This window comes from Solwaraspora sp. WMMB335, from assembly GCF_049179075.1.
Lineage (GTDB): Bacteria > Actinomycetota > Actinomycetes > Mycobacteriales > Micromonosporaceae > Micromonospora_E.
The window spans coordinates 340,836-456,178 of sequence record NZ_JBMHMF010000001.1; the positions used below are offsets into that span (position 1 = coordinate 340,836).

The following is a 115,343-nucleotide window of genomic DNA, read 5'->3' on the forward strand; positions in this document are numbered from 1 at the left end:
GTGATGCCGACGAAGTTGAGCATCAGCACGACGAGCGGGAACTCGAAGGCGACCCCGAACAGCAGGATCAGGTTGGTGACGAAGGAGATGTACCGGGTGACCTCGAGCGTGGTGTTGATGTCGTCGCCGGCGAAGTTCATCAGGAACTCGAGGCCCTTTTGCACCACGAAGTACGCCAGCACCGCACCGGCGGCGAACAGTGGTGCGGCGATCGCCGTGAAGATGTAGGCGTAGCGGCGTTCGTGCCGGTGCAGTCCCGGCGCGATGAACGCCCAGAGCTGGTACAGCCAGACCGGCGCGGCGGCGATCAGCCCGACCCACAGCGCGATCTTCAGGTTGAGCAGGAAGACGTCGGCCGGACCGAGCTGCACGAAGGTGCACTGACCGTCCGGGCCGATCGACGTCGGCAGGTTGCAGTACGGCTGCTGCAGCAGGGCACGCACCGGATCGGCCAGCCAGAAACCCAGTGTGATCCCGGCCACGACCGCCAGGGACGCCCGGAACAACCGGGTCCGCAGTTCGCGGAAATGCTCGATCAGGGTCATCGAGCCGTCGGCGGCACGGTCGAACTTGCTCGGACCGCGCCGGCGCAGGGCGAAGCCCACGTCAGGCGACCTTCCGGGTCAGTTGGTGTCGCGGACGCGCTGCGGCTGGTCGGCCGGCGCGGCCGGCGGCTGGTAGCCGGGCTGGTGCACGCTCGACGGCTCGATGACCGGCTCCGCCTGGTACGGCTGACGGCCGTGCTGGGCGTCGGCCTTCTCGGCGAGGTCCTTGTCGTCGTCGGCGAGGCTCTTGGTCTCGGCCTTGATGATCCGCAGGGAGCGGCCCAACGACCGCGCCGCGTCCGGCAGCCGCTTGGCGCCGAAGAGCAGGATCAGCACGACCACGAGGACGGCGATGTGCCACGGTCGCAGGGCATGCATGGCATAGCTCCAGTCGGTGCGTCGGGTGGTGACCTGCCCATCGTACGTGCGTTCGCTGGCTGCGCCACCTGCCGGACCTCGTCATTCTGGCCTGGCCGGTGAAGTCTCAACCACGATCAACTGGCCCGTCAACCACTGGGCCCCAGCAGCGGATGCCCGCCACGGCGCCTTGGCCGAACAGACCAGGCCGATGCTGGCCGGCAAGTCAGCCGGACCGGTCCGCTCGGGCCACGGTCAGGCTCCGTTCCAACCGCTCCACGCCGGCTTGCAGCCGCTGCGCCTGGACGACCAGCCGGTCCGCCTCGACCTGCCGGCGGTGCAGGGCCAGCACCGCCCGACGCAGCGCCGGCAGCCGCACCAGCACCGTACGGACCGCCAGGGCGAGCGCCGCCAGCGCGGACAACAGGACAGCGATGATGATCCAGGTCAGCACCAGAGCAGACTAGCCGGCCCCGGACCGGTCCGCCGGTGACGCGGCACCCGGCGGCACGGCGTACGCCTGCAGGGCGGCGGCCGCCGCCGCGTGGACCTGGCCGACCAGTTCGGCCGGGGCGACCACGGCGGCGTCCGCGCCGAGGCCGAGCACGAACCGGCGGGCCCAGGCCAGGTCGGTGACCCGCATGGTCACCAGCCAGTCGCCGGTCGGTTCCGTGCTGACCTGCTCACACGGGTAGTACTCGGTGATCCACCGGCCCCCGCGTCCCACCCGCAAGGTGACCAGCGGCAGGTCCGGGGTGGCTTGGAAGGCGGCGTCGCGGGGTTCCGGCCGCGCCGCCTGCGCCGGTACCGCGGCCGGCTCGTCGAGAACGACGAAGTCGTCGATCCGGTCGGCCCGGAACAGTCGGACCGCCTCGGCCCGCCGGCACCAGGCCTCCAGATAGCCACGGCCGCCGATCATCAACACCTGGATCGGATCGACCACCCGCTCGGTGGTCTCGTCGCGGGTCGCGGTGTAGTAGGTGATCCGCGCCGCCCGCCCGCCACGCACCGCCGTCTGCAGCTGATCCAGTCGTCCCGCGTCGCCGACGAGCCGCACCGCCACCGGTGCGCCCGCGAGCTCACCGGCGGCGTTTTCGATCTTCGCCAGGGCACGCTCGACCACGTCCCGGCGGGCCAGCCCGGGTGTCTCGGCGAGCATCCGCAACGCCACCACCAACGCCAGTGCCTCGTCCGGGGTGAGGCGCAGCGGTCGGTTGATACCCGCGTCGTAGGTGATCGTGACCCGGTCGCCGTCGAACGCCATGTCGATCAGATCGCCCGGCCCATAGCCAGGCAGCCCGCACATCCACAGCAGCTCAAGATCCTCGCGCAACTGGCGGGGGGCGGTGCCGAGGTCCGCGGCCACCTGCGCGATCTCCACCCCGGGCCGGGCGAGCAGGTACGGCACCAGGTTGAGCAACCGGGACAGCCGGTCGGCGGAGGTGCGTCCGGTGGATGCTCGGGGGACGGTCACGCTTGCACCCCCGGCGACACCGCCTCATGGGCGGCGGCGATCTCCTTGAGCCGCTGGATCACCAGTTCGCGCAGTTCCGGCGGGTCCAGCACGCGCACGTCGGAACCGTAGCCGGCCAGGTACGCGGCGAACGCGTCGGGTTCGGCGTAGCGCAACGTGAGCCGGTCGCCGTCGACGGTGGCGTGGCAGGACTCGGCGGTCCGGCGCAACCCGGCGGCTCGGCCCGCCCGGGCCAGGACCGTGGCCTGGCCGGTCGGCTCGCTCACGCCGGAGCCCGTGGCGACGTGACTGAACAGGTCGACGTCCGCCGGTGGCGCGTAGCTGCCGGGCCGCCCGGCGCGCCGGACCGGGCCGACCACCCGCGAGAGCCGGAAGCAGCGGGTCGCCTGCCGGTCCTGGTCGTGCCCGACGACGTACCACCGGCCACGCCAGCAGACCACACCCCAGGGCTGCAGCCGGCGCTGGACCGGCGTGTCGCTGGCCGGCGCGCGGTAGTCGAAGGTCACCGGCCGTCGCTCGCGGGCCGCCGAGGTCAGCGCCGCGAACGCCGGGTCGACGGTGACCAGCGGTTGTACCCCGAGGGTCGCGTGCGGATCGACGTCGACGCCGGCCGCGCGCAGCTTGGCCAGGCCGGACGAGGCGGCGGCGGCGAGCCCGGCGTGCTGCCAGAGCCGGGCGGCGATACCGACCGCGGCGGCTTCGGCCGGCTCCAGCGGGATGTCGGGCAGCGCGTACTCGCGCCGCGCGATCCGGTAACCGGGCTCGCTGTCGAACGCGCTGGCGGTACCGGTTTCCAGCGGTACGCCGAGTTCGCGCAGTTCAGCCTTGTCACGCTCGAACTTGCGCTGAAAGGCTTCGTGGTCGCGGGGATCACTGGGATCGTGTTCGTATCCGGGTACGGTCGCGGCGATCTGCGCGGCGGTGAGGAACCGCCGCGTCGACAGCAGGCAGATCACGAGATTGACCAGGCGTTCGGTCCGGTTGCGGGACACGCCACGACGCTAGCAGTGTCGCGCCGCGCCGGTGTGACACGGCACCCGCCCTGGCGTCGCCGCGCCGACGCCGACCCGCCCGTTGCCGACCCGCCGACGCCGGATAGCGTGCCGGCATGGTGCGATGGCGCAGCGGTACGGTCACCGCACTGCGGCGGCGCTGGAACGGCGCCGTCGAGTTGGACACCGTCGTCGACGGCCAGCCGATGCGGGCGCTGGCCTATCCGCACCTGGTCGGTGAGCCCGAACCCGGTGACCGGGTGCTGCTGAACGTGACGGCGCTGCTGATGGGTCTGGGGACCGGTGGATTCGCCCTGGTGGTGGCGATACCCGACCGGCTGCCGGCGGACCCGCCCGGTGGGCACGGCCGCGACGGCGGCCACCTGGTGAAAGCCCGGTACACCCCGTTGCAGGCGGTCGTGCTCGGCGTCGACGAGGAGGCCTCGCCGCACCGACCGGTGCTGGCCGACGCCGACGACCTGGCCGGGATGCCGGTGGTCACCGCCGACCTGCACTCCGCCCTGCCGGCGATCGTGGCCGGCGCGCTCGCCGACCGGCCACGGCTGCGGATCGCGTACGTCATGACCGATGGCGGCGCCCTGCCGGCGGGCTTCTCCCGGACACTGGCCGGCCTGTCCGGCGTCCTGGCCGGCACGGTCACCGTCGGGCAGTGCTTCGGCGGCGATCTGGAGGCGACCACCACGCACACCGGTCTGCTGGCCGCCCGGCACGTGCTCGGGGCCGATCTGGTCGTCGTCACGCAGGGTCCGGGCAACTCGGGGGCCGGCACCCGGTGGGGTTTCTCCGGTGTCGGAGTCGGCGAGGCGGTCAACGCGACCGCGGTGCTCGGCGGCCGCGCCGTCGGGGCGTTGCGCGTCTCCGCGGCCGATCCCCGAGCACGCCACCAGGGTCTGTCCCACCACAGCGTGACCGCGTACGGTCGGGTCGCACTCGCCGCCGCGGACCTGGTCGTACCGCACGGCCTGCCGGCCGGCCTGGCCGCGGACGTCGACGCGGCGCTGGCCCCGCTGACCATGCCGGACGGACACCACCGCCGGGTGACGGTGCCGGTCGACGGTCTCGACGCGGCGCTGCGGGCGAGCCCGGTGCCGCTGTCCAGCATGGGCCGCGACCTGGACGCCGACCACACGTACTTTCTCACCAACGCCGCCGCCGGACGACACGGCGCCGCGCTGGCCGGGTAGCCACGCGAGCGGTCGGACGGACGCCCCGACGGCGTCGGTCGCCACGACGCCGTCGGGGCGCCGTCGCGACCGGCGCCGTCAGCTGATGACGATCAAGAACGCCCAGGCCGCGATGATGAGGCCGAGGGCGAGCGCCAGCACCCAGGTGGGGACGGTGTACTCGCCCCGGCGGTTGCGGGCGATCTCGGCCGCGATCTTGTCCCGGCGCCGCTGCAGCCAGGTCTGCTGGCGCGGGAACGGGCTCCACGGCGGCCCGTCGGCGGCCTGCGCCGGTGCGCCGGGCCGGGCCACCGGCGGGTGCCGCGGGCCGGTGGGTGGGTCGACGTCCGCCCCGGCGGGCAGCGGCCCGGTAGGGTGCGGCTCGCGACCGGTCGAGTCAGCCATGATGCCGTCGAGCCTACCGTCACATGCTCGCGATCAGCCGTTCCACCCGCTCGTCGTAGGCCCGGAACGGGTCCTTGCACAGCACGGTGCGCTGGGCCTGGTCGTTGAGCTTGAGGTGCACCCAGTCGACGGTGAAGTCGCGTCGCTTCTCCTGCGCGTGCCGGATGAACTCGCCACGCAACCGGGCCCGGGTGGTCTGCGGCGGAGTCTCCTTGGCTTCGAAGATCTCCAGGTCGGTGGCGATCCGGTCCACCTGGCCACGGCGCTCCATCAACGCGTACAGGCCCCGGCCCCGGCGCAGGTCGTGATAGGCGAGATCCATCTGCGCGATCCGGGGATGCGACAGCGGCAGGTCGTGCTTGCGTTGATAGCGCTCGATCAGCCGGAGCTTGGTCACCCAGTCGATCTCCCTGGCCACCGGCTCCAGGTCGCCGGTCTCCACGGCACGCAACACCCGGCCCCACAGCTCGACCACCCGCTTCGCGGTCTGGTCACCGCCGCGGCGCTCGACGAACTCGGTGGCCCGGGCGAGGTACTCCTGCTGGATCTCCAGCGCGCTGATCTCCTTGTTCGAGGCGAGCCGGATCTTGCGTCGGCCGGTGATGTCGTGCGACACCTCGCGGATCGCCCGGATCGGGTTCTCCAGCGACAGGTCCCGCATCACCACCCCGGCCTCGATCATCCGCAGCACGATGTCGGCGGAGCCGACCTTCAGCAGGGTGGTCACCTCGTTCATGTTCGAATCGCCGACGATGACGTGCAGCCGCCGGTAGCGTTCGGCGTCGGCGTGCGGCTCGTCGCGGGTGTTGATGATCGGCCGGGACCGGGTGGTCGCCGACGAGACCCCTTCCCAGATGTGCTCCGCCCGCTGCGACAGGCAGTAGACCGCGCCCCGCGGGGTCTGCAGCACCTTGCCCGCCCCGCAGATCAGCTGGCGGGTGACCAGGAACGGGATCAGCACGTCGGCCAGCCGGCCGAACTCGCCGTGCCGGGAGACGAGGTAGTTCTCGTGGCAGCCGTACGAGTTGCCGGCCGAGTCGGTGTTGTTCTTGAACAGGTAGATCTCCCCCGCGATGCCCTCGTCGTGCAGTCGCTTCTCGGCGTCGACGAGCAGGCCCTCCAGGATGCGTTCGCCGGCCCGGTCGTGCGCCACCAGGTCGGTCACCGAGTCGCACTCGGGGGTGGCGTACTCGGGGTGCGAGCCGACGTCGAGGTAGAGCCGCGCGCCGTTACGCAGAAAGACGTTGCTGGACCGCCCCCAGGAGACAACCCGGCGGAACAGGTAGCGCGCCACCTCGTCCGGCGACAGCCGTCGCTGGCCGCGGTAGGTGCAGGTGACACCGTACTCGGTTTCGAGCCCGAAGATTCGCCGTTCCATGACCAGACATTAGCCGCCCGGAGGCCTCCGTGGTCAGTCTCGGGCGACCTGTCGTGCCCGGGATCCGTTCATCCGACCGGCTCGCCCGACGGTTCGGCTGGGCGGATCCCGGCGGGCGTCAGTCCAGCGGGGGGTAGGGCGATTCGCCGGCGTCGAGCCGGTCGACGAACTCCCGGCATTGCCGGTAGTCCGGCAACAGCCCGTCGGCCCGGGCCTGGGCCAGGGTGGGCGCGGCGTCGTCGCGGGCCGACAGCTGCGGCGTCGGCACCGGCCACTCGACGCCGATCTCGGGATCGAGCGGATGCACGCCGTGTTCGGCGGTCGGATTGTACGTCGTCGAGCAGAGGTAGGCCAGCGTCGCATCGTCGGTCATCGCGCAGAAGCCGTGACCGAGCCCTTCGCTGAGGTAGACCGCCCGTCGGTCGACGTCATCGAGGCGGACCGACGCCCATCGGCCGAAGGTCGGCGAGTGCAGCCGCAGGTCCACGACCACGTCGACGACCGCCCCGCGCACACACGTCACGTACTTGGCCTGACCGGGCGGTACGTCCGCGAAGTGGATGCCGCGGACCACACCACGGGCCGACACCGACAGATTGCTCTGTGCCAGGCGCAACGGATGGCCGACCGCTGCGGCGAGCTGGTCGAAGCGGTACCACTCCATGAACATCCCACGCGGATCACCGTGCTGCTGTGGAGTGATCTCCCACGCGCCCGCGATCTCCAATTCCCGGATCTTCATCGGGCCCCCTCCCCGAGGACGACACTGGTCAGCCGGCTGTCCTGCTGCTCGGCGAGCAGACCCAGCAGGTAGTCTCCGTAGCCGCTCTTGGTCAACGGCTCAGCGAGCCTGCGCAACTGCTCATCGTCGATCAGACCGGCCCGCCAGGCGACCTCCTCGACACAGCCGATCTTCATCCCCTGCCGTTCCTCGATCACCCGGACGAAGTCCGCCGCCTGCATCATCGAGGCGAAGGTGCCGGTATCCAGCCAGGCGGTCCCTCGGTCCAGCACCGTCACCGACAGCTCTCCCGCCTGACGGTACGCCTCGTTGACCGCGGTGATCTCCAATTCGCCGCGAGCGCTCGGCGTGAGTCCGGCGGCGATCTCGACCACCCGGTTGTCGTAGAAGTAGAGTCCGGGCACCGCGTACCGCGAGCGGGGACGCGACGGCTTCTCCTCGATGGACAGCACCCGACCGTCGGCGTCGAAATCGACGACACCATAGGCCTGTGGGTTCGCCACGGGATAGGCGAAGATGAGTCCACCGACGAGCCCGCCGTGGTTGGACAACTGCCGGCCCAGCCCGACGCCGTGGAAAATGTTGTCCCCGAGGATCAACGCCACCGGCTGATCGCCGATGAAGTCGGCGCCCAGCACGAATGCCTGTGCGATGCCTTCGGGCCGTGGCTGTGCGCGGTAGGCCAACCGTAACCCCAACTGTGATCCGTCACCGAGCAGCCGTTCGAACTGCGGCTGATCCTCCGGCGTGGTGATGACCAGGATTTCCCGGATGCCCGACATAATCAGGGTGGACAGCGGGTAATACACCATTGGTTTGTCGAAAATCGGCATCAGCTGCTTCGACACCGCCCGGGTGATCGGCCAGAGCCGGGATCCGGTGCCCCCGGCGAGAAGAATTCCACGCACGCCGGGAGCCTACCGGTCGCGGCCGCGCGGCGGTCACCGACGGGCGTCCCTGGAGGAGACGTTCGTGGGGTTCGGCACCATCGTCCGACACCGGCTGGGCCGGTTGGAAATTCCAGCTGCCGAGTTGTACCGGGCGTTGTTCATCAGCCTCGATCGACTCGGCCGCCAGATCGCCGGTCTGAGCGATCCCAAGCGAATTCTGGAGATCGGCTGCGGCGACGGGGCATTGGCCCAACGGCTGACCACGGTCTACCCGGCAGCCGAGTACCTCGGCATCGATCCGGCACCCACCGCCGGCCGGCTCTACCGGGGCGACCCGGCCCGGGCGCAGTTTCGCTGTCAGGACACCGCAGCGCTGGTCGCGCAGCAGCCGGACCCGTTCGACCTGGTGGTCGTCGTCGACGTGCTGCACCATGTTCGTGCCACCGAGCGTCCGGCGCTGCTGCGGCACGCGGCGGGCCTGACGGCGGTCGACGGCCTGTTGCTGGTCAAGGAGTGGGCCCGGGACCGGCCGGTGGCCGGCCGGCTGGCGTACTGGGCCGACCGCTACGTCACCGGGGACCGCGAGGTGGATTTCCTGACCGAGGCCCAGCTACTCGCCCTGCTGCACGAACAACTGCCGCAATTCGGCGTCACCAGGCACCGGCCTGTGCCGCCGTGGCGGGAGAACATCCTGTTCACCTTGGGGCGGACAACCGACAGTCCGGCATCGGCCGGTCCGCCGGTCGCGTAGACTCTGCCACCCGTGAGGATCCTCGTCACCGGCGGTGCCGGCTTCATCGGTTCCGAATACGTCCGCATGCTACTCACCCAGCCGGTCGGCACGGACGCGCCCAGCGCGGTGACCGTGTTGGACAAGCTGACCTACTCCGGCAATCTGGCCAACCTCGACCCGGTCCGTGACGACCCACGGTTGACCTTCGTCCCCGGCGACATCTGCGATCCGGTTCTCGTCGACCAGGCGCTGGCCGGCCAGGACATGGTGGTGCACTTCGCCGCCGAATCACACGTCGACCGTTCCATCACCGGAGCGGCCGAGTTCGTCACGACGAACGTGGCGGGCACCCAGACCCTGCTCGACGCCGCGCTGCGGCACCGCACCGCCCGCTTCGTACACGTGTCCACCGACGAGGTGTACGGGTCGATCGAGGAGGGTTCCTGGACCGAGGACTGGCCGCTGGCGCCAAACTCGCCGTACTCGGCGTCGAAGGCCGGCTCGGATCTGCTCGCGTTGGCCTACCACCGCACGCACGGGATGGACGTGGTGGTCACCCGCTGCTCCAACAACTACGGTCCGTACCAGTTCCCGGAAAAGGTCATCCCGCTGTTCGTCACCAACCTGCTCGACGGACAGACCGTGCCGCTGTACGGCGACGGCGGCAACATCCGTGACTGGTTGCACGTACATGACCACTGTGTGGGAATTTCGCTGGTAGCGGCCGGTGGCCGCAGCGGCGAGGTGTACCACATCGGCGGTGGCACCGAGTTGACCAACAAGGAACTCACCGGCCGGCTGCTGACGGCGTGCGGAGCCGGTTGGGACCGGGTCGTTCCGGTCACCGACCGTAAGGGGCACGATCGGCGGTACTCGCTGGACATCGACAAGATCTCCCGGGAGCTCGGGTACGCGCCAAGCGTCACGCTCGACGACGGGCTCGCCGCCACGGTCCGCTGGTACCGAGACAACCGTTCCTGGTGGGAGCCGCTGAAGAAGGCCGCCGCACGATGAGCGGAACGAGTGCCGACACCACGGTCACCGGCGAGCCGACGGGCGGCGCCACGACCCAGCGGTGGCTGGTGACCGGCGCCGGCGGCATGCTCGGTCGGGATCTGCTCACCGTGCTCGGCGAGCGGTCCGACGGGGTGAGCGTCACCGGGCTCGCCCGTGCTGACCTCGACATCACCGACCCGGCCGCGGTCGAGGCGGCGGTCGACGGCCACCGAGTGGTGTTGAATGCGGCCGCGTGGACCGACGTCGACGGCGCGGAGTCCGCCGAAGCCCAGGCCACGGCGGTCAACGGCACCGGGGTGACGTACCTCGCCCAAGCCTGCGCCGACCGAGGAGCGGTGCTGGTGCACGTCTCCACCGACTACGTCTTCGCCGGAGACGGCGAACTGCCCTACCCGGAGGACGCACCGACCGCGCCGTGCAACGCGTACGGGCGCAGCAAGCTCGTCGGTGAGCAGGCCGTCCTGCACCTGCTGCCGCGCCACGGGTACGTGGTCCGCACCGCCTGGCTGTACGGCGCGCACGGGCCCAACTTCGTGGCGACCATGCTGCGGTTGGCAGGCGAGCGCGAGCACCTCGACGTGGTCGACGACCAGCGCGGTCAGCCGACGTGGTCGTACGCGTTGGCACAGCAGATCGTCCGGCTCGCGCACGCGGCGCTCGCCGGTGGCGCGCCGGCCGGGATCTACCACGGCACCGCCAGCGGTCAGACCACCTGGTGCGGCCTGGCCCGCGAGGTGTTCGCGGTACGCGGCCTCGATCCGCGGCGGGTACGCCCGACCACCAGCGACCGGTTCCCCCGGCCCGCGCCGCGGCCGGCACACTCGGTGCTCGGACACGAGCGTTGGGCGCTCGCCGGGCTACCGGCCATGGCAGACTGGCGCAGCATGCTCTCCGCCGCGCTACGTGACCCTGCGTTCACCGACTGAGCACCAACCGGCCGCAGAAGAGGCGGCTCCGACGCAGGAGACAGTCACATGTCCGACACCCATCAGCAGAACCCGACCGACGGTCTGCCACGGGTCAGCGCCGTGGTGCTCGCCTGGCGCGAGGAGCCGCTGCTTCGCCGGGCGGTCGAAGCGTTGCTCAGCTCGGTCAAGGTTGACGTGGACGTGGTGCTGGTGGACAACGGGTGCACCACCGACGATGTCCTCGCGCTGCGTACCGTACCCGGAGTGACCGTGGTCGGCGACGGCGAGAACCTCGGTTTCTCCGCCGGCTGCAATCTGGGCGTCGCCGCCGCGCGCGGCGAGTACGTGGCGCTGGTCAACGGTGACGCGGTGGTGGAGCCCACCACGCTGGCCCGGCTGGTGGCGGAACTCGCCGACCCCGCCGTCGGAATCGCCGCCGGGGCGGTGCGGCTGGCGGACGAGCCCGACCTGCTCAACTCGCGAGGCAACGAAGTGCACGTGCTGGGCTTGAGCTGGATCGGTGGGTTCCGGGAACGGGAGACCCGCAGCGCGCCGACGGACACCGCCGGCGCGATGGGGGCCTGCCTGGTCACCAGCCGGGCCCACTGGGACCGGCTCGGCGGGTTCGACCCCCACTATTTCGCTTACCACGAGGATGCGGACCTGTCCATCCGTACCTGGCGGATCGGGCTACGGGTGATCAACGTGCCCGACGCGGTGGCCCTGCACCGCTACGAGTTCAGCCGCAACGGTTTCAAGTTCTACCTGGTGGAACGAAACCGGCTGATGTTCGTCGCCACCGTGTGGGGGACCCGGTCACTGCTGCTTCTCGGTCCGCCGCTGGTCGCGTTGGAGTTGGCGATGCTGGCCCTGGCCGCCCGGCAGGGCTGGCTACCGGACAAGCTGCGCGGCTATCGGTGGCTGTGGCGACACCGCCGGCACGTCCGGCACCGACGGGCGGTGCTGCAGGCCGAACGGACCGTTGCCGATCGGGTGTGGATGCGGGTACTCACCGACCGGCTGGACACCCCTCTGGTAGAACCGCCCGGGACGGCGCTGTTCAACACGGCGATGGCCGGATACTGGCGGGTGGTCCGGCGGTGGGTGTGATCCACCGCCGGTGGCACCGGGCCTAGGGCCTAGTCCTTTTCGTCCTCGCTGCCCCCGCCGGCGTCTTCGAGATCGGCCGAGCCGGCCGAGGAAGTCGGCTTCTCCGGCGCCGTTTCGGGCAGCCGAGGGCCGCTGGCGCGGCCGCTGGCCGCAGGTGGCTCCTCGGGTGCGGAATCGGCGCCACCGTCGAGCAGCGCGGTGAGCGCCGCGCCGGTGATCCTCCGGAAGGTACGGCCCTTGCGGCGACGGTCCAGCACCGCCACCTCCAACTGGTCGGCGGCGATGCTGCGGGTCGACCCGTTCTCGCTGCCGACGCCGGCCAACGCGCGCACCGCGAGCTGGATCGCCGCGGCCAGCGGCATGTCGGGGCGGTGGTCGGCCCGCAGCGCCCCGGCGATCGTCTCGGCGTGCCCGCCCATCGCCATCCAGCCCGGCTCGTCGGTCACCGAGCCGTCGTAGGTGAGCCGGTAGATCTCGTCGGCCGACGGCTCCAGACCGACTTCGGCCACGCAGATCTCCACCTCGAACGGCTTCGACTGTTCGGTGAAGATGGCACCCAGGGTCTGGGCGTACGCGTTCGCCAGTGCCCGCCCGGTCACGTCCCGACGGTCGTAGCTCAGGCCGTTGAGATCAGCCATCCGGACCCCGGCCCGGCGCAGGTTCTCGAACTCGTTGTAGCGCCCCACCGCGGCGAACCCGATCCGGTCGTAGATCTCACTGACCTTGTGCAGGGCGCTGGACAGGTTCTCGGCGACGAACAGCACCCCGCCCTCGTAGCTCAGCACCAGCGCGCTGCGGCCCCGGGCGATGCCCTTGCGGGCCAGCTCGGAACGGTCCCGCATGATCTGCTCGGGCGAGGCGTAGAACTGCATTGCCACGGCGGCGGCTCTCCTTCGGCCAGGTGGGTCGACAACAGCGGATCAGGGCGGTCGGCGGGGGATCCCCGCTCAGCCGCCGGGGTTCTCGGTACGCCCGGCGACGACCGCCTCGGCGAGCTCGGCCGACTCCTCGTCGGTGAGCCGGTGGGTACCGGCCGCGGTCGCGGTCATCACGATCGGGAAGATCCGCCGGGTCAGGTCGGGTCCGCCGGTGGCGGTGTCGTCGTCGGCCGCGTCGTAGAGGGCCTCGACCGCGAGGCGCACCGCCTCGGCGCTGCTCAGTCCGGCGCGGTAGCGCTTCTTGAGCGCTGCCTTGGCGAACAGTGAACCGGAGCCGATGGCGTCGAATCCGGTGGTCTCGTACGGCCCACCGGTCACGTCGAAGCTGAAGAGTCGACCGGCTTTGGCCGCGTCGGTGGCGGCGAGGTCGAACCCGGCGAAGATCGGGACCACGGCCAAGCCCTGCAGCGCGGCGCCGAGGTTGTTGCGGATCATCGAAGCGAGACGGTTGGCCTTGCCGTCGAGGGACAGCACCGCGCCTTCCATCTTTTCGTAGTGCTCCAGCTCGACCTGGAACAGACGCATCAGCTCGATGCCGATTCCGGCGGTGCCGGCGATACCGATCAGTGAGTAGGCGTCGGCCGGGTGGACCTTCTCGACGTCCCGGTTGGCGATCAGGTTGCCCATGGTCGCCCGTCGGTCCCCCGCCATCACCACCCCATCGGCGGTCACCAGCGTGACGATCGTGGTCGCGTGCGGCGCGACGTCGGCGGAGACACCCGGCGGCAGCGGACGGCGCCCCGGCAGCAGTTCCGGCGCCGCCGTCGCCAGGAACTGGCTGAACGAGGACGTCCCCGCGCTGGTGAACACGTCAGGTAGCCGCCCGGATGGATCGAATCCCGCTGCCACGTGGTCCCTTTCTGCAGAACGTGATCGTCCTGGCCAGTCGGCCGTGGCGTTGCACGGGACTGGCCAGGACCGCCGGTGTCGTTGAAGCAGACTAGCGTGCGCACCCGCCGGGTGCGATCATCACCGCCCGCGGCCGTTATTCGCCGCCCTTCTGGACGTAACCACGGACGAACTCCTCGGCGTTTTCCTCCAGGACGGAGTCGATCTCGTCAAGCAGGTCGTCGACGTCCTCGGTGATCTCCGCGTGCCGTTGCGCGACCTCAGGGTCCGTCTCGGTCGCGACCTCGTCGACGTCCTCGGACCGGCGGGCCTTGCCGGACTGGGACTGACCGCCGCTGTCACGGGTAGCCATCAGGTGCCTCCTCAGCGAATCGCCTGGGTGAAACTTACCTCGCGGTGGCGACAGAACCCGCCGCCGCCGCCCACGTTCGCGGCAAGCGAACCGCCGTGGCGCGGCGGTGCGTGCCACGGCGGTCCCGGCGGCCTCACCCGCCGGTGATCGCCTCCAGCAGATCCTTGGCGCTGACACAGCGATCGAACAACGCGCCGACGTGCTTGCGGGTGCCCCGTTCGGGTTCCATCATCGGCACCCGGACCAGCGACTCGCGGCCCACGTCGAAAATCACCGAGTCCCAGCTGGCCGCCACGACCTCGGAGGCGTACTGGGCCAGGCAGCGACCACGGAAGTAGGCCCGGGTGTCCGCTGGCGGCTCGACCATCGCGGCGCGGGTCGCCGGCTCGTCGAGCAGGGTACGCATCGCCCCGCGCCCGACCAGCCGGTGGTAGAGTCCCTTTTCCGGCCGTACGTCGGCGTACTGCAGGTCGACGAGTTGCAGTTTGGGCGATCCCCAGGTCAGGCCCTCCCGCTCCCGGTAGCCCTCCAGCAGCCGCAGCTTGGCGACCCAGTCGAGTTCCTGGGCACAGGACATCACATCGCCGGACAACCGCTCCAGAACGTTCTCCCAACGGTCGAGCACATCGGCGGTGATCTCGTCGACGTCGTCGCCGGACCGGTCGTCGACGAAGGCCCGGGCCCGCTCGAAGAACGCCCACTGCAGGTCCAGCGCGGTGAGCCGGCGACCGTCGCGCATCCGCATCAGATGCGACAGCGACGGATCGTGGCTGACCGACTTCAACTCGGCGACCGGATCGGCGATGCCGAGATCCGGGCCGAGCGCCTTCTCCTCGATCATCGTCAGGATCAGCGCGGTGGTACCGACCTTGAGATAGGTGGAGATCTCCGACAGATTGGCGTCGCCGATGATGACGTGCAGCCGACGGTACTTGTCGGCGTCGGCATGCGGTTCGTCACGGGTGTTGATGATCGGGCGCTTCAAGGTCGTTTCCAACCCCACCTCGACCTCGAAGAAGTCCGCCCGTTGCGAAATCTGGAAGCCTGGCTGGGAACCGTCCTGGCCGATCCCGACCCGCCCGGCACCGCAGACGATCTGACGGGTGACGAAGAACGGCGTCAGGTACGCGACGATGTCGGCGAACGGGGTCTGCCGCCGCATCAGATAGTTCTCGTGCGCGCCGTAGCTGGCGCCCTTGTTGTCGGTGTTGTTCTTGTAGAGCTGGATCGGATGGGTGCCGGGGATGGTCGCGGCGCGGCGGGCCGCCTCCGCCATGACCCGCTCGCCGGCCTTGTCCCACTGCACCAGGTCCCGCGGGTTGGTCACCTCGGGGGTCGAGTACTCCGGATGGGCGTGGTCGACGTAGAGCCGGGCACCGTTGGTCAGGATGACGTTGGCCAGGCCGAGATCCTCGTCAGCGAGGGCCTCCGCCGGGTCGTACGCCGCACCGGAGTAGGTGAATCCGCGGGCGTCGCGCAGCGGCGACTCCTCCTCGTAGTCCCATCTGGCCCGCCCACCCCGGTTGAGTTCCGGTCGGGCCCCGTACGCGTTGACCACCTGGGAGGACGTCACCATCGGGTTGGCTCCGGGCTGTCCGGGCACGGAGATGCCGTACTCCACCTCGGTACCCATGATCCGCCGCACACTCATGCCGTTACCTCATCGCTTCACTCGCGATCGCTTCACTCACGCCCGTCATGTCGAGCGTAGTCGCCGCACCGACGGATCCTGTGGTCGGCGTGCCCGCGCGACTACCGCTGGTGCCCGCGAGACCGTAGCGGGGCGCGAGCGGGCAGCACGACGGACGCGGCGGCGGACACGACAGCTCGGTCGCGTCCGCCGCCGCGTACGGTCGGCTCAGAGGTACTGGCCGGTGTTGCTGGCGGTCTCGATCGACCGGCCCGCCTCGGCGCCCTTGCCGCCGGAGACGAGGGTGCGGATGTAGACGATCCGCTCCCCCTTCTTGCCGGAGATCCGGGCCCAGTCGTCGGGATTGGTGGTGTTCGGCAGGTCCTCGTTCTCCCGGAACTCGTCGACACAGGCGTCGAGCAGGTGCTGCAGCCGCAGGCCCTTGCGGCCCGAGGTCAGGAACTCCTTGATGGCCATCTTCTTGCCCCGGTCGACGATGTTCTGGATCATCGCCCCGGAGTTGAAGTCCTTGAAGTACAGCACCTCCTTGTCACCGTTGGCGTAGGTGACCTCGAGGAACCGGTTCTCGTCGGTCTCGGAGTACATCCGCAGTACCACGGCGTCGATCATGGCTGCCACGGTGGCCTGCGCGTCGTCGCCGTGCTCGATCAGGTCGTCCGCGTGCAGCGGCAGCCCGGACAGGATGTACTTGGAGAAGATGTCCTTGGCCGCCTCGGCGTCCGGACGCTCGATCTTGATCTTGACGTCGAGTCGGCCCGGCCGCAGGATCGCCGGATCGATCATGTCCTCCCGGTTGGAGGCACCGATCACGATCACGTTCTCCAGCCCCTCGACCCCGTCGATCTCGCTGAGCAGCTGCGGAACGATGGTGTTCTCCACGTCCGAGGAGACCCCCGAACCACGGGTCCGGAAGACCGAGTCCATCTCGTCGAAGAACACGATCACCGGCGTACCCTCGCCGGCCTTCTCCCGAGCCCGCTGGAAGATCAACCGGATGTGCCGCTCGGTCTCACCGACGTACTTGTTGAGCAGCTCCGGTCCCTTGATGTTGAGGAAGAAACTGGTGTGCTTCTCCTCACCACGCCGCTCGGCGATCTTCTTGGCCAACGAGTTGGCCACCGCCTTGGCGATGAGCGTCTTGCCGCACCCGGGCGGCCCGTAGAGCAGGATGCCCTTCGGCGGGCGCAGGTGGTGCTCCCGGAACAGATCCGCATGCAGGAACGGCAACTCGACCGCGTCGCGGATCTGCTCGATCTGGGCGTGCAGGCCGCCGATGTCGGTGTAGTCGACGTCCGGCACCTCCTCCAGCACCAGCTCCTCGACCTCGCTCTTGGGAATCCGCTCGTAGGCGTACGCCGACCGGGGCTCGATCATCAACGAGTCTCCGGCCCGCAGCGCCGAACCGATCAGGGTCTGGGCGAGATGGACCACCCGTTCCTCGTCGGCGTGCGAGATGACCAGGGCACGGTCGCTCGGCCCGCCGTCCGGATCCTCGAGGAGTTCCTTGAGCATCACCACCTCGCCGACCCGCTCGTAGCCGAACGCGTCGACCACGTTGAGCGCGTCGTTGAGCAGCACCTCCTGCCCACGGCGTAGCTCCTCGGCGTCCAGCGACGGCGAGAGCGCCACCCGCAGCTTGCGGCCACCGGTGAACACGTCCACCGTGCCGTCGGCGTGCTTGGACAGGAAGACCCCGTACCCGCTGGGCGGTTGCGCCAGCCGGTCGATCTCCTCCTTGAGCGTGACGATCTGGGCCCGGGCCTCCTTCAGGGTGGCCACGAGCCGCTCGTTGTTCTCGGTCAGTCGGGCCAGCTGCGCCTGCGCTGCCGCTAGCCGTTCCTCGAGCTGCCGGACGTGTCGGGGGCTTTCGGTCAACTTGCGCCGCACCAGAGCGAGTTCCTCTTGAAGAAACGCGACCTGGGTGGAGAGATCGTGGGCCTCCTTCTCCCACCGTGCGGCGCGCGAATCCGCGTCGTCGCTGCGTGCCACGTCCCACCTCCCCGGGGGCTAAAACGTTCTGCCATAACACTAGCCGTTTGCCGGACGTTTCGAACCCACGCAACACAGTCGTCCCACAACGTTGATCACATCGTTCGCATGCGGGCCGGCCACCGGCCCGCTCGGGACGCGCCCCGGCCGGTTCGGGTACCGTCGGCGGCGTGTCGGCGGCGTGTCGGTGGACGACGCCGACGGCCCGGACCGACCGGTATTCGCAAGCCCCGAGCCCAGGAGGTGTGCCGTGACCACCCCGACCGACAGCCGCAGCGCCGTAGTGCCCGGTGGCGACACGCCGGACGCCCCTGCCGGCGGCGAACTGCAGGTCTGGGTGGACCAGGATCTCTGTACCGGTGACGGTCTCTGCGTGCAGTACGCCCGGGACGTCTTCGAGTTCGACATCGACGGCCTGGCCTACGTGAAGGACGGATCCGGCGAGCTTCAGATCGCCGCCGGCAGCCGGGTGGACGTGCCGGACCACCTGCGGTTGGACGTCATCGACGCGGCCAAGGACTGTCCGGGCGAGTGTATCCATGTCCTGCGTTCGGCGGATCAGACCGAGGTCGCCGGACCAGACGCTGGGTGACCACACTCCGACAACGAGTTATCTATCTCACAGCAGCGGGCGGCCGACCACCGACGCGATAACCCGCGCGAACTCCTCAAGTCGGGCAATTTGCCCCGGACCTCCGTCGTCCAACGTCTTGCCGAACCGCAACGCGTCGTGTCGTGGGCTGGCGTGCTCATCCGACTGGACCGTCTCGTCCTGCGAGCTCAGCAGCAGATAGACGTCCACGCTGTCGACCCGGGCCTGGCCGGAGGGGGTACGCGTCAACCGACGCCGACAACCGACCTCGGTCACCGTCGACAGCGGCACGACCCGCAGCGACGAGGTCATCGAGCCCACCGGCCCGTCGCCCGGCGGAACGTCCTCCCCGTGCCAGAGAATCATCCGGCCGCCGTCACAGATCGCCACCTCCTGCCAGACCCCGTTGACCTCGTTGACGAACCGCTCCAGGGTGAACGCCAGCACCTCGGCACCGGCCAGCACCGCGCTCAGCGCGTCCAGCGCGACATCGGGATCCCGCAGATAGGCACGGGCCGCCGCGTCCAGATCCGGGTACGGCGACCAGTCCGGGAAGACCGCCGGCAGCTCACCGCCGCCGAACGCCGGCCGGCTCACGCCAGACCCTCGTCGTCGACCGGCGCAGGACCCCCGACCCCGTCGGCCACGGACGGGCGATGGGTCCGCTCCGGTGCGTCGCCGGCACCGCGACGTTCGGCGTACGCCTGCGCACCCCGGCTGGGCTTACGACGCCGGGGCGGCGCGGTGACCCCCGGTGCGAGCCGCCGGGTGGACACGAGGAAGGCGGTGTGCCCGACCATCCGGTGGTCCGGTCGAACCGCGAGACCGTCGACGTGCCAGCCACGCACCAGCGATTCCCAGGCCTGCGGCTCGGTGAAACCGCCGTGTCCACGTAACGCCTCGACCAGTTCGCTCAGCTGCGGGGTGGTCGCCACGTAGCCGATCAGCACACCGCCCGGCAGCAGCGCCCCCGCCACCAGATCGAGCAGATCCCACGGGGTGAGCATGTCCAGCACGATCCGGTCGAATCCGGTGAGCGGACAACTGGCCACGTCACCGACGGACAACCGCCAGGCCGGGTGCGGGCCGCCGAAGAACTCCTCCACGTTGCGACGCGCGATGTCGGCGAAGTCCGGACGGACCTCGTAGGAGTGCACCTCGCCGTCGGCACCGACGGCACGCAACAGCGAACAGGTCAGCGCGCCTGACCCCGCCCCGGCCTCCAGCACCCGGGCACCGGGGAAGACGTCGCCCATGGCGACGATCTGCGCCGCGTCCTTCGGGTAGATCACCTGGGCGCCGCGCGGCATGCCCAAAACGTAGTCGGCCAGCAGCGGACGCAACGCCAGGTAGGCCGTCCCACCGGCCGAGGTGATCACGCTGCCGTCGGGCAACCCGATCAGGGCGTCGTGCTCGAGGGCGCCGCGGTGGGTGTGGAACGACCGGCCGGGGACGAGGGTGACGGTGTGCATCCGGCCCTTCGGGTCGGTCAGCTGCACCCGGTCACCCGGCTGGAACGGTCCACGCCTGGCCGAGATGGGGGTGGTCGGGGGGTCGCCGGCTACGACGGCGGTGGTCGGCGGGGTCACGGATTCATCTTTCGGTTCGGCTCCAACAACTGCGCGAGATCGGCCACGTTCAACACGCCGATCACATCTTCCCCCCGGGTCACGAGGTACTGTGCGCCCGGATGTTCCTGCACGGTGCGGACCACCTGCTCACCACCGAGTCCGACCGGTATCCGGTGCACCCCGTCGATGCCCCGGGCGACGGCGTCGACCGCCACCCACGGCCGTCGCTCCAGTGGCACCGCGGCGGCTGCGGTCCGGTCCACCAGCGCGACCAGCCGGCCGACGGAATCGGCCACGCCGAGCACTGCCGTGTCCGGGCCGCGCCGCTGCGCCTCGGCCAGCGGGGTGCCACTGGGCACGGCGAAGACCGGCCGGGCCAGCGCCGCCAGATCGATCAGCGGAAACCGTCGGCCGATCCGCGCCACCCTGATCGACTGGCTGGCACCCTGCCACAGGGTGAACGACACCAGCAGCATGAAGATCAGCCCGAACGGCGAGAGCGCGCCGGCCACGGTGAGCAGCACCACCAGCGCGGCCGTGCCAGCTGCCACCGCCCGGCCGACCCAGCCGGCCGCCTCGGTGCCGGCGTGGCGGTCGCGGGTGACGGCCCAGACCCCCGCCCGCAGTGCCCGGCCGCCGTCCAGCGGCAGGCCCGGCAACGAGTTGAAGAGCGCGACCAGCAGATTCGCCACCGCCAACTGGAACGCCAACTGGTCGACCAGGGTGCGGTCCGGCAGCAGCAGGGCGGCCACCGCGGCGACCACGCCCAGGCCGAGCGAGACGGCCGGACCGGCCAGCGATACCAGCAGGTCGACCTTTGGGGTCGGCGCGTCGCGGTCCATCTCGGTGTACCCGCCCAGCATCTCCAGAGTGATCGCGCGCACACCGATCCCGTGCCGCCGCGCGGTCAACGCGTGCCCCAGCTCGTGCAGCAGCACCGACCCCAGCAGGCAGACGACGAACCCGAGCCCGACCGCGTACCGCGCCGGTGCCGCGACGTCCAGCTGACCCCGGACGAACTCGCCGTAGACGACGGTGACCAGGACCGCCAGCAACAGCACCGACGCGTTGAGATAGACCGGGAAGCCGAGCACCCGGCCGAGGCTGATCCCTGGCCGCCGGTCGGGTCGGTCCCGGGGACGCTGTGCGGTGTCCTCCATCGGGTTGATGCTACGGAACGCGGCTGTACGGCCGGCGCACGGTTTGCCCCACGCTGGCCGGCGGGCCAGCGCGCAGCCGCGTCGTACCCGTGACCTACCCTGCGTGGCATGACGGCGGAAACGGTGCAGCAGGTGACGTTCGACGCGGATGGCGACACCACCGCCGGGGTGCCCCGGCAGGCCACTTTGTCGCCGTCGCGGGCGGCGGACTTCAAGACCTGTCCGCTGCTGTACCGGTTGCGCAGCATCGATCGGCTGCCCGAGCGTCCCACCGTCGAGCAGGTCCGCGGCACGCTGGTACACGCGGTGCTGGAGCGGCTGTTCGACCTACCTGCGGCGCAACGCACCCCGGAGGCGGCCGGTGCCCTGGTCGCGCCGCAGTGGCAGCGTCTGTTGGCGCAGGACCCCGCGATCGGGGAGGTTCTCGCCGCGGCACCGGACGATCAGTCGGCGGATCAGTCGACCGGCCGCCCGGACCTGGACGGGTTCCTCGCCGTCGCCCGTGAACTACTGGCCGGCTACTTCACCGTCGAGGACCCACGCCGGCTGGAGCCGGCGGAGCGGGAAAGCCTGGTACACGCGACGGTCGACGGCCAACTGTTGATCCGTGGCTACATCGATCGGCTGGACGTGTCACCCGACGGCGACCTACGGGTGGTGGACTACAAGACCGGCGGGGCCCCCCGGGAGGCGTTCGAGTCCCGGGCGTTGTTCCAGTTGAAGTTCTACGCGCTGGTGCTGTGGCGTACCCGCAAGGTGGTCCCCCGGGTGCTGCGGCTGCTCTATCTCAAAGACGCCGAGGTCTGCGACTACACTCCCGACGCCGACGAGTTGCTGCGCTTCGAGCGCACCGTACTGGCGTTGTGGCGGGCGATCTGCCAGGCCACCGACAGCCGTGACTTCCGGCCGAAGCCGAGCCGGCTCTGTGACTGGTGCAGCTACCAGGCCTACTGCCCCGCGTACGGCGGAACTCCCCCGTCCTTCCCGACACCGTCGAACGATCCGGTCTCCTGCTGAGGGAGGAGACCGGATCCGGCCGTGGTGGGCCGAACCCACCGCTGCTGGCGGCTACCGTCGCAGACATGGACGCCACCGCGCCGGACCGCGCCGCCGGCGAGTCGCTCCGGCGCTGGTGGCGCTCGGTCCGCGCCGGCGGCCCCGCCGGGCCGGCCCCGGCGCTGCTGTGGCGTGACGCTCTGCTCGCCGCCGCGATCGTCGCGGTCGACCTGATGCTCACCCCCGTCACGCCGCAACGGCTCGACAGCGGCCTGTCCTGGCCGGCGATCGTGGGCTGGAGCCTGCTGGGGGCGGTGCCGCTCGCCCTGCGTCGGGTGCTGCTCTGGCCGGCGGTGCTGGGCAGCGCCGCCGCGGTGGTGATCCCGATGAGCACCGAACACGAGCCGCTGAGCATGTCACTGGGCGTGGTGGTGTTGACCTACACCGCCGCCGCCTGGTTACGACTGGGTCCGGCGATCCTCGCCACGGTGCTGCTGTGGCTGCCGGTGCTCACCGCCAACGCGGTGCTTCCGGCCCCGCAGGCGCTGGACGTGTCCCGGCTGTACCTGCTGTTCGTCAATGGACTCAGCGCCCTCGCCTGCTTCTTCATCGGGCGTAGCGTGCACGCCCGGCGCTCGTCCACGCACGCGCTGGCCGAACGCGCCCGGGTCGCCGAGGACAACCAACGGGCCACGGCGGAGCAGGCCGTCGCGGACGAACGACGGCGCATCGCGCGGGAGCTGCACGACGTGGTGGCCCACCACGTCAGCGTCATGGGCGTGCTCGCCACCGGCGCCCGTCGGATACTGCACCGCGACCCCGCCGCCGCCGACGAGGCGCTGGGCACCATCGCCGAGACCAGCCGCAGCACGCTGCGCGAGATGCGCCGGCTGCTCGACGTACTGCGTACCGACGCCGAGCCGGCCGACGCCGAACTCGCCCCCCAGCCAGGGCTCGCCGGCATCGAGTCGCTGGTCGAGCAGATCCGCGAGGCCGGCCTGCCAGTCACCCTTCGGGTCGACGGGGTGCCCGGCGACCTCGACCCCGGGGTGACGCTGACGATCTACCGGATCGTGCAGGAGGCCCTGACCAACGCGCTCAAACACGCCGGTGCCGCCACCGCCGAGGTCCGGCTCAGCTTCGGCGTCTACTGGCTGATCCTCGAGGTGTTCGACACCGGCCGCGGCCCGGCCCCGGACCGCGCACCCGTCGGCCACGGCCTGGTCGGCATGCGCGAGCGGGTCGCCCTGTACGGCGGGACCCTACGCACCGGACCCCGGCCCGGCGGCGGGTTTCGCATATACGCCAAACTGCCGATGGAACAGTTGGGCGCGGCAACACGAAAGGGGACACCGTGACCGCACCGGCAGCCACCGGACGACCGGCCGGCGGTCGTCCGGTACGCATCCTGCTCGCCGACGACCAGCCGCTGCTACGCACCGGGTTCCGGATGGTCCTGGGCGCCGAGACCGACCTCGACATCGTCGGTGAGGCCGGCGACGGGGCCGAAGCCGTCGACCTGGCCCGCCGGTTGCTGCCCGATGTGGTGTTGATGGACATCCGGATGCCGCGGATGGACGGGGTCGCGGCGACCCGTGCGATCGTCGACGCGCGGCTGCCGGTCCGGGTGCTGATACTGACCACCTTCGACCTCGACGAGTACGTGGTGGGTGCGTTGCGGGCCGGCGCCAGCGGGTTTCTCGCCAAGGACGTACCCGCCGAGGACCTGGTCGCCGCGATCCGCACCGTCGCGGTCGGCGAGGCGGTCGTCGCACCGCGAATCCTGCGCCGGCTGCTGGACAAGTTCGCGCTGTCGCTGCCCGACCCCGACGCCACCCCGCCGAAAAGTCTCGACGTGCTGACCGAGCGGGAACGCGAGGTGCTCGTGCAGATGGCGCGCGGCCTGTCCAACGCCGAGATCGCCGCCACGCTGTCGGTGAGCGAGACCACGATCAAGACGCATGTCGGGCACGTCCTGACCAAGCTCGGCCTGCGGGACCGGGTGCAGGCGGTGGTGCTGGCGTACGAATCCGGGCTGGTGCGTCCCGGCGGCTGAGCCGGCCGATCCTTCTCAGGTCGGAGCCTGCGGCGCGGATCCTTCTCAGGTCGGAGCCTGCGACGCGGATCCTTCTCAGGTCGGAGCCTGCGGCGCGGCGCGGTGGAGCGCACGACCGTACCCCGGCACGACGTCGCCGACGTCGCCGACGCCTAGCGTTGGTGGCATCCGACAACGGCAGGAGTGGTGAGGGTGACAGTGACGACGGCGGCCGGCCCGGCCGCCCGTGCGGTGGATGTCTGGAAGGTGTACGGGTCGGGCGAGGCGCAGGTGATCGCGCTACGCGGGGTCAGCGTGGACCTGGCACGTGGCCGGTTCACGGCGATCATGGGCCCGTCCGGCTCCGGCAAATCCACCCTCATGCACTGCCTCGCCGGCCTCGACAACGTCACCCGCGGCACCATCACCATCGGCGACACCACCGTCACCGGACTCGGCGACGCCGGACTCACCCGCCTACGCCGCGACAAGGTCGGCTTCGTCTTCCAACAGTTCAACCTGCTCCCCACCCTCACCGCCGAAGAGAACATCCTGCTCCCCCTGGCCATCGCCGGCCGCAAACCCGACCCCACCTGGTTCGACACCGTCATCGACACCGTCGGCCTACGCGACCGCCTGCACCACCGACCCGCCCAACTGTCCGGCGGACAACAACAACGCGTCGCCTGCGCCCGCGCCCTCGTCGCCCGCCCCGAAGTCATCTTCGCCGACGAACCCACCGGCAACCTCGACTCCCACGCCGGCGCCGACGTGCTGGGGTTCCTGCGCAACTCGGTGCGCGACCACGGACAGACCATCGTCATGGTCACCCACGACCCCGTCGCCGCCTCCTACGCCGACCGGGTCGTCTTCCTCGCCGACGGCCAGATCGTCGACGAGTTACACGACCCCGACGCCGAAGCGGTGCTCGACCGGCTGAAGAACCTGGACGTGACGGCGGTCACCGAAGGCGCCGAGGGGGTCTGATGTTCCGGGCAACGCTACGCAGCCTGCTGTCACGCAAACTCCGGCTGGTCCTGTCCGGCTTCGCGATCATCCTCGGGGTGCTGTTCGTCGCGAGTTCCATGGTGCTCACCGACAGCCTCGGCAACCGTTTCGAACGGCTCTTCCAGACGGTCAACGCCGACGTGGCCGTACAGATCCAGGCAGCCGACGACCAGTCCGGCACCGACGGCGAACCGCCGCTGCTGACCGATGCCGATCTGGACCGGCTGGCCGACATCGACGGGGTGGCCGCCGTCACCGGGGAGGCCAGCGCCACCGGCGTGATCCCGTTCCGGGCCAGCGACGGCAAGGCGGTGCCCACCCAGGGCGCGCCGCAGATCGGTGTCGGCTACTCCGGCGAAGAGGTAACCGACGACGACGACGCGCTGCTGCGCCTGGCGCAGGGCCGCGCGCCACAGCGCGACGACGAGGTCGTCGTCACCCGGCTCACCGCCGAACAGGCCGGCGTCGAGGTCGGCGACCGGCTACGGGTCTACGTCTCGGCCGCCTACGAGGCCGTCGAGTACGAGGTCGTCGGCCTGCTCGAATACAGCGGCGGGCGGGACTCGCTGGCCGGCGAGACCATGGTGGCCTTCACCGAGTCGCAGGCGCAGCGGCTGTTCTACGGTCGTACCGGGGTGTACGGCACGGCGCAGTTGCGCGCCGAGCCCGGGGTCACCGACACGCAACTACGGGACCTGGTTGCCGGCGAGCTGCCCACCGGGTTCGAGGCGCTCACCGGCGAGCAGCTCGCCGAGGACCAGGCCGCCCAGTTCCAGCAGCTGCTGACCTTCGTCAACTGGTTCTTCCTCGGTTTCGCACTGGTCGCCCTGCTGGTCGGGATGTTTCTGATCTTCAATACGTTCAACATTCTCGTCGCCCAGCGGTCCCGGGAACTCGCCTTGTTCCGGGCGCTGGGCGCCAGCTGGGGACAGGTCACCGGCGCCGTGCTGTTCGAGGCGCTGGTGGTCGGGGTCCTCGCGGCCACCCTCGGTCTGGCCGCCGGCGTCGGCGCCGCGGCGGCGCTGCAGGCGGTCGCGGCGTCGGCGCTGTCGCTGCCCGAGGGCGGGCTGATCGTCACACCGCTGGTAGTGATCGTGTCGTACCTGGTCGGCGTGCTGATGACGATCGTCGCCGCGCTGATTCCGGCGATCCGCGCATCATCGGTGCCGCCGATCGCGGCGATGCACGACACCAGTCGACCGGACAAGTCGTTGACCGGGCTGACCGTGGTCGGTGCCGTGGTGACCGGCCTCGGCGGGCTGCTGCTCGCCGCCGGTCTGGTCGGGGCGGGCGCGCTGACCGCACTCGCGCTCGGCGGCGGCGTGCTGCTGACCGTCGTCGGCGTCGCGCTGCTGTCCCCGGCGCTGACCCGGCCACTCGCCGGCACGATCGGGCGGCTGGTGAGCTGGGGAGCGGCCAGCGGGCTGGGTCGACGCAATGCGCTGCGCAACCCTCGGCGCACGGCGATCACCGCCGCCGCGCTGATGATCGGCGTCACGCTGGTCAGCACCATCACGGTCATCGGCGCCTCGCTGAAGGCGACCACCACGGACCTGGTGGAAAACAACCTGGGCGCCGACGTGATGATCCTCACCAACAGCCAGCAACTTCCCACCGGGCGGGAAGGATTCGACCCGCAGCGGCTCGACGAGGTGGCGGCCCTCGACGGGGTGAGTGCCACGGTCGCGTACCACTTCGCGGTGATGACCGTGGACGGGCAGCCCAACCAACTCGTCTCCGCGACCGACCTCGATCAGGCCGAGCCGATGTTCGCCCTGGAGACCGAGGCCGGGCGGCTCGACCCGGGTGCCGGTGAGGCGGTCGTGGACGTCAACACTGCCGAGTCCAACGACTGGACCGTCGGCGACGAGGTGACCATCGCCATGCCGCGCGGCGGCGACCGACCGTACGAGATCGTCGGCATCTACCGCACCGCGCTGACCGCCGGACTGATCCTGCCCGAGTCGCAGGTGCGCTACTTCGCCGGGCCGCTGGCGTACCAGGGCTTCGTCGACGTGGCCGACGACGCCGACGTGTCCCGCGTCGTCGCCGAGGTCGAGGCGTTGATGGCGGACTACCCGCTGGTGGCGGTCGGCGACCGCACCAGCTTCGTGGAACAACAGAACGCACTGGTCGACACCCTGCTGGGGATCTTCTACGTGCTGCTTGCGCTGGCCGTCGTGGTGGCCTTCCTCGGCATCGTCAACACCCTGGTGCTGAGTATCTACGAACGTACCCGTGAGCTGGGACTGCTCCGGGCGGTCGGGATGAGCCGGCGACAGATCCGCCGGATGGTCCGGGTGGAGTCGCTGCTGATGGCGGTCTTCGGGTGCCTGCTGGGGGTGGGGCTCGGGGTCGCGCTCGGCCTGGCCGCGTCGTTCGCGCTGCGCGCACAGGACGTGCTGACCGTGGTCAGCGTGCCGTACGGCCAACTGGCCGGATTCGTGGTCGCGGCCGCGGTCGCGGGCGTGCTCGCCGCCTGGTGGCCGGCCTGGCGGGCGTCCCGGTTGAACGTACTGCAGGCGATCGCCTACGAGTGATCCGAAGCGGTCACCGGCGTGCCGGCATCCAGCCACGTCGTGGTCGCTATCGATCGGTCCGATCCGGACTCAGGGACAACCCTGACCCGCCATCCGGAGCCACCCGCAGCGGGAAATCCGCGCCCGCGTCGTGCTGCGGACCGATGGAACCGCCCTCGGTGACACCGACGATGAAGACACCAGCCGCGCACGGGGGCGGCTGACCACACGTCATCTCCGAGGAGGACCAGTGACCACGACGGCAACGGGACACTCCCGGGCCGCGGCCCGGGCAGCAGATGTCTGGAAGGTGTACGGGTCGGGCGAGGCGCAGGTGATCGCGCTACGCGGCATCGACGCCGAGTTTCGCCGTGGCCGGTTCACGGCGATCATGGGCCCGTCCGGCTCCGGCAAATCCACCCTCATGCACTGCCTCGCCGGCCTCGACAACGTCACCCGCGGCACCATCACCATCGGCGACACCACCGTCACCGGACTCGGCGACGCCGGACTCACCCGCCTACGCCGCGACAAGGTCGGCTTCGTCTTCCAACAGTTCAACCTGCTCCCCACCCTCACCGCCGAAGAGAACATCCTGCTCCCCCTGGCCATCGCCGGCCGCAAACCCGACCCCACCTGGTTCGACACCGTCATCGACACCGTCGGCCTACGCGACCGCCTGCACCACCGACCCGCCCAACTGTCCGGCGGACAACAACAACGCGTCGCCTGCGCCCGCGCCCTCGTCGCCCGCCCCGAAGTCATCTTCGCCGACGAACCCACCGGCAACCTCGACTCCCACGCCGGCGCCGACGTGCTGGGGTTCCTGCGCAACTCGGTGCGCGACCACGGACAGACCATCGTCATGGTCACCCACGACCCCGTCGCCGCCTCCTACGCCGACCGGGTCGTCTTCCTCGCCGACGGCCAGATCGTGCACGAACTGACCGCGCCGACACCCGACACCGTGCTGGACACCATGAAGAAGCTCGACAACGCGGCCACCGAGGCGGTGGCCTGATGCTGCGGGCCACCGTGAAAAGCCTGCTCGCCCGCAAACTCCGGCTGGTCCTGTCCGGACTCGCGGTGGTGCTCGGCGTCATGTTCGTGTCCGGGGCGCTGGTGCTCACCGACACCCTCGGCCGCAGCTTCGACTCGGTGTTCGCCGACGCGTACGCCACCACCGACGTCGCGGTCAGCGCCACGCCGAACATCGAGGTTTCGGAGTTCGACGGCGAGCAGGTGACCGCGCCGCTGCCGGCCCGGATCGTCGACCGGGTGGCAGCCGTCGACGGAGTGGCGCGGGCGACCGGCGTGATCACCGCCGACGGTGCCCGGGTGATCGGCAGCAACGGAAAGGCGCTCACCTCGTTCGGCCCTCCCCAACTGGGCGGCAACTGGGTGGGCGAGGACGAACTGCTGCAACTACGCGAGGGCCGCGGCCCGGTGGCGGACGACGAAGTCGCCGTCAACGCGGCCGTCGCCGAAACCGCCGGCCTGACCGTCGGCGACCGGGTCGGTGTGCTGACCCGCCTGCCCCGGCAGGACTTCACCCTGGTCGGCGTCTTCGGCTACAGCGGCGGACGGGACAGCATCGGCGGGGTGCAGGAGGTCGCCTTCACCGACGACGCCGCCGCCGCGCTCATGCTCGGCGAGTCCGACGTGTACACCAACGTGGTCGTACGGGCCGCCGACGGCGTCGAACCGCAGGCGCTACGCGACGACATCGCCGCCGTCCTGGGCACCGGCTACCAGGTGAGGACCGGCAGCGAACTCGCCGAAGAGGCATCCACCGGGCTGAAGGAAGGGCTGGGGTTCTTCAACAACATCCTGCTCGGGTTCGCCGGTGTCGCCCTGTTCGTCGGCATCTTCCTCATCCTGAACACGTTTTCGATCATCGTCGCCCAGCGCACCCGGGAACTGGCCCTGATCCGGGCCGTCGGCGGCAGCCGCGGACAGATGATCGGATCCGTACTCGTCGAAGCCGTCGCGGTCGGCCTGCTCGCCTCGATCCTCGGGCTCGCCGCCGGGATCGGCGCCGGTGCCGGACTGGCCTACCTGTTCGGGCAGTTCAGCGGTGGCCTGATGCTGGCCGGAATCGGCGTGCCGGCCAGCGCGGTGATCGCCGCGTTCGCCGTGGGTCTGCTGGTCACCGTGATCGCCGCGGTACTGCCCGCGATACGCGCGTCCCGGATTCCGCCGGTCGCCGCGATGCAGGAGGTGGCCACGCCGGACCGGCCGCTGACCCGGATCACCATCGCCGGCACCGTCGTCGGCGCCGGCGGAGCGACCCTGCTCGGGCTCGGGCTCAGCGGCAACGCCCCGGCCAGCACGCTGTGGACGATCCTGGCCGGCGTCCTGGTCACCTTCATCGGCGTCGCGCTGCTCACGCCGATGATCAGCAGGCCCGTGGTGGCCGGTATCGGCCGGATCTTCTCCTGGTCCGTGCCGGGCAAGCTGGGCCGGCTCAACTCCGGACGCAACCCGCGCCGTACCGCGATCACCGCCGCCGCGCTGATGGTCGGCATCGCGTTGGTGACCGGAGTGACCGTCATCCTCGACTCGGCCCGACACAGCATCACCCGACTGGCCGAGGACACCATCCAGGCCGAGCTGGTCATCTCCGGGGTGCAGACCGGACCCCGCCCGCCGTCGTTCGACCCGGCGGTCCTCGACGCCGCCGCCCGCATCGACGGAGTGGACATCGCCGCCGGGGTGTACAGCGACATCGCGCTGCTCGACGGCGAGCGGCACTGGGTCATCGCCACCAGCGACATCGCTGCGCTCAAGGAGATCTACCGGGCCCGACCGGTCTCCGGCAGCATCGACACGCTGCCCGGTGACGGGCTGCTGGTCGACTCGGCGACCGCCGCCGAGCAGGGACTGGCGCTCGGTGACCAGGTCGAGGTCCGGTACAACCGGGGTGAACCCGCGCGGCACACCCTGACCGGGATATACGCCGAGTCCGAGTTGTTCGGCGGGTTCGTCGTCCCGGCCGCCGCGACCGACAACTTCGCGATGCCGCAACCCACCCAGGCGTACCTGAAACTGCTTGCGGGCACCCCGGTCGATCCGGTACTGGCGCAGGTCGAGGCGCTGCTCGCGGACTCCCCCGAGGTCGCCGTCGCCGACCGGGCGGCCTTCATCGAACAACAGACGAGCCAGTTCGACACCCTGCTGACGATGATCCAGATCCTGCTGGCGCTCGCGATCCTGATCGCGGTTCTGGGTATCGTGAACACCCTCGCGCTGTCGGTGCTCGAACGCACCCGCGAGCTGGGTCTGCTGCGCGCCATCGGGCTGAGCCGGTCGCAGACCATGCGGATGGTGACCGTCGAGGCCGTGGTGATCTCGGTCTTCGGCGCGCTGCTCGGGGTCGCGGTCGGCAGCGGGATGGGTGCCGCGGTGGTACACGCCCTGCGCGATCAGGGCATCAGCGACCTGGTGCTGCCGTGGAGCCAGATGGCGGTGTTGCTCACCCTCGCCGCGGGGATCGGCGTCGTCGCGGCGGTACTGCCGTCGGTCCGGGCCGCCCGGCTCAACGTGTTGGCCGCGATCGCACACGACTGACAGACCCGCTGGCCGGGTCGACCGCTACCCCCGGTCGTCAGCCGGTCGGCCGGCCCGACCCGGCATGCTGGCCGCCGCCGCTGGCGGCGGCCAGCATGCCCAGCATCGACAGGGACACCCCGGTGAGGCTCGACCGGACCGTGACCCCGGCCGGCACGGCCAGCCGCGCCCCGTCCGGCACCGCCAGCACCGTCACTCCGGCCGTGTGGGCGCTGGCCACCCCGGCCGGCGAATCCTCGATCGCGACGCAGGCGGCGACGGGTACCCCGAGAGCCGCCACAGCGGCCAGGTACGGCGCCGGATCCGGTTTGGTGGCGGCGACCTCGTCGCCACAGACCACCACGTCGAAGTTGTGCCGGCCAAGCGTGGCCAGCGCCACGTCCACCAGGCCGCGTTCGGTCGACGTGACCAGCGCCGTGGGCACCCCGGCGCGGCGGACCTCACGCAGCAACTCGGCCGCGCCGGGCCGCCACTGGATGTCGGTCCAGAACAGCTCGGTGACCCGGGCCGTCAGCCATGCCGCCCCCGACACCGGATCCCGCCACGGCTGGTCGAGATCACCGTGCAGCAGCCGCATCGTCGTGGCCAGGTCCGAGCCGACCATGGCCAGCCGAGCCGTCGGCGACAGCTGTCCACCGTAGCGAGCCGCCAGTTCCTGCAGCGCGACGTCCCACAACTTCTCGCTGTCGATCAACGTGCCGTCCATGTCGAACAGCACGGCTGCAGGCGGCGGTACGCTCAGCGGGACCTCCGGGGGGCGGCCGGGTCAGCTGTACCGATCCTGCCCTATCCCACCGGGGTGGGCCCACCCGACGACGGGCCGACGTGGCATACGTCGCACCCGTGGACCGGGCGGCCGGGCCGGCGCGGCCGGGCCCCGTTCAGTTGTACGGCATGGTGGGGAACCAGCCGACACCGAAGATCGCCGGTACCCGGACCACCCAGTAGACGATGGTGAACACACCGAGGGCCAGCAGCAACGAACCGGTGATCGTCATCGTGCGGACCGGGTCGCCAGCGAGCCAACGCAGGAATCCGCCCCGGGTCAGCAGCACCAGCGCCGCGAAGATCGCGGTGACCACCACGATGTTGCCCAACGACTGCAGGACGAACGCGGCCGCGCCGTACAGCGGCGCACCGGTGTCCACCGCCCAGTGGAACAGCTTGTTGAACAACGGATACGGACGCCCGATGAGAAACCCGCCGATCAGTGCCCCGAGCACCACCACCCGGGCGACCGGCCGGTGCGCGAAGGGATCGGGCAGCAGCCGCAACGTCGCCAGCCCCAGACCGGCCAGTGCCAGGCCGATGATGCCGAACACGACCGACGATTGGATGATCCGCACCGGCATGCCGCCAACCGTCTCGGTGGACAGTTGCGGCAACGAGTCACCGACGAGCACCCCGACGAATCCGTAGGTCGCCGAGACCACGACCATGCCCAGGGTCAGCCAGCCGACCGGACGCAGCAGCATCAGCAGTGGCTGCCGCTGCGACCCACCGGCCTGGCTCAGCGGGCCCACCGAAGCCGCCATGGCGATGTTGCAGGCGGTGAACGTGCCGGCCAGACCGGAAACGAAGGCGAACAGCAGTCCGGCCGCGGTCCCCGCGATCGCGGTGTCCCGCGCGTCGCGCCCAAGCAGAGCGTTGGCCACGTTGTCCCCGATCACCGCATCCACGAAGTGGTACGACCAGAGCACCGACAGGACCACTCCGGCGGCCACGCTCCACCCGACGATCCGGCCGGTACGCACCGGTCGGACCGGCTGCCCGGCATCGTGCGGATCAGCAGTTCGAGCCTCGACCATCTCCAGCACCTCCAGATTCGTCATGGCGCCTGCTCGCAGCGTCACACGACCTGGCCGGTGATTGTTCTCCACCGATGCGCAGGTTGACCGGGTCAGCTCAGGTCACAGCCGGCGAGTGAGCCGTCGTAGCCTTTGAAGAAGGCGGCGATCCGCTGCTCGGCCGTGCCGTGCGAGCCTTCCTCGAACCACGGCTGGTCGGGATCGTCGGCCACCGCTTCCAGACCACGCTGGAACTCGTCCAGGTCACCGTCGTCGAGCCGCAACGTACCGTCGCGTACCGAGTCGCCCAGGTACGCCCCGGCCAGACAGTCCGCGGCGAGTTCCCGCTCGATGCTGAACGAGTAGTCCAGCTCGAGCCGCGCCTGAATGCCATGTGCGTACTCGTGCCCGATGAGGTAGAACAGGAAGGAGTCGCCGACGGCCTGAAAGACGGCGAAGGCCCAGTTCGCGTCGTACGCGATGAACTCCTCGCCGCTGGCCAGACAGTAGACCGCGTTGTTGCGCGGGATCAACTGCTCGCCACAGCTCAGTTCGCCATCGCGGTAGTAGGGAACCACCTGCCCGATCGGTTGGAACGGCGCGCCGAATCCGGCGAACCGCTGCGACCAGTACTCATCAGCCAACTGCTCCGCACCAACGATGTCCTGCTCGAACTCCTCGACCGTGTCCGTGCCTTCGAGCGACTCCCCCTGGGGCTGGCTGGACGCGCCGCCGGGTGCCGCCGGTTCGTTGCGCCCATCGGGCCGCTCGCCGGTCAGCGGGGCGACCGCGCAGGCGGTGGTGGCCACCACCGCGACGCAGAGCGCGGCAAGCCGCAGCGGGCTCCACGCACGGGCACCGGGCTGGTCCATCCGTCCTCCTCAGCAGGCTGTTCTCGTCGGCAGGCTGTTCTCGTCGGTCGACCGCCTCCGTCGAGCAGCACCGGGCGGCACCCGCGGACGGCACACCGCAGCATCCATGGTCCCCCAGCGACGCAAGTTGCCCCGCGTGGCCCCGGACCGGTCGGGGCCCGAAACCGGCGGCGCGGCCACCGGGCCGCCGCACAGGGCGGCACGTAGGCTGGCAAGGTGACGCACGACAGCTATCGCACCACCGGACATCGCCCGCTCATCTGGACAACCGGGAGTACTCCGCCGAGCACCCCGGGTGAGGAGGTGCTGTGACCGAGTTCGACGGCCTACCGGTGCTGCGGTCACCGGTGGCGATAGCGGCCTTCGAAGGGTGGAACGACGCGGCGGACGCCTCCACCGCCGCGGTCGAACACCTGGAAGAGGTCTGGCAGGCCCGGGAGGTCGCCGCGCTCGATCCCGAAGAGTTCTACGACTTCCAGGTCAGCCGGCCGACGATCACCATGGCTGGCGGCGAGACGCGGCGAATCCAATGGCCCACCACCCGGTTCATGGTGGCCAGTCCGGACGGTACCGACCGGGACGTGGTGCTGATCCGTGGCATCGAGCCGAGCATGCGCTGGCGTACCTTCTGCGACCAGGTGCTGGAACTGTGTCACAGTCTGGAGGTCAACCGGGTGGTCCTGCTCGGCGCGTTGCTCGCCGATGTGCCGTACACCCGGCCGCTGCCGATCAGCGGGACCGCGTCGGACAAGGACGCCGCGCAGCGACTGCAGCTGATTCCCACCCGCTACGACGGACCCACCGGCATCGTCGGGGTGCTCCAGGACGCCTGCACCCGTGCGGAGGTCGACGCCGTCTCGTTCTGGGTGCACGTGCCGCACTACGCCAACAACCCGCCGTGTCCGAAGGCGACCTTGGCGCTGCTGCACCGGGTCGAGGATCTGCTCGACCTGCCGGTGCCGATGGCTGATCTGGCGGAGGAGGCCGCACAGTGGGAAGCCCGGGTCTCGGCCGCCGCCGAGCAGGACGCCGAGCTCGGTGAGTACGTCCGCGAACTTGAGGAGCGGGTCGGCGACGCCGGGATCCAGCCGTTGACCGGAGACGAGATCGCCCAGGAGTTCGAGAAGTATCTCCGACGTCGAGGAGGGCCCGCCGGACCGACAGCCGGACCGTGGTGATCATCCGGACGGCCCATGCCCGTGGTCGTTCTATCGGCTACCTGACAGCTCAGTCAAACTGTCGGATGCCTGGCCGAAAATGTCCGGATGCTAACCCCCACCCCTCTTATGCGTCTGGTGACCGGTTTCTGGAGCTTCAAGACGCTCGCCGCCGCGGTCGAGCTCGACTTGTTCACCAGGCTGTCCGGCGGTCGCAGCATCACCGTCGCGGAACTGTGCGACGAGTACGGCCTCGCTGAGCGGCCAGCCGACACCCTGCTGGCCGCGTGCGCCTCGATCGGGCTGCTCACCAAGCAGCCCGGCGAGCCGGGCTACCGCAACTCGCCGATCGCCGAGGAGTTCCTCGTCACCGGCCGGCCGTACTACTTCGGCGGACAGATCCGCTACTGCGACGAGCGGACCTATCTGCCCTGGCACCGGATCGGTGATGCGCTGCGGACGAACCGGCCACTGACCTGGGATCCACACACCCAGGAGTCGGTTTTCGCCGACGTCGACCCGCAGATGCTCACGCTGTTCTTCGAGGCGATGTACGCCACCTCGATGTTCACCGCGCGGGCGTTGGCGCAGGAGTACGACTTCGGGGCACACCGACGGCTCCTCGACCTCGGCGGCGGATCGGGGGCGTACCCGATCGAAATGTGTCGACGTCATCCACGTCTGCGGGCGAGCGTCTACGATCTGCCACACGTCGTACCGATCGCGGCGGAGAAAGCGGAGGCCGCCGGGCTCGGGGACCGGATCGACACGATCGCCGGCGACTTCTTCGTGGATCCGGAGCTGCCGCAAGGGCACGACGTCATGCTGCTCAGCATGGTCCTGCACGACTGGGACGAGCCGACCAACCGGGTGCTGCTGGAACGGTGTCACGACGCGTTGCCCGCCGGCGGCACGATCGTGGTCGCTGAACTGCTGCTCAACCCGGAGCGTACCGGCCCCGCCGAGGCCGCCCTGATGGGCATGAACATGCTGGTGGAGACCATCGGCGGACGCAACTACTCGGAGACCGAGTACGCAGACTGGCTCGCCGACGCCGGATTCGGATCGATTCGGACGGTCACTTTCGACGCACCGGGTGCCAACGGTGCGCTGATCGCCCGCCGTCGCTGACCGCTGTCTGGCGGTTCAGCGGGAGTGGGACCGGCCGTGTCGTGATTCCCGCTCCCGCTGACGGTCCGGGTGGACACAGTGTCTTTCGCGTCCTAGGATGCTAGGTATCATCGGGTCCGACACGGAGGTGACGTGCCATGGAGGTCAATCCAGGCGCCGCCGAGTTTCCCCATCGGCAGATCGCCGACCAGCTACGGGCCCGCATCCGCCGCGGTGACTGGGGACCGGGCGAGCGACTGCCGTCCATCCCGGCCATCGCCGAGATGTTCGGCGTGGCCAAACAGACTGTGCAGCGCACGGTCGACCAGCTCCGGGTGGAAGGACTGCTGATCACCAAACCGGGTTCGGGGACCTTCGTACGGGGCACCCGACGCCGGCTCAACCGGCTCGCCCGGGGCCGCTACGGCCGTCATCGCGGCTACCACGCCGATCTGGCCGCCCGTTACCGCCAGCAGCTGACCGGGGTCGGTCGGGCCCCGGCTCCACCGGAGGTCGCCGATGCCTTCGGCGTCGCCGACGGCACCGAACTCGTCGTACGCCGGCACCTGGTCCGCACCGACGACTCCCCCGTCGAGGTCGGAGCCTCCTGGTTCCGGGTCACCGACGCGGCCGGCACCAGCCTGGAACGGGCTGAACCATTTGGTCGGCCGCTGTACCAGGAAGCCGAGGAGGTCACCGGTCGGCGGTACGTCTGGGCGCGCGACGTACTCAGCGCGCGCCAGCCCAGCCGGGAGGAAGCCCAGCTCCTGCGGATCCGTCCCGACACCCCGGTGCTGCATCTGTTGCATGTCGCGTTCGACGCGAACCGGCGCCCCGTCGAGGTCGCCCAGGCCACCTGGCCCGGCCCGGTGACCACCCTCACCGAGGAGTACCCGGTTCCGGCACCGACGCCCGATGCTGACCCGGATCCCGGTCTGGTACTAGGCTGACCCGGCATTTCTTTCGCCTTACTTTGTTTTGTAAGCAAACTATTGACACAAAAAATCGAGGCATGTGAATCTCGGATCGGGACCGCCGCGAGAGCCGCGCGGCGAGCGGGAGCCCGGGCAACCCCCGCCGCCCGTACCGGTGGGAACCCTACGTCCCGGCGTTCCCACCACGTCCGTCCATCTGTCTGGGAGCAGACATGTCTTCGCTCACCTGCACCGGCCGCCGGCCGCTGCGCGGCGTGCTCACCGTGGTGGCAGCCGCCGCGCTGCTGCTGACCACGGCGCTCGCCGACGTGGCCGCCGCGCACGGATCGACCATCAACCCACCATCGCGCAACTACGGCTGCTACGAACGCTGGGCCAGCGACTTCCAGAATCCCGTCATGGCCACCGAGGATCCCATGTGCTGGCAGGCCTGGCAGGCCGACTCCACCGCCATGTGGAACTGGAACAGCCTCTACATCGACGGGGTCAACGGCCAGCACCAGGCGCACATCCCCGACGGGCAGCTGTGCAGCGCCGGCAACACCGGCGGCCCCCGGTACGCCTCGCTGGACGTTCCCGGCAACTGGCGAGCCGTCAACGTCGGCACGAACTTCACCGTCACCTACCACGACCAGGCGTTGCACGGCGCCGACTACCACCTGGTGTACGTCACCCGGCAAGGCTTCGACCCGCTCACCCAACGGCTGCGCTGGAGCGATCTGGAGCTGGTCCGCACCACAACCGGCGTCGCTCCGGGTGCCGGTACCCGGACCAACAACCCCAACCTCAACGGCGTCTCGGTCGACATCCCGATCAGTGCCCCGGGCCGCACCGGACGGCACATCGTCTACCTGATCTGGAAGGCCAGCCACGCCGACCAGACCTACTATTTCTGCAGCGACGTCAATTTCGGCGGCTCCGGGAGCACCCCGGCACCGAACCCCACCACGCCGGTACCGAACCCCACCACGCCGGTACCGACGACGCCGGCGCCGACCACCCCGGCGCCGAGTACGCCGGCATCCGGACCCGGTGGGTGCAGCGCAGCCTTCTCCGTCGTCGCCACCTGGCAGGGCGGGTTCCAGGCCGAGGTGCGGGTCACCGCCGGCTCCGCGCCCGTCAGTGGCTGGTCAGTGAGTTGGACCAACCCGGGCGGGCAACAGGTCACCCAGGCATGGAACGCGACTGTCACCAGCAGCGGCGCGAACGTCACCGCTCGTAACGCCAGCTACAACGGCGGCCTCGGCGCCGGTGCCAGCACCATCTTCGGCCTGCTGGGGTCGGCCAGTGGCACCCCCGCCGCGACCTCACTGACCTGCTCGGCAAGCTGACTGCTCGGCAAGCTCAGCTGACGGGCGCGGCTCGTCGGCCGCGCCCGTCAGCGGCCATCCTGGTCACGGCCGGGCACGGCCGCAGCGGCCGGGTCCGACGTCAGCCACCGAGCCGTACACCGAGCAACGCATCACAACACCGGGCCATCAGCGCCGGCGCGTCCCGGTCCGTCCCCACACCGGCCAGCGCCTGATCGGACCACTCGTCGAGCAGCGCGAGCGCACCCGGGGTGTCCAGATCGTCAGCGAGCCGGCTGCGCACCCCGGCGAGCAGCTGCGCCCCGAACGGACCGGCGTCGGCGCGGGCCGCTTCCCGCCAGCGGTGCCAGCGTTGCTGACCCGCTTTGCGGACGTCATCGGTCCACTGGCGGTCGGCGCGGTAGTGGCCGGCGATCAGCGCCAGCCGCAGCGCCATCGGGTGCACCCCGTCGGCACGCAACCGGGACACGAACGCGAGATTGCCCCGGGACTTGGACATCTTCTCCCCGTTGAGGCCGATCATGCCGGCATGCACGTAGTGGCTGGCGAACGGAGCCTGACCGGTGAGCCACTCGGCATGCGCAGCCGAACACTCGTGGTGCGGAAACAGCAGATCGTTACCGCCGCCCTGGACGTCGACGCGGTCGCCGAGCAGACCCAGCGCGATCACCGCACACTCGATGTGCCAGCCGGGACGTCCCGGGCCCAGCAGCCCACCGTCCCAGGCCGGCTCACCGTCACGGGCGCCACGCCACAGCAACGGGTCGAGCGGGTCACGCTTACCCGGGCGTGTCGGGTCGCCGCCGCGCTCGGCCGACAGCGTCAGCATCTGGTCGCGGGAGAGATTCGATTCGTACCCGAACCGGGGGGCGGCGGCGATGTCGAAGTACACGTCCCCCGTACCGTCCGCCAGGCGGTAGGCAGCACCGCCGTCGAGCAGCTTGCGCACCTGCTCGGCGATGGCCGGGATCGACTCGACCGCGCCGACGTAGTGGGTCGGCGGGATGATCCGCAACGCCTCCATGTCCTCGCGGAACAGGGCGGTCTCCCGCATCGCGAGCACCACCCAGTCCTCGCCGTCACGGGCGGCCCGCTGCAGCAACGGGTCGTCGATGTCGGTGACGTTCTGGACGTAATCGACGTAGTGTCCCGCGTCACGCCACGCCCGCTGCGCCAGATCGAACGTGATCATCGTCGCGGCGTGCCCGAGGTGGGTCGCGTCGTACGGCGTGATGCCGCAGACGTACATGGTCGCCCGCCCGGCCGGCCGGGTCGGTGCCACCGCCCGACGCGCCGAGTCGAACAACGCCAGCGGTGCCCCGGCGCCCGGCAACCGCGGTACCTCGTGACCGCTCCAGGAATCCATGCCGCCAGCCTATCCAGCGTGATCGGGCCTGGAGCCGACGCCGGACCGGTACGAGGTCACATCGGCGGCCAGGGCAGGACGTTGCGTTGCGGTGGCGGCTGCGGAAAGCTCCCCGCAGCGAGCAGGTCCTCGACGCGGGCGGTCAGCTGGGCGAGTTCGGCCGTGGTCAGCCAGGCCGCCAGCTCGTCGCGCGTCGACGCGGCCAACGCGTCAGCCAGTTGGCGCAGCGCCGGCTCGGTGCCGACCGGCAACGGCCGGCCCGACCACCCCCACAGCACCGTCCGTAGCTTGTCGTCGACGTGGAAGCACAGTCCGTGATCCACTCCGTAGACCGCACCGTCCGGTCCGGTCAGTACGTGCGAACCCTTGCGGTCGGCGTTGTTGACCAGCACGTCGAAAACCGCCATCCGGGCCAGCCGCGGGTCGTCGGCGTGCGCCAGCGCGTACGGTTCCCCGGTCTCGTCGCGGGCCGCGGCGACCGGCAGCCAGCCGACCGGCACCCGGGCCGCCGGCACGAAGTCCACCAGCGGTACGGCGTCCGGCGGCTCGTCGATCCACAGCTGGCAGGCCCCGGGGCCGAACGGACCGTCGCGCAGCACGGTCGGCGGCACCAGCGGCCAGCCCAGCGCCTCGGCCACCAGATACGCCGACACCTCACGGCCGGCCAGCGTGCCGTCCGGGAAGTCCCATAGTGGACGCTCGCCACGGACCGGCTTGTACACGCAACGGACCCGCTCTCCATCGGCGGCGACGACACCACGCAAGGTGGCGTTGGAGGCGTCGACGAGCCGGCCCTCGATCTCCATCGTTCCGGTACGCAGCAGTCGCAACGCGTCGGTCGCCGAAGTCACCGGCCGCTCACCAGCCGGCCGCTCACCAGGTTGCATCGCCCTCAGCGGTGGTATCCGTTGTGCCGCGGACAGAGGTGTCCCCGGGGATCGAGCGGCTGCCCGCACAGTGGGCACGGCGGACGCCCGGCGGCGACCACCCGGCGGGCGCGGTCGATGAAGCCGCGGACCGCCGCTGGCGTCAACCGTACCCGCAGCCGGTCGAGGCTGGCGTCTTCGGCCTCGTCGTCATCGGCCAGCAGGGCGGCCGACACGTCGTCGTCGCCGCCGGCGCCAGATGACTCCTGCTCACCGGCGGCGATGGCCTCGATGACGACGGTGGCGGTGTCGACGTCGAACGCCAGGCCGAGCGTGCCGACCCGGAACTCCTCGTCGACCGGGGTGTCCAACGGATCGTTGTCGGACTGACCGCCGGGTGCCTCCGGCACGTCGACGCCGAACCGCCGCTGCGCCTCTGCCAGCAGTTCCTCGAGTTTCTCGGCCAGCAGGGACACCTGCACCTTCTCCAGGCCGACACTGACCACGCGACCACCGCCCCGGGCCTGCAGAAAGAACGTCCGGTCCCCCGGCGGCCCCACGGTCCCCGCGACGAACCGCTCCGGCGGTTCGAAGGCATGCACCTGGTGGGTCATACCGTCGACCCTATCGGGCAGCGGAGTCGGGCGCGTAACGCACCGGCCCGAACGGGCGGCACGCTCACCGGGTGGTACCCCGCGTGTCCGGGGTGCCACCGTCCGGACCCGCGGGCCCGCTGTCCGCGGCGACAGCGGCACCGCCACCGGCACCGCCGCCCACCGCCGCGTCCGAGTCGTCCGACGCCGACCGGCCGCGGGCCGGTGCGACCAGCCCGGCGAGGCCGCCGCCACTGTCGTTGAGCCGCAACAGGAACGGCCGGGTCGGGGTGTAACGGATCGCGGTGATCGACGCCGGGTCGGCCACGATCCGTTGGAAAAGGTCGAGGTGCAGCCCGAGGGCGTCCGCGACGATCGCCTTGATGACGTCACCGTGGGTACAGGCCAGCCAGAGTGCGTCCGGACCACGCTCGGCGGTGACGACCGCGTCCCAGCGCCGTACCGCCGCCACCGCCCGCGCGGAAACCGCGGCCATCGCTTCCCCACCGGGAAACACCACCGCGCTGGGGTGCTCCTGCACCACCCGCCACAGCGGCTGCTCGGCCAGTGACCGCAACGGGTGGCCCTCCCACTCGCCGTACCCGCACTCGATGAGGCCGTCCTCCAGCACCGGCGTCGCCTGGGGCAGGGCCAGGGACAGGGTCTGCCGGCACCGGATCAGCGGACTGCTGACCACCTGGGCCCACGGCAACCCGGCCAGCCGGGCACCGACCGCCTGTGCCTGGGCCCGGCCGGTGTCGTCGAGTTCGACCGGCTGACGCCCGGCCAGCCCGCCCTCGGCGTTGGCCGCCGTCCGACCATGTCGCAGAAGTACCAACGTCGCCACGGTTTCAGCCTACGGCGCTCAGGTCGCCGAGATCGTACCGGTGATCAGCAGGGCCATGACCAGCGAGCCGAGCGCGACCCGGTAGAGCACGAAGGCGTACAGGGTGTGGTGCGCGACGAACCGCAACAGCCAGGCGATCGCTGCGTAGCCGACCGCGAAGGCGATCACGGTGGCCACCGTCATCTGCACCGCGCTCGGCGCCCGGCCTTCCGGATTGAACACGTCCGGCAGGCTGAACAGCCCGGACATCACCACCGCCGGGATGGCCAGCAGGAAGGAGAACCGGGCGGCGGCCTCCCGGGTGAGGTTGAGAAACAGGCCGGCGGTCAGCGTGCCGCCGGAGCGGGACACGCCCGGGATCAGCGCCATGGCCTGGGCGAAGCCCATCACGATGCCGTCCCGCATGGTCAGCTTCTGCAGGGTACGGGTCTGCCGGCCCCAGTACTCCGCGAGGGCCAGGATCAGCCCGAACACGATCAGCACGGTCGCGGTGATCCACAGGTTGCGCAGGCCACTGCGGATCTGGTCCTTGAACAGGAAGCCGATGACGCCGATCGGGATCGACCCGATGATGACGTACCAGGCCATCCGGTAGTCCGGGTCGCCGCGCACCGACGAATTCCAGATCCCGATGATCCAGATCCTGGTGATCCGGAAGATGTCCTTGGCGAAGTACAGCAGCACCGCCGCCTCGGTGCCCAACTGGGTCACCGCCGTGAACGACGCCCCGGCATCGGCCTCGAAGAACAGCGCGGACGTGATCCGCAGGTGCGCCGACGAACTGATCGGCAGGAACTCGGTGAGGCCCTGCACAACGCCGAGCACGATGACCTCGATCCAGCTCATCGCCGTCCCCCCGGGCACCCCTGGCCGGCAACCGCGCGGTGGTGCCGCCGCTGCTTCACTCCCCCGCTCCGGACAGCTCCAGGGCCTGTGCCGCGATCCGCAGGGTCGCCACCGCCGACTCCGCGTCGGCGGCGAACAGGGTCACCGACAGGGTGGTCACCCCGGCAGCGGCGTAGCGTGCCATCCGGTCCGCGATCCGCTCGCGGGGGCCGAGCAGCGACGTGCGGTCGATGAACTCCAGCGGCACCGCGGCGGCCGCGTCGCGGTGCCGCCCGGCCAGGTAGTGCTCCTGCACCCGGTCGGCGGCGGCACCGTAGCCCATCCGGGTGGCGAGTTCGTGGTAGAAGTTCTGGGTCCGGCTGCCCATCCCCCCGATGTACAGCGCGGCGTACTCCCGGACCAGGTCGGCACAGGCCGCCACGTCCTCGCCGACCACCACCGGCACGGCCGGCACCACGTCGAATCCGGTCATGTCCTGGCCGGCCCGGGCACGGCCGGCGGCGATCCGGGCCAACTGCGGCTCGGCGACGTCCGGCGCGTAGAAGATGGCCAGCCAACCGTCGGCGATCTCACCGGCCAGTTCCAGGTTGCGCGGGCCGACCGCGGCCAGGTAGATCGGCACCTGCGACCGCAGCGGCCGGAAGTTGAGTTTCAGGACCTTGCCCGGGCCATCCGGCAGCGGAAGGGCGTAGTGCTCGCCGGCGTACTGCACCCGCTGCCGGGCGAGCGCGGCCCGGACGATGTCGACGTACTCCCGGGTGCGGGCCAGCGGCTGACCGAAGGGCACGCCGTGCCAACCCTCCGACACCTGCGGGCCGGACACGCCGAGGCCGAGTCGGAACCGGCCACCGGAAAGGGTGTCGATCGTGGCGGCGGTCATCGCGGTGGCCGCCGGCGTACGCGCCGGGATCTGCATCACCGCGGCACCGACGTCGATCCGGCTGGTCTGGCCGGCCAGCCAGGCCAGCACGCTCGGTGAGTCGGACCCGTACGACTCGGCCGCCCAGACGACCGCGTAGCCGAGCCGGTCGGCCGCCTGCGCGAGAGCCAGTTGCACCGCCGGTGTGCTCACCGCGGTGAGATAGCCCAGGCTGAGTCCGAGTCGCAATCGAGTCATCCCCCAGTTCGTACGCGGGCGTCCACCGGCGCCCCCGTGCCTGACATCGCGAGCCGCACCAGGGTACGCAATGGCGTGCCGCCGGTTCGCGAGCGGCCACGGTGGCTCGCCGCGTCGCGGCGTCGTCCGCGGGACTGAGGATATCCGTACCGCCGGGTTCTGAATAAGGTGCACCCATGCAGCTAAGACCGCTCGGCCGAAGCGGGCTGGCGGTTTCCCGGCTCGCGCTCGGCACCATGACCTGGGGCCGGGACACCGACGCCGACGACGCGGCCGCGCAGCTGAAAAGCTATCTGGACGCGGGCGGCAACCTCGTCGACACCGCCGACGTGTACGGCGACGGGGAGGCCGAGGCGGTCATCGGCTCGCTGCTGGACAGCATGGTGGCACGGGAGGACCTGGTCATCGCCACCAAGGCCGGGCTGCGCCCCGGCGGGTCACGGCGGCGGGACACCTCCCGGTGGCATCTGCTGCGTACGCTCGACGCGTCACTGCGCCGGTTGGGCACCGACTACGTCGACCTGTGGCAGGTACACGGCTACGATCCGGACACCCCACTGGAGGAGACGCTCGGGACACTGGATCACGCGGTGGCCAGCGGCCGGGTGCGCTACATCGGGGTGTCGAACTTCGCCGGATGGCAGACCGCGCGGGCCGCCGCGTGGCAGGCGGCCGGGCCGGGCCGGGCTCCGGTGGTCGCCGCCCAGGTGGAGTACTCGCTGCTGCAGCGCGGCATCGAGCGGGAGGTGGTGCCGGCCTGCGCGGCGCTCGGGCTCGGACTGCTGCCCTGGTCCCCGCTGGGCCGAGGAGTACTCACCGGCAAGTACCGGCACGGCAGACCGGTCGACTCGCGGGCCGTCTCGTCCCACCTGGACCGGTTCGTCGCGAGTTACCTGCAGCCCCGCTGCTCCAGCATCGTCGAGGCGGTGGCGACGGCCGCCGCCGGGCTGGGGGTGGCTCCGCTGGAGGTGGCGCTGGCCTGGGTACGCGACCGCCCCGGAGTGACCGCGCCGATCCTCGGCGCCCGTACCGCCGGCCAACTCGTCGGCGCGTTGCAGGTGGAACGGATGACCCTGCCCGAGGAGATCAGCCGGGCACTCGACGACGTGTCCGCGCCGCCGGTCGGCTACCCGGAGCGTGACGGGTGAGGTGACAGTTGCCGACCCGGACCGGCAGGATAGTCGCCATGGACTACGAATACGCGCCGCTGCGGTTACCGCCGAATGTCGACCGGCTGACCGCAGCGGCGCAGTTGGCGATTCAAGCCGAGTTCGCCGGTTGGGAGCTCGCCCGGGTACGCCTGTTCCGCGATGGCACGCGGCAGGTGGTCCTGCGCCGCAGGGTCGCGAAACAGGCACAGCCCGGCCTGTCCGTGTGACGCCGGGTCGGACATCGGCGGCTCACGTCGGGCACTCAACGGGAATTGGCGGCCAGCCAGGTCGGCTCAGCGGATGTCCGGCCGGTCCGGGTGGCCCGCGCCGACGACGCCGGTGGTGGTAGTAGTAGTGCTGGTGGTGGTGGTGTCCGTGGCCGCACTGTCGGACTCCTCGGGCAGGTACGCATGTTCGTCGAGCCGTCCGACGATCTGGTCACCGGGCACGGACTGGAACGGGCCGTCGACGTCGGTTTCGTCGAATGCCTCCGGATCCAGCGCGGTGGTGACCTCGTGCACCATCACCACGCCGTCGAGCGGTTCGAGTTCGGGGATGTCGAGCGCGCCCAGCGAACCGTCGCCGGCCTGCAGCAACTCCAGCACCGCCTCGCCGACGCTGTCCACCGGCTCGGCCACACCGGACGGACTGCCCTGCCGGCGGGCCGCCTCCGCGATCCGGGTCAGCGCGGCGACCGACGGAACCCGGTAGTCACGGCGCTGCCGCACCGACACCACCTGCGGGTACGAGTCGTCCGGCGCCGTACCGTCGGCACCGCCGAGACCCACCCCGAACCGCTCGTCGGCCTCCTGCGGATCGATCGACTCGACGTCCCAGGGCGTCACCTCACCGAACGCGTCCAGTAGCAGCTCGTCGTAGGCGTACGACGCGTTGTTGAGGGCCACGTACGCCTGCCACACATCATCGTCGTCGATGCGGCCTTGCGCGGCCTTGACCGTGGCCAGGTGTGCCCGGGCGGCCTGAAACACCTGTTCCAGGGCAGCGTCGAGTGCGGTGTGCTGGTCGGTCATGGGGATGGGGTTCCCTTCGGGTTCGGGCGTCGATGGGCGGTCGCGGTGCCACCGGTCAGCTCTGTCGCAGGAAGCGGTCGAGCACCTGCACGCCGAACTGTAGTCCCTCGACCGGGACCCGCTCGTCGATGCCGTGGAACAGCGCGGAGAAATTCAGGTCGGCGGGCAGGCGCAACGGGGTGAAGCCGAAGCAGCGGATACCCAACTGGGCGAAGGCCTTGGCGTCGGTGCCGCCGGACAGCATGTAGGGCACCACCCGGGCACCGGGATCGACATGGCGTAGCGCCGCAGCCATCGCGTCGATCAGCGGCCCGTCGAAGGCGGTCTCCAGCGCCGGTTGTCGCTCCACATTCTCGATCTCGACGTCCGGGCCGACCACCTCGCGCAACTCGGCGAGGAACTGCCGGTCCTGACCTGGCAGCACCCGGCAGTCCACGGTGGCGCTGGCCCGGCTCGGGATGACGTTCTCCTTGTAGCCGGCCTGCAGGCGCGTCGGGTTGGCGGTGTTACGGATCGTCGCACCGATGATGTTCGCGATCGGACCGAGCTTGGCGATGGTCAGCTCCGGGTCGTCCGGGTCGAACGCGATACCGAGCGCCTCGGAAACCTCGGCCAGGAAGTCCCGGACCGTTGGCGTCACGACGATCGGGAACTGGTGGCGGCCCAGCCGGGCGACCGCCTCGCACAGTGCGGTCACCGCGTTGTCGTCGTGCACCATCGAGCCGTGTCCCGGCCGCCCCCGGGCGTGCAGCCGCAGCCAGGTGATGCCCTTCTCCGCCGTCTCGATCAGGTACAACCGCAGGTCGTCGCTGACGCTGTAGGAGAAGCCACCCACCTCGCCGATCGCCTCGGTGCAACCGTCGAACAGCTCAGGGTGACGCTCTACCAGGAAGTGGGCACCGTACCGGCCGCCGGCCTCCTCGTCGGCGGTGAAGGCCAGCACGATGTCCCGTGGCGGGCGGACACCGGTGCGCTGCCAGTGCCGCACCACAGCGAGCGTCATCGCGTCGAAGTCCTTCATGTCGATCGCGCCCCGGCCCCACAGATAGCCGTCGCGCAGCTCACCGCTGAACGGTCCCACCGACCACTCGGTGGGATCAGCCGGCACCACGTCGAGGTGCCCGTGCACCAGCAGCGCCCCCCGGCCGGGATCGGTCCCGGGTATCCGGGCGAGCAGGCTGGCCCGGCCGGCCGCGGACTCGATGATCCGGCTGTCGACGCCGACCTCGGCGAGCTGGCCGGCGACGTACTCGGCGGCGGCCCGCTCGCCCGCGGTGGTCAGCGGATCCCCGGTGTTGCTGGTATCGATCCGCAGCAGGTCGCGACAGATGCGCACGACCTCGTCGGTCGGTGCCGGCGGTGCGGATGGTGTGCTCATGTGGTTCTTCATACCAGTCCGCCCGCCGGTGCCCCAGACTGCGGCAGGCACGCGTTTGGTCGCGGTCGGGATCGGGTACCGCGCCGGTGTTCCCTGGTTCGGTCCATGTCATGAGGAGGCGACGATGTCGGTAGGACTTCCCCCGATCCCGTCGCTGGGCGACGCCGACGCCCAGCACGATCCGGGCGGACGCGACCTGATCACCGTGTTGACCAGCGAACACCACGCGATCGACGAGCTGCGGGGCGAACTGGCCGGCACGGGGGACCCGACCCGTCGGCGCGAACTGGCGCAGGTGCTGGTCGCGATGATCAGCCGGCATCTGTCCGCAGAGGAACAGTACCTCTATCCGGCGGTGCGGGCCGCGCTGCCCGACGGGACGGACCTGGCCGAGCGGGGACTGGCCACCGACCGCGGTGTCCGCCGGGCGCTCGATGAACTCGACCGTCGGCCGGACACCGCCGGGCCCGGTCGTGCCCGGGCCGCCGGGGTGGTGGCGCACCTCGCCGAGGAGTGGGACCGGCACCGACGGACGGTGCAGGAGACGTTGCTGCCGCAGCTGCGGGCGGCGGCCACCGATGAGGAGCTGATCCGGTTGGGCAACCGGGCCGAGATCGCCGAGGAGGCCGGCCCTACCCGCCCGCACCCGCAGGCTCCGCTGCGACCGCCGTGGAACCGGGTGGTCGATCCGGTGCTGGGCACCGTCGACAAGGTCCGCGACCTGCTCGGCGGACGGTCGACGTATCCGGAGGACCTGCCCGGCGAGCGGCCGGGCGGTTCCGACCCGGTGCGGGACTAGCGACGCGCGGGTAGGCTGCGCAGGTGCGGCGGGCGATCGTGGTACGGGGCGGGTGGTCCGGGCACGCCCCGGTAGCGGCGACCGACCGGTTCGTGCCGCTCCTTCGCGCGCGGGGGTTCACGGTCGAGGTGCACTCCACGCTCGATGTCTACACCGACGGCGACCGGCTGGCCGACACCGATCTTATCGTGCAGTGCTGGTCCATCGGCCAGATCAGCGCCGAGCAGCTGGCCGGTCTGGACCTGGCGGTACGGGCCGGCACCGGCTTCGCCGGCTGGCACGGCGGCATCGTCGGCTCATTCCTCGACATCGGTTACCAGCACCTGACCGGAGGTCTGTTCGTCCACCATCCGCACGGGTTCGTCACGCACACGTTGACGGTCCGCCCGCAGCAGGCGGCCCATCCCGTGGTAGCCGGTGTCGACAGGGTGACCCTGCACACCGAGAAGTACTGGGTGCTCACCGATCCACTCAACGACGTGCTCGCCGAGGTTACCTTCGACGCCGACGAGGACACCCCGTGGCGGCGGCCGGTGACGGTACCGGCGGTGTGGGTCCGGCGGTGGGGATCGGGTCGGGTGTTCGTCAGTACCGTCGGGCATCGGGTGGCGGATCTCGACGTGCCGGAGATTCGGACCATCACCGAACGGGGTCTTCTCTGGGCGGCGCGTTAGCCCGAGCTGTCCGTTGGATTCCGTTTCGCATTGATGTCTGACAACGTTTCCCGCATCGAAGGTCTTCCCGTCGATCCCGTTGTGGTCCTACCGTCACGTTATGAACCTGGAGCTGCGGCACCTGCGGGTGGTCTGCGCAATCGCGGAAACGGGTAGCGTCACCAAGGCGGCATCGATGTTAGGACTCGCGCAGCCGGCACTGACCGCACAGCTTCAGCGCATCGAGCGGACGCTGGGTGGCCCGTTGTTCGAGCGCGACCGCCGTGGCGCCCGGCCCACGGCACTGGGCGAGTTGGTCCTCGCCCGCGCCCGGGTGTTGCTGCCCGCCATGAAAGGCCTGCAGGACGAGGCGGCCCGACTGGCCGGCACCGGCAGCGTGATGAGCCGCTTCCGGCTGGGCGGGGTGAACAGCCCGATCCTCGGCGGCCTGGTGCACCGGCTGGCCGCCGACCAGCCGCAGGCACAGATCAGCACGTACGCCTCGTGGTACGTCGACGAGCTGGCCCAGATGGTGCTCGGCGGCCGGCTCGACTACGCGTTGACCGGGGTCTGCGGGGACGCCACCCCGTCGGCCGAGTTCGGTCTGGCGTGGCGGGCGGTCGCGGTCGACGCGATCTTCGTACTGCTGCCCGAGGAGCATCCGATGGCCCGGCGACCCGAGGTCGAGCTGGGCATGCTCGCCGACGAGCAGTGGGTAGCCGCCCCCGGTGACGGCTGCTTCGGGGACTGCTTCGCCGCCGCCTGCGCCCGGTCCGGGTTCACTCCACGCAAGATGTACGAGACCGACATCCGCGGCTGCGTCGACCTGGTCGAGTCCGGCGAGGCCGTCGCGTTGTGCCAGGCGACCTTCCGGCCGATCAGCGGCCTGGTGACCCGGCCGCTCGCGGGCGCGCCGCTGCGCTGGCGGCTGCTGCTCGGTTGGCACCCGGACGCACCGGCCGCGGCACTGGCCGACCGGGTGTTCACGCACGCAACAGCGGCCTACACCGACTCGCTGGCCCGCAATCCGCAGTACCTCGGATGGCTCGCCGCCAACTCGGGCTTCGGCGCGCAGCGTATGGCCGACGTGCAGGTCAGCCCGGACTGAGCCCACCGCCACCGCTGTGACGGTATGAGTCAGCTGGTATCTGCCAGCTGACATAGACGGCCATTACGTTGTCAGCAACTCGACGTTCACCGGACGGCCGATTTCCGGACCCAGCCGGCGCTGCCACCGCCGGCACGGTGTCCGGCGTTTCGGGCGACGGCCACAGCAGCACGTCGGGTGCAGTCCGGTCCCTGCGACCGGGCCGGTCGGACGATCTGCGGCCGACCGGTCGCGGGGTCTGCCGTTCGATAGCTCAGGGGAGCAGATGAGACGAGCACTGATCGCGGCGGCGGCAGCCGCTGTCCTACCACTCGGGGCCGTCGGCCTGGCCACCGTGCCAGCCGCCGCCGCGCCCGGCGCCGCGCCGGCGGTCCAGCCCGGCGCCGACGCCGCCTCGCCGGAGATGTTCGCGGCGATGCAGCGTGACCTGGATCTGACGGCGGACCAGGTCCGGGCGCGCATCGCCAAGGAGACGGCCGCGAGCAAGACCGAGTCGATGCTGCGGACCAGCCTCGGCAGCGAGTTCGGCGGCGCGTGGCTCTCGCCCGACGGCGCCACCCTGACCGTGGGAGTCACCGACGCCACCCAGGCGGCCGCGGTGACCGCCGCCGGCGCGAAGGCGACGGTGGTCAGCCGCAGCGAAGCGGAGTTGGACCGGGTCAAGGCGACCCTGGACCGCACCGCCGGGCAGGCGCCGGCGAGCGCCGTCGCCGGCTGGTACGTGGACGTGGCCACGAACACCGTCGTGGTGCTGGCCCGTGGCGGCGACGCGGCCGCGAAGCGTTTCGTGGCCCGCAGCGGTGCCGAAGCCGCCGCGGTCCGCGTCGTGCGCACCGACGAGACGCCGGCCACGCTGTACGACGTGCGCGGCGGCGACGCCTACTACATGGGCGGCCGCTGCTCGGTCGGCTTCTCGGTGACCGGCGGGTTCGTCACCGCCGGGCACTGTGGCAGCGTCGGCACCGCGACGCAGGGCTACAACCAGGTGTCCCAGGGCACCTTCCGCGGCTCGTCGTTCCCCGGCAACGACTACGCCTGGGTGCAGACCAACTCCAACTGGACCCCGCAACCGTGGGTGAACAACTACAGCGGCGGCAACGTCACCGTCGCCGGTTCGGCCGAGGCGTCGGTCGGCGCGTCGGTGTGCCGTTCCGGTTCGACCACCGGCTGGCGCTGCGGCACCATCCAGGCGAAAAACTCCACGGTGAACTACCCCCAGGGCACCGTCACCGGACTGACCCGGACCTCGGCCTGCGCCGAGCCGGGTGACTCCGGTGGTTCGTGGCTGTCCGGGCAGCAGGCACAGGGGGTCACCTCCGGTGGCTCCGGCAACTGCTCGGTCGGCGGCACCACCTACTTCCAGCCGGTCAACGAGATCCTGTCGGTCTACGGGCTGACCCTGCGCACCGGCAGCGGCGGCAACCCGCCGCCGACCACGCCGCCGCCGGGTGGTGGCACGTGCAGCGGCTACCAGAACACCTACACCGGCAGCCTGTCCAGCGGTGCCACCGCGGTCCAGCCCAACGGTAGCTACTTCACCGCCGGCTCCGGCACCCACCGGGCCTGTCTGGACGGCCCCACCGGCGCCGACTTCGACGTCTACCTGCAGCGCTGGAGTGGTGGCGGCTGGGTCAGCGTCGCCCAAGGCATCACCCCCGGACCGGACGAGACGCTGACCTACAGCGGCTCCGCCGGCTACTACCGCTACGTCGTACACGCCTACAGTGGATCGGGCAGCTACTCGCTCGGCATCACCCGTCCCTGACCTGCTACCGCCGACACCCCGCTTACCGGTGGGCGCCACGGACTCGGTCCCGGTGCCCGCCGGTAACGGCTGTCACGCTCACGGCTGCCCGGCCCGTCACTGCTCGACCGGCCCGCCGCCGCCGGCGGGTCGCAGCGGATCGTGGCCCAGATCCAGCAACGTGTGCCGCCAACCGTCATCGCTCGCGCCGGCCGGCGGACGCCGGCGCAGCAGCGCGCGGATCTCGTCGACGACCTCGGCCATGGTCCGGCGGTCGGTGTCGGTGAGGTCTCCCCGCCGCTTGCCGAGCACCGTCAGCACCTGCGCTCCTGGGCTGGGCAGGCCGAGGTTGGACGTGGCGAACGCGGTCTCGCCCGAGGCCCGGGTGAGCAGCCAGTCACGCAGCTGCTCGGATGTCAGGTTGACGCGGGCGTGGAATTCGTCCCACAGCTCGCCGTCGTCCGTCTCGTCGGCTCCGGGACGGTTTCGGACCAGGGTCTGGTCTGTCTTGGCCGACTTCCTGCGTTGTTCCTCGGGCTGGCTCATCTGTGTCTCCTGACGGTGAGTTCGGGTGGTGATCGGGAGACGTCATCGACCCATCCCGATGCTGGCCGGGCTACGTCCGGCGGCCCCCGCTTCGCCGACGTCGAAGCGCAGGGCTCCGTCGTGGGCGTCGATGGTGACCCGCTGGCCGGCGGCGAGGCTGCCGTCGAGCAGCATCCGGGACAGCTGGTTGTCCACCTCACGCTGAATCGTGCGGCGCATCGGCCGGGCGCCGAACTCGGGCTGGAAACCCGCTTCGGCGATCCAGTCCGCCGCCGGGTCGGTCACCTCGACCGTGATGTCCTGGGCGTGCAGGCGGCGGCGGGTCTCCTCGAGCAGCAGGTCGGTGATCTGGCGCAACTGCGGCGCGGCCAGCTGACGGAAAATGATGATCTCGTCGATCCGATTGAGGAACTCCGGTCGGAAGTCCTCCTGCAACCGGCGGAGCAGGCGCTCACGCAGGCTGTCGTCGGGGCTGGCGCCGTCGGCACCGCCGAATCCCACACTGCGTGCACCGCCGGTGATCAGTTCCGAGCCGAGGTTGCTCGTCATGATCAGTACGACGTTGCGAAAGTTGACCGTGCGTCCCTGGCTGTCGGTGAGCCGGCCGTCGTCGATCAGCTGGAGCAGGATGTTGAACACGTCGGCGTGCGCCTTTTCGATCTCGTCGAGCAGCACCACCGCGTACGGACGCCGCCGCACCGCCTCGGTCAGCTGCCCCGCCTCCTCGTAGCCGACGTACCCGGGCGGGGCACCGAGCAGGCGGGAGACCGTGTGCCGTTCCTGGAACTCGCTCATGTCGAGCCGGATCATCCGGTCGGCATCACCGAACAGCGCGGCGGCCAGGGCGCGGGCCAACTCGGTCTTGCCCACCCCGGTCGGTCCGAGGAACAGGAAGCTACCGACCGGCCGGTCCGGATCGCCCAGACCGGCGCGCGAGCGCCGGACCGCCTCGGCGACCGCCGCGACCGCGTCGTCCTGCCCGACCACCCGCTGGTGCAGCTCACCCTCCAACCGCAGCAGCCGCTCCCGTTCCTCCTCGGTGAGCTGGTTGACCGGGATGCCGGTGGCCCGGGACACCACCTCGGCGACCTCCTCGACGCTGACCTGCGGGACGCCGAGGCTGTCCGGGCTGCGCGCCACGTCGATACGCCGCTGCACGTCGAGCAACTGGTCGCGTAGACCGGACGCGCGTTCGTACTGCTCGTCGGCGACCGCCTGGGCCTTGTCCCGATGCAGTTGCTCGAGCTGGCGTTCGAGCTCGCGCACGTCGGCGGCCGGCGTACGGGTCCGCAGCCGGACCCGGGCACCGGCCTGGTCGATCAGGTCGATCGCCTTGTCCGGCAGGAAACGGTCGCTGACGTAGCGGTCGGCGAGTTCCGCGGCCGACACCAACGCGTCGTCGGTGAACCGGACCTGGTGGTGGGCCTCGTACCGGTCCCGCAGGCCGCGCAGGATGGCCACGGTGTCCTCGACCGTCGGCTCGGGCACCAGCACCGGCTGGAAACGGCGGGCCAACGCCGCGTCCTTTTCGATGTTGCGCCGGTACTCGTCCAACGTGGTCGCGCCGACGACCCGCAACTGGCCACGGGCCAGGGCCGGCTTGAGCATGTTGCTGGCGTCCATCGAGCCCTCGGCTCCGCCGCCACCGGCACCGACCAGCGTGTGCAGTTCGTCAAGGAAGACGATCAGTTCGTCGCCACGGGTACGGATCTCGTCGATCACCTTCTTCAGCCGTTCCTCGAAGTCGCCCCGGTAGCGGGTGCCGGCGACCAGACCGGCGAGATCGAGTTGCACGACCCGCTTACCGGCCAGGGTCTGCGGTACGTCACCGTCGGTGATCCGCTGGGCCAAGCCCTCCACGATCGCGGTTTTGCCCACCCCGGCCTCGCCGATCAGCACCGGGTTGTTCTTCGTACGCCGGGAGAGGATCTCCACCGCCTGCTCAATCTCCTCCCCTCGCCCGACGACCGGATCGATCGCCCCTTCCCGGGCCAGCTCGGTGAGATCCTGGCCGTACTGGTCGAGCGTGGGGGTGCCGTGATCGGCACGGGTCTTCGGCGCGCCACCGCGCTCGGCGCTGGCGTTCTGCAGCGATCGGGGCTCGACGTGCCCGGCGGCGAGCATCCGCCCGGCGGCCGACTCCGGATTCACCGCGAGCGCCATCAGCACGTGCTCGGGGCCGATGTAGGTGGCGCCGGTGGCCCGGGAGAGCTGATGCGCGTCCAGCAGTGCCCGTTTCGCCGCCGGAGTCAGCGACAGGTTCGCCGGCACCTCGCCCCGGCCGGCCGCCGGTCCGCCCAACTCGGCGAGCAGCCCGTCCGGGTCCGCGCCTGCCCGGCGGAGCAGTTCACGCAGCGGCTTGCGCTGTAACGCGGCCCACAGCAGGTGATCGGTGTCGAGGTCGCTGGTGCCGGACTGGGCGGCGCGTCGGGCGGCCGACGTGAGCAGGTCCCGGGCGTCGGCACTCATCAGCCGGGTGATGTCGACACGATGCACCGGCAACCGGGGCTCCCCGCCGGTGAGGAACCGGGCGAGCAGATCCTCCCACGGGTCGGTGCCCAGCCCGCCCGGCCCGTACGGTCCGTCGCTCATCCTGGTGTCCCCTCGCCGATCCCCCGCCCGCTGGCCGAACCGGCCAGTGGCTACCCGGGCCCGCCCGGGACAAACGTTCGGGATCCCGCCCTGCCCCGGGGCGTCCCGGGTCGCAGGCTGGCAGGCTTGGCAGGCATGGCAGGTACACGGACCTTGTTGATCGTCGACGGTGCCAACGTGGTCGGGTCCCGGCCCGACGGGTGGTGGCGCGACCGGCTCGCCGCCACGGCCCGGTTGCGTGACCAACTGGCGGTGGCACTCGCCGACGGCCTGCCGCGGCTGCCGCCACCGGTCGACGTGGTGCTCGTGGTGGAGGGTGCGGCCGGCGAGTTGCCGGGCACCGCCGGTGTGCGCGTCGCCGCCGCGTCAGGTTCCGGCGACGACCTTGTCGTACGGATCGCCACCGACGAAGCGGCCGGCTACGACCGAGTCCTCGTGACCACCGCCGACCGGCAGTTGCGCGAACGGGTTCGCGCGGTCGGCGCGCAGGTACTCGGACCGCGCTGGCTGACCGGCCAGCTCGACCTGGCCGACCGGCACCAAGACACCGGCGAGTGACAGCCGCGGTGTCGGACATCCGACCGGTATTCAGACTGAAGACCTGATCCGGTATTGCCGCTTCGGGCAGCTCACCCTGGCTGCCCTGGCGATCCGTGCAGCGCGGCTCACGTCTCTATCTGCGGGATCGGACAGCCGAGCAGCAATCACCCACCGGCGGTAAGCTCTAATAGAGCCTTCCAGCCCTGAGGAGGTTTCGCCCGTGGCGAGTGTCGCCGAGGTCAAGTCCGCCATCGAGGCCGCCATCATGCAGGTGTCCGAAGGCCAGGCCGCCGTTCAGGCGGCAAGCGAAAAGCTGGCCGAGGCTCAGCAGAGCCTCGCCGCCGCGTTCGAAGGCAGTGGCAACGAGGCGGTCGGCGCCGCCCAGGCGGCCCTGTTCCAGGCCAGCACGGAGCTGGAGGAGTGCCTGGCCGCGACGCTCGCGGCGGTGGAACAGGCGCAGACGTACTCCGCAACGCTGTAGCTGACCGATGTCCCTCGTCGAAGACCTCGCGGCGCACGTGCGAACGACTGCCGACGATCTGCCGCTCGGGCAGATCGTGGTCGCGGTGCAGCGGTTACGGGCCGCGACCGAACTGCTGATCTGGGTCCGCCAGGAGTCTGCCGATCCGATGGCGGTGCCACAGCTGACCCACGCCACCGAACACGCCGAACAGGCCGGACACGCGCTGCGGGTCGCTCAACAGGCGGTCGCCGACTACCTGACCGCGATCGGACTCGCCGGCGGCCCGGCCACCGACGGTGCCTGGCGGGCCGCGCTCGAACGCCGCCGCGCCGATCCCGACACCGTGAGCGGTCCCGTCGCCGGTGCCACGGCGGCGCCGCAGCTCGGCAACTGGTGGGCGGCCCGGGTGGCGGAGTTGACCGACCGGCCGATCGACGCGGGCCCGTCGTCGGGCGGTGACCGGCCGCCGGACGCGCCGGGCACCGACACCGTCGACCTGCTCCGCCGGGTGGCCACGGCGGTGCGTGCCGAGGACCGCTCGGCGCTGCACCGTGACCTCGCCGCCACCGCCGCCCCGACCGGGCTGAACCTCACCGCCGTCACCCCACCCGTGCTGCATCATCTCGCCGGTGATCTGCTGGATCATGAACCACGCGCGGAGGACCTGCCCCGGCTGGCCAAGGCCACCGCCCGGCAGGTTCGCGAGCTGCTGCCGGGCATGCCCGAACCGGTGCTGGACACACTGCTCGCCCGGATCTGCCGGGTGCCGGCGGATCAGCGGCCCCGCGACCGGGCGACCGGGGCCGACGCGTCGGGTCACGACCGGGAGCGGCCACCACCGCATCCGGCCGACGGCGCCGTCGTCGGCGCCGTCCTCACCGGCGTACTGCTGCGGCTGCTCGACCGTGCCCCGGAGACGCTGCGGCCGGATCAGCCACAGCAGCGCCGGGGGCAGGATGCCTGACACGCGGACCGATCTGGTCACTGCGGTCCGCCGGGCGCTCGGCCACGCCCGGGCAGCGGCCCGTTACCACCTCGATGCCGTCGAGGCCGAGCTCACCGAGGCCGAGCAGCGGCTCAAGCGGGTGCAGCGGGCCGCGGAGCAGGTTCCGGGTCGGGCGGCGGCCCACCGGGACAACCGGCTGGCCGCACTCGCCACCCGGTACGGCGAGCGGATCGCCACTGTGGCCGGGCAGGCCGCCGAGGCCGCACGGCGGGCCGCGCCGGGCGCGGCCACCGCCGAGTGGGCCGGGTGGCAGCCCACACCGGCGGGCCGCACCGAGCTACCGGGGATGGCCCGGATCGGGCTGACCGGGTTGACCGGTGGCCCGGCGATCACCGCGCTGGTGCCCCTGCTCGATCACGGCCATGTCGCGCTCGACGGCGACCGCCACGGTTGTGACGCGGTGGTCGCCGCGCTGCTGCTGCGTGCTCTCGGCCGGACCGAACCCGGCGCCATCCGGGTGACCGGCTACGACCCGGAACAACTCGGCGGTGGCCTGGCCGGATTCGCACCGCTCGCCGGGCCGGGGCTGCTGACCTTCGTCGGGCCGGGCGGGCTCGGCCGTCACCTCGACGGGTTGGTCGATCACATCCGGCGGATCAACGAATCGGTGCTGGCCGGTGAGTACCGTTCGTTGAGTGAGTTGGCCGTAGGCACCGGGCGCCGCCCGGAGCCGTGGCGGATCGCGGTGCTGCTGGGCAGCCCGGGTGAGGAACTGTCCCGTCACGAACGGGCTCAGCTGGACCGGATCGCCCGGGCCGGGCCCTCGTGCGGGGTTCATCTGGTGGTACGCGGTGTCGCGCTCGAGGCCGGTCCCGCGGTGACCACCGTGTCGGTCGCCGACGGAACCGCCCGGGTGAGCGGCTATCCGGCACTGCCGGTGCGGTTGGATCCGCCGCCGCCGGCCGAGTTGGTCACCCGCACCTGCCGGGCGGTCGCCGCGCGGATGTCGGCCGGACCGTCACCGGCGGTCTTCGGTGACCTGCTGCCACAGCGGGAATGGACCGAGGACGCCAGCGCCGGGCTGACCGCACCGGTCGGCGACAGCCCGCAGGGCCGACCCGTGGCGGTGACGTTGAGTGACTATCCGCCGCACGCCTTGATCGGTGGGCCGTCCGGCACCGGTAAGACCAACTTGATCTATGCCTGGATCGGTGCGCTCGCCGCCCGCTACTCCCCCGCCGAGCTGGAGTTCTACCTGCTCGACTTCAAGGAGGGAGTGTCTTTCGCCCGGTTCGCCCCAGGTCGGCGGGATCCAAGCTTCCTGCCGCACGTACGACTGGTCGGCGTCAACGTCAACACGGACCGCGAGTTCGGACTGGCGCTGCTGCACTTCCTCGGCGCGCAGTTGCGGCGGCGGGCCGACGCGGCCAAACGGCACGAGGTGACCAAGCTCGCCGAACTGCGCGCCGAGGATCCCGATGGGCGTTGGCCCCGGATCGTCGCCGTGATCGACGAGTTCCAGGTACTGCTGTCCGGAAACGATGCCCTGGCCACGGAGGCGGCGACACTGCTGGAAGACCTCGCCCGCCGGGGGCGGTCCCAGGGCATCCACCTGATCCTCGCCTCGCAGGACGTCTCGGGGATCCAGGCGTTGTGGGGCCGCACCGCGTTGATCGCGCAGTTCGCGCTGCGGATTGCGCTGCCCAAGGCACGGCGGATCCTGCCGGAGACGAACACCGCCGCCGAGACCTTGCCCCGCCACCACGCCGTCGTCAACGCCGAGTCCGGGGCGGTCGAAGCCAACCGGGTCGTCCGGATTCCCGCCGCCAGCGATCGGGACACCTGGCAGGAGTTGCAGCACCGGCTGTGGCGACGGCGCCCCGAAGGGCTCACCGCGCCCCGGCTGTTCGACGGTGACGCGGTGCCCCGGTTGACGCAGGCGCCCGACTACCAGGCGCTGACCGCGACCGGGGACGGCCCCCGCGAGCCGGTCGCGCTACTCGGCGAGACGATCGACGTCCTCGCCGGGTCCGCGCGCCTGGCCCTGGGCCGGGCGCCAGGGCGTAACCTGGCCGTGCTCGGCACCCGGGTCGACGAGGCGTGTGCGTTGCTCGACGCTGCGGCCCGGTCGCTGGCCCGGCAGTACCCGACCGGTACCGCCCGGTTCGACCTGGCCTGCCTCGACCCCGACGCGGAGGCCGCCGCCCGGCAACTACACACGACGCTGCCTGCCGGGACAGGGCTCTACGATCTGGACACCGTCGCCGGACTGCTCGCCGACACCGCCGACCGGCTGGCCGCCGACACCGCCGGGGTACCGGTACGGCCGCACTTTCTGGTGCTGTACGCGGTCGACGCCGCCGCCGGACGGCTGGCGGCGAAGTTCGCCGGCCGCTCGGGTGCGGACCGGCTGCGTCGGATCCTGCACGTCGGTCCGGAGCGGCACACCCATGTGCTGGCCTGGTGGCGGGGCATCGCGCGAATGCGGGACGATCTCGGCGGCGTGGGTTCCCGTACCGACCAGATCGGGGCCTGGGTGGCACTGGACGTACACGGCAGCGAGCTGGCACCTCCGCTGTACCCACGGGCCGGTGGACCGCTGTGGTACCCGAGGCCGTGGCGGGGGTTGTTCTTCGATCGCGCGGTGCACCGCAACGCCGAGGTCATCATCCCGTACGGACTGGTCTGATGGTCGAGCCGTATCCGGCGCTGATGCAACAGCTGGCCGAGCTGGCCGCAGGCCTGCAGGCCCGCCGCGACGAGGCGCAACAGTGGCACGCACAGCAATGCGCGAATGCCCAGGCCGCGATCGACGAGCTGGAGGCGGAACTGGCCGACCTGCGCCAGGCGCAGGTGCAGGCCCGGCGCCAAGTGGACGACGTCGACCGGGAGGTGGCCGCGATCTGGGCCGAGGCCAGTCACCGGTTCGGATCGACAGCGGCCCGCTTCGCCGGGTTGCCACCGGCGCTGTCCGTGCCGGTCGGGCCGGAGCAGCCCGACGAGCCGCGACACTGGCTGGCCGCCGCCCGACGGCTGGTGCACCGGTCGGCGGATCCGGGGGCGCTGCCCCGGTCGGCGTACCCGGCGCTGGTGGTGTTCGGCGTGCTCGGCGCCGCGGCGGGGTTCGGGCTGGCGACCCTGTGCCGGCTGGCCGGGCAGCGTTACGGCGGGGACCTGGCCGTCGGGATGCCGGTGATCGCCCTGGTCGTCACGCTGCTCGGACCGCTGCTCGGCCTGGTACCGGCGAAGCTGCTGGCCGATCACCGGCACGCGGTTCTGGACATCCGGGGCAGCCTGGCCGTGTTGACCGCCGGATTGGTCACCTGCGCGATGCTGGTCGTCACGTTACGCTGAGCGTCACCACGACGGGTACGTCGATCCGGCGATGCGGTCGGCCGACCGGTGTCGGCGCGGCGCTACCCGTTGGCACCGACCACGATCGCTTCGCGCAGCAGCCGACGCGCCAACACCAGTCGGTCGGCGTCGTCGTGCAGACCGGGCAGGTCACCAACCCGGATTCCGGGTCCGGCCAGGACCGCCCGCAGCGCCGGGGCGCAGTGGCCGGGGAAGCTCACGGTACGGTCGAAGACCTGCACGGCGACCCGGTTGTCCGGTCGCGCAGCCAGTCGCCACCGCAGGCCGGCCCGGATCCGGATCACATCGTCGGTGCCGAGCACACGGATCCGCGCGGCTTGGGCGAGCGGTCGCAGCGGGGCCGGGCGGGCTGTCGGCCAGCCACGACGGCGCAGGTCAGCAGCCACCTGCTCCGACTGTGCCGTCGTCAGCCAGTCGCGTAGCGCTTCGACGGTCTCGGACAACTCGGGCTCGATTTCATCCGGGTCGCCGACATCGAGCCGCAACGGCAGCGGCGCACGCAGTCGGGGGTCGGCCGCCGCCAGCGCGAGCAGCGCCTCCACCAGCGCGTAGCGGGTCAACGCGCGAATGCCGACGGTCAGGTGGAGGGAACTGTCCTGCTCGGCCGTTGCGCTGTGCAACCAGCCGCGTGGCAGGTAGAGGGCATCGCCGGGGACGAGGACGGTGTCCAACACCGGTCGCCGGTCCTGTGCCTGTGCCCGCACCTCACCGGCCCGGCCGGACCAGGGCTGGCACTCCAGCGGGTCGGGTAGCACCGGTTCGTGCAACCGCCACCGCTTGCGGCCCTGCACCTGCAGGACGAACACGTCGTGGGTGTCGTAGTGGGTGGCGAAGCCCTGGTTCGCGGCGGGAGTGAGGTAGGCGTTGACCGCGACCGGCTGCCGCAACGTGGTGGCCAGTTCGCCGGCGAAGTCGACCAGCGGCGGCCACATCCGGTGCAGCCCTTGCAGGACCAGGGTGGCGCCGTCGGCGTACAGGCCGAGTACCTGCTCGTCGAGCACCTGGTCGCCGATCTCCGCGCCGGCGCCGGCACCGCCGGTGAAGACGGCCTCCGGCAGCATCGCCCCGTTCTTGGCCACCCGCAGGAACGGGGTACGCAGGCCGCGGCGACTGAGCAGCTCGTCGGCCCCGGCCTGGTCGAGCAGGTCGGTGAAGCCGGCCCGGTCGCCGAATTCGGCGGCCCGCGACAACAGCGGTGCCCGCCCCCAGTAGGTGGCGGCGAACGTGGCGGGCTCGATGGCGACGCACCGGGCGAATGCCGGGCGGCGGCTCGCGCCGACGCCTGGCATTCGCGGGACGTCGGTCGGTGCGGGTACCGGTGTGGTGGCAGCCGCAGTCAACGCCGGTTCGCTCCGCCGTCGGCACCACCATCGTGGCCAGCAGGATTCGCCCCACCATCAGCCAGCCCCTCGGCCGACTTCGGCTTCGCGCTACCGTCGGCACCACCATCGTGGCCAGCAGGATTCGCCCCACCATCAGCCAGCCCCTCGGCCGACTTCGGCTTCGCGCTACCGTCGGCACCACCATCGTGGCCAGCAGGATTCGCCCCACCATCAGCTGGGCCGTGGCCGGCGGACGCACCGGTACTACGGATGTCGTCGTCGTCGAGCTGCATCGCTCCCCCTGCGGTTGGTCAGCACCGCCAGCGCGTGACGCTGCGATCGTGACCGCGGGGTACCCGCACCCGATCGTCGCTAACCTGCTGTTGCGGCAGTGGGCTGCCGGGGTCGACGCGATCGCGGCCTGGGGGGTCGCTACCTGGGATAGGGCGCGCTGCTGTCCCGCACCACCAGCTCGGTGGCGAGCTCGACCCGGGGGGTGTCCACGGGCTCGCCCTGGGCCAGCCGCAGCACCGTCCGGGCGGCCAGGAGGCCCATCTCGGCCAGCGGCTGGCGCACCGTGGTCAACGGTGGGGACGACCAACGCACTTCGGGTAGATCGTCGAAACCGACCACGCTGACGTCGTCCGGCACCCGCAATCCGCGCTGGCGCAGCGCCTCGTACGCGCCGAGGGCCATCTGGTCGCTGGAAGCGAAGATCGCACTCGGCCACTCGTCGAGGTCGAACAGTGCCGCCGCCCCGTCGAAGCCGGACTCGTGGTAGAAGTCGCCCGCCACGATGTACTCGGGACGTAGCCGGATCTCGGCTGCCTCCAGCGCGGCCCGGTACCCGTCCAGGCGGGCCCGGCTGCACAGCAGGCGTGGTGGGCCGGCGATGAAACCGATCCGCCGGTGCCCCAGCGAGATCAGGTGTTCGGTCGCCTGCAGTCCGCCGGCCCAGTTTGTCGCCCCGATCGTCGGGATGTCGAGGCTGGGCACACCGGCCGGGTCGACCAGCACCATCGGTACGTTGAGCCGACGCAGCTCGGTGTGCATCGGCGGTGCCAACTCACTAGTGACCAGAATCACGCCATCCGTCGCCCGAGTACGCAGATTCTGCAGCCACTGACGAGTGGATGTGGATCGGCGGTGGATGGCTGACACGACGGTGCCGACGCCGGCCGCGTGGGCCACGTCCTCCACCCCGCGGATGATCTCCACGGCCCACGGGCTGTCGAGATCGTTGAACACCAGGTCGATCAGGCTCGCACCGGCGCGCGAGCGGGTCGCTCGGCGCCGGTAGCCGTGCCTGCGCAGGAGTTCTTCGACCCGCTCGCGGGTCTGCGGCGCGACGTCGTTGCGCCCGTTGAGCACCCGCGACACGGTCGGCACCGACACGCCCGCCTCCTGGGCGATCGCGGTGATGGTTATCCTGCGTCCTTCGTCGACCGTCACGGCAACTCCTTCGTCGAGGCGCCGGCGTACAGCGCACGTCCGGCCCGCCGGCGCGCACCGTACGCCGAGTCGCGCCCTATCTTGCCCCAGTCGGAAAGCGCCCGGCATCGACCCGGACGGCAGTGTCACGAAGGTCGGCACCCTACCTGCACCGACATTTTACGGAGACTGTTCCGGAATTCACCCCAGGTCCCCACCCGGCGTGACCCCGACCCGCCGGCCGGGGCCACGCCGGACGGGCGGTACGTCGGGCACGGATGGCGAGACGAGCGTACCTGGCGGGTGCCAGCAACTTGTCTGCCGGCAGATCTCGACGAGACCGCAAGTTTCCGGAAACATATCGGAAAACGCGGTCGTGTCCGGTCTGGTACCGCGAAACCCGGCCGGCACGGCGACGATCGACAGGAGGCTGCCGGGTGAGCAGCAAGGATTTTGCCCTGGACGACAGCCTGACCCAGCACGGTCAAGCTGGTCAGCTGGCGGGTCCCGCCACCGCGCCGACCGCTGACGGCGGCGTCCAGGCCGGTGACCGGCCCGCCCCGTGGCGTGATCCGGCGCTGCCGGTGGAGGAACGGGTGTTCGATCTGCTCGGTCGGATGTCACTGGCCGAAAAAGTCGCCCAGCTCTACAGCTACTGGCGCGACGCCAACACCTCGGTCGACGACATGGCACCGCATCAGCACGACATGGTGGACGCCACGGTGGGGTGGGATGATCTGCTGCACACCGGCCTCGGGCAGTTGACCCGCCCGTTCGGCACCGCCGCGGTGACGCCGGCCGACGGTGCCCGCACCCTGGCCAGGTGGCAGGCGGAGATCACGGCAGGAAACCGGTTCGGGATACCGGCGCTGGTGCACGAGGAGTGCCTGACCGGGTTCATGACCTGGGGTGCGACCGTCTACCCGAGCCCGCTGGCCTGGGGTGCCAGCTTTGATCCGGACCTGGTGGCGCAGGTGGCCGCCCGCATCGGCGCCGACCTGCGCTCGGTCGGCGTGCACCAGGGGCTGGCACCGGTGCTGGACGTGAGCCGCGACGCGCGGTGGGGCCGGACCGAGGAGACCATCGGCGAGGACCCGTACCTGGTCGCCACGATCGGTACGGCCTACGTACGCGGCCTCGAGTCCGCCGGGATCGTGGCGACGCTCAAACACTTCGCCGGCTACTCCGCCGCACGCGCCGGGCGCAACTTCGGCCCGGTGTCGATGGGCCCACGCGAGTTCGCCGACGTGCTGCTACCGCCGTTCGAGATGGCGGTCCGCGACGGTGGAGCGCGTTCGGTCATGCACTCGTACGCCGAGGTCGACGGAATCCCGGCCGCCGCCGACGGCGGGCTGCTGACCGACCTGCTCCGCGGGCGGTGGGGGTTCACCGGCACCGTGGTCGCCGACTACTTCGGCGTGTCGTTCCTGGAGTCGCTGCACCAGGTGGCGGACGGACCGGCCGCCGCTGCCGCGTTGGCGCTGGGCGCCGGGGTCGATGTCGAACTGCCGGCGGTGCGGTGCTACGGCGTGCCGCTCATCGAAGCGGTCCAAGGTGGCGCCGTGCCCGAATCGGTGGTCGACCGTGCGGTCACCCGGGTGCTACGGCAGAAGTGTGAGCTCGGCCTGCTCGACCCGCACTGGCAGCCGATGCCGTCGGCGTTGGCCGCCCGGCCGGCCAGCGACGGCGAGGCCGGCGACATCGACCTCGACTCGCCGGGAAACCGGGTCCTGGCCCGTCGCCTGGCCGAGGAGTCGGTGGTGCTGCTGAGCAACGACGGCATCCTGCCGTTGGACGCACCGTCCCGGATCGCGGTCGTCGGCCCGCTCGCCGACAGTGTCACCGGCATGCTCGGCTGCTACACGTTCCCGAGTCACGTCGGGACCACGCCGCCGGGTGCGGACGGCGACCTGCGGATGCAGACCGTCCTCAGCGCGCTGCGCGCCGAACTGCCCGGTGCGGCGGTGGAGCATGTCGCCACCGGGCGGGTCGACGCGCAGGACACCCCGGGAATCGTGGTCGCCGCCGACGCCGCCGCCCACGCCGACGTGTGCGTGGCGGTGGTGGGCGACCGGGCCGGCCTGTTCGGCCGGGGCACCTCCGGGGAGGGCTGCGACGCCGCCGACCTGGACCTGCCCGGCCGGCAGGGCGAGCTGATCGAGGCACTGGTCGCGACCGGCACTCCGGTGGTGCTCGTTCTGCTCGCCGGACGGCCGTACGCGCTCGGGCGCTATGCCGGTCGGCTCGCCGCGGTGGTGCAGGCGTTCTTCCCCGGCGCCGAGGGTGGTCCGGCGGTCGCCGCGGTGCTCGCCGGACGGGTGAGCCCGTCCGGGCGGTTGCCGATCGCGGTGCCACGCGATCCCGGTGGGCAGCCGGCCAGCTACCTCAGCCCGCGCTTGGGGCACCGCACCGAGGTCAGCAGCATCGATCCCAGCCCGCTGTTCCCCTTCGGGCACGGGCTGTCCTACACCTCGTTCGACTGGTCCCAGGTACGCGTCGATGACGAGGACCTGGATCCGACCGGTCCACCGGTGGAGATCCCCACCGACGGCACGGTCCGCGTCGCGGTGCGGGTGGCCAACACCGGCGACCGCTACGGCGCCGAGATCGTGCAGCTGTACCTGCACGATCCGGTCGCGCAGGTGACCCGACCGGTCGTCCGGCTGATCGGGTACGCCCGGGTTCCGCTGGACGCGGGCACCAGCCGCGTGGTCGAGTTCGCGGTGCCCGCCGATCTGGCCTGTTTCACCGGTCGGGACGGCCGCCGACTGGTGGAACCTGGTGACCTTGAGCTACGACTGGCCACGTCGAACACCCGGGCCGTGCACCGCGTCCAGGTCCGGCTGGTGGGACCGTACCGCCAGGTCGATCACCGCCGCCGGCTGGTCACCGAAGTGTCGCTACGGTGACCGCCTGGGCCGGCCACGCTGTCTCACCGGCCACGGTGCCTCATTGGGCGAGCAGGCCACGCAGCTCCGCCGGTACGGTGGCCCGCACGTCACGCCACTCACCGTCGCTGACGTGCCGGCGCAGCACCTGCGTCACGACCTGGATCAGCCGCTCGGCCCCGCCGTCGACGTCGAACCGGAAGTCGCGCCGCACGCGGGCGACGAACTCGTCGCGATCCAGCTTGGCCGGGGCGGACGTCGGATCCCAGCCCTCGTAGTACATGCCCCGGACGAGCATCGGCAGCTGAGCGCCGAGGTGGACGACCTCGGCCAGCGGCAGCCGGTCCCGCAACGCGTGCAGGACGGCGGTGAGCGCCACGTACGACTGGTGGCGCCGTTGAGCCGGCCAGCCGAACACCTGCTCGATCTCACCGAGCATCCGATTGGTCCTGGCCACCGTCGCGTCGATGGTGGACAGTTGTGCGGTAGCCATGGTCGGCATCCCCTCTTCGCGTCGCTGTCGTCGTGACCGGGGGGTCGCCATCATCTCGCCGGCCGGGATCACCGGTGGTCGCCCGCGTCGGGTGACCACCCTCGCCCGGTACCTGAGCGGCGCCGCTGTCAGGCGGCCCGCCGCTCACGGGATTGCTTGCAGGTGACGCAGGTGGTCGCCGAGGGATAGATTTCCAGCCGCTCGATTGGGATCGGCCCGGCGCAGCCCTCGCACCGCCCGTAGTCGCCAGCGGTCAGCCGGGCCAGCGCGTGCTCGAACTGTGCACGCTGGTCCAGAATGCTGCGGATCAGTGACTGGGCCGCGTCGCGCTCGGCGGTCTTCGTACCGCTGTCGGCCTGGTCGTCGCCGGCGGTGTCGCCGCCCTCGATCAGTCGCAGCACCTGGCTCTGCGCCATCGCCTGCTCGTATTCCGTGGTCAGCTCCTGGTAGCGGCTGGTCAGCGCCGCTCGGATCCGCCCGGTGTCGACATCGCCGGCGGCGCCGGCAGACGTCGTGGCGCCCGGTGCCGACAGACCGGGCCGCTTCTGCACGTCATGCGTCAGCATGCGCCCATCCCCCTTCAGATCAGGTGCGGCGAGTTGCCGTGCGAGCTCGCCAGGCCGGTGACGGTTCGCCGCGAAGATCCGCGTCTTACCCCTGGCGCGGCGACGGCAAACCTGCCGCGACGGCGGGCGAACCGGCGGGCGGTCAGCCGGCACGGTCGACGCTCACCTGGACGTCGTCGGCGAGCCGGTAACCCACGCCGTACACGGTGGTGATCAGGGGGGTCTGGCCGACCTTCACCCGCAACCGCCGGATATGGACGTCCACGGTACGTACACCGGTGTGTTCGTACCCCCATACGGCCGCGAGCAACTGCAACCGGGTGAACACCCGTCGTGGATTCTCCACCAGGTGCAGCAGCAGATCGAACTCGAGCCGGGTCAGCGGCAGGGCCGCGCCGTCGAGCAGGACCGTCCGTGAGGCGATCATCACCTGCAACACGGGGGCGTCGCCGGCCGTCCGACGGTTCTCGACGCCCGTCGCCACCGGCTCGCTGTCCGCTGCGGCAGGCGTCGGCGTGGGACAGGAGTCTGGATTCACGACGAGCCGCGGTTCGATGTCGTGGGGCTCGGCGCCGTTGGGCTGAGTGGTCACCGGCGTGGTCACCGGGCCGGCCTGCTCGGGCAGCTCGACCGTGGCTTCGCCACGTTCCACCAGCTCACGGGCCGCGTCAAGGAGTCGCCGGGCGGACGGGGTCAACGCCTCCTCCCCGGCGATCAGCGGAATCGAGACGGTGACGGTGACCGTCGCCATGACCGGACCGGATCCCCGGCGCGGCGCCGCAGGTGGACGGGTGACGCCAGACGGTGGCAAACCGGACCACCCGGCGCGTGGCGAGGCAGGGCTGACCGACATGGTCCTCCTTGGCAGTCCGGCCGGGGATGACCCGCCATCGGGTACCCGCGAGACAGTTCCCAGGTGAGACACGGAAACCCGCACCGGGCACAGCGGACAATGATGTGTCGGGGGGCACCGCAGGAGATCGATGCTGCCGTCCGGCACGGCGCGGGTCAATAGCCGACGGCGTTGCGGAAATGTGATTTTTTACGAACACAACGTAATCGATTGCTCGCTCTGGATATGCGATCTCGGTGCTATTGGCGACCCGGCAGGATGATCGTATGCGCGCAATCGTCGCCGGGTTCGCCGCGATCTGGTCGGTCACCCTGATCGGCTACCTGATCGGCCGGTACGATCTACTGGGCCCGACCGGCACCGCCGTCCTGGCCCGCCTGACCTTCTTCGTGGCTACCCCGGCGTTGCTGTTCACCACCTTGTCGACCGCCGCCCCGGCTGAGGTGTTCACCACCGGGTTCGCCGCATACCTGCTCAGCACCGTCGTGGTCGCCACCGGATACCTGGTACTCGCCCGCTGCTGGTGGCGACTGCCGGCCGGCGAGGTGGCGATCGGCACGCTCAGCGCCTCGTACGTCAACGCGGCCAACCTCGGCATCCCGGTCGCGGCGTACGTGCTCGGCGACGTCTCGGTGATCGCACCGGTGCTGTTGTTCCAGGTGCTGGTAGCGGCGCCGACGGCCTTCGCCGTGCTGGATCTCACCGCTGGTGACCGCCGCCCGTCGGCCGGCCGGTTGCTGTCGTTGCCCGCCCGCAATCCGATCATGATCGCTTCCGCCGCCGGGATCGCGCTGGCCGCCACCGGATGGCACCCACCGGACGAACTGCTGCGCCCGTTCGACCTGCTCGGCGCGGCCGCCGTACCGCTGGCGCTGCTGGCGCTGGGCATGTCGCTACCGGGCAGCCGGCCGTTCGCGGCCGGCACGGACGCCCGGCAGCGTTACACCGCCGTCGCCTTCAAGGTCGTCGGCCAGCCCGTCGCGGCGTACCTGATCGGCCGGCACGGCCTGGGTCTGGCCGGAGCGGCACTGCTCGCCGCGGTCGTCACGGCCGCGCTGCCGACCGCGCAGAACGTCTTCATCTTCGCCACCCGTTACCGGCGCGCCCAGCAACTGGCCCGCGACGCGGTCGTGCTGTCCACCATCGCCACCGCAGCCACCCTGCTGGTCATCGCCGCCTGGTTGGGCTGAGCAGGGGTCCGGTCCCCGCTGGTTGCGCGCAACATCATCCACTTGCTTCAATAGGCGCTGGGAGTCGGGCTGTCACGTCCATTCCGCGTGCCCGCGCAACGCCAGCGGGTCGATGCACATCTCGTGACAGGAGAACTCCATGCCCGGTACACCGAGACCTCGGGTCGCGGCAGTGTTCAAAACAGCGCTGACCGCACTCGCCGTCGTCGTCGGCATGCTCATCACCGTCCCGTCCGCGTCCGCCGCCGCTCCGGTGCGGATCATGCCGCTCGGCGACTCGATCACCGGCTCGCCCGGATGTTGGCGTGCCATGCTCTGGAACCGTCTGCAGGACACCGGCTACACCGATGTCGACTTTGTCGGCACGCTCGGGCCGCAGGGATGCGGGCTGCCGTACGACGGGGACAACGAGGGACACGGCGGTGCGCTGGTCACCACCGTCGCCGACCAGAATCAGCTACCAGCCTGGCTCGCGGCGACCAATCCGAACGTCGTACTCATGCATTTCGGCACGAACGACGTGTGGAGCAACCGCTCGACGCAGCAGATCCTGACCGCGTACGGCAAACTCGTCGACCAGATGCGGGCGAACAACCCGTCGATGACGGTACTGGTCGCCCAGATCATCCCGATGGCACCGGCTACCTGTGGTGAATGCGCCCAGCGGGTGGTGGCGCTCAACGCGGCGATCCCGGCCTGGGCAGCGGGCAAGAGCACCGGTCAGTCGCCGGTCGTCGTGGTCGATCAGTGGACCGGGTTCAGCACCGGCACCGACACGTACGACGGAGTGCATCCGAACGCCGCCGGCGACCAGAAGATGTCCGACCGGTGGTATCCGGCCCTCACCGCGGCGCTGGACGGGGTGACCCCGACACCACCGCCCAGCACCGCGCCACCGACGACGGCACCACCCACGACGGCACCACCCACGACGGCACCACCCACGACGGCACCACCCACGACGGCACCACCCACGACGGCACCACCCACGACGGCACCACCCACTACCGCACCGCCGGGGCGTTCCTGCGGCGCTGCGTACCGGGTCGTCGGCCAGTGGAACAGCGGATTCCAGGGCGAGGTGACGGTGACCAACACCGGCGGCGCCACCCTGACCGGTTGGACCGTACGACTGGACTTCGGCGGCGGCCAACAGGTGAGCCAGGCCTGGAACGCGACCGTGACGCAGGCCGGTACCACGGTCACCGCCCGCAACGTGGCATGGAACGGCGCTCTGGCCCCGGCCGGGTCCGCCACCTTTGGTTTCCTCGCCAGCTGGCAGCAGAGCAATCCCGCTCCCACGGTCAGCTGTACCGCCAGCTGACCCGGCCGCCCGGCCGCCGTCGTGGCGGCCGGGCGGTCGACGGTCCGGATGGGCCGTGGTGTCCCCGGGTCGTTACCAGCTCAGGTACCAGGACTGAGTCTGCACGTTGAGTTCGTGCATGCGGACCAGCTTGGCGCTGGCGGTGCGCCAGTCCCTGATCTCCAGCACGTCCAGACCCTTCTGGATGTCACTGGAGTAGATGTAGCCGTTGTAGTAGTAGGTGGACCACGGGCCGCCGGCGATCATCCGCTCGTCGGACAATGGTCCGCGCTCCCAGTAGGCGATCTCCACCGGGTTCGCCGAGTTGGTGAAGTCCCACACCGAGACGCCGCCCTGGTACCACGCCTGGACCATGATGTCGCGACCGAGCACCGGGATCAGCGAGCCGTTGTGCGCCACGCAGTTCTCCGTCGCCGCGTTGGTCCGTGGGATCTTGAAGTAGCTACGGAAAACCAACTCCCGGTCGTCACCCCGTCCGGTGATGTCGTAGACCGCGTCCGCGCCACGCTCCAGGCCGATGGTCTCGTTGCAGGTGGCCGCGCCGCCGCCGCCGAGTTCGTCGGTGAAGACGACCTTGGTGCCGGAGTTGTTGAACGTCGCGGAGTGCCAGAAGGCGAAGTTGGTGGTGTCCCGGACCTGGTGGATCACCCGGGGCGCCTCCCGGTCGGAGATGTCCATCAGCACGCCGTCGCCCATGCACGCGCCGGCCGCGAGATCCTTCTGCGGGTACGCGGTGATGTCGTGGCAGCCGGTGGTCGTCGAACTGCCGTTGCCGCCGGGATTGCCACCGTCCGGGAAGAGGTTCGGCACCGCCACGACGGCCGCGTCGGTCGGTTTGCGCAACGGCACCTTGATGACCGAGATCAGATCGTGTGGCGGCTGGCAGTCGGGGAAGTTGGTCGATGGACTGTAGGAGGAGACGTAGAGATACACCGACCTGCGGTTCTTCGCCGGCACCAGGGTGTGGGTGTGCGATCCGCAGTTGGTCTCCACCGACTTGATGTAGCGGGGGTTCGTCTTGTCCCGGATGTCGAAGATCTTGATGCCCTCCCAGGACTCCTTGATCGAGGCGGACTGCGACGTGCTTGCGCACGAGTCGTCACTGCGTGAGGAGTCCGTCGACAGGAACAGCAGGTCATCGTAGACCGTGATGTCGTTCTGGGCCCCTACACAGACCACCTGGGACACCAGACGCGGCTGCCGCGGATCGCCGATGTCGTAGATGACGAAGCCGTTGTAGTTGCCGACGAAGGCATACTTGCCCTGGAACGCCAGGTCGGAGTTGAGGGCCGACTGCGTGTCGAACGGCGCGGGCTTCGGCAGGTTGGCGATCTGCCGCAGATTGGGACTGCTGTCGATCTCGTCGACGCCGAGCCCGGGATCCTCCGTCGCGGACGCCTCGGTCTGTGCCAGGCACAGCTCGACGGCCAGCACATCGGTGGTGGCGGCGCAGTCGGTGTCGAACGGCGTCCGCGCGTGGCTCGGTGTCGCCACTGCGAGGCTGACCAGCATGGCGGCGACCGCCGCCAGCGCGACCGATCGGAGCTGCCGCGGCCCTCGTGGGGAACGTCTGATCATGTTTGCGGCACCCTTCGAAGGGGATTGATGATGACGCTGACCTTACCGTCGAGTTCCCGGCATCGATGTGATACTCATCACATCGATGGTTACGGCTTGGTGGATAGCATCACGACACCGGGGAGGGACGATGAATCAACCACGACTGCTGCGATTGTGGCGCCAGATGCCAAAACGGCGCACGGCGGCGATCACTGTGGTCGCGGTATCGCTGGTCGCCATCACCGCCGTGGTCCGCTCGGCCGAATCGGACCACACGACCAGAATCGTCATTGGATCGTCGACAACGGACGACGAGTCCACCGCGACGGGTCAGCAAGCCGGCGACCCACCGGTGATCCTGCCCGGGCGTCCCGGCGAATCGAGCGAGGTTCGGCCGGGCTCCGATGTCGTCATCGATCCACCGCAGTACAACGCGGTCGACACCTGGTACGTGCAGATGATGATCCCGCACCACACCCAGGCGGTACAGATGGCCGCGCTGGCGGCCGAGCGCACCGACCATGTCGGTGTCCGGGCGTTCGCCGACCGGATCCGCGCCAGTCAGGCCGCCGAGATCACCGTACTGAAGTCCTGGTTGGCCGCGCGGGACCTGCCGGCCGGCGACCACGATCACGACACCATGCCCGGCATGCAGACCGAACAGGCCATCCGCGAGCTGGCGGCAGCACGCGGTGCCGGCTTCGACAGCCGGTTCGTCGCCATGATGACGGCTCACCACGAGGGCGCGATCGAGATGTCCGAGCGGGTGCTGACCGGGGGCAGCGACCTGGCGATCGAAGAACTGGCCACCTCGATCGCCGCCGAGCAGACCGTGGAGATCAGCCGGATGCAGGAACTGCTGGTGAGCTAGCCTGGGCGTTGCGCCGGTCGGCGGGCAAGCGCGTCGAGTGTGGCCGAACGCTCCTGCTGGGCGCTCGTCTCGGCCACCTGACGCAGCAGTGCCGTGCCGTAGCGCAACCCGAGTGCCCCGACTCCCAGTCCCACCGCTTCGACGACGAGCAACGGCGCTGCGGCCAGCGGCGCCGCACCGCTGTTGCGCACCAGACAGGCCAGCAGGAACACGCCGCCCATCGCGAGCCCGATCACGTTGAAGCGCAGTAGCAGGGAGCGGACACGTCCGGGGGGTTCGTCCCACAGGTCGATCAGGCCTACGCCCAGGGTCAGCGCCACGGCCGCCAGACCGGCGACCATGGTCCAGTAGCCGACCTCGCCGAACAACCGCGGTCCCCCGGTCAGCGCCGCGACGTCGAACGACGTGGCGCAGACGAACAACCCGAACGGCAGGGTCACCAGCATGGGTTGGAGTGGATTGCCGGACATACGCACTCTGTCGGGCATCGAACGTCACGCCTTTCCGACTGGGCAGGCAGAATCTGGTGACGGTGCTACACCGAGTGTTGCTCGATGCGCACACCGGCCGCCACCCGATTCCACCGAGGACACCGGTCGGCCGGCGACGTCCGGCCGGCTCCGTCGGCCGGTCGACGCGGCGCCGACGAGATCAGGACCTGCTACTTGCGCCCAGCCGCCGACCGACCGAGGCGATCAACCGGTCCAGCTCAGATCCGAACGGGTTGTCGTGCACGAGATAGGTCCACGTCGCGCTCGGTCGTACCAGCTGCGCCTCGTCCGGTTGCCAGTCCTCGTCGAACTCGGTCTCGGCGAACGTCGCAACGGTGCGGGCCTCGATCTCCGGCACGAGCCGGTTGAAGGCCGGCACCGCCGCGCGGTGGAACTCGTCGAGTGGATCGAGCCGGCCGAGGGCCCGCAGATGGACACCCTCCCGGACCTCGGACAACTCGGCCAGGTGCTCGGCCCACAACCGGTCCAGGTGGTAGAGGGCGATGCTGCGGGCCGCCCGCGACAGTAGGTCCTCGTCCAGGTCGGCGCACCGCTGCGGAAAGCGGTCCATCAGCATCAGCGCGGCGACCTCGGTGGTCAGCAGGCGCTCGCGGCGCTCGGCGAGGGCCTTACGCTGCTGCTCGATGACGACGCTGTAGCGCCAGGTGTTGCGGTGGATCTCGTAGTCGACGCCCTCCGCGATCCGCTGGGCGTGCTCGACGGCGAAGTCGACCTGTTCGTCCTGGACCAGGCCGTCGGCCGTCATCCGGGGCGACGGCGGAATGGCATCGGGGGCATGCCGCACGACGAGGTCGTCCTCCAGGCTGACGAAGAAGACCGACCCGCCCGGGTCACCCTGGCGTCCGGCCCGGCCGCGCAACTGGTTGTCGACCCGCCGACTGTCGTGACGGCCGCTGCCGATGACGTACAGCCCGCCCAACTCGGCAACCCGTTCCCGATCGGCCTGGTCGCTGCCGCCGAGCCGGATGTCGACGCCGCGCCCGGCCATCTGGGTGGAGACGGTGACCGCGCCCAGGGCTCCGGCCTCGGCGATGACCGCCGCCTCTTCGTCGTCGTTCTTGGCGTTGAGTACCACGCACGGTATGCCCGCCTCGGTCAGTGCCGCGGCCAGGCCCTCTGATTCCTTGACGTCCAGGGTGCCCACCAGCACCGGACGACGGTCGGCATGCGCCGCGCTGATCTCGGCGACCAGGGCTTCTTCCTTCTCGGCCCTGGTCGCGTAGACCCGGTCCGGCTCGTCGACGCGCACGCACGGGGTGTGCGGCGGGACGACCGCCACTTCCAGCTTGAAGAACTCGCGCAGCTGGTCGCCCACGAGCACGGCGGTCGCGGTCATTCCGCACAGGGTCCGGTACATCGCCACGAAGGCCTGCACGGTGATGGTGCCGAGCACCTCGCCTTCGGCGGTCGCGGTGAGCCCTTCCTTGGCCTCGACCGCAGCCTGGAGGCCGTCCGGCCATCGCCGGCGCTGGGCTACCCGGCCCCGCATCTCGTCCACCAACTCGACCACGCCGCCCCGCACGATGTAGTCGACGTCACGTTTGAGCAGGGCGGAGGCGTGCAGTGCGACGTGGATGGCGGACAGCTGCGCGACGTTGTCGTCGGCGTAGAGGTCGATGCCGTCCAGCTTGGCCTCCACGGCGGCCAGTCCGGCCGAGGTGAACGCCACGCTGCGGCCGTCCTCGGCGACCTCGTAGTCGCGCCCCGCCCGCAGGCCACGGACCAGGGCGGCGGCGGTGTGCACCGGATCCTGGTCACCGCCGACCGCACCGGCGAGCACCATCGGCACCCGCGCCTCGTCGATCAGGATGGAGTCCGCCTCGTCCACGATCGCGGTGGACAGGGCCGGCTGGACCCGATCGGCGAGATCGGTGACAAGCTGGTCACGCAGGAAGTCGAACCCCGCCTCGCTGACCGACACGTAGGTGACGTCGCGCTGATAGGCCTCCCGACGCTGCTGTGGCGTGCTGCTCTCGGTGACCCACCCGACGCTGAGGCCGAGCAGGGCGTACACCGGCTCCATCCACTCGGCGTCCCGGCGGGCCAGGTAGTCGTTGACGGTGAGCACGTGCACCGGGCCGTTGCCTCGACGGACGTGGCCGTAGGCGGCGATCGTCGCGGTGAGTGTCTTGCCCTCACCGGTGGCCATCTCGGCGATCTTGCCGGCGAGCAGCGCCATCACCCCGAGCAGTTGCTCGTCGAAGGGGCGTTCCCCGAGCGCCCGCCGGGCGGCTTCGCGGCCGGCCGCGCAGATGTCGACGAACTCGGTGGCCTGTCCGGCCCGATCGGTCAGCTCCGCGTCGTCGAGGGAATTCAGTTCGTCCTCCTTCGCAGCGATCGCCGGCAACAACCTCGCCAGCGGCGCGAGGTCGACCGTGCTGCCCGGACGCTGGAGGAATCGCCGGAACCGGCTCTTCAGACGCTGCGACACACCCATGACGGTCAACGCTACGCGACGCGCGGCGGATCAGGCGTCCCGCCCGACCCCGAACACGCATGCGCGTGGCGGGCAAATCGGAATATCACTCATAAACTCACCATCACTCGGCTTGTCGATGACGGGCAGGCATACCGGAGTGCGCACCGGGTATCCGGCGGCGGCTGCAACCGTCGTCACGGGGGTGGATCATGGGGTACGCGCGAACGACCGTCGCGCCCACCGTCGCGGACTGGACCGCCCGGCGCACTGCCTCGGCCGGTCGCTGGACGCCGTGGGAGTTGGCGATGGCCAAGGCCGGTCGCCGGGTGAGTGTGGTGCTTCCGGCCCGAAACGAGGAGCCGACCGTCGGCCCGATCGTCCGGTCCATCCGCGACCATCTGGTGGACCGGATCCCGCTCGTCGACGAGGTGGTGGTCGTGGATTCCCGGTCCCACGACGCCACCGCGGCGGTCGCGGCGGCGGCCGGTGCCCGGGTGGTCAGCCAGGACGAGATGACCCGTGGCCTGCCTCGGCTGGAGGGCAAGGGCGACGCGCTCTGGGCCGGCCTCGCCGCGACCGACGGGGACATCGTCGCCTTCGTGGATGCCGACCTACGGGAGTTCCAGCCGTCGTTCGTCACCGGGCTGCTCGGCCCGCTACTCACCGACTCCTCGGTGAGTTTCGTCAAAGGCTTCTACCACCGGCCGCTGGTGCGCTCCAGCGACGTGGAGGCCGACGCCGGCGGCCGGGTCACCGAGATCATGGCACGGCCGCTGTTCAATCTCTTCTGGCCAGATCTGGCGGGGTTCGTCCAGCCGCTCGCCGGCGAATACGCCGGCCTACGGACGGTTCTGGAGCAGATTCCGTTCGTGTCCGGCTACGGGGTGGAGACCGGGATGCTCATCGACCTGCTCGACGTGTGCGGGTTGGACGCGCTGGCACAGGTCGATCTCGGTGAGCGCCGACACCGCCACCAGAGCACCGAGGCGCTGGGCAGGATGTCCGCCCAGATCCTGCTGACCGTCTGGTCGCGGCTCTACCGCAAGGGCTGGGTCATCGCCGAGCGCCCACCCGGCGGCCTGCTCACCCAGTTCCGGCGCGGCGACGCCGACGCGTTGAGCAACCTCGACCGCGAGATCGTGGTCAGCGACGTCTCGGTCCAGGAGCGGCCACCGCTCGACCGGCACCGTCACCTTCTGGCCACCACGGCCGCCGGCTGATCGAGCAGTCGCCCGTACGGTCGGATCCCTACTTCTTGCTGTCGGCCTTGGGCTTGGTGGCGCTGAACACCACCAGGCCGACGATCACCCCGACCAGTGCGATCCCGCCAGCGTTGGCGCTGTCGTCGCCGGCGCCGGAGATGCCGAAGGCGAACGTCGCGGCACCGGCGACCACGGCAGCGACAAGACGATTTCCCCGTTGTTTCACGACGCGAAGGCTATGGGCCACGGTCGGCTTCGCCGCAGGATTCGGCGGAACCACCCCGATCGAGGGACCCGGCTTCGCGGGCCCAACGGGCCGCGGATCATCGCGGGCCAGGCGGACCCGGGATCAGGCGGACCCGGGATCAGCCGAACAGCGGCTCGAGGCCGGCCACCGTGAGGCTACGCCGGACGTACGGCTGGAGCCGGGCGAAGCGCAGTCGGATCCCGGCCCCACGGGCCGTCTCGTGACAGGCGAGCAACGCGGCGACACCCGACGCGTCGATGAACCCCACGCCGTCGAGATCCATCACGATCTCGACGGCGCCGCCGGTCCGGACGGCGTCGGCGACCGCGCCACGGACTCCATCGGCGGCGTCACGGTCGAGTTCGCCGCGCAACCCGACGCGGGTCTGCCCGTCGTGGTGGTCCACCGAGACGGCCATCGCGCACGTGGCTTCCGGCTGTGCGCCGCCGGACTCCCAGCGTGGCGGCGTATCGGTCAGCATCGCCTGCCGCAGCCAGTTCAGTGTGCGCGACAGCAGCCGCGACACGTGCATCTGCGAGATGCCGAACTCGGCCGCGATGTCCGACTGGGTGTAGTTGCCGTAGAAGCGCATGGCCAGGATGCGTCGTTCCCTGGCGGGCAACCGGTAGAGCAGGCCGCTGACGGTGAGCCGATCGTCGACCGACTCCAGGTCGGCGTCGAGCGCGCCGAACATGTCGCCGAGTTCGGCCGGTCCGTCGTCACCGACCGGGCCGTTGAGCGACGCCGGTGTGTAACCGGCCGCTGATTCCAGCGCGGCCAGGATCTCCTCTTCCGAGGTCTCCAGCCGCCGGGCGATCTCGGCCACCGTGGGCGAGCGGGACAGCTCGCTGGTGAGCACGGCCGTCGCCTGGCTGACCTCGATGGTCAGATCCTGCAGCCGGCGCGGCACGTGCACCCCCCAGGTGCGGTCCCGGAAGTGACGCTTGATCTCCCCGGTGATGGTCACCGCCGCGTACGCGGTGAACGAGCCTCGTTCGGGGTCGTATCGGTCGACCGCTTTGACCAGGCCGAGACGCGCGACCTGCTCCAAATCCTCCAGTGGCTCCCCGCGACCGCGGTAACGGCGGGCCAGCCGGCCGGCGAACGGAAGCGCGAGTTGAACCAGTTCCTCGCGTAGGTGCTCCCGGCGGCCCTCCGTCGGATCCGCGAAGCGGGCCGCGTAGGACAGGGCCGCCCCGTCGAGATCCTCCAGCGCGCGTTCCGAGCGCATCGCCGTACGCTTCTGTCCGGACATCCCGCCCCCTCCCCGGTGATCCGGCTACTGAGCTGCGCAATCCCGGTATGCGGGAGCGGCGAGGCCGGAACTCGGCGAGACCCCCGCCGGCCCCTCGGGCCTGCCCTTCCCCCTATGCCGGACCCTACTGCCAGCGGGTCGGCGCCCCGATCGAAGACGCAAAAAAGCAACGGAATTTCCACCGCGGGCCACGGCCGTCAGCCGGTTGCCTGGTCGGCGTACCGCAGCACCGCGCCCACGCCGCCGTCGAGTTCGGCGTCGGCGGGCCCCACCAGCATCAGATCGGCGTCGGTGGCGGCCAACGCACGGAGCAACGCGGCGTCGGCGCGGACCTCGTGCGGCGCCTCGACGGACATGCCTACCAGATCCGACGGGTCCAGCGCGATCTGCGTGGGCTCCGGGCCGATCCACATCCGCTGGGTCGACGACGGGTCGTCGACCAGCAACATGGTGTCGACCTGAGCCCGCTGCAGGGCGTCGACCACGGCGGCGAGTCCGTCGCCGCGACCCTGCTGGGCACCGTACCGGTCCAGCGCGTCGTGGGTGTGTCCGGCCGCGACGGAGGCGATCGCGGCGATGGTGGCCTCGGTGAGCGGTTCCGGGTCGGCGCCCAGCGCCCGCTCCCCCGCGTCGGTCTGCACCGTGCGCCGTTGCCAGCGCCGGGGCAGCTGCCCGACCAGCATCTGTCGGGCCTGCGGATCACCGGCCACGATCAGCACCTCGGCGCCGACCTGATCGGCGAGCGCGGCGGTGGCCCTCGCGCTGTCGCCAGCGTTGCGGTGCCAGGTCACCTCGGCCGCGCGCTGGAACCGCCCCTGCGACCAGGCGCCCGGCTTGACCTTGCGCATCGGGTAGGACGCCGAGCCCTCGACGCTGGCCTGACGGGGCAGCCCACCGGCGCTGACCGCGTCGATCTCGGCCCCGGTCCGGCTGACCAGCACCCGTAGCCAGCTGATCTCCTCACCGCGCTGGGCGACCAGCGGCATCGCGTGCGGGAGCGGTCCCACGGTGGCCAGGTCCCGCCGGGGCGGCGCGGGCAGGTAGTCGTGCAGGACGACGTCACCCGCCGTCGCGCTCAGGGCAAGCCCGTACTCCCCCGGCCGGGGGACGTGCCGCAGCACCGCGCCACCGAGCGCGGCCACGGTGTCCGTGTCCGCACCCTGGTGGGTCAGTTCCCCGCTCAACGCACGCCAGCGCAGCTGCAGCGCGTCGATCGCGTCCTCGGTGTCCCGCGAGGCTTCCAGGTAGACCGTCGCCCACGGTCCGGGGCGGTTGTAGAGCGGTCGCAGGAAGGACAGATCCATGACGCACCCCCTCCTCTTCACCTGGCGGCATACCCGGCTTGCCTCGCCGATCACCTCAAAGTGGTCAGTTGATCACGCGGTGAACACATTCACTCACCAGATTCACGCTAACCTATAGATACAATGCGTGAACAGTCGCAGACTTTCGGTGGTGTCTGATGGATCCCGAACTCTTCCCGGAGCGTGCCGTGCACCGGCCCGGGCCGATCATCACCGGACACGTCGTACGTCTCGTCGCCGGCTACTCCCGCCCGATCAGGGTGGGCCAACCCATCCTGATCGGGGTGCTGACCGCGGCCGGCGTCGTCCGGGTCCTCGGCGCCACGCTGTCGTCGCTGCGCCTGGCCGGCAGCGGTTCCACCGCCGCCCGACGCAAGTGGAAGGAGTTACGCAACGGGCCCGAGTTCCTCGTCACCCCGCTGCACGTACGCGACACCAGCGGGGTGCTGTGCGAGATGGAGATCCACGGACACGTGCCGCAGAGCGCGCTCGATCCGACCGACCACGTGCAGGTGACGGTACGACGACAACGGGATCCGCAGCTACCGCCCCGGGTGGAGCGGATCGTCAACCTGACCACCGGACAGTTCCTCACCCCACGTACGCCCACCGTCTGGTCCCATCTCGGACCGGCGTTGCTCTTCCAGGCCGTGCTCGGGATCGCACTGGTAGCGGCGCTGGTGGGCCTGGTGATCGTGCTGCGGTGAACGGAACGTCAGGTGACCATTCCGGTGGCCGATCCGCCTGGCGGATGAGATCGAGGAGCAGCGTACTGCGTGAGACGGAGGCAACTGCCGCACGATCGGGCGACGTCCGACCCGACGGCATCAGGGATCATGGGCCCATGACGCGCCAGCGGACCGACGGGCCGGATCGTGACTGAACTTCTGATCTCGGTCGCCTTCGCGGTCGCCTCCGCGGTCGCGTACGCGCTCGCCGCGGTGGCACAGGAACAGCTGGCGGTACGGCTCGGCGCGCAGACACCGTGGCGGACCATCGTCCGGGCCCTGCTACGGGCCCGCCGGTGGTGGATCGCGGTCGCGCTCAACGGCGCCGGTGCCGGCCTGCACGTCGCCGCGCTGGCCTACGGTCCGCTGTCGGTGGTCCAGCCGCTCGGCGTGCTCACCCTGGTGTTCGCCCTGCCGATCGGGGCCGCGCGCAGCGCCCGACGGGTCACCGCCCGCCAATGGCGGGGCGCCGCGCTCACCATCGGCGGGCTGATCCTGCTGCTGCTGCTCATCGTGCCGGACAGCGGAAACGGGCTCGACGGCACCGACAGTCGGATCCTCATCGTCGCGAGCACCGTCGTGCTGGCCGGGATGCTCGCCGGCACGGCCGTGGTACGCCGGGCCGTGCCGCGCAGCCTGATGTACGCCGGCGGATCCGGTGTGGCGTTCGCCGTCGCCTCGGCGCTGACCCACGCGGTGACCCGGGAACACCAGGCGGTGGGGTTGGTCGCGCTGCTGAGCCCTACCGTGCCGGCGGTGGCCGCGATGGCGGTGGCCGGGGTCCTGCTGTCACAACTGGCCTACCGCGGCAGCGGCCTCGGCGCCCCGCTGGCCACGGTGACCCTGGCCAACCCGGTGGCCTCCGCCGCGATCGGTGTCGCCCTGTTCGGTGAGCGCTTCGCCGCCGGCCCGCTCGCCGCCGGTCTGCTGGTGCTGGCCGCCGGCGCGGCCAGCACCGGCATCCTGTTGCTGGTGCCGGCGGGCGCAGCCACGGAACCGGTCGGCACCACCGGCGCTCCCGAGGGCGCCGGTGGTGCCGGCGCCGCGGGGACCGACGGAGCAGGCGAGGCCGCCGCCTCACCGGCGCCGCAGCAGGCACTGCCGGCGCCTGCCGACCCGCCGCGGGCAGCCACCTTGTGCCGCCGATAGCCACCCGGACCGGACCGGATGGAGTGTCTTCGGTCACCTCCGCCCTTCGCGGGATGCGGATCCGGCCATGATGCCGTTTCCTTGACGGCAGGGTCACCACCACGCACCGCTGCGCGGTGGCCCCACCACCCGGCCGTCGGCCAACCTCCACCTCATCTCGCGTCACCGCACCCTGCCCTGCCGCCATCGGCGCCGGCGCACCCGCACATGCTCGTACGAATGGAGAAGACGAATGACCCTGCGGGTCGGCGACCAGTTCGCCCAGGCACTGGTCACCCAGGACGGTCCGTGCCGTCCCGTCCCGACGTCACGTCCACTGCCACCCTTGCCGACCGGCGGACCCACCGCCGACGGCCGCCGCCGCATCCTGATGTTGTCCTGGGAGTACCCACCGGTGCTGGTGGGTGGGCTGGGCCGCCACGTGCACGCCCTCTCCGTCGCCCTGGTCGCCGCCGGCCACGAGGTCACCGTCGTCACCCGCCACGCCCCCGGCGCCCCACTGGAGGAATACGCCGACGGCGTACGCATCGTGCGCGCCGCCGAGGACCCACCCCTGTTCCCCCTGGCCACCCCCAGCCTGCTCGCCTGGACCATGGCCTTCAACCACACCCTCACCCGCGCCGCCCTACGCGCCACCCAGACCGCCGAATACGACGTCATCCACGCCCACGACTGGCTCGTCACCCACACCGCCATCACCCTCAAAGACCACCTCGACATCCCCCTCGTCGCCACCATCCACGCCACCGAGGCCGGCCGCCACCAGGGCTGGCTCCCGGACGAGATGAACAAGTCGATCCACTCCATCGAACACTGGCTGGGACACGAATCGGGCCGGGTGATCACCTGCTCCGGCTACATGCGTGACGAAGTGATCAGCTTGTTCGGTGTTCAGCCCGAGCGGGTGGACGTGGTCGCCAACGGGGTCGACGCCCGGCGCTGGCAGGTCCCGGCCGACGCGGTCGCCGCCGCCCGGGCCCGGTTCGCCGGCGACGGACCACTGGTCTCCTTCGTCGGCCGGCTGGTCTACGAAAAGGGCGTGCAACACCTCATCGCCGCCCTGCCCCGGCTGCGCCACCGGCACCCGGGCCTGCGGCTGGTGATCGCCGGTGACGGGCCGTACCGCGGTGAGCTGGAGGCCGACATCGACCGGCGCGGGCTGCGCGACGCGGTCACCCTGCCGGGCTTCCTCGGCGGCACCGATCTGCCCGCGCTGATGGGCGCCTCGGACTGCTTCACGGTGCCGAGCATCTACGAGCCGTTCGGCATGGTCGCCCTGGAGGGCGCCGCCGCCGGCGCGCCGCTGGCGGTGGCGGCCACCGGTGGACTCGCCGAGATCGTCGAGCCCGGCGTCACCGGGATGACCTTCCAGCCACAGGATCCACACGGGCTGGCCGACGCGGTCGGTACCCTGCTCGGCGACACCGCGCTCGCGCGCCAGGTAGCCCGCAAGGCCCGGCGGATGGTGCACGACCAGTACGGCTGGTCAGCCATCGCGCACCGCACCGCGGCCGTCTACGCCGCCGCGATCAGCCATGCGTCGGCGTTCGCCACGGAACGGGCGGCCGTCCGAATGGCACAGGGCCAGCGCACTATCGTCATCCCGGACGGAAACCTCCTCGCCGGTGCGGGGAGCCGATGACCGCGACCCGGGAGGCTGCCCTGATCGACACGATCGGTGAATTGGATCTCTACCTGTTCGCCCAGGGTCGCCACGAGCAGTTGTGGCGGATGCTCGGTGCCCACCCACAGGCCGGCGGTTGCCGGTTCGCGGTGTGGGCACCGAACGCCCGGCAGGTCCGGGTGATCGGCGACGGACCGGGCTGGGGCCCGTACGAGGGGCACGGCCTGGAGCGGCTCGGAGCCAGCGGGGTGTGGGGCGGCTTCGTGCCCGGAGTCGTCGCCGGGCAGCGGTACAAGTACCGCGTCCAGGGTGCCGACGGCTCCTGGTCGGACCGGGCCGATCCGATGGCCGCCGCCACCGAGGTGCCACCGCGCACCGCCTCGGTGGTCTACCGCTCCGGCTACATCTGGGGCGACGACGAGTGGCTGGCGCGCCGTCGTGGCGACCACCATGCCCGGCCGATGGCCGTCTACGAGGTCCACCTCGGCTCCTGGCGACCGGGGCTGGGTTACCGCGATCTGGCCGACCAGCTCGTCGACTACGTCACCGACCTCGGTTTCACACATGTGGAATTCATGCCGGTGATGGAGCATCCCTTCGGCGGTTCCTGGGGCTACCAGGTCACCGGCTACTACGCCCCCACGTCGCGGTTCGGCACCCCGGACGACTTGCGGTATCTGATCGACCGGCTGCACCGGGCCGGAATCGGGGTCCTGTTGGACTGGGTGCCGGCGCACTTTCCGCGCGACGCGTGGGCGCTGGCCCGCTTCGACGGCACGGCGCTGTACGAGCATCCCGACCCGCGCCGTGGCGAGCACCCGGACTGGGGCAGTCTGATCTTCGACTACGGCCGCCCCGAGGTGCGCAACTTTCTGGTCGCCAACGCGCTGTACTGGCTGGCGGAGTTCCATGTCGACGGGCTGCGGGTGGACGCGGTCGCCTCGATGCTCTACCTGGACTACTCCCGTGGCCCCGGGCAGTGGCTGCCCAACGCCGACGGCGGCAACGCCCACTACGAAGCGATCGAGCTGCTCAAGGAGCTGAACGCCACGGCGTACCGACTGCACCCGGGCATCGTCATGGTCGCGGAGGAGTCGACCGCCTGGCCGGGTGTCACCCGGCCGACCGACTGGGACGGGCTCGGCTTCGGGCTGAAGTGGAACATGGGCTGGATGCACGACACGCTCAGCTATCTGGCCCGTGATCCCGCGCACCGCAGCCACCACCACGATGAGATGACCTGGCCGGCCGCGTACGCGCACAGCGAGCAGTACCTGCTGCCGATCAGCCACGACGAGGTGGTACACGGCAAGGGATCGTTGACCGCCAAGCTGCCGGGCGACCGCTGGCAGCGACTGGCCGGGCTACGCGGATTGTTCGGCTACATGTGGGCGTTTCCCGGCAAGCAACTGCTCTTCATGGGTTGCGAACTCGCCGACGAGCAGGAGTGGAGCGAACAACGGGGCCTCGACTGGTCGCTGGCGGCTGACCCGGCGGTGGGCGGCGTGCGCAACCTGCTTCGCGACCTGAACCGGGTTTACCGCGACTGCCCCGCGCTGTGGGAGCTGGACGTGGCCCCGGACGGTTTCCGGTGGATCAACCACACCGACCGGGACGCCAACGTCCTGTCGTTTCTGCGCCACGGCCACGACGGTGCCGCACTCGCCTGCGTGGTCAACTTTTCCGGGGTGCCACGGCTGGCCCATCGGGTCGGCCTGCCACAGGCCGGTACCTGGCGCGAGGTCATCAACACCGACGCCGAGTGGTACGGCGGATCGAACGTCGGCAACCTCGGTGTGATCCGGGCGGACGGTCCGCCAGCGGACGGGCAGCCCTGTTCCGCGACCCTGCACGTCGGCCCGTACGCGGCGATCTGGCTGCGGCCCGAGCCGCCGGACGACGTGGACGGGGCGACCGACGACCGTCAGACCGGCCGCGGCGACGACACCGGCTCGTCTGTCGCCGGTTGAGCGCACCGGTGCGCGGGCGCGACGGCGCGCGCCGCCGCGGCCGCGCACGGGTAGCCGACATCAGGGGGAGTCAGCTGTTCAGCGCTGGTCCATCGGTACGAACGAACGCTCCGCCGGCCCTACGTAGATCTGTCGTGGGCGGCCGATCTTGTTGGCCGGGTCCGCGATCATCTCCCGCCACTGCGCGATCCAGCCGGGCAGCCGGCCGAGCGCGAACAGCACGGTGAACATCTTCGGTGGAAAGCCCATGGCCTTGTAGATCAGCCCGGTGTAGAAGTCGACGTTCGGGTAGAGCTTGCGGGAGACGAAGAAGTCGTCGGCGAGCGCGATCTCCTCCAACTGCATGGCGATGTCCAGCAGCGGATCGGGCTTGTCGAGTCGTCCCAGCACGTCCTGCGCCGCCTGCTTGACGATCGCGGCCCGCGGGTCGTAGTTCTTGTACACCCGGTGCCCGAAGCCCATCAGCTTGACGCCGCGCTCCTTGTTCTTGACCCGCTGGACGAAGCTCGGCACGTCCCCGCCGGACGTCTCGATGTCCTGCAGCATCTCCAGCACCGCCTGGTTGGCACCGCCGTGCAGCGGGCCGAACAGGGCGTTCACACCGGCCGAAACGGAGGCGAACAGGTTGGCGTTGCTGGACCCGACCAGCCGTACGGTCGAGGCGGAACAGTTCTGCTCGTGATCGGCGTGCAGCACGAACAGCATGTCCAGGATCTGGGCGACCACCGGATCGACCTGGTACTCGGCGGTCGGCACGCCGAAGGTCATCCGCAGGAAGTTCTCCACGTACTCCAGGGAGTTGTCCGGATAGAGCAACGGCTGGCCGATCGACTTCTTGTACGCGTACGAGGCGATCGTGGGTACCTTGGCCATCAGCCGGACCGTGGAGATCTCCACATGGTCGGCGTCGAACGGGTCCAGGCTGTCCTGGTAGAAGGTCGACAACGCGCTGACCGCCGAGGAGAGCACCGCCATCGGGTGGGCGTCGCGCGGAAAGCCGTCGAAGAACCGGCGCATCTCCTCGTGCAGCAGGGTGTGCAGGCGGATCCGGTCGCTGAACGCGGCCAACTGCTCGGTGGTCGGCAGCTCACCGTAGATCAGCAGATAACTGACCTCCAGGAAAGACGCCTTTCCGGCCAACTGGTCGATCGGGTAGCCCCGATAGCGCAGGATGCCGGCATCGCCGTCGATGTAGGTGATCGCCGACGCGCAGGACGCGGTGTTGACGTACCCGGGGTCGAAGGTGACGTGGCCGGTCTCTTTCAGCAGGGTACCGACCTCGATCCCGGGTGGGCCCTCGACGGCCGGCTGCACCGGCATGGACAGCTGGCCACCAGGATGGTCGAGCTTCACATCCGTCATATGGTCCCTCACTTCGCCGGCAGATCTTCGTCGAGCGCCTCCTCGCTACCGTAATCATGCGGTGCCAACGGGGCCATAGAGACCGGTGGAGGGTGAGGGATGCGTCACCCGTTTCGGCAGGACAAAACAGACTTATGGCTTCGTTGGCCGGCAACCGCTCACGGATAGAGTCGCCGCAGCCCGCCATCGTCGGCCACCACAAACAGCTCCAGCTCGTTGCGGCCGGTCCGGAACGCCGACTCGTCTGTCAGCAACACCGCGAACCGGCGTCCGGCGGCGTCCGGCGCCAGCGCCGGCACCACCGTGGCGATCCGTCCGTTGAGGGCCACCGCGACCGGTGTCCCGTCGGCGACCGACGACGGAAGCTCGCCGTACGCCACGGCCGGCAGCTGCCCGCCACGAAGATCGACGGCGGCGTACTCGTCCGCGTTGTCGATCCGCGCGCGTACCCCGCCGTCATCGGCGATCGCCAGGTCGTCGACGGCCCGCCCGACCAGCTCCGGTACGAGCGGAGCTGGCGACGGCGGTCCGGCCCGCCCGTCGATCAGTGCGGCGAAGGTCTGCGGGCCCGGCACGGTGACCGGCTCCCCCGGAACGTCGCGGAACTGCTTGTCGGCCCGCTCGCGCGGCGCACAACCACCACACCGGCCGTCGACGTCGAAGGGCAGCTCGACCCGGGCGTGCTCGGCGATGGTGGGCAGCAGGTCGACGTGTTCCCAGTTCCGGTCGTCGATCCGCCCGACCTGCTGTCCGGGCTCCTTGACGAAGGTCGGCACCCAGAGCACCTCGGCGGGCGCGGCACGGACGGCGCCCAGCCCGCGCCCCTGTTCGCCGAGCGTGAAGCTGACCCCGTGATCCGCGGTGACCACCAGCAACGCGTCGTCGTAGCGACCGCTGGCGCGCAACGCGGCGAGGGTCTGCCCGATCAGCGTGTCGGTGTAGCCGAGCTGTGCCAGGTGTCGTTGCCGGGCGAGCTCGATCCAGCCGGCACCTTCGTTGGGGAGATCGCCCGGCGCGTCGTAGCGCATCCCCGACGGCAGGTAGCTCCACGGCGCGTGCGGCATCAGCAGATGCAGGAAATGCAGCGTGGCTGTCTCGTCAGCAGCCGTCAGATCGGCGATGAACTCGGCGAAGCGGGCAGGTTGGTTGTCGTCCAGGGTGTGGAACCGGAACCGGGGGTCGGTGGGACCGTCGACGTCAGCACGGGTCGGCTCGCGCAGGCTCGCCGTCGGGTCGTCGTGGCTGTCCACCGGCGACAGGATCTGCCCGAGCAGCGACCCGGTCTCGCGCAACAGCACCGGTAGCGCGCTGCCGGTCACCCCGTCGTCACCGGCGCACAGGCTCGGTGGGCACAGCTCGGTGATGCTCTCCTGGGCCTCGATCCGGTACGTCCCGCCGAGCGCGGTGAACAGATTGTCCGGATGCGACGTGTAGTGGGGTGCCACCTCGCGCTGTGGGTAGCGGCCGGTGAGCATGGCCGGCAACGCGTACGGGGTCCAGCCGCTGACCGCGGTCGCGTTGCGGTACCAGGTGGAGCCGGCGGCCAGCGCCGCGAAGTGGGGATAGCGCTCGGCGTCGACGTGCCCGTCCGGGCCGAGCAACGACAGCAGCGGAAGCTCGTCGAGAATCAGCACGACGACCGGCGGATGCTCGGTGCCGTCGGCCGCGACGCCGGGTCCTGAACCGTCCCGCTCGGTGGCGAGCACCACCGCGGAGGCAGGCGAGGTGAACGCGAACAGGGTCACGAAGATGACCGGACCGACCGCGGCCAACCGCAGCAGCTGGCGCAGCCCGGACCACCGTCGGTAGGCCCAGGCACCGGCGGTGCCGAGGAGTACCGCGATGCCGAGCAGCAGTGGTCCGCGCACCGGCAGCAGGTGCTTGCCGACCTGCACCGCCAACGCCCCCAGCAGCACTCCGACGGTCACCAGGTGGGCGACCCGCCGGGGTCCGGGCCCGGCCAGCGCGACCAGCAGTCCCGGCAGCCAGCACACCAGCGGTGGGATCAGCGTGTACACGGCGACCAGCAGCAGGATTTCGGTGGTCGTGGCACCGTGGAACAGGAAGAAGTCCGGGCTACGTCCGATGACGTCCAGCAACGGCTGGGCTATCACCAGACCACACAGCGCGACGATCTCCAGCAATCGGCGCAGCTCACCGACATGCCGGGGCACCGGGGCGGCGAGGGCCGGCCCGGCGGCCGGGACCGGGGTCGATCCGGTGGCCGGGCTCGGCAGATCGGCCGGATCAGCCACGTGGTGTCCCGGCGTAGAGCGTGCGGGTGCCCGACGGCAGTTCCTCGCGCCGGGTGATCTCGTAGCGCTGCGTGAGCAGTCGCTCGAACTCCGTACGGTGGTAGTCGTCGAACAGGCCGGCCGGCTTGTTGGCCAGCAGCCGCCGGGCCATCGGATCGTCCGGATGGACGAACTCGATGATCAGTTGTCCGGTCCGGCCATCGGGGCCAAGCCGATCGGAGCCAGCCCGATCGGGGCCGGACAGCATGGCGGTGACCCAGTCGAGGATCCGCGACAACGGCACGTTGCGGCCGATCGCCAGGTGGTGGATCACCGCCAGGGCGAGCACCGTGTCCGCCCTGGCCCGGGTCGAGAACGGGGCGCGTTCCACGCCGCCCCATCCACCGCCGCAGGACGGATCGGCCAGGTCCATCAGGATCGGTAGGATCCGGGTTTCCCGATCCGCCCGCAAGCGGCGGTACAGGTCGTCGACCACCGCGGGATCGCTCTCCACCGCCACCACGTACCGGGCGTGCTCGGCGGCGATCCGGGAGTAGGTGCCGTCGTTGGCACCCAGATCGAACACGGTTCCGGGGTACGGGTGGCTGGCCAACTGGGCGTCGACGAAGGCGATCTTGGCCGCGCGGTCGGCCGCGGAGTAGGTGCAGGTCCGCTGGTACGCGGCCCAGTGGCTACGCGGCGGCGACCAGTCGAGCCGGTCGACCAGTTTGATCAGTGACCGCACGGTCGCCTGGACGAGCTCCCGGGAGAACCCGGCGTCACGGATCTCCTCGCGGACCGCCCCGGTGGTGGCCCCGGCGTGCCGCGTCTGCATCGCGTCGTGCAGGTGGACGTGCTTCAGCACACCGGCACGCAGCCGCCGAGTGCCGCCGAAGAGCCGGCGCAGCTGGCCCGACTCGATCCCGTCGATCCGCGCCCGCAGCCACGGCTGGAAGTCCACGCCAAGGTGGGCCTGCAACAACAGCGGGTAGAGCAGGGTCTGGCAGAACTGCCGGTAGCCGGCCCACGGCTCACCCGCGTGGTCGGGCTGGAACGAGCCGACGTCGATGAAGACCGGCTCGGTCCCCCGCCACTGCAGGTTGAATGCCGTCCCGTCCTTCATCGTCACGCCGTCGGTGAGCGCGGCCCGCAGGATCTCCAGATGCAGCCGGGCCGCGTCGCGCAACATGGCGAAGGACCATTCGTACGGGTAGGACACGAACGGCACCCGATCGTGGCGCAGCACGGTATGCCAGCGTCGCACGACCGACTCGGGCAGGCTGTCGGCCGCGGCGATCTCGGTGCCGATCACTTTGCCGGCGGCCATCAGCGGGGCCAGAAACGCCGCTTGGGAAACATCGCGCCAGTCCCGCGCCGCGTCCGGACCCAGCCCGCGCAGCACCATGCCGTCGGCGTAGAAGATCCGGTTGGTCGGATCCCGGAAGGACCCGGGTTCGTCGTACGGGGTCGAGGTGGGGGTGCCGGAAATCATCGACCTGGTGCCGATCAGTCCTTCTCGGTGGGCTGCTTACGGAACCGGCTCACCAGGCGGCGCCAGTAGAGCTTGGTGGCGACCACCATGCCGGCCGCGCCGGCAACCACCGCCTGCACGATCAGACTGCCGGATCCGGCATCCAGATAGGCCAGGTCCATCCGCCGGCCACCTCCCAACTGTGTTCAGGCTCGCTCGATGGATCGGGTCGAGACAGCGACCACGACCGGCGGGTGCCAGACCGGCGTCATCGCCAGTTCGCCGTACCGCCATCTGATGGCCAGCTGCCGTCCATCAGCGTACGCCGTGAACCGCGGCCGCAGCGTCAGCCCCACCGCCGGTGGCCGGACCGCGTCACCGGCAGGATCGATGCGACAAGCCCGACGAGGGTGGTTTTGCGCTATTCACCGCAACCGTGAGCTGCGCCCGGAGGCCCGTCACGCTGGTCACGGACACCGGGTAACAGTTCCGCAACGCCGGTTCGACCAGCGTCGCGACGAGATCGTCGGCGGGGCCCCGGTCGGTTAGCCGAGCACGGCCGGCAGCTGTCCCGGGTGCAGCACCCCGAGCCGGTCGGTCGCGCGGGTCAACGCCACGTAGAGATCGTTGAGACCCCGTGGCGACTCGGCGACGATCGCCGCCGGGTCCACGACCAGCACCCGGTCGAACTCCAGCCCTTTCGCCTGCGGCACCGTCACCACCACCACCGGCGCTTCCAGGTCGGGCCGTTCGCCGAGGCCGGTACCGGCGACCACGGCCCGCACCGCACCGCCGAACTCCACCGCCCGCGACTGCGGCACGATCACCCCGAGGCGCCCGTCGCCCACCGCCAACAGTTCCCGGCCGACCAGCTCCACGAGCCGGTCCGCGAGACGCTCCGGCCCGTCCGTACCCACCCACCAGGGCTCGACACCGGACTCGCGTACCGCCGTGGGCGCCGCCGCCGCCGGATCGATGGCCGCCAGCACGCGGGCCGCGACCGCGAGAATCTCCGCTGGCGTCCGGTAGCTCACCGTCAGCTCCGCCAGCCGCCACCGGTCGCCGACGTACGGTCGCAGCAGTTGTGCCCAGGACGCCGCACCGGCCAGGGCACCGGTCTGTGCGACGTCACCCACGATGGTCATCGACCGGCTCGGGCACCGGCGCATCAGCAGCCGCCAGGCCATCGCCGACAACTCCTGCGCCTCGTCGACCACGATGTGGCCGAACGCCCACCCGCGATCGGCCGCCGCCCGCTCGGCTGTGCTGCGGTGATCGGCCGCTATTTGCCGGCCGGCCAACGCCTCGGCGTCGAGCAGGTCGGTTGCACCGAGGATCTCCGGCTCGGCCTCGTCCTCGACGTCGATCGACTCAGAGCCGCGCAGCACCTCCAGCGCCCCTTCGGCATAGGCCAGTCGTTGCCGTCGCTGCGCCTCGGCGCGCAGTCGTCCGACGGTGTCGTCCACGCCGAGCAACTCGGCCGCCTCGTCCAACAACGGCACGTCGGCCGGAGTCCACCCACTGCCCGGGGCGCGGCGCAGCAGCGCCCGCTCCGCCGGGGTCAGCTCGGCGGCGGCCGCGGCGAGCCGCTGCTCGCTGGCGTACAGGTCGGTGAGCAGTTGCTGCGGGGTCAGCACCGGCCAGAACCGGTCCAGCGCCGCCTGCAGTGCTGGATCCGCCCGCAGCTCGCGACGGATTTCGGCCAGATCGCTCTCGGCGAGCACCTGGGGATCGCCGGGCGCGTCGTCGCCGCCGAGCGGATCGTCCGCGTACGGATCCAGGCCGATCTCGCCGGCTATCTGTTCGGCCAGCGCGTGCACCACCTCGATGTCGAACAGCGGGCGAGCCAGGTTGTGCAGCCGGCCGGACCGCCGGGTGTGATCGCGGGCGGCGGCGCAGATCTGCGGGGTGAGCCGCAACCGGTGTCCGTCCATCTCGATGACGACGGCCTCCTCCGGCACCTCCTGACGGTCCCGGATCGCCGCCGCCACCACCTCGGCCATTTCGGCCCGGCCCTTCACCTGGGCCACCGACGCCGGCTCGTCGGCGTCGGCCCGCACCCCGGCGAACAGCTCGCCCGGCGTGCGCAGCAGCACCCCGGTCTCCGCCAGCGACGGCAGCACGTGGGCGATGTAGCGCAGGAACGTCGCGTTGGGGCCGACGACCAGTACCCCGCGGGTGGACAGCTCCCGGCGGTGGGTGTAAAGCAGGTAGGCCGCGCGGTGCAGGGCGACCGCGGTCTTGCCGGTGCCCGGTCCGCCCTGCACCACCAGGATTCCGTCGGCGGGTGCCCGGATGACCTCGTCCTGCTCGGCCTGGATCGTCTGGACGATGTCCCTCATCCTGCCGGTACGCCCCGCCGTGATCGCCGCGAACAGGGCCGCCTCACCGGTCAGCGCGCTGCTCGGCCGGTCCCGGGCAAGCTCGAGATCGAGCACTTCGTCGTCGATGGCAGTGACCGTACGCAATCGGGTACGGATGTGTCGTCGCCGCCAGACGCCGTCCGGTGCCGCCGCGGTCGCCAGGTAGAACGGCCGCGCGGCTGGTGCCCGCCAGTCGATCAGCAACGGTTCGTAGTCGCCGTCGTCGTCGAACAATCCGATCCGGCCGATGTAACGACGTGTTCCGTCGGTGATGTCCAACCGCCCGAAACAGAGCCCGTTCTCCACCGCACCGTACTGGGCGATCCGCTCGGAGTGCAGCGCGACCATGCTCTCCCGCTCGGCACGGGCCTGCGGTGTCCCGCCGGTCTGCCGCAACGCGGCGGCCAGCCGCTGTTCCGCCTGCGCACGCAGCGCGTCCAACCGGCCGTGGAGCACCGCGACGTACCGCTGTTCGTGGGCGAGCTCGGCAGCCCTGTCCGTGTCGTCGAGGCCGTCCCGACCGGGTGCGCCGACCGCGTTTGACAAGCTTGCCCCCTGTTTGCTATCTTGTGGACCTTGAGCCCCCCGTCATGGGATGTGAGCTCATTCTGCCTAGCGGTTTCATACCCGGCAGTCTTCTACCTGCAGCGGCGTTGTCTGTTGCTTCGGTTCCATGCCCGCTTCGCCCAGCGTGCGTACCTGGACCAGCGCGCCCAGACCCACGCCCGAACCGGGCGAGCAGAGCGCCAACGATATCGCGTAGCGGACCCGCCACGCACGTCCCACGACGGACGCGACCAGCGTGCCCGCCCGGCACGCGGTGGCCGGGCATGGGCACGGGCCGCGTTTCGCATCTCGCCCAACGGGTACCCGGCCGCCGCGCGAGGAGGCGGAGGGCACGATGGGTGACGCAGACAGCTGGACGCACCGGGCCTCGGCCACGGCCGAGGCCGGCCGGGTCCGCACCGACGACGGAGAGTTCTCCAGCCGGCTGTCGTCGCCGCTGGCACCGCACGGCCCCGGCCTCACCCCGGAGCAACTGCTCTCCGCCGCCTTCGCCTCCTGCCTGCACCACGCCGCGGTCGAGGCCGCCACCGACCTCACCGACGAGTCGCACACCGTCGAGGTCCGCGCCGAGACCCGACTACGGCGCGACCCGGACGGGCGCTACCGGGCCGACGTACGGGCGAGTGTCTCGTCGTGCGGGCTCACCGTCGACCAGCTCGGCACGCTGGCGCGCCGGGCCGACCAGCTCTGGCCGTTCGCCGGTGCCGGTGGCGACCGCCACTCGGTGAGCGTGGAGGTCGCCCGCACCGACGACGGCCACCGGGCACCGCAGGACGAGCCCCAGATGCGACCCGGGTGACCTGCGGCGGGAACCGAAGTCGCCGAGGCTGCGTGATCAGCGACGGAAACCGGCGACAACCGCCCGGTGATCGCTGGCCGGAGTGCGCACCACCTCCGCCCGGGTGACCGTCAGCCCGCGGTACAGCACGTGGTCGGGCCTGGTCACCGGCAACACGGCGGGCCAGGTGAAGCCGGGACCGGTACCGGCCTCGGCCTGGGCGTCGGACAACAGGTCGGTCAGTGGGGCGATCACCCGGTCGGTGGTCGCCGTGTTGAAGTCGCCGACCACGATCAGCCGCTGTGCCCGCTCGTGGCGCAGGGTGGTGGCCAGTGTCGCCACGGTACGGTCACGCAAGGCGGTGTCGCCGGCCCGGGCCGAACCGAGGTGCACGACGTACACCACGATGTCACCGGCGGGACCGGCGACCACCGCCCGCAACGCCCGGGTCCAGTCGAGCCCGGTGTCGACCCCGGCCGCCTCGCGGATCGGCAGCCGGCTCCACAACGCGACCGTGGACAGCAGCACTCGGTGCGGGTAGCGGTCCGCCAGCGACGCGGCCAACGGTTGGTGGCCGTCCTCGGCGATCTCCTGCAGCGCGATCAGGTCCGGATCCCGTCGCAGGAGGGCCTCGATGGTCGCGGCCGGCGCCGGGTTACCGGCCCGCATGTTCTGGCTGACGACCGTGATCTCGGCCGGCCCACCACCCCCACGGGGAAGCCAGGCGATCCCGTACAAGCCTCCCCACAGCACCGCGCAGGCGCTCACCGTGACCACGGCCAGCCGGGACCGGCGCAGCACCGCCGCCACCACCAGCGGCACCACGGCCACACCCAACCACGGAACGACGGTGTCCAGCAGGCTGCCCAGGCCACGCACGTTCGGAATCAACCGGTGGCCGGCGAGCAGGCCAGCCACCAGCGAAGCAGCGATGCTGGTACGCAGTCCCCGGGGTGGCCGTGGTCGGCGGGCAGCCGGATCAGGATCGGCGGCGGCCTCGATCTTGTCGCTTGTCACCGCCGGAATGGTAGCGTCCGTGGCCACGCCTCAAGCGGATCCGGCCCGGCGCAGCCGGGGCAGCCGGACGACGTTGGCTCCGGGGTGGATGCTCGACGCCAGCGCGCCGGCCACGCCGTCGTGCCCGCGCCGCAACGCGGCGAGCAGGTCGCCGGCACTGGCGGCGCCGGGATGGAACAGCCTGCCCTGCCCGCCGGTACAGCCGAGCTCCCACAGCAGACGGCGGTGTGCGGTGGTGGCAACTCCACTGGCGACCACCGTGTGCGCCAGGCTACGGCCGAGTCCGATCAGCGACGGCAGCGCCGCCGGTGAGTTTTCCGGCACGTCGAGCAGTTGATGGTCGACCTTGACGAGATGGACCGGGATCCGTAGCAACGCCGCGAGCGGCGCGTTGGAGGTGCCGAATCCGGCGAAAGCGATCCGTACCCCGTCGTCGTGCAGCTGGTGCAGTGCCCGCAACGCCATGTCCGGGTAACCGATTCCGGTGGTCTCGGTGAGTTCCACGATGAGCTGGTCGGCCGGGACGTCGTGTGCGGCCAGCTGCCGGCGGATCTCGACCGGGAACATCGGGTCCAACAGGCTGCGGGTCGAGATGCCCACCGACACCGGCAGCGCGAAGCCTGCGTCCTGCCAGCTCCGCACCGCGCACAGCGCCTGATGGATCACGTCGCGGGTGAACTCGGCGAGCAGACCGGAACGCTCGACCAGGGCCAGCAGGCGAGCCGGGGGCTGGTCGCCGAAGTCGTCGTGTCCCCAGTGCACGGCCGCGTCGGCGGCCAACGCCGCTCCGCTGCCGAGGTCGACGATCGGGTCGAAGGTCACCTCGAACTGCTGGCCGGACATGGCACCGGGCAGCTCACCGCGCATCGCCAGCCGGTCCGGATCAGCGGTGTCGAAGCAGCGGTCGTACCGCACCAGTGCCCGGCCGGCCTCCTTGGCCTGGTACATCGCGACGTCCGCCCGACGCAGCAGCTCCTCGGTGTCGGCGTTGCCGTTGGCGGTGGCCAGTCCCGCGCTGGCGCGCAGGCTGACGCGGATGCCGTCAAGGTCCATCGGGTCGCGCAGCACCTGCAGAATCTGGCTGGCGTGATGCTCGGCCCGCGCCGGTGTGCCGTGACCGCTGACGAGGATGGCGAACTCGTCACCGCCGAGCCGGGCGACGAGGTCCTCGGTGGCGGCTGCCCGCCGTAGCCGGCTCGCCACCTCGATCAGTACCTGGTCGCCGGCCGAGTGCCCGAGCGTGTCGTTGACCTCTTTGAAGTGGTCGAGGTCGATCAGCACAAGCGCGGTCCGGGGCAGCTTACGCCGGTCGCCCAGGGCCACGCCGAGCCGATCGCGCAACTGCCGGCGATTGGCCAGGCCGGTCAACGGGTCGTGGGTGGCGTCCTGCTCGTGCCGGGCGGCAAGATCGGTGACCTGGGCGTAGGCGATGGCGTTGCGGATCGCGGTGGTGAGCGCCGCGCCGAAGGTCCGCAGTGTGTAGCGCTCTCGGTCGGACAGGCCCGGACCGGCCACGACCAGCCGGAGTGTGCCAAGACCACGCTCGTCCTGGGTCCCGGCGGCACCCAACGGCACGGTCACCGGCTCGTAGCCGGCCGGCACCGCCACGTGCCCGGGCGGTCCGTCGTACCGTAGGCCGTGTTCATCACCGCGGACCAGACGGCGCCCCGAGCCGTGGTCGAACTCGATCTCGACGAGTTGGGCGGAGAACAGCCGGACCGCGCCCCGCAGCGCGGTACGCAGCACCGCGTCGAGGTCGACGTTGTTGAGCGCGTCGGTGATCTCCGCCAGCTTGCGCCAGGCCGAGCGTTCCTCGTCCAGGTGCAGCCGGCGGCGGTAGCTGGAGTGCAGCAGCAGCACCGCGAGCGGAGTGGCCACCAGCAGCCGGGCGTCGATCGCCACCACCATCACCGTGGCCAGGGCGAGCAGCAGCGTGGCCACCTTGACCGCGGCGCGCAACTGGGCGCCGCGACGGACCACCCGCCGCCACGAGGTCCGGTCCGCCAACGCGACGACGGGCACCGGCAGCGTCTCGTCGACGATGGCATAGGCCACCGCCGCTGCGGCGAGTGCGAGCACCGTCACCGGCCAGGACTGCACCAGGTGGACGGTGCTACCGGGAATCGGGACCAGCCCGACCCAGGCCACGGCCAGGGCGGCGGCCAGGGCGCCGATCGATTCCTTGGCCGCGGCGAAGACCACCTTGACCGGGGCGGAGCCGGCGATGGACCGTCCCACGACCACGCCGGCGGCGGTGCAGACGACGACCCACGGCGCCGGCAGGATCGCCACCGACACCAGGACCGCGGCGCTTGTCGGCGAGATGCCCTGGGCGGCCCGGATCCGGATTGGTACGGTGCTACCGCTGGCTACGGCGACCAGGCTGGCCAGCACCAACGGGTGGTAGAGAGCGGGCAGGCGGGGCGGTGAGCCAACCGTGTACACCGCCCACGCCAATGCCACCAGGCCACAGCAGGCGATGAGAACGACGAACGGCACCAGCCGCCGGTCCGCCCCATCGCCACGCACTGCTGTCGCCGCCTCGCTTCCTGTCCGGACAGCACCATCCATATGAGCCTCGCGTCAGCGTCTCATAACTCACCGTCCATGGAACAGGTCCCGGATCACACCCAATCGTTGTCACGCACGTCGCCACCTCCTCAATCCGACAGACACTCCGAAGGATAAGGAAGTTAAGTCACGGTTGGTATAGCTAAATGTCTTTTGCGCCAGTACGCGATTATTATTGCGATAATTACTTTGCGCCCGTTTTCGGGAACAGTCGGTAACACCGTTCGACGCCGGTGTCAGCACGAGCAGATGCCAGGACCCGAGGAACGGTCCGCACGGTTCCGCCGCCGGCGCGACCGTACCCGACCGCCCGGTTTCCCGACACTTGACCGCAGGTCAGCAACGGTGGGACAGGACACAGCGCGCGACGGGCCCGCAGCCAAGAATTGCTACACCCCACAGGAAATCACGCAGTGTTTCAACAAAGACACCAAGAGTCGTCTCAACGTCGACGACCGCGACACCGCGCGGCGGGGAAATCGACGAGACAGCCGGAACCGGCGTTGGCCGCCGGCCCCATTGGGCCGACCTGTAATCCGCAACGGCCAGGGCTCGACGACGCGAATCGGCCGACGTCGCGCCGATGATCTCCGTCCGGCGGCTGATCAGGCTCGGCGGACTACTCACGCGGCTACTCACGCAGCCGCTGTGGCGGACACGACGACGAGAGCGCGAGCACGGCTGGTCGCCGGCTCGCGGCCGTCGTCCGGTCGGTGCCGACCGTCATCCGGGTGCGGCGGCGGGCAGCAGTTCCTGCTCCGGTCGCGCCGGGACCTGCACGTTGCCGGAGTCGACCGCCGGCAGCGGCATGGCATGCTTCCAGCGGTGGTAGATCCGTTCGTACCTGGAGGCCATCACGTCCGGGGAGAACGACGTCCGGACATGCTCCGCGCACCGCTGCGGGTCGAGCTGCCGGGCGTGCTCGATCGCGGCCGGCAACTGGGCCGGGTCGCTGCACACCATCCCCGTCTCGCCATGGCGCACCACCTCCGGCACCGCCCCCCGGTTGAGCGCCACGACCGGCGTGCCGCACGCCATCGCCTCCAGCATGACCATGCCGAACGGCTCCTCCCACCGGATCGGCATGAGCAGGCAGCGGGCCTCGGCGAGCAGTTTCCAGCAATGCTGCCGGCCGGGATTGAGCAGCAGCTCGACATCCGGGCCGAGTATCGGCCGAACCACCTCGTCGAGGTAGCGCTGCTCCGCCGGCTCGGTCGCCTTGCCGGCCAGTACGAGGGGTATCCCGGCCGCCCGGCAGGCCTCGATCGCCAGGTCTGGGCCCTTGTCGGCGGCGAACCGCGCGAGCCACAGCACCGGGCCGTCGGTCGGCGTCGCCTTGGCGCGTACCTCGGCGGCGAGGCCGTTGTGCACGGTCGCCGCCCAGGGTAGGCCGGCACCCACCCGGCGCTGCGCGTACGAGATCGCGACCAGCGCGACGGCCCGGTCGATACCACGCAGGTACTCGCCCAGCTCGCCGTCGGGTGAGTTGTGTACCGTGACCACGGTCGGCACCCTGCGTTGCGCCGCGGCGAGCGGGCCCACCGTGGTGTGGTCATGAACCACGTCGAAGGTCTCGTCCTCGATGAGCCGGTCGACCCGGGCCAGATGGACCAGTTCCGGCAACGAATGGCCGAGTCGGTCGGACTGCAGTTCGGTGACCGTACTGACGAAGTTGGCGGCGGTGCCGGTCCTACTGCCCGCCCCGAACAGCGTGACCTCGTTTCCCCTGGCGACCAGTGCGTCGACGAGCGCCGCGCAAACCTGTTCCACCCCGCCGTATCCGGGTGGGGGAAGCTCGTAGTACGGCGGGACGATCATCGCGATCCGCAACGGCTTCTGCTGCTCGGTGTGCGTGGACGGGACGTCGTTCACGGCGCACCTCCTGCGCTGAGCCGACACCACGGCCGGATATGTGCGGCTTACCCGTCTAGCAACGGATAAAAACTGATATGGCGGTGGGTCGGGCCGGGCCGACCTGTGCTCACCCGGCCCGGATGGTCGCCGTGGACCCGAGCGAGTTAGATCCGTCCCAGGCGGGGAACGCCGTCGCGACACAGACTCATGCCGGCCCGCCAGCTGCGTCGGACCGGCGCGGCGACGGGGGTGGCGGATGCGCACAGCCGGACACGACACCGTGGCGGATCGGAACCGCGCGCTACGGGCGACGGGCCCGGCGGGTACCGAGGCGGTACCCCTGCTCGCTTCGAAGATCACTGCCCCCCGGCCGCCGGCCGGGCTGGTGGACCGGCCACGGCTGACCAACCGGCTGGACGCCGGTGTGCAGGCGCCGCTGACCTTGCTGGTAGCGCCCGCGGGCTGGGGGAAGACCGCACTGCTCGCGGGTTGGTTCGGCGGCCGCCGGGCCAACGGCGTCGCGGCCTGGCTGACCCTCGAATCCGGTGACCACGCGAACCGGTTCTGGTCCTACCTGCACGCTGCGATCGCCACCGAGGTAGGGCGACGGTTCCCGGACCGGTCCAGCCTGCCCGAGCCCGGCCGTACCGGCACCGAGGTGTTCCTGCCCCGCTTCGCGGCCGCGCTCGCCGCGCTGCCCGAGCCGGTGCTGGTCGTCCTGGACGACACCCACACGATCACCGATGCCGAGGTGACCCGAGGGCTGGAGTTCCTGCTCCGGCACTGCCGCGGACAGCTGCGGCTGGTTCTCGCGGGTCGCGGCGAACCAGCGCTGGCGCTGCACCGGTTCCGGCTCACCGGTGAACTGACCGAGTTGCGCTCGGCAGATCTGGCGCTCACGGTCAGCGAGAGCGAACGGCTCGTCCGGGAACAGGGCCTCGACCTGCGGCCGGCACAAATCCGTGACCTGCATGCCCGGTCCGAAGGCTGGCCGGCCGGCGTACGGCTGGCCGGGCTGGCCTGCCTCGGCGACGACACCGTCGCCGCCTCGCGCGAGGCGGCCGGAATCCCCGGTCCGGAGATCGGGGAGTACCTCGATGCCGAGGTGGTCACCGGGCAGCCCGCGACGGTACGGCAGACCCTGGTCCGAACCGCCCTGCTGGATCGGGTCTGCGGCGCGCTGTCCGACGCGCTGACCGGCCGCGACGACGGCGAGCGACAGTTGGCTGCCGCCGCCCGCGAGACCGCCGGATTCGTCACCGCCACCGGGGCCGACCCGATCTGGTACCGGTGCCACCGGATGCTCGGCGACGCCCTGTACGCCGAGCTGCTCCGCTGGCATCCGCAGGATTTGCCGGAGCTGCATCGGCGGGCCTACACGTGGCACCGGGCCAACGGCCGGCCGGTGGCCGCCCTACGGCACGCGTTGGCGACCGCCGACACCGCGGCGGCCGTCGAGCTGGCCGACGCGCACTGGCCGGAGTTGCTGCTGTGCGGGCACGAGGACGCGCTGCGCACGCCGCTGCCCCCGGACCTGCCGGCCGAGCACCCGGCGCTGGCGCTGGCAGTGGCCGTCGACCAGGTGGAGACGACGGGCCGGCTCGACCGCGACACCGTCCGGCCCGCCGGCCGTGAGCCCACCAGATTCGCCACCGAGCTGGCCGGATGCCTCACCGAAGGGGCGCACCGGACTGCCGCCGGGTACGCCGGTGAGCTGCTCGCCGGTACCGGTCCGGCCGACCCCCCGGGTGCGGACCGCGTCCACGCTGTCGCCCTCGCCCTGCTCGGCACCGCTCGGTTCGGCCTCGGCGAACTTGCCATGGCCGAGGAGGCGCTGACCGCGGCGGTCACGGTGGCCGACCGGGCCGGCTACCGCTGTCCGGGCCGGTACGCGAGCGCACAGCTGGCCCTGCTGTACGCCCGACGCGGGGAGCTGACCCGGGCGCAGCGTTCGGCGCAGGACGCCCTGGCCATGCCGGCCTGTCCGGGCCGCCGGTGCGCCGGGCACGCCGCCGCCGCCCACCTGGCACTCGCACTGGTCTGTGTGCACCGCGACGACCTGCCGGACGCGACCCGACAGCTCGATCAGGCACTCGCCCTGGCCGGCCCAGGCACCGCCGCCGCGGTGACCGGTCTGGTGCCGCTGGTCAAGGCCGCGCTGTGGCACGCCAGCGGTGACTTCGCCGCGGTCGCCGATCTCACCCTCCCGGCCGGTACGGCCGAGGACCACTACCACCAACTGGCTCAGCTGGCCGTCGCCGAGACCCGGATGGCCTGCGGCGACCTCGGCGGCGCTCGGGAACTCCTGACCCGCCTGGCCGTCGTACCGCAGCCGAAGAGCACACCGGCGCCGGGCAGCGCGCCGCCGTCCGCGACGAGGTCCCGGTCCGCCGTCGCGTCGCAGGCGGCGATCGCGCTCGCCCGGTGGCACCTGCTCACCGGCGAACCGGCGGCGGCGGTCGGCGCGCTACCGGACTGGTCGGCGGCGGCGCGCCAGCCGTTGACCCGGCTGGAGCGGTTGGACGCCGGGTTGATCGAGGCGGTCGCGGCCCGTGCCCTCGGCAACCAGCGACAAGCCCGCGAACTGCTGGAGCAGGTGCTGGATCTGGCCGGGGCGGACGGACACCGCCGGGTGTTCGACCATGGCGGCTCGCCGGTTCGCGAACTGCTGGTGGAGCACCTCGACTCCGGCACCCGACATCGCGCGTTCGTGAACGACCTTGTCGATTCGGCGGGCCGACGGCATGCCGAGCGGCACCGGGCGGTGCCCGCACTGACCGAACCGCTCACCGAACGCGAGCTCACCGTGCTGCGCTACCTGCAGAGCACCCTGTCGAACGGGGAGATCGCCGCCGAGCTGTTCCTGTCGGTCAACACCGTCAAGACCCACGTACGCAACATCTACCAGAAACTCGGCGCGCCGCGACGGCGCGACGCGGTGCGCCGGGCCCGGGAACTACGTCTGCTGTGACCCGGCCGGACCGCAGCCGGCCGCACGGGGCGCGGCAGCAGCCGCAGCCGAGCGATACGGGAGGTAACCGATGACGGCCGCGACGGTACGCCGCAGCGACGAGGAGATTCAACACGACGTCCTCGAGGAACTGAAGTGGGACGCCCGGGTCCAGCCCAACGAGATCGGCGTGACCGTGCAGCAGGGCGTGGTGACGCTGTTGGGCTGGGTGGACAACTACGGCAAGAAGTGGGCGGCCGAGCGGACGACCCATCGGGTACGCGGAGTGGTCGCCGTCGCCAACGACATCGAAGTACGTCTGCCAAGCTCCGCGGAGCGGACCGACGCGGAGATCGCCGGTGCCGCCACCCGCGCGCTGGAATGGGACGCGTTCGTGCCGATCGAGCGCCTCGAGGTGACCGTCGCCCAAGGCTGGGTGACCCTCAAGGGCGAGGTGGAATGGGAGTTCCAGCGCCGCGCCGCGGAGCGGGCGGTGCGTCGCCTCTCCGGAGTCCGGGGAGTGACCAACCTGATCGCCGTGCGGCCCCGCATCAATCCCTCCGCCACTGAGCTGCGTCACGACATCGTCGACGCGCTGGCGCGCAGCGCGACCACCGAGGCCGGACGGATCACCGTCGACTCCGAAGGTGGCCGGGTGGTCGTCAAGGGTGTGGTCCAGTCGTGGCTGCAACGCGAGGAGGCGGAACGGATCGCCTGGTCGGCACCTGGGGTCACCGCCGTGGAGAACCGGATCACCGTGGAACCGGGGGCCTGAACCCCGGCCGCGGGCGCCGGTGGAGGGAACGCAGATGTGGGACGACCAGGTCGGCCGGGTTGTCGCGGCGGCGGCGGCCGCGATCAGCGGATCACTCGCGCTGGCCTGGCTGTCCGGACGGGCCGTCCGGCAGGCGGCGCGCGGCCGCTACGCCGTGTTCCTGAACACCCTGCACCGTGAATGCCACCGCCCATGGACGGTGACCTTGCTGTTCAGTGGGCTGCTACTCACGGTGCCGGTCAGCGGTGTCACCGGTGACCTGCGCAGCGAGGTGCTGCACATCGGGTTGCTGGCGCTGATCTATGCCAGTGCCTGGCTGGTGATCAGAATCCTGTTCGTCTTCGAGGACACCGCGTTCCGTCGGCTGCCGGTCGACATGGCCGACAACCGGCGGCGGCGCCGCGCCCGTACCCAGATCGGACTGCTCCGCCGGCTGACCGCGGTGATCATCAGTATCGTCGCGCTCGCCGCGACGTTGATGACGTTCTCCCAGCTACGGGCCTTGGGTGCGTCGCTGTTGGCCTCGGCCGGGGTGGCCGGGGTGGTCGCCGGGCTGGCCGCCCAGTCCGTACTCGGGCACGTCTTCGCCGGACTGCAGCTGGCGTTCAGCGACGAGCTGCGCCTCGACGACGTCGTTGTGGTCAACGAGGAATGGGGTCGGGTCGAGGAGATCCGGCTCACCTACGTCGTGGTGCGGGTCTGGGACCAGCGCCGGCTCATCCTGCCGACCTCCTACTTCACCACCACCCCCTTCCAGAACTGGACCCGTAACGAAGCGCAGGTGCTGGGTAGCGTGATCCTGCATCTGGACTTCACCGCCGATATCGACATGCTGCGGGCCGAGGCGCACCGGATCGTGGACGCGTCGCCGTTGTGGGACCGCCGCGAGTGGGTGATGCAGGTGGTGGACGCGACCGAGACGACGATCTGCGTGCGGCTGATCGCCTCGGCCGCCGACGCGCCGAGTTCCTGGGACCTGCGCTGTGAGCTGCGCGAGGGGCTGTTCGCGTTCCTGCGCCGCCAACACCCCGACTGGCTGCCCCGGGCCCGTAGCGAACTCGCCGGGGCCGGCGAGCCGGGCGAGCCGGTGGACCGGACACCGCCGCCCCCGGTGACGACGGCGCACCGGGCACCGGTTACGCCCGGTGGCCCGGCCGCCCGCCGGCTGAGCCGCCCGGCCGCCGGCGGCCCCGACCCGGGCACCACCCGTGGCACCGCTCCACGTGGCCGGGCGGCCCGGGCGGCCGGCGCCCGACAGTTCGGTTCCGCCGCAGCCGCCCGCCAGCAGCGGATCGTCGACGCGGCCACGGCGCAGCGGACCGGCGGGACCGGTGGCCTGGCGAGCGGGACCGGCGGCTAGGCCGTCGAGGCGGCGAAGGCATCCGCCACCTGCCGTAGCTCGGCGGCGAGGGTGCCGAGCCGTTCCACGGGCGCCTGTTCGGCGAGTGCGCCGCGGGCGTCGTCGACCAGCATCCGGGCCCGCGCCTGCTCGTGCGTCGGCGCGTCGCCGCCGTGCTCGTCCAGGTGCTGCTGGACCAGATCGGCGAGGACACCGAGCTCGTGTCGCGGATCGTCCACGCCGTCGATCGGGCCGGAGCCGGGCGGGCGCGGTTGCCCGACACCGGCAGGCGACCCGGTGCCGAGCTCGGTGACGGTGATCGACTGGCTGCTGCCGGTGTCGGCGTCACGGGCCGAGATGGTCACGATGCCGTCCGCGTCGGTATCGACGGTGACCTCGATACGTGGCTCGCCGCGCGGGGCGGGGCGGATTCCGGCCAGCCGGAACCGGCCCAGGACCCGGTTGTCCGCGGCCCGGGGCCGCTGTCCCTGCCGGACGACGACGTCGACGCTGGTCTGGTTGTCCTCGGCGGTGGAGAACATCTGGGTACGGCGAACCGGTACCGTCGTGTTGCGCTCGATGACGGTGGCCATCGTCCCGTCGTGGGTCTGCAGGCCGAGCGCCAGCGGTGTGACGTCGCGTACCCGGGTGGTCGCGCCGACACCGGTCAGCAGGCCGGCCTGCACCGCGGCGCCGAGCGCGACGACCTCGTCCGCGTTGATCAGCAGATGCGGCTCTCGCCCGTCGGTCAGCTGGCGCAACAGCTGCCGTACCGCCGGGATGCGGGTGGCACCGCCGACCATCAGGACCTGGTCGAGCCCGCCGGGGGTGACGGCGGCGTCGCGCATCGCCTGCTCCACCGGCCCACGGCAGCGCTGCACCAGATCGGCGGTCAACCCGTCGAAGCAGGGCCGGTCGACCAGCGTACGCAGATGTCGCGGCCCGGCCGGATCGGCGGCGATGAACGGCAGGTTGACCTCGGCCTCGGTACGGGCGGAGAGCTCCTCCTTGGCCCGCTGCGCAGCCTCGGCCAGCCGCTGGCGCACCTGCGGGTCGGTCGACAGGTCGATACCGTGGTCCCGGTGGAACTCCGCGACCAGGTGCTCCACCAGCCGGTTGTCGAAGTCGTCGCCACCGAGGTGGGTGTCGCCAGCGGCCGCCCGGACCTCGACCACGCCGTCACCGGCGTCCAGCACGCTCACGTCGAAGGTGCCACCGCCGAGGTCGACCACGAGCACGGTCTGCCGGTGCCGCAGGTGCAGGCCGTACGCGAGCGCCGCGGCGGTCGGTTCGTTGATGATCCGCAAGACGTCCAGGCCGGCGAGCCGGCCGGCCTGGCGGGTGGCGCTGCGCTGCGCGTCGTCGAAGTGCGCCGGCACGGTGATCACCGCCTGGCCGGGTCGCGCGCCGAGCTCCTCCGCCGCCTCGTCCACCAACCGGCGCAGCACCTGGGCACTGATCTCCTCCGGCGCGTACCGGCGGCCCTTGACGTCGAAGCGGGCCATCCCGTTGCCGTCGCCCACGACGTCGAACACCACCGCGGCCGCTTCCCGACCGATCTCGTCGTACCGGCGGCCGGTGAACCGTTTCGCCGAGGAAATGGTCCCCTTCGGGTTCAGCACCGCCTGGCGCCGGGCAGCCTCACCCACCAGGCGGGCCCCGGCCTCGGTGAACGCGACCACCGACGGGGTGGTCCGGCAGCCACTGTTGTCCGGGATGACCGTCGGCCGGCCGCCGGTTACGGCGGCGATGACCGAATTGGTGGTACCCAGGTCGATTCCGACTGCCCTCGGCATGGCCGTCCCCCGATTCCTAGCCAGACGCCGCCCTACCTGGTGCGGGTGTCGTAGCGATGCTCGCCGGTCGCCGGGTGACCCCGGTTCACCCGGCGATGATGAGCTCCGGTGCGGCGTGAACCGGGGCCGGACCGGGTACCGATCAGGCCATGACCGATGCGGTACGGCTGCCGGACTACGTCGCAGGACTGGACTTTCCGCTCTCCCGGGCGGATCTGATCCGCCGGGCCCAGGAACTCGGCGCGGGCACCGCCCTGCTGCAGGCGCTACGGGCACTGCCGACCGAGCGGTTCACCAGCGCCGAGCAGCTGCTGGCCGCGTTGGGGCAGCCGGGTTGAGGCCCACACTGGCCACCTGCGACGACGCGCCTCAGCCGCTGAGCCCGGCACGACCGAACAACTCGGCGTAGCCAGAGGGCAGCTGGGTGAGGATGTCGTTGAGCTCACCGCCGGACACCGCCTCGGCCACCGTGGACAGCACCGCCCCGGCGTCCCAGTAGGCGGTCTGTTCGCTCGCGCCGGTCGGCGCGGCGACCTGGGCGAGGAACTCGCCGACGCCGTACGGAATGGCGGGTCCTTCCTGATCGATCAGCACCGCGGCGGCCGGCTGGGGCAGCTGCGCGGCCAGATCCCGCGCTTCGCCTCGGTCGAGACGCTGTCCGAGCACCGACAGCACGGTCTGGGCCGCCGTCTCGGCCTCGGCACGGTCGGCGTACTCGCCACGCTCGCGGACCTTGGCCAGAAACTGGTCGTAGCGCATCGGTGTCTCCTGTCCTCCGGGTGGCCTGCGGCGCCGCTGCCCGGCGGCCCCGCTGGCCGCTGGTCACCGGCTCGTGCTCAGGACCCAGGTACCCGGCCGGCGGCGGCCAATTCCCACCGGTTGCGACGCTCCGCGACGCCGTCATCCCCACCGGTTGCGACGCTCCGCGACGCCGTCATCCCCACCGGTTGCGACGCTCCGCGACGCCGTCATCCCGGGCGGAGTCGCGGCGTTTCGGGTATCGCCGGGCGGGTACCGACCCGGAGTGTTCCACACGGAGTTCTCCGGCGCCCGGCACCGGCTGCACGACGGCTACCTCACGGCTGCCGCCACCGATCTGCTGTCCGCCGATCCGCGACTGCGGGGCCTCGATGTGCAGCTACGCTTCGACGGCGGCGTCGCCCATCTGAGCGGCGAACTCGCCGACGACGACGAGCTGCGCCGGGTCCGCGCGGCCGTGGGCCGGCTGGCCGGCGTGCACGGCGTCTGGGACCGGGTCCGGGTCGGCGCGCGCGATCCGGTGATCCTCGACATCGGCTGTGGCGACTGCCCGCAGTATCCCGGCAACATCGGCCTCGACCAGCGTCCGGGCAAGGCCGTGGCGGTCTTGGCCGATCTGCGCGACGGGTTGCCGTTGCGCGACGACTCCGCCGATCAGATCTTCGCGGTGCACGTCCTGGAGCACCTTCCGGACTACCTGCACCTGGTCGGTGAGTGCCACCGCGTGCTGCGCCCAGGCGGGGTGCTGCATGTCTTGTCCCCCTGGTGGCGGCACGTCAACGCCGTCGCCGACCCGACCCACCTGCGATTTTTCGACCTACAGACGATCAAGGGCATCTGCCAGCAGCAGCCGGTCGCGGGCCGGTGGTACCCGCAGCACGCCTCGTGTGACGGAGCGACTGTCTTCGCCGATCTGGTCGCCTGCCGGCCCACGGACCCGGAACCCGATGCTCGCCACCTGGCCCGCTTCTTCGACTGACCGCGTCCGTCACACCAGATGGCATGTCCGTCACACCAGATGGCATGTCCGTCACACCAGATGGGCGGCCGCGAGAACCAGCCAGGCCAGTTCGGGATGCACGATGTCGCTGTGCGCACCGCTCGGCGGGCCACCCCGGCGCACCACCGCGGCGGCGTCCACGTTGAGGATGCCCCGGTGGGCGAAACGGTAGGCACCGCGCCGGCCCGCCACGGCAACCGGGTCGCGTGCCGCGCTGACCGCCCGGGCGCCGTGGAAGCCGAGCGCCCCGAAGCGCTGGCCGGCGGCGGCCAGCGCGGCGGCGTCGTCCCCGGCGGCCAGCGACGCGAGCGGGTAGAAGATGCCCAGCGCCGCGTCGTGGGCCGAGTAGCAGACTGTCAACGGCCCGTCGATACGGGCCGGCAGGCCGGCCAGCGCGCCGGCGCGCCCGCCCGGATAGGGAATCACCGGCGCGAACGCGAACTGGGAGAACGCGGCCTGCAGCAGGGTGACCGAGCGCACGGGTCCATGCGCTCCGGCCGGTAGCGCGGCGGCGGCGAAACTCACCAGGCGGGCACCGAAGCTGTGGCCCACGAGATGCACCCGGATGCCGGGAGCCACCTGCGGCAGGCGGGCCAGTACCGGGCCGAGACCGTACCGGCCGATCACCCCTGCCCGGTTCTTCATCTGCCAGTAGGTCACCTGCCGCAGCGCCTCCCTGGCGCCGTACCAGATGCCCGACAGCGGGCTGGTCAGGCCGGCGGCTCCGGTCACGGCCGCTGGCGCGATCGACAGTCCGCTGGTACGCAGCCCGTCGAGAAACCGTGCGTAGACCTCGATCGGGTCGCCGTCGAGCATGCGTGGCAGTGCCGGCCCGTGCTCGTCGGCGCGCCGGCCGCCGACGGGTGGGTCGGCCGACCGGCTGTCGACCGGCGGGGCGGCGGACTCGCTGTCGTCGAAGCCGGCCGCCACGGTGGTGGCGAAGCGCCGCAACTCCGCCGCGAACGTCGCCACCCGGGCCGCCGTCGGCACCGTGTGCAGCAACTGGGCCAGCCGCCGCAACGTGGGCGCCGCGGTGGGGAAGGCGTCGGCCAGGGCGTGCAAGGTGGCGGGATCCAGGCCCGGTCGCCCGAGGGTGCCGGCTGGTCGCGGTGGGCCGTTCGTCGCGGCGGCCCCGACCGGCACCGGCACGGGGCCCGGGCCGAAATCCGGTGTCGGCTCGTCCGGCCAGCGACGCGCCGGCCAGTGCACGCCGACCAGACCGAGGCCCTCCGCCCATGGTCCGCTGCGGCGTGCCTGGTCGGCCAGCAACCCGAAGAATCCCTCGTACAGGGCGTCGGCGACGGGTCGGTCGCTGTTCCAGCCATGGGCGAACGCCACCAGATCGGTGACGCCACGGGCCCGCAGGCCGGCCAGCAGATCGGCCACGGCGGCCGGATCGGGATCACCGTCGGAGTCGAAACGTAGGCTCCACAACGGCAGGCCGCCGAGACTACGGATCCCCATCTCGCCCCTCCCTCAGGTGATCACAGTGACTGCAGCGCCCGCAACAGATCCACCAACCCACGACCCTGGAAGTGCCGGTCACGCCCGAGGGGCACGGCCGTGTCCAGCAGAACCTGCTTGACGCGGTCGGGCTGGCCGATGAATTCGCGGCGCACCGACAGGAAGGCCGCTGCCGCGCCCGACACGTGCGGTGCCGCCACACTGGTGCCCGACGCCGCCAGGTAGGCCGCTGTCTCCGGGCCGGTCGTACCGGCGACGACGGCCACCAGCCGGTCTCCCGCAGCACAGGAGACGATCCGTTCGCCGGGCGCGACCAGGTCGGGCTTGGCACGCCCGTCGCCCGTCGGACCCTTGGAGGAGAAGTACGACACACCGTAGGTGTGCGGCATCTGGCGGTGGGTGGACCCGACGGTGATCGCCCGATCGGCGTTGCCCGGGTCGTTGATCGTCATGCCGAGCGCGAACCGTGCCGGCAGGCCCAACGGTGCACCGACCGAGCCGTATCCGGAGTTACCCGCGGCGGCGACCACCACCACCCCGGACCGTACCAGTTTGTCTACTTCGCGGCAGATCGGCGATTGCCCGCACGCGAACCACTCCGGATCGAACTCGTAGCCGACGCTGAGATTGACGCCGTGGATGCGCAGCACGCGGTCGCTGCGCTCGTTGACCTGCCGGACGTACGCGAGTGCGCCGATCACCCGGGACACGCGCTCGGCCAGTCCGCCGCCGCCGTGCAGCACCTTGAGACTGACCAGCCGGGCCCGCGGCGCCACACCGACCATGATGGACGGATCCACGTAGGGCCGGGGCACCGACAGCGGCTCGGCAGGATTGTCTATATTGTAGTGATTATCGATAATTCGCACTACTCGATCCGGCTTCTCCCGCGCCCACTCGTCCACTCCGCCAGCGATGATCCCGGCCACGTGGGTGCCATGGCCGCTGTCGTCACTCAGCGCGCCGTCCGGGCACGGTTCACCGTCGGCCGCGAAGCTACGATGCAGATCGCGAACCTCAGGGGCGCTCAGGGTGCCGTAGCTGGCGAAGTGCGGATGCCGGGCATCGATCCCCGAGTCGACCACCGCCCACACGATGCGTTCGCCGGTGGCGTTGAAGGTACGCCGCGCCGCGTCGGCCTTGATGGTGGTCGCGGAGACGTCGATCTGCGGGCGCACCGGGAAGTCCGGCCAGATGCGATGGACGACCCGTCGGGCTGGGTCGTCGCTCACCGTGTCCGCTGCGACCAGCCGTTTCATCTGGTTCAGGCTGAGCTCGCCGACCAGGTATTCGCCGGCCAGCGGCCGGGGGTGCCGGCCGGCCGTGACCCGGTACCACAGCGCGGCGAGTTGCTCGACGGCCCGCTCGGGTCCGTCGGCGAAGCGCAGGTTGACGGCGGCCAGCACCGGCATCGGCTCGTCGGGACCGGCCGGGAAGCCGATACGCTCGCGGTTGGCCGCCCGCCGCAGCGGAGCGGCGATGATCCCGGGTGGGGTGATCGCCGGTTCGCGCCCGTCCGTGGCATCCGGCCCACCCGGCGACGCCGTCACACCCGTCACACCCGTCACACCCGGCGGAGCCGGTGGCTCCGGTTGGTCGCTTGGAACCTCGGCACGGGAAGCGACCTGCGCCGCGTAGGCCCGTCCGGCACCGGTCAGTGTCACGGTACGGGCGCCGGTGACCAGGCCGATGGCACGCAGCCGATCCAGCGCCTGCCGGACCTGCTGATGCCAGCGCGGTACACCGTCGTGGCAGCTACGGTCCGCATCGGTGAACGTGTGCCCGAAGCAGACGGCCACCTCGCGCAACACCGCCGCGATCCCGGGCAGCGGTCGGGGCCGTCCCGCCACGGCGAGCAAGGTACGGGTGGCCCACACGTCCGGCTCCGGCATGGCGGTCCCCTTCCCGCACCGCCGCGCCGGCCGATCCGCAGAGCCGACGATCGACTCCGTCAGGCACCGGGTCATCTCCGGGGATCAACGGACTACACCGGGGCGGCGACCATTCAAGCATAGAGCGATCACACAATTACTGAAAGTGACGATCGTCGCGTCTGTCGGCAATCGGCCGACCGACCGAAAAACCAGAAACCCGCTCGGGTCATTTCCCACGCCTCTACCGTGGGAGGGCAGGACCGACCACCACCGTCGCCCCCGGGCGGAACCGGCGACCGGGAGGTGAGGCGCATGCTGGAGCGTCCGGCAGCCACCATCAAGGCGGTGCGGCGGCGCCGGATGGCCCACGGCCGGCATGCCTGGGCCTACGACGGGCATGCGCACCTGGAGGTCAGTACCGACGAGTACGGCCAGGTGGTCGGCGACGTGCAGCGCATGGAACAGGCGCTGACCGCCGTCGACGGGGTGCACTGGGCCGCCTTCAACGGGGCGTTGTGCCGGATGGTGGTCCGGTTCGACCCGGGCCAGATCAGCGGGAGCCGGTTGGTCGACGTGCTGGCCGGGGCCGAGCGGGACTCGGCCGGGCGACCGACGGGTGGCACCCATGTCGACGCGAGCGTGGGTAACGCCGTGTCGCTGGCCGGTGACCTGATCGGCGCGGGTATCGGGGCGCTCGGCCGGGTCCTTCGGCTGCCCGCGATGCCGAACGAGATCGCGGCGTTGCCCGCCGCCTTCGAACACGTACCGCAGCTGCGTGCCTGGCTGCGTCGCGCGCTGGGGCCGGTCGGTGCCGACCTCGGCCAGGCGTTGTTCACCACGGCGGTGGCCGCCGCCTCGCAGCGCCCACTGACCAGCGTCACCGACGCCATTCTGCGGGCCGCGCTGATCGCCGAGAACTCGGCGTACCACGACGTGTGGGCGGCCCGAGTCCGCGAGCTGCATCCGGACGCACAGGCCAGCCGTGCGCCCCTGCTGCCGCCGCCGTCGCGGCCCCGGCCGCTGCCGGACGGACCGATCGAGCAGTACGCCCAGCGAATGAGCACCCTGACCCTCGTCGCCGCTGGCATCCTCACCGTCCTGCCGGGGGCCCGGCAACGCGCCGCCCGGGTCACCGCCGTCGCGTCGCCACGCAGCGCCCGCACCGGACGCGACGCCTACGCCGGCCAACTCGGCCGCACCCTGGCCCGGCACGGGGTCGTGGTACGGGAGGCGGCGGCGCTACGCCGGCTCGACCGGGTCGACACCGTGGTCGTCGACGCAGCCGTGCTGCTCACCGGACGGGCGGTGATCACCGCCGTGGTCCCGGTCACCGGCACCGAGGAGCAGGCCCGACAGGAGGCGGCCAAGCTGCTGGAGTCACCGGCGGGCGGATCCGCCGCCGAAAACGGCAGCGCACCCGTCGCCGACGGCGACGCATCCAGCTGGGCGCTCACCCCGGCGCACCGGCTCGACCAGCCGGTGCCGACCGACCTACTGGATCGCATCGCGGCCGACGAGGCCGGCGCGGACACCGACGGCGCGGGCCCGGCGGCCGACCGTGACGGTACCGCTCGCCACGGCGGCGACCTGCTCGCGCTGACCCGGGACGGGCGGTTGGTGGCCCTGGTACGCGCCGAAGCCGAACTGGACCCGCTGGCTACCGCGCTGACCGACGCCGCACGTCGGGTGGGCCGGTTGCTGGTCGCCGGTCGAACCGGCCGGCGTGGGCCGGTAGCCGTCTGCGGGCAAATCATCGCCACCCGCTGCCAGGCGCAGGGCACCGTCGCCGGCGGCGCCAAGCTGACCGCGTCGGTCCGCAGCCTGCAGCAGGCCGGGCACGGAGTCGCGTTGATCGCCGCCCGCAACGACGTGGCACTGGCCGCAGCAGACTGCGGCATCGGCATCCTCGCGCCGCAGACCCGCCGCCCGCCGTGGGGCGCCCACCTGATCTGCGGCCCCGGGTTGGAGGCTGCGTGGTTGGTGCTGGAGGCCGCCGCGCTCGCCCGCACGGTGAGCGCCCGCAGCGCACGCCGGGCCCTGTTGGGTTCGGTCGCCGCGGCCGCCCTGGGCGTGCTGGACGCCACGCCGCGCGGTGGCGCCCGGTCGTTGCTGATCGACAACGTCGCCGGCCTGGTCAACCTCGCCGCCGGCTACCGTGCGGCACGGGAACTGGACCACCGGTCGCTGCCGGTGCCCCAGGACCAGGTGCCCTGGCACGCCATGCCGGTCGACGAGGTGCTGTCCCGGCTGGACACCGACGTCGGCGGACTCAGTGAGGACCAGGCCGCGCGTCGACACGGTGAACGAGCCGGTGAACAGGCCGATACCGAGCAGCCACGTGGGCTGTGGCAGGCCGCTGCGGAAGAGTTGAACACACCCCTGACCGGTCCGCTCGCCGCTGGCGCGGGGGTGTCGGCGCTCACCGGATCGGCGGTCGACGCGGTGATGGTGCTCTCGGTGATCATGGCGAACGCGTTGCTCGCCGGAGCGCAGGAGGTGACGGCGGGACGGGCGTTGCGGCGGCTGCTCAGCGCCGGCGCGCTGCGGGTACGGCTGCAACGCGACGGCCGGCAGCGCTTCGGACCGGCCGACGACCTCGTGCCGGGTGACGTGATCTGTCTGGAGCCCGGTGATTCGGTGCCGGCCGACTGCCGGCTGGTCACCGCCACCGGGCTGGAGATGGACGAGTCCAACCTCACCGGTGAATCGGTGCCGGTGGCGAAGTCGGTCGCCGGCACCTCGGCGAACGTGGTCGCCGAGCGCGCCAGCATGGTGTACGCCGGAACCACCGTCGCGGCCGGCACCGCAGCCGCGGTGGTGGTGGCGACCGGGCGGACGACCGAGGCCGGACGCAGCGCCCATCAGGTACGTGACGATGCTCCCCGAGGTGGCGTCCAGGCCCGGTTGCGCCAGATCACCTCGGCGTCGGTGCCGGCTGCGCTGGCCGCCGCGGCCGCCACGCTCGGCAGCGGAGCCCTGCGCGGCCGGCTGGCCGAATCGGTCGGTTCCTCGGTCGCGCTCGCCGTCGCCGCCATCCCCGAAGGCCTTCCGTTCGTCGCGACCGCCGCCCAGCTCAGCGCGAGCAAACGGCTGTCGCGACACAACATCCTGATCCGCGACCCGCGGGCCATGGAGGCGCTGGGACGCGTCGACGTGATCTGCTTCGACAAGACCGGTACCCTGACCGAAGGCGCCATCCGCCTGCAGAGCGTCTCCGACGGCCACCACGCCGAAGCGGTCGACGCGCTCAGCACGGGTCACCGGCATGTCCTGGCGGCGGCACTGCGCGCCACCCCGGTTCCCGACGGCGATCAGCGGCTGCCCCATCCGACGGACCAGGCGGTCGTCGACGGTGCCCGGGTCGCCGGGGTCGGTATCCGGGAAGGCGCCGACGGCTGGCAGCTCGTCGACGAGTTGCCGTTCGAGCCGGGCCGGGGCTTCCACGCGGTGCTCGGCACCGGACCTGCCGGCGCCACGATCAGTGTCAAGGGTGCACCCGAGACGGTGCTGCCGCGCTGTGCGTCCTGGCGGCGTGGTGACGATGTCGTCCCGCTGGACCCGGCGCACCGCCGCGACCTGGACGCCGCGATCGACCGGCTCGCCCGCGACGGACTGCGGGTGCTCGCGGTCGCCGGCCGGGGCGCCTCCGGGCGGCGCGACCTCGCCGACGACCGGGTCGGCCAACTGGAGCTGCGGGGGCTGCTCGGCCTGGCCGATCCGCCCCGGGAGAGCGCAGCCGCGGCGGTGACCAGGCTGCGACGGGCCGGGATCACGGTGGTGATGCTCACCGGGGACCACCCGAGCACCGCGGAGTCGATCGGTGCCCAACTCGGCCTGCTCAACGGCAGTGCGGTGGTCACCGGCGGGGAACTCGACGCCACCGCCGACGACCAACTCGCCGACCTGGTCTCCCGGACCGCCGTCTTCGCCCGGGTCAGCCCGGCGCACAAGGTCGCGGTGGTCCGCGCGCTGCGCCGGGCCGGCCGGGTGGTCGCGGTCACCGGTGACGGGGCGAACGACGCGCCCGCGATCCGCCTCGCCGACGTCGGCATCGCCCTGGGCGACCACGGCACCAGTGCGGCCCGGCAGGCCGCCGACATGATCGTGGTCGATGGACGGATCGAGAGCATCGCCGAAGGGGTGACCGAGGGACGGGCGATGTGG

98 protein-coding genes (2 of these 98 cut by a window edge) are annotated in these 115,343 nt (G+C 71.1%); 44 read left to right on the forward strand and 54 right to left on the reverse strand.

Features of this window, described 5'->3' with window-relative positions; translation table 11 throughout:
- From tatC to ACN27F_RS01505, 5 genes are all read right to left on the reverse strand, one after another.
- Positions 1-605, reverse strand: the 5' portion of a protein-coding gene (gene tatC / locus ACN27F_RS01485) for a twin-arginine translocase subunit TatC (protein WP_421430736.1). The gene continues 346 nt to the left of window position 1, outside the view; 605 of the gene's 951 nt are visible here — the first part of the coding sequence; its start codon is at positions 603-605; the stop codon falls past the left edge of the window.
- Positions 606-623: 18 nt separating this feature from the next.
- Entirely contained in the window at positions 624-923 is a 300-nt protein-coding gene (gene tatA / locus ACN27F_RS01490; protein WP_421430737.1) for a Sec-independent protein translocase subunit TatA, read from the reverse strand.
- 205 nt (positions 924-1,128) lie between these two features.
- Positions 1,129-1,356 carry a hypothetical protein gene (locus ACN27F_RS01495; protein WP_421430738.1) on the reverse strand — a complete coding sequence of 76 codons (228 nt, stop codon included), beginning with the start codon at positions 1,354-1,356 and terminating at the stop codon, positions 1,129-1,131.
- Between the two features lie 9 nt (positions 1,357-1,365).
- Positions 1,366-2,376 carry a helix-turn-helix transcriptional regulator gene (locus tag ACN27F_RS01500; RefSeq protein ID WP_421430739.1) on the reverse strand — a complete coding sequence of 337 codons (1,011 nt, stop codon included), beginning with the start codon at positions 2,374-2,376 and terminating at the stop codon, positions 1,366-1,368.
- Positions 2,373-3,368 carry a helix-turn-helix transcriptional regulator gene (locus ACN27F_RS01505; protein ID WP_421430740.1) on the reverse strand — a complete coding sequence of 332 codons (996 nt, stop codon included), beginning with the start codon at positions 3,366-3,368 and terminating at the stop codon, positions 2,373-2,375. The genes ACN27F_RS01500 and ACN27F_RS01505 overlap by 4 nt, the downstream gene beginning before the upstream one ends.
- Before the next feature lie 116 nt (positions 3,369-3,484).
- Between ACN27F_RS01505 and ACN27F_RS01510 the strand changes: the two genes are divergently transcribed.
- The gene (locus tag ACN27F_RS01510) at positions 3,485-4,573 is read left to right on the forward strand and encodes a DUF3866 family protein (protein ID WP_421430741.1); all 1,089 of its coding nucleotides are present in this window, start codon (positions 3,485-3,487) and stop codon (positions 4,571-4,573) included.
- A 78-nt stretch (positions 4,574-4,651) separates the two neighbouring features.
- On the opposite strand, the gene ACN27F_RS01515 is transcribed toward ACN27F_RS01510, so the two are convergent.
- From ACN27F_RS01515 to rfbA, 4 genes are all read right to left on the reverse strand, one after another.
- Positions 4,652-4,957: a hypothetical protein gene (locus ACN27F_RS01515; protein WP_421440605.1), complete on the reverse strand. Its 306-nt coding sequence runs from the start codon at positions 4,955-4,957 to the stop codon at positions 4,652-4,654.
- Positions 4,958-4,976: 19 nt separating this feature from the next.
- Positions 4,977-6,335, reverse strand: coding sequence for a Pup--protein ligase (pafA, locus tag ACN27F_RS01520; RefSeq protein WP_421430742.1), 1,359 nt, complete (start codon positions 6,333-6,335; stop codon positions 4,977-4,979).
- 118 nt (positions 6,336-6,453) lie between these two features.
- Positions 6,454-7,077: a dTDP-4-dehydrorhamnose 3,5-epimerase gene (rfbC, locus tag ACN27F_RS01525; RefSeq protein WP_421430743.1), complete on the reverse strand. Its 624-nt coding sequence runs from the start codon at positions 7,075-7,077 to the stop codon at positions 6,454-6,456.
- Complete coding sequence (rfbA, locus tag ACN27F_RS01530) at positions 7,074-7,985, reverse strand: glucose-1-phosphate thymidylyltransferase RfbA (RefSeq protein WP_421430744.1); 912 nt, start codon at positions 7,983-7,985, stop codon at positions 7,074-7,076. Before rfbA ends, rfbC begins: the two co-directional genes overlap by 4 nt.
- A 64-nt stretch (positions 7,986-8,049) precedes the next feature.
- Between rfbA and ACN27F_RS01535 the strand changes: the two genes are divergently transcribed.
- From ACN27F_RS01535 to ACN27F_RS01550, 4 genes are read left to right on the forward strand one after another with little or no spacing between them, the layout of a single operon-like run.
- Positions 8,050-8,718 carry a methyltransferase domain-containing protein gene (locus tag ACN27F_RS01535; RefSeq protein ID WP_421430745.1) on the forward strand — a complete coding sequence of 223 codons (669 nt, stop codon included), beginning with the start codon at positions 8,050-8,052 and terminating at the stop codon, positions 8,716-8,718.
- A gap of 12 nt (positions 8,719-8,730) precedes the next feature.
- Entirely contained in the window at positions 8,731-9,714 is a 984-nt protein-coding gene (rfbB, locus tag ACN27F_RS01540) for a dTDP-glucose 4,6-dehydratase (RefSeq protein ID WP_421430746.1), read from the forward strand.
- Positions 9,711-10,643: a dTDP-4-dehydrorhamnose reductase gene (rfbD, locus tag ACN27F_RS01545; RefSeq protein ID WP_421430747.1), complete on the forward strand. Its 933-nt coding sequence runs from the start codon at positions 9,711-9,713 to the stop codon at positions 10,641-10,643. Before rfbB ends, rfbD begins: the two co-directional genes overlap by 4 nt.
- 48 nt (positions 10,644-10,691) lie before the next feature.
- Positions 10,692-11,735: a glycosyltransferase family 2 protein gene (locus ACN27F_RS01550; protein WP_421430748.1), complete on the forward strand. Its 1,044-nt coding sequence runs from the start codon at positions 10,692-10,694 to the stop codon at positions 11,733-11,735.
- A gap of 29 nt (positions 11,736-11,764) precedes the next feature.
- Here the strand turns inward: ACN27F_RS01550 and prcA are convergent, their stop codons facing one another.
- The 5 genes from prcA to arc form a co-directional block, all read right to left on the reverse strand.
- Positions 11,765-12,613, reverse strand: a complete 849-nt coding sequence (prcA, locus tag ACN27F_RS01555; RefSeq protein ID WP_421430749.1) for a proteasome subunit alpha — start codon at positions 12,611-12,613, stop codon at positions 11,765-11,767.
- Between the two features lie 69 nt (positions 12,614-12,682).
- Positions 12,683-13,522, reverse strand: coding sequence for a proteasome subunit beta (gene prcB, locus ACN27F_RS01560; RefSeq protein WP_421430750.1), 840 nt, complete (start codon positions 13,520-13,522; stop codon positions 12,683-12,685).
- 136 nt (positions 13,523-13,658) lie between these two features.
- Positions 13,659-13,874, reverse strand: a complete 216-nt coding sequence (locus ACN27F_RS01565) for a ubiquitin-like protein Pup (protein WP_421430751.1) — start codon at positions 13,872-13,874, stop codon at positions 13,659-13,661.
- Positions 13,875-14,007: 133 nt separating this feature from the next.
- The gene (dop, locus tag ACN27F_RS01570; protein WP_421430752.1) at positions 14,008-15,525 is read right to left on the reverse strand and encodes a depupylase/deamidase Dop; all 1,518 of its coding nucleotides are present in this window, start codon (positions 15,523-15,525) and stop codon (positions 14,008-14,010) included.
- Between the two features lie 207 nt (positions 15,526-15,732).
- Positions 15,733-17,514 carry a proteasome ATPase gene (gene arc, locus ACN27F_RS01575; RefSeq protein WP_421430753.1) on the reverse strand — a complete coding sequence of 594 codons (1,782 nt, stop codon included), beginning with the start codon at positions 17,512-17,514 and terminating at the stop codon, positions 15,733-15,735.
- A gap of 283 nt (positions 17,515-17,797) precedes the next feature.
- Here arc and ACN27F_RS01580 point away from each other — a divergent pair, with 283 nt between their 5' ends.
- Positions 17,798-18,106 (forward strand): ferredoxin, encoded by a 309-nt coding sequence (locus tag ACN27F_RS01580; protein WP_421439902.1) that lies wholly within the window; start codon positions 17,798-17,800, stop codon positions 18,104-18,106.
- 27 nt (positions 18,107-18,133) lie between these two features.
- Here ACN27F_RS01580 and ACN27F_RS01585 read toward each other — a convergent pair whose 3' ends face one another.
- The 3 genes from ACN27F_RS01585 to ACN27F_RS01595 are packed head-to-tail and all read right to left on the reverse strand — an operon-like array spanning position 18,134 to position 20,837.
- The gene (locus ACN27F_RS01585) at positions 18,134-18,703 is read right to left on the reverse strand and encodes a hypothetical protein (RefSeq protein WP_421430754.1); all 570 of its coding nucleotides are present in this window, start codon (positions 18,701-18,703) and stop codon (positions 18,134-18,136) included.
- A complete protein-coding gene (locus tag ACN27F_RS01590) occupies positions 18,700-19,695 on the reverse strand; it encodes a tRNA (adenine-N1)-methyltransferase (RefSeq protein WP_421430755.1) in 996 nt (331 codons plus the stop codon). Before ACN27F_RS01590 ends, ACN27F_RS01585 begins: the two co-directional genes overlap by 4 nt.
- Complete coding sequence (locus tag ACN27F_RS01595; protein ID WP_421430756.1) at positions 19,692-20,837, reverse strand: site-2 protease family protein; 1,146 nt, start codon at positions 20,835-20,837, stop codon at positions 19,692-19,694. Before ACN27F_RS01595 ends, ACN27F_RS01590 begins: the two co-directional genes overlap by 4 nt.
- Positions 20,838-20,945: 108 nt before the next feature.
- Here ACN27F_RS01595 and ACN27F_RS01600 point away from each other — a divergent pair, with 108 nt between their 5' ends.
- The 7 genes from ACN27F_RS01600 (at position 20,946) to ACN27F_RS01630 (ending at position 30,965) form a co-directional block, all read left to right on the forward strand.
- Complete coding sequence (locus ACN27F_RS01600; RefSeq protein ID WP_421430757.1) at positions 20,946-21,854, forward strand: RecB family exonuclease; 909 nt, start codon at positions 20,946-20,948, stop codon at positions 21,852-21,854.
- 65 nt (positions 21,855-21,919) lie between these two features.
- On the forward strand, positions 21,920-23,191 hold the full coding sequence (locus tag ACN27F_RS01605) for a sensor histidine kinase (RefSeq protein WP_421430758.1): 1,272 nt from the start codon (positions 21,920-21,922) through the stop codon (positions 23,189-23,191).
- A complete protein-coding gene (locus ACN27F_RS01610) occupies positions 23,188-23,889 on the forward strand; it encodes a response regulator (protein ID WP_421430759.1) in 702 nt (233 codons plus the stop codon). Before ACN27F_RS01605 ends, ACN27F_RS01610 begins: the two co-directional genes overlap by 4 nt.
- A 186-nt stretch (positions 23,890-24,075) precedes the next feature.
- Entirely contained in the window at positions 24,076-24,855 is a 780-nt protein-coding gene (locus tag ACN27F_RS01615) for an ABC transporter ATP-binding protein (protein ID WP_421430760.1), read from the forward strand.
- Entirely contained in the window at positions 24,855-27,416 is a 2,562-nt protein-coding gene (locus ACN27F_RS01620; RefSeq protein WP_421430761.1) for an ABC transporter permease, read from the forward strand. Before ACN27F_RS01615 ends, ACN27F_RS01620 begins: the two co-directional genes overlap by 1 nt.
- 229 nt (positions 27,417-27,645) lie before the next feature.
- Positions 27,646-28,416, forward strand: a complete 771-nt coding sequence (locus tag ACN27F_RS01625) for an ABC transporter ATP-binding protein (RefSeq protein ID WP_421430762.1) — start codon at positions 27,646-27,648, stop codon at positions 28,414-28,416.
- The gene (locus ACN27F_RS01630; protein ID WP_421430763.1) at positions 28,416-30,965 is read left to right on the forward strand and encodes an ABC transporter permease; all 2,550 of its coding nucleotides are present in this window, start codon (positions 28,416-28,418) and stop codon (positions 30,963-30,965) included. Before ACN27F_RS01625 ends, ACN27F_RS01630 begins: the two co-directional genes overlap by 1 nt.
- Positions 30,966-31,002: 37 nt before the next feature.
- On the opposite strand, the gene ACN27F_RS01635 is transcribed toward ACN27F_RS01630, so the two are convergent.
- The 3 genes from ACN27F_RS01635 to ACN27F_RS01645 all read right to left on the reverse strand — a co-directional run bounded on the left by ACN27F_RS01635 (position 31,003) and on the right by ACN27F_RS01645 (position 33,624).
- Complete coding sequence (locus ACN27F_RS01635) at positions 31,003-31,683, reverse strand: HAD family hydrolase (protein WP_421430764.1); 681 nt, start codon at positions 31,681-31,683, stop codon at positions 31,003-31,005.
- A gap of 163 nt (positions 31,684-31,846) precedes the next feature.
- Positions 31,847-32,797 (reverse strand): hypothetical protein, encoded by a 951-nt coding sequence (locus ACN27F_RS01640; protein ID WP_421430765.1) that lies wholly within the window; start codon positions 32,795-32,797, stop codon positions 31,847-31,849.
- A 68-nt stretch (positions 32,798-32,865) separates the two neighbouring features.
- Positions 32,866-33,624 (reverse strand): neutral zinc metallopeptidase, encoded by a 759-nt coding sequence (locus ACN27F_RS01645; RefSeq protein ID WP_421430766.1) that lies wholly within the window; start codon positions 33,622-33,624, stop codon positions 32,866-32,868.
- A 308-nt stretch (positions 33,625-33,932) separates the two neighbouring features.
- Here ACN27F_RS01645 and ACN27F_RS01650 point away from each other — a divergent pair, with 308 nt between their 5' ends.
- The 4 genes from ACN27F_RS01650 (at position 33,933) to ACN27F_RS01665 (ending at position 38,157) form a co-directional block, all read left to right on the forward strand.
- Positions 33,933-34,802, forward strand: coding sequence for a PAC2 family protein (locus ACN27F_RS01650; protein ID WP_421430767.1), 870 nt, complete (start codon positions 33,933-33,935; stop codon positions 34,800-34,802).
- Positions 34,803-34,889: 87 nt separating this feature from the next.
- Positions 34,890-35,912, forward strand: a complete 1,023-nt coding sequence (locus tag ACN27F_RS01655; protein ID WP_421430768.1) for a methyltransferase — start codon at positions 34,890-34,892, stop codon at positions 35,910-35,912.
- A gap of 137 nt (positions 35,913-36,049) precedes the next feature.
- Entirely contained in the window at positions 36,050-36,841 is a 792-nt protein-coding gene (locus ACN27F_RS01660; protein WP_421430769.1) for a GntR family transcriptional regulator, read from the forward strand.
- A gap of 197 nt (positions 36,842-37,038) precedes the next feature.
- Complete coding sequence (locus ACN27F_RS01665) at positions 37,039-38,157, forward strand: lytic polysaccharide monooxygenase auxiliary activity family 9 protein (RefSeq protein ID WP_421430770.1); 1,119 nt, start codon at positions 37,039-37,041, stop codon at positions 38,155-38,157.
- A 100-nt stretch (positions 38,158-38,257) separates the two neighbouring features.
- Here ACN27F_RS01665 and mshC read toward each other — a convergent pair whose 3' ends face one another.
- The 6 genes from mshC to ACN27F_RS01695 form a co-directional block, all read right to left on the reverse strand.
- Entirely contained in the window at positions 38,258-39,502 is a 1,245-nt protein-coding gene (mshC, locus tag ACN27F_RS01670) for a cysteine--1-D-myo-inosityl 2-amino-2-deoxy-alpha-D-glucopyranoside ligase (protein ID WP_421430771.1), read from the reverse strand.
- 56 nt (positions 39,503-39,558) lie between these two features.
- Positions 39,559-40,389 (reverse strand): SCO1664 family protein, encoded by an 831-nt coding sequence (locus tag ACN27F_RS01675; protein WP_421430772.1) that lies wholly within the window; start codon positions 40,387-40,389, stop codon positions 39,559-39,561.
- A 5-nt stretch (positions 40,390-40,394) separates the two neighbouring features.
- Positions 40,395-40,982 (reverse strand): DUF3090 family protein, encoded by a 588-nt coding sequence (locus ACN27F_RS01680; RefSeq protein WP_421430773.1) that lies wholly within the window; start codon positions 40,980-40,982, stop codon positions 40,395-40,397.
- A 64-nt stretch (positions 40,983-41,046) separates the two neighbouring features.
- A complete protein-coding gene (locus ACN27F_RS01685; RefSeq protein WP_421430774.1) occupies positions 41,047-41,808 on the reverse strand; it encodes an MSMEG_4193 family putative phosphomutase in 762 nt (253 codons plus the stop codon).
- 18 nt (positions 41,809-41,826) lie between these two features.
- Positions 41,827-42,654, reverse strand: a complete 828-nt coding sequence (locus ACN27F_RS01690; protein ID WP_421430775.1) for an undecaprenyl-diphosphate phosphatase — start codon at positions 42,652-42,654, stop codon at positions 41,827-41,829.
- Between the two features lie 55 nt (positions 42,655-42,709).
- On the reverse strand, positions 42,710-43,762 hold the full coding sequence (locus ACN27F_RS01695) for an LLM class F420-dependent oxidoreductase (protein WP_421439905.1): 1,053 nt from the start codon (positions 43,760-43,762) through the stop codon (positions 42,710-42,712).
- 185 nt (positions 43,763-43,947) lie between these two features.
- On the opposite strand from ACN27F_RS01695, the gene ACN27F_RS01700 reads away from it, so the two are divergent.
- Positions 43,948-44,919 (forward strand): aldo/keto reductase, encoded by a 972-nt coding sequence (locus ACN27F_RS01700; protein ID WP_421430776.1) that lies wholly within the window; start codon positions 43,948-43,950, stop codon positions 44,917-44,919.
- 38 nt (positions 44,920-44,957) lie between these two features.
- Positions 44,958-45,149 (forward strand): DUF5703 family protein, encoded by a 192-nt coding sequence (locus ACN27F_RS01705; RefSeq protein ID WP_421430777.1) that lies wholly within the window; start codon positions 44,958-44,960, stop codon positions 45,147-45,149.
- Between the two features lie 66 nt (positions 45,150-45,215).
- Here the strand turns inward: ACN27F_RS01705 and ACN27F_RS01710 are convergent, their stop codons facing one another.
- Both ACN27F_RS01710 and ACN27F_RS01715 read right to left on the reverse strand, forming a co-directional pair.
- On the reverse strand, positions 45,216-45,953 hold the full coding sequence (locus ACN27F_RS01710) for a hypothetical protein (protein WP_421430778.1): 738 nt from the start codon (positions 45,951-45,953) through the stop codon (positions 45,216-45,218).
- Between the two features lie 55 nt (positions 45,954-46,008).
- Positions 46,009-47,331 carry a M20/M25/M40 family metallo-hydrolase gene (locus ACN27F_RS01715; protein WP_421430779.1) on the reverse strand — a complete coding sequence of 441 codons (1,323 nt, stop codon included), beginning with the start codon at positions 47,329-47,331 and terminating at the stop codon, positions 46,009-46,011.
- 124 nt (positions 47,332-47,455) lie between these two features.
- Between ACN27F_RS01715 and ACN27F_RS01720 the strand changes: the two genes are divergently transcribed.
- The 4 genes from ACN27F_RS01720 (at position 47,456) to ACN27F_RS01735 (ending at position 51,656) form a co-directional block, all read left to right on the forward strand.
- Positions 47,456-48,130 (forward strand): hemerythrin domain-containing protein, encoded by a 675-nt coding sequence (locus ACN27F_RS01720; RefSeq protein WP_421430780.1) that lies wholly within the window; start codon positions 47,456-47,458, stop codon positions 48,128-48,130.
- Positions 48,131-48,153: 23 nt separating this feature from the next.
- Positions 48,154-48,804 carry a ThuA domain-containing protein gene (locus ACN27F_RS01725; protein WP_421430781.1) on the forward strand — a complete coding sequence of 217 codons (651 nt, stop codon included), beginning with the start codon at positions 48,154-48,156 and terminating at the stop codon, positions 48,802-48,804.
- Positions 48,805-48,904: 100 nt separating this feature from the next.
- Positions 48,905-49,891, forward strand: a complete 987-nt coding sequence (locus ACN27F_RS01730; RefSeq protein WP_421430782.1) for a LysR substrate-binding domain-containing protein — start codon at positions 48,905-48,907, stop codon at positions 49,889-49,891.
- A 265-nt stretch (positions 49,892-50,156) separates the two neighbouring features.
- Positions 50,157-51,656 (forward strand): S1 family peptidase, encoded by a 1,500-nt coding sequence (locus tag ACN27F_RS01735; protein ID WP_421430783.1) that lies wholly within the window; start codon positions 50,157-50,159, stop codon positions 51,654-51,656.
- A 96-nt stretch (positions 51,657-51,752) separates the two neighbouring features.
- Here ACN27F_RS01735 and ACN27F_RS01740 read toward each other — a convergent pair whose 3' ends face one another.
- Together ACN27F_RS01740 and ACN27F_RS01745 are read right to left on the reverse strand one after the other, a co-directional pair.
- Positions 51,753-52,181 carry a DUF3140 domain-containing protein gene (locus ACN27F_RS01740; RefSeq protein WP_421430784.1) on the reverse strand — a complete coding sequence of 143 codons (429 nt, stop codon included), beginning with the start codon at positions 52,179-52,181 and terminating at the stop codon, positions 51,753-51,755.
- Positions 52,182-52,223: 42 nt separating this feature from the next.
- Positions 52,224-54,773 carry an ATP-dependent Clp protease ATP-binding subunit gene (locus tag ACN27F_RS01745; protein ID WP_421430785.1) on the reverse strand — a complete coding sequence of 850 codons (2,550 nt, stop codon included), beginning with the start codon at positions 54,771-54,773 and terminating at the stop codon, positions 52,224-52,226.
- Positions 54,774-54,908: 135 nt separating this feature from the next.
- Between ACN27F_RS01745 and ACN27F_RS01750 the strand changes: the two genes are divergently transcribed.
- The 5 genes from ACN27F_RS01750 to ACN27F_RS01770 all read left to right on the forward strand — a co-directional run bounded on the left by ACN27F_RS01750 (position 54,909) and on the right by ACN27F_RS01770 (position 60,076).
- Positions 54,909-55,331, forward strand: coding sequence for a hypothetical protein (locus tag ACN27F_RS01750; protein WP_421430786.1), 423 nt, complete (start codon positions 54,909-54,911; stop codon positions 55,329-55,331).
- A gap of 202 nt (positions 55,332-55,533) precedes the next feature.
- Entirely contained in the window at positions 55,534-55,794 is a 261-nt protein-coding gene (locus ACN27F_RS01755; protein WP_421430787.1) for a hypothetical protein, read from the forward strand.
- 7 nt (positions 55,795-55,801) lie between these two features.
- Positions 55,802-56,740, forward strand: a complete 939-nt coding sequence (locus tag ACN27F_RS01760; RefSeq protein WP_421430788.1) for a hypothetical protein — start codon at positions 55,802-55,804, stop codon at positions 56,738-56,740.
- Positions 56,733-59,411, forward strand: coding sequence for an FtsK/SpoIIIE domain-containing protein (locus tag ACN27F_RS01765; RefSeq protein WP_421430789.1), 2,679 nt, complete (start codon positions 56,733-56,735; stop codon positions 59,409-59,411). The genes ACN27F_RS01760 and ACN27F_RS01765 overlap by 8 nt, the downstream gene beginning before the upstream one ends.
- Positions 59,411-60,076 (forward strand): hypothetical protein, encoded by a 666-nt coding sequence (locus tag ACN27F_RS01770; RefSeq protein ID WP_421430790.1) that lies wholly within the window; start codon positions 59,411-59,413, stop codon positions 60,074-60,076. The genes ACN27F_RS01765 and ACN27F_RS01770 overlap by 1 nt, the downstream gene beginning before the upstream one ends.
- A 62-nt stretch (positions 60,077-60,138) precedes the next feature.
- Here ACN27F_RS01770 and ACN27F_RS01775 read toward each other — a convergent pair whose 3' ends face one another.
- Together ACN27F_RS01775 and ACN27F_RS01780 are read right to left on the reverse strand one after the other, a co-directional pair.
- Positions 60,139-61,386: a cupin domain-containing protein gene (locus tag ACN27F_RS01775; RefSeq protein ID WP_421430791.1), complete on the reverse strand. Its 1,248-nt coding sequence runs from the start codon at positions 61,384-61,386 to the stop codon at positions 60,139-60,141.
- Between the two features lie 465 nt (positions 61,387-61,851).
- The gene (locus tag ACN27F_RS01780) at positions 61,852-62,871 is read right to left on the reverse strand and encodes a LacI family DNA-binding transcriptional regulator (protein ID WP_421430792.1); all 1,020 of its coding nucleotides are present in this window, start codon (positions 62,869-62,871) and stop codon (positions 61,852-61,854) included.
- A gap of 416 nt (positions 62,872-63,287) precedes the next feature.
- Between ACN27F_RS01780 and ACN27F_RS01785 the strand changes: the two genes are divergently transcribed.
- A complete protein-coding gene (locus ACN27F_RS01785; protein WP_421430793.1) occupies positions 63,288-65,759 on the forward strand; it encodes a glycoside hydrolase family 3 N-terminal domain-containing protein in 2,472 nt (823 codons plus the stop codon).
- Positions 65,760-65,799: 40 nt separating this feature from the next.
- Here ACN27F_RS01785 and ACN27F_RS01790 read toward each other — a convergent pair whose 3' ends face one another.
- The 3 genes from ACN27F_RS01790 to ACN27F_RS01800 all read right to left on the reverse strand — a co-directional run bounded on the left by ACN27F_RS01790 (position 65,800) and on the right by ACN27F_RS01800 (position 67,650).
- A complete protein-coding gene (locus ACN27F_RS01790) occupies positions 65,800-66,231 on the reverse strand; it encodes a DUF2267 domain-containing protein (RefSeq protein WP_421430794.1) in 432 nt (143 codons plus the stop codon).
- A 128-nt stretch (positions 66,232-66,359) separates the two neighbouring features.
- Positions 66,360-66,797: a TraR/DksA family transcriptional regulator gene (locus tag ACN27F_RS01795; protein ID WP_421430795.1), complete on the reverse strand. Its 438-nt coding sequence runs from the start codon at positions 66,795-66,797 to the stop codon at positions 66,360-66,362.
- Positions 66,798-66,939: 142 nt separating this feature from the next.
- Positions 66,940-67,650, reverse strand: coding sequence for a winged helix-turn-helix domain-containing protein (locus tag ACN27F_RS01800; RefSeq protein ID WP_421430796.1), 711 nt, complete (start codon positions 67,648-67,650; stop codon positions 66,940-66,942).
- A gap of 266 nt (positions 67,651-67,916) precedes the next feature.
- Between ACN27F_RS01800 and ACN27F_RS01805 the strand changes: the two genes are divergently transcribed.
- The gene (locus tag ACN27F_RS01805) at positions 67,917-68,840 is read left to right on the forward strand and encodes an AEC family transporter (protein ID WP_421430797.1); all 924 of its coding nucleotides are present in this window, start codon (positions 67,917-67,919) and stop codon (positions 68,838-68,840) included.
- A gap of 72 nt (positions 68,841-68,912) precedes the next feature.
- Here ACN27F_RS01805 and ACN27F_RS01810 read toward each other — a convergent pair whose 3' ends face one another.
- Complete coding sequence (locus ACN27F_RS01810) at positions 68,913-69,152, reverse strand: hypothetical protein (protein ID WP_421430798.1); 240 nt, start codon at positions 69,150-69,152, stop codon at positions 68,913-68,915.
- On the opposite strand from ACN27F_RS01810, the gene ACN27F_RS01815 reads away from it, so the two are divergent.
- Positions 69,151-70,164: a cellulose binding domain-containing protein gene (locus tag ACN27F_RS01815; protein WP_421430799.1), complete on the forward strand. Its 1,014-nt coding sequence runs from the start codon at positions 69,151-69,153 to the stop codon at positions 70,162-70,164. The genes ACN27F_RS01810 and ACN27F_RS01815 overlap by 2 nt on opposite strands.
- Before the next feature lie 72 nt (positions 70,165-70,236).
- Here ACN27F_RS01815 and ACN27F_RS01820 read toward each other — a convergent pair whose 3' ends face one another.
- Positions 70,237-71,742 (reverse strand): LVIVD repeat-containing protein, encoded by a 1,506-nt coding sequence (locus ACN27F_RS01820; protein WP_421430800.1) that lies wholly within the window; start codon positions 71,740-71,742, stop codon positions 70,237-70,239.
- Between the two features lie 130 nt (positions 71,743-71,872).
- On the opposite strand from ACN27F_RS01820, the gene ACN27F_RS01825 reads away from it, so the two are divergent.
- Entirely contained in the window at positions 71,873-72,595 is a 723-nt protein-coding gene (locus ACN27F_RS01825; protein ID WP_421430801.1) for a DUF305 domain-containing protein, read from the forward strand.
- On the opposite strand, the gene ACN27F_RS01830 is transcribed toward ACN27F_RS01825, so the two are convergent.
- The gene (locus tag ACN27F_RS01830; protein WP_421430802.1) at positions 72,592-73,083 is read right to left on the reverse strand and encodes a DUF2231 domain-containing protein; all 492 of its coding nucleotides are present in this window, start codon (positions 73,081-73,083) and stop codon (positions 72,592-72,594) included. The two genes, ACN27F_RS01825 and ACN27F_RS01830, sit on opposite strands and share 4 nt — an antisense overlap.
- Before the next feature lie 163 nt (positions 73,084-73,246).
- The gene (secA2, locus tag ACN27F_RS01835; RefSeq protein WP_421430803.1) at positions 73,247-75,544 is read right to left on the reverse strand and encodes an accessory Sec system translocase SecA2; all 2,298 of its coding nucleotides are present in this window, start codon (positions 75,542-75,544) and stop codon (positions 73,247-73,249) included.
- Between the two features lie 191 nt (positions 75,545-75,735).
- Here secA2 and ACN27F_RS01840 point away from each other — a divergent pair, with 191 nt between their 5' ends.
- Positions 75,736-76,746, forward strand: coding sequence for a glucosyl-3-phosphoglycerate synthase (locus ACN27F_RS01840; RefSeq protein ID WP_421430804.1), 1,011 nt, complete (start codon positions 75,736-75,738; stop codon positions 76,744-76,746).
- Positions 76,747-76,774: 28 nt separating this feature from the next.
- Here the strand turns inward: ACN27F_RS01840 and ACN27F_RS01845 are convergent, their stop codons facing one another.
- The 3 genes from ACN27F_RS01845 to ACN27F_RS01855 all read right to left on the reverse strand — a co-directional run bounded on the left by ACN27F_RS01845 (position 76,775) and on the right by ACN27F_RS01855 (position 79,534).
- Positions 76,775-76,954, reverse strand: coding sequence for a hypothetical protein (locus ACN27F_RS01845; protein WP_421430805.1), 180 nt, complete (start codon positions 76,952-76,954; stop codon positions 76,775-76,777).
- A gap of 139 nt (positions 76,955-77,093) precedes the next feature.
- The gene (locus tag ACN27F_RS01850; RefSeq protein WP_421430806.1) at positions 77,094-78,230 is read right to left on the reverse strand and encodes a SigB/SigF/SigG family RNA polymerase sigma factor; all 1,137 of its coding nucleotides are present in this window, start codon (positions 78,228-78,230) and stop codon (positions 77,094-77,096) included.
- 197 nt (positions 78,231-78,427) lie between these two features.
- Complete coding sequence (locus ACN27F_RS01855; protein WP_421430807.1) at positions 78,428-79,534, reverse strand: Vms1/Ankzf1 family peptidyl-tRNA hydrolase; 1,107 nt, start codon at positions 79,532-79,534, stop codon at positions 78,428-78,430.
- A gap of 158 nt (positions 79,535-79,692) precedes the next feature.
- On the opposite strand from ACN27F_RS01855, the gene ACN27F_RS01860 reads away from it, so the two are divergent.
- The 4 genes from ACN27F_RS01860 (at position 79,693) to glgB (ending at position 85,005) form a co-directional block, all read left to right on the forward strand.
- A complete protein-coding gene (locus ACN27F_RS01860) occupies positions 79,693-80,241 on the forward strand; it encodes a hypothetical protein (protein ID WP_421430808.1) in 549 nt (182 codons plus the stop codon).
- Between the two features lie 168 nt (positions 80,242-80,409).
- Positions 80,410-81,411, forward strand: coding sequence for a DMT family transporter (locus tag ACN27F_RS01865; protein WP_421430809.1), 1,002 nt, complete (start codon positions 80,410-80,412; stop codon positions 81,409-81,411).
- A 232-nt stretch (positions 81,412-81,643) separates the two neighbouring features.
- Positions 81,644-83,053 (forward strand): glycosyltransferase family 4 protein, encoded by a 1,410-nt coding sequence (locus ACN27F_RS01870; protein ID WP_421430810.1) that lies wholly within the window; start codon positions 81,644-81,646, stop codon positions 83,051-83,053.
- Positions 83,050-85,005, forward strand: coding sequence for a 1,4-alpha-glucan branching protein GlgB (gene glgB, locus ACN27F_RS01875; RefSeq protein ID WP_421430811.1), 1,956 nt, complete (start codon positions 83,050-83,052; stop codon positions 85,003-85,005). Before ACN27F_RS01870 ends, glgB begins: the two co-directional genes overlap by 4 nt.
- Positions 85,006-85,083: 78 nt before the next feature.
- On the opposite strand, the gene ACN27F_RS01880 is transcribed toward glgB, so the two are convergent.
- The 5 genes from ACN27F_RS01880 to ACN27F_RS01900 all read right to left on the reverse strand — a co-directional run bounded on the left by ACN27F_RS01880 (position 85,084) and on the right by ACN27F_RS01900 (position 92,981).
- The gene (locus ACN27F_RS01880; RefSeq protein WP_421430812.1) at positions 85,084-86,367 is read right to left on the reverse strand and encodes a citrate synthase; all 1,284 of its coding nucleotides are present in this window, start codon (positions 86,365-86,367) and stop codon (positions 85,084-85,086) included.
- 158 nt (positions 86,368-86,525) lie between these two features.
- On the reverse strand, positions 86,526-88,622 hold the full coding sequence (locus ACN27F_RS01885) for a sulfatase-like hydrolase/transferase (RefSeq protein ID WP_421430813.1): 2,097 nt from the start codon (positions 88,620-88,622) through the stop codon (positions 86,526-86,528).
- Positions 88,615-90,093 carry a methyltransferase gene (locus ACN27F_RS01890; protein ID WP_421430814.1) on the reverse strand — a complete coding sequence of 493 codons (1,479 nt, stop codon included), beginning with the start codon at positions 90,091-90,093 and terminating at the stop codon, positions 88,615-88,617. Before ACN27F_RS01890 ends, ACN27F_RS01885 begins: the two co-directional genes overlap by 8 nt.
- A 14-nt stretch (positions 90,094-90,107) precedes the next feature.
- Positions 90,108-90,254, reverse strand: coding sequence for a hypothetical protein (locus tag ACN27F_RS01895; RefSeq protein WP_421430815.1), 147 nt, complete (start codon positions 90,252-90,254; stop codon positions 90,108-90,110).
- A gap of 363 nt (positions 90,255-90,617) precedes the next feature.
- Positions 90,618-92,981 (reverse strand): HelD family protein, encoded by a 2,364-nt coding sequence (locus tag ACN27F_RS01900; RefSeq protein WP_421430816.1) that lies wholly within the window; start codon positions 92,979-92,981, stop codon positions 90,618-90,620.
- A 355-nt stretch (positions 92,982-93,336) separates the two neighbouring features.
- Between ACN27F_RS01900 and ACN27F_RS01905 the strand changes: the two genes are divergently transcribed.
- Positions 93,337-93,801: an OsmC family protein gene (locus ACN27F_RS01905; protein ID WP_421430817.1), complete on the forward strand. Its 465-nt coding sequence runs from the start codon at positions 93,337-93,339 to the stop codon at positions 93,799-93,801.
- Positions 93,802-93,837: 36 nt separating this feature from the next.
- Here the strand turns inward: ACN27F_RS01905 and ACN27F_RS01910 are convergent, their stop codons facing one another.
- From ACN27F_RS01910 to ACN27F_RS01920, 3 genes are all read right to left on the reverse strand, one after another.
- Positions 93,838-94,797, reverse strand: a complete 960-nt coding sequence (locus tag ACN27F_RS01910; protein WP_421430818.1) for an endonuclease/exonuclease/phosphatase family protein — start codon at positions 94,795-94,797, stop codon at positions 93,838-93,840.
- Positions 94,798-94,827: 30 nt separating this feature from the next.
- On the reverse strand, positions 94,828-97,326 hold the full coding sequence (locus tag ACN27F_RS01915; protein WP_421430819.1) for a putative bifunctional diguanylate cyclase/phosphodiesterase: 2,499 nt from the start codon (positions 97,324-97,326) through the stop codon (positions 94,828-94,830).
- A gap of 765 nt (positions 97,327-98,091) precedes the next feature.
- On the reverse strand, positions 98,092-99,186 hold the full coding sequence (locus tag ACN27F_RS01920) for a glycosyltransferase family 4 protein (protein WP_421439907.1): 1,095 nt from the start codon (positions 99,184-99,186) through the stop codon (positions 98,092-98,094).
- Positions 99,187-99,478: 292 nt separating this feature from the next.
- Here ACN27F_RS01920 and ACN27F_RS01925 point away from each other — a divergent pair, with 292 nt between their 5' ends.
- The 3 genes from ACN27F_RS01925 to ACN27F_RS01935 all read left to right on the forward strand — a co-directional run bounded on the left by ACN27F_RS01925 (position 99,479) and on the right by ACN27F_RS01935 (position 104,307).
- Positions 99,479-102,193, forward strand: a complete 2,715-nt coding sequence (locus tag ACN27F_RS01925; protein WP_421430820.1) for a LuxR C-terminal-related transcriptional regulator — start codon at positions 99,479-99,481, stop codon at positions 102,191-102,193.
- Between the two features lie 70 nt (positions 102,194-102,263).
- Positions 102,264-102,947 (forward strand): BON domain-containing protein, encoded by a 684-nt coding sequence (locus tag ACN27F_RS01930; RefSeq protein ID WP_421430821.1) that lies wholly within the window; start codon positions 102,264-102,266, stop codon positions 102,945-102,947.
- 34 nt (positions 102,948-102,981) lie between these two features.
- Positions 102,982-104,307 (forward strand): mechanosensitive ion channel family protein, encoded by a 1,326-nt coding sequence (locus tag ACN27F_RS01935; RefSeq protein WP_421430822.1) that lies wholly within the window; start codon positions 102,982-102,984, stop codon positions 104,305-104,307.
- On the opposite strand, the gene dnaK is transcribed toward ACN27F_RS01935, so the two are convergent.
- Positions 104,304-106,082: a molecular chaperone DnaK gene (gene dnaK, locus ACN27F_RS01940; protein WP_421430823.1), complete on the reverse strand. Its 1,779-nt coding sequence runs from the start codon at positions 106,080-106,082 to the stop codon at positions 104,304-104,306. The two genes, ACN27F_RS01935 and dnaK, sit on opposite strands and share 4 nt — an antisense overlap.
- A gap of 149 nt (positions 106,083-106,231) precedes the next feature.
- Between dnaK and ACN27F_RS01945 the strand changes: the two genes are divergently transcribed.
- Positions 106,232-106,420, forward strand: coding sequence for a DUF2795 domain-containing protein (locus ACN27F_RS01945; protein WP_421430824.1), 189 nt, complete (start codon positions 106,232-106,234; stop codon positions 106,418-106,420).
- 31 nt (positions 106,421-106,451) lie between these two features.
- Here ACN27F_RS01945 and ACN27F_RS01950 read toward each other — a convergent pair whose 3' ends face one another.
- A complete protein-coding gene (locus tag ACN27F_RS01950; protein ID WP_421430825.1) occupies positions 106,452-106,841 on the reverse strand; it encodes a DUF2267 domain-containing protein in 390 nt (129 codons plus the stop codon).
- A gap of 265 nt (positions 106,842-107,106) precedes the next feature.
- Here ACN27F_RS01950 and ACN27F_RS01955 point away from each other — a divergent pair, with 265 nt between their 5' ends.
- Positions 107,107-107,820 (forward strand): methyltransferase domain-containing protein, encoded by a 714-nt coding sequence (locus tag ACN27F_RS01955; RefSeq protein ID WP_421430826.1) that lies wholly within the window; start codon positions 107,107-107,109, stop codon positions 107,818-107,820.
- Between the two features lie 51 nt (positions 107,821-107,871).
- Here the strand turns inward: ACN27F_RS01955 and ACN27F_RS01960 are convergent, their stop codons facing one another.
- Together ACN27F_RS01960 and ACN27F_RS01965 are read right to left on the reverse strand one after the other, a co-directional pair.
- The gene (locus ACN27F_RS01960; RefSeq protein WP_421430827.1) at positions 107,872-109,305 is read right to left on the reverse strand and encodes a hypothetical protein; all 1,434 of its coding nucleotides are present in this window, start codon (positions 109,303-109,305) and stop codon (positions 107,872-107,874) included.
- Between the two features lie 20 nt (positions 109,306-109,325).
- Positions 109,326-111,197, reverse strand: a complete 1,872-nt coding sequence (locus tag ACN27F_RS01965; RefSeq protein WP_421430828.1) for a S8 family peptidase — start codon at positions 111,195-111,197, stop codon at positions 109,326-109,328.
- A gap of 294 nt (positions 111,198-111,491) precedes the next feature.
- Between ACN27F_RS01965 and ACN27F_RS01970 the strand changes: the two genes are divergently transcribed.
- On the forward strand, positions 111,492-115,343 hold the 5' portion of the coding sequence (locus ACN27F_RS01970) for an HAD-IC family P-type ATPase (RefSeq protein WP_421430829.1). 726 nt of this gene lie beyond the right edge of the window; the window shows 3,852 of its 4,578 coding nt (coding positions 1-3,852); its start codon is at positions 111,492-111,494; its stop codon lies off the right edge, out of view.

Coding starts and splice junctions, on each gene's coding strand:
- tatA (WP_421430737.1), bottom strand. CDS start 923: ATGCATGCCCTGCGACCGTGGCACATCGCCGTCCTCGTGGTCGTGCTG.
- ACN27F_RS01510 (WP_421430741.1), top strand. CDS start 3,485: ATGGTGCGATGGCGCAGCGGTACGGTCACCGCACTGCGGCGGCGCTGG.
- ACN27F_RS01515 (WP_421440605.1), bottom strand. CDS start 4,957: ATGGCTGACTCGACCGGTCGCGAGCCGCACCCTACCGGGCCGCTGCCC.
- pafA (WP_421430742.1), bottom strand. CDS start 6,335: ATGGAACGGCGAATCTTCGGGCTCGAAACCGAGTACGGTGTCACCTGC.
- rfbC (WP_421430743.1), bottom strand. CDS start 7,077: ATGAAGATCCGGGAATTGGAGATCGCGGGCGCGTGGGAGATCACTCCA.
- rfbD (WP_421430747.1), top strand. CDS start 9,711: ATGAGCGGAACGAGTGCCGACACCACGGTCACCGGCGAGCCGACGGGC.
- ACN27F_RS01550 (WP_421430748.1), top strand. CDS start 10,692: ATGTCCGACACCCATCAGCAGAACCCGACCGACGGTCTGCCACGGGTC.
- ACN27F_RS01565 (WP_421430751.1), bottom strand. CDS start 13,874: ATGGCTACCCGTGACAGCGGCGGTCAGTCCCAGTCCGGCAAGGCCCGC.
- dop (WP_421430752.1), bottom strand. CDS start 15,525: ATGAGTGTGCGGCGGATCATGGGTACCGAGGTGGAGTACGGCATCTCC.
- ACN27F_RS01595 (WP_421430756.1), bottom strand. CDS start 20,837: ATGGAGGACACCGCACAGCGTCCCCGGGACCGACCCGACCGGCGGCCA.
- ACN27F_RS01600 (WP_421430757.1), top strand. CDS start 20,946: ATGACGGCGGAAACGGTGCAGCAGGTGACGTTCGACGCGGATGGCGAC.
- ACN27F_RS01605 (WP_421430758.1), top strand. CDS start 21,920: ATGGACGCCACCGCGCCGGACCGCGCCGCCGGCGAGTCGCTCCGGCGC.
- ACN27F_RS01620 (WP_421430761.1), top strand. CDS start 24,855: ATGTTCCGGGCAACGCTACGCAGCCTGCTGTCACGCAAACTCCGGCTG.
- ACN27F_RS01630 (WP_421430763.1), top strand. CDS start 28,416: ATGCTGCGGGCCACCGTGAAAAGCCTGCTCGCCCGCAAACTCCGGCTG.
- ACN27F_RS01640 (WP_421430765.1), bottom strand. CDS start 32,797: ATGACGAATCTGGAGGTGCTGGAGATGGTCGAGGCTCGAACTGCTGAT.
- ACN27F_RS01645 (WP_421430766.1), bottom strand. CDS start 33,624: ATGGACCAGCCCGGTGCCCGTGCGTGGAGCCCGCTGCGGCTTGCCGCG.
- ACN27F_RS01655 (WP_421430768.1), top strand. CDS start 34,890: ATGCTAACCCCCACCCCTCTTATGCGTCTGGTGACCGGTTTCTGGAGC.
- ACN27F_RS01660 (WP_421430769.1), top strand. CDS start 36,050: ATGGAGGTCAATCCAGGCGCCGCCGAGTTTCCCCATCGGCAGATCGCC.
- ACN27F_RS01665 (WP_421430770.1), top strand. CDS start 37,039: ATGTCTTCGCTCACCTGCACCGGCCGCCGGCCGCTGCGCGGCGTGCTC.
- mshC (WP_421430771.1), bottom strand. CDS start 39,502: ATGGATTCCTGGAGCGGTCACGAGGTACCGCGGTTGCCGGGCGCCGGG.
- ACN27F_RS01675 (WP_421430772.1), bottom strand. CDS start 40,389: ATGCAACCTGGTGAGCGGCCGGCTGGTGAGCGGCCGGTGACTTCGGCG.
- ACN27F_RS01680 (WP_421430773.1), bottom strand. CDS start 40,982: ATGACCCACCAGGTGCATGCCTTCGAACCGCCGGAGCGGTTCGTCGCG.
- ACN27F_RS01690 (WP_421430775.1), bottom strand. CDS start 42,654: ATGAGCTGGATCGAGGTCATCGTGCTCGGCGTTGTGCAGGGCCTCACC.
- ACN27F_RS01700 (WP_421430776.1), top strand. CDS start 43,948: ATGCAGCTAAGACCGCTCGGCCGAAGCGGGCTGGCGGTTTCCCGGCTC.
- ACN27F_RS01705 (WP_421430777.1), top strand. CDS start 44,958: ATGGACTACGAATACGCGCCGCTGCGGTTACCGCCGAATGTCGACCGG.
- ACN27F_RS01710 (WP_421430778.1), bottom strand. CDS start 45,953: ATGACCGACCAGCACACCGCACTCGACGCTGCCCTGGAACAGGTGTTT.
- ACN27F_RS01715 (WP_421430779.1), bottom strand. CDS start 47,331: ATGAGCACACCATCCGCACCGCCGGCACCGACCGACGAGGTCGTGCGC.
- ACN27F_RS01720 (WP_421430780.1), top strand. CDS start 47,456: ATGTCGGTAGGACTTCCCCCGATCCCGTCGCTGGGCGACGCCGACGCC.
- ACN27F_RS01730 (WP_421430782.1), top strand. CDS start 48,905: ATGAACCTGGAGCTGCGGCACCTGCGGGTGGTCTGCGCAATCGCGGAA.
- ACN27F_RS01735 (WP_421430783.1), top strand. CDS start 50,157: ATGAGACGAGCACTGATCGCGGCGGCGGCAGCCGCTGTCCTACCACTC.
- ACN27F_RS01740 (WP_421430784.1), bottom strand. CDS start 52,181: ATGAGCCAGCCCGAGGAACAACGCAGGAAGTCGGCCAAGACAGACCAG.
- ACN27F_RS01745 (WP_421430785.1), bottom strand. CDS start 54,773: ATGAGCGACGGACCGTACGGGCCGGGCGGGCTGGGCACCGACCCGTGG.
- ACN27F_RS01750 (WP_421430786.1), top strand. CDS start 54,909: ATGGCAGGTACACGGACCTTGTTGATCGTCGACGGTGCCAACGTGGTC.
- ACN27F_RS01760 (WP_421430788.1), top strand. CDS start 55,802: ATGTCCCTCGTCGAAGACCTCGCGGCGCACGTGCGAACGACTGCCGAC.
- ACN27F_RS01765 (WP_421430789.1), top strand. CDS start 56,733: ATGCCTGACACGCGGACCGATCTGGTCACTGCGGTCCGCCGGGCGCTC.
- ACN27F_RS01770 (WP_421430790.1), top strand. CDS start 59,411: ATGGTCGAGCCGTATCCGGCGCTGATGCAACAGCTGGCCGAGCTGGCC.
- ACN27F_RS01775 (WP_421430791.1), bottom strand. CDS start 61,386: ATGCCAGGCGTCGGCGCGAGCCGCCGCCCGGCATTCGCCCGGTGCGTC.
- ACN27F_RS01790 (WP_421430794.1), bottom strand. CDS start 66,231: ATGGCTACCGCACAACTGTCCACCATCGACGCGACGGTGGCCAGGACC.
- ACN27F_RS01795 (WP_421430795.1), bottom strand. CDS start 66,797: ATGCTGACGCATGACGTGCAGAAGCGGCCCGGTCTGTCGGCACCGGGC.
- ACN27F_RS01800 (WP_421430796.1), bottom strand. CDS start 67,650: ATGTCGGTCAGCCCTGCCTCGCCACGCGCCGGGTGGTCCGGTTTGCCA.
- ACN27F_RS01805 (WP_421430797.1), top strand. CDS start 67,917: ATGCGCGCAATCGTCGCCGGGTTCGCCGCGATCTGGTCGGTCACCCTG.
- ACN27F_RS01815 (WP_421430799.1), top strand. CDS start 69,151: ATGCTCTGGAACCGTCTGCAGGACACCGGCTACACCGATGTCGACTTT.
- ACN27F_RS01810 (WP_421430798.1), bottom strand. CDS start 69,152: ATGGCACGCCAACATCCGGGCGAGCCGGTGATCGAGTCGCCGAGCGGC.
- ACN27F_RS01820 (WP_421430800.1), bottom strand. CDS start 71,742: ATGATCAGACGTTCCCCACGAGGGCCGCGGCAGCTCCGATCGGTCGCG.
- ACN27F_RS01825 (WP_421430801.1), top strand. CDS start 71,873: ATGAATCAACCACGACTGCTGCGATTGTGGCGCCAGATGCCAAAACGG.
- ACN27F_RS01830 (WP_421430802.1), bottom strand. CDS start 73,083: ATGCCCGACAGAGTGCGTATGTCCGGCAATCCACTCCAACCCATGCTG.
- secA2 (WP_421430803.1), bottom strand. CDS start 75,544: ATGGGTGTGTCGCAGCGTCTGAAGAGCCGGTTCCGGCGATTCCTCCAG.
- ACN27F_RS01840 (WP_421430804.1), top strand. CDS start 75,736: ATGGGGTACGCGCGAACGACCGTCGCGCCCACCGTCGCGGACTGGACC.
- ACN27F_RS01850 (WP_421430806.1), bottom strand. CDS start 78,230: ATGTCCGGACAGAAGCGTACGGCGATGCGCTCGGAACGCGCGCTGGAG.
- ACN27F_RS01855 (WP_421430807.1), bottom strand. CDS start 79,534: ATGGATCTGTCCTTCCTGCGACCGCTCTACAACCGCCCCGGACCGTGG.
- ACN27F_RS01860 (WP_421430808.1), top strand. CDS start 79,693: ATGGATCCCGAACTCTTCCCGGAGCGTGCCGTGCACCGGCCCGGGCCG.
- ACN27F_RS01870 (WP_421430810.1), top strand. CDS start 81,644: ATGACCCTGCGGGTCGGCGACCAGTTCGCCCAGGCACTGGTCACCCAG.
- glgB (WP_421430811.1), top strand. CDS start 83,050: ATGACCGCGACCCGGGAGGCTGCCCTGATCGACACGATCGGTGAATTG.
- ACN27F_RS01880 (WP_421430812.1), bottom strand. CDS start 86,367: ATGACGGATGTGAAGCTCGACCATCCTGGTGGCCAGCTGTCCATGCCG.
- ACN27F_RS01890 (WP_421430814.1), bottom strand. CDS start 90,093: ATGATTTCCGGCACCCCCACCTCGACCCCGTACGACGAACCCGGGTCC.
- ACN27F_RS01895 (WP_421430815.1), bottom strand. CDS start 90,254: ATGGACCTGGCCTATCTGGATGCCGGATCCGGCAGTCTGATCGTGCAG.
- ACN27F_RS01905 (WP_421430817.1), top strand. CDS start 93,337: ATGGGTGACGCAGACAGCTGGACGCACCGGGCCTCGGCCACGGCCGAG.
- ACN27F_RS01920 (WP_421439907.1), bottom strand. CDS start 99,186: ATGATCGTCCCGCCGTACTACGAGCTTCCCCCACCCGGATACGGCGGG.
- ACN27F_RS01925 (WP_421430820.1), top strand. CDS start 99,479: ATGCGCACAGCCGGACACGACACCGTGGCGGATCGGAACCGCGCGCTA.
- ACN27F_RS01930 (WP_421430821.1), top strand. CDS start 102,264: ATGACGGCCGCGACGGTACGCCGCAGCGACGAGGAGATTCAACACGAC.
- ACN27F_RS01935 (WP_421430822.1), top strand. CDS start 102,982: ATGTGGGACGACCAGGTCGGCCGGGTTGTCGCGGCGGCGGCGGCCGCG.
- dnaK (WP_421430823.1), bottom strand. CDS start 106,082: ATGCCGAGGGCAGTCGGAATCGACCTGGGTACCACCAATTCGGTCATC.
- ACN27F_RS01945 (WP_421430824.1), top strand. CDS start 106,232: ATGACCGATGCGGTACGGCTGCCGGACTACGTCGCAGGACTGGACTTT.
- ACN27F_RS01950 (WP_421430825.1), bottom strand. CDS start 106,841: ATGCGCTACGACCAGTTTCTGGCCAAGGTCCGCGAGCGTGGCGAGTAC.
- ACN27F_RS01960 (WP_421430827.1), bottom strand. CDS start 109,305: ATGGGGATCCGTAGTCTCGGCGGCCTGCCGTTGTGGAGCCTACGTTTC.
- ACN27F_RS01965 (WP_421430828.1), bottom strand. CDS start 111,197: ATGCCGGAGCCGGACGTGTGGGCCACCCGTACCTTGCTCGCCGTGGCG.